Source organism: Bacillus altaicus (genome assembly GCF_042136375.2).
GTDB classification, from domain to species: domain Bacteria; phylum Bacillota; class Bacilli; order Bacillales; family Bacillaceae_G; genus Bacillus_A; species Bacillus_A cereus_U.
Genome location: NZ_CM143394.1, coordinates 4,144,309 through 4,259,651, shown reverse-complemented (window position 1 = coordinate 4,259,651; position 115,343 = coordinate 4,144,309). Strand labels below are relative to the sequence as shown.

Here is a 115,343-nt window from a genome sequence, read left to right as displayed (position 1 = left end):
ATGATAATCGGGATAGAAATGAATAAACCGATAATTACGAGTGAAAGTCTTCCGTGAGCTGCTCCTGCAATGGCAATAACATTGTCAAACCCCATAACGAGATCCGCGAATACAATTGTACGCACAGCTTGGAATAAAGTTGTTTTTCCTTTGATAGAAGAAAGATCGTTGTTATTATCAGTGAGTAAATTGACCGCAATTAATGTGAGTAAAATTCCGCCGGTGAGTTGTAAAAATGGGATATCAAGTAAATAGACAGCTAGTATTGTGAGGAGAATTCGTAGCACAATTGCTAACATAGTACCAATCAAAATGGCTTTATTTCGTTTTGCTTCAGGTAAATTTCGGCTAGCTAGTGCGATGACAATTGCGTTATCGCCACCTAGTACAACATCGATACCGACAATCATTAGTACAGATGTTAAAAACTCTAAGTCCATTCGTCTGCCTCCATTTATGATGTTTTAATAAGCGAAATATATGTATGTGGTGAAGAAAGTTTGTCTAGTTTTGATCCCGCGCCCCCGGGGACAAAATAATCACCTCTAATAGAAGTTTCACTTTATTACAGTGTACGGGGGAATACGGGAATGTATGTCCGAATTTTTTGTGAACAGTGAATTGGTATAATGGTATATTTATCCCGATTGGTGCGAGCTAATCATCAGTGGAGGATGAAAAAAATACTGATTAACGTTTCACTTTATGTAAACGGTCGAATACAGATAGGTATATAACTATTTTTGTAAAATAAATCGATTTTATTTCCATTCTGGAGAATCTTATCATAAAATGAGAGTACAAGAATCTATTGTTTTGTCATATGAGTGGGGAATCCCTTCATAACAATTCCAAGCAGGAAGGGAGAGTTGTATTTTGGATATTGAAAGAATTAATGACCATACGATGAAATTTTTTATTACGTACATTGATATAGAGGACAGAGGGTTTAACCGTGAAGAAATTTGGTATGATCGCGAACGAAGTGAAGAGCTCTTTTGGGAGATGATGGACGAAGCTCGTGATCATGATGATTTCTTTGTCGATGGACCGTTATGGATTCAAGTGCAAGCAGTCGATAAGGGGATTGAAGTACTTGTAACGAAAGCGGAGCTTTCAAAGGATGGACAAAAGCTGGAACTACCAATAGGTGTGGATAAAATTATAGACATTCCTCTAGATGAAGGCATCGAATCATTATTCCAGCAAGAATTAGTGGAAGAGGTAGAAGAACAAGTAGGAACAAGCTTTAATGAAGATGGTACGTTTGGCTTTTTAATTAAGTTTAATGATTTTGAAGATGTCATTTCATTAAGTCATCGTCTTATCTTTGAAGATATAAAAGATGAATTGCATTCATTTGAGGACCGCTATTATGTATATGTGGAATTTGATGAAGTGCTACATGATGAAGAAGAGATTGATCGTATTTTAAGTATTGTTTTAGAATATGGAGAAGAATCTACTTTAACGATTCACCGTGTAAGTGAGTATGGGAAACAGGTTGTGAAAGAGCGTGCGCTTGAGACAATTCGCAACAATTTCCCTCCTAAAATGTAGGCCGATTTCTATAGTATGAAATCGGCTTTTTTTATGAAGAATAGGAAGGCTTTCTTATTTAGGGGGTAAGAGATGAAAAATACACTAAAACTACTTTTCTTTTTTCTACTACTGTTCGCATTATTTGTTTCATTACGCATGTTTATTGATGTAGCATTTTATTCGGATGTCATGGGGATAAAGGATTTTTCTATTTTAGGTATTATTAGTATTTTATTTACGGTTTCCGCATTTTTAATTGGATGTGTTATTTTCTTAGAAAACCGCCATCCGTCAAAAACACTTACGTGGTTAATCGTACTAGGTATTTTTCCAGTGTTCGGTTTCTTTGCTTATCTTTTATTTGGACAAAACTTTCGCAGAAAAAGAATGTTCCAAAAGAAGGCATTACTCGATGAACAGGCGTTTTTACAATATAAGGGACACGAAGATTACGAAGAACGGATTTTACGAAATCATAAGCATCAAGAATTGTTATTTCGTTTAGCCGATCGATTGGGTGCTTTAAATATTTCATTTCAAACTGAAACGAGGACATTAACAAATGGAGACGAAACGTTTCAGGCAATTTTAGATGGGTTAAATCGGGCGAAACACCACATTCATATGGAGTATTACATTGTGCGTGATGACAAGCTCGGTACAGAAATTAAAGATATTTTAATAAAAAAATCAAAAGAAGGCGTTGTCGTTCGTTTTTTATACGACGCGGTTGGAAGCTTTAAATTATCAAATTCGTATATTGAAGAATTGAATGATGCAGGAGTAGAAATGATTCCATTTTTCCCTGTGCGTTTTCCGATTTTAAACGATAAAATTAATTATCGAAACCACCGGAAAATCGTTATTATAGATGGAAATGAAGGGTTTGTAGGTGGATTAAATATTGGTGATGAGTATTTAGGGAAGGATAAATATTTCGGTTTTTGGCGAGACACGCATTTATATTTACGCGGTGAAGCAGTTCAAAGTTTACAGCTGATTTTCCTTCAAGACTGGTTTTATATGACTGGTGAGGCGGTATTAGCACCTGAATATTTACAAGTGGAAGCAGTTGAGGGTGATCATTGGGGCGGAGTCCAACTTGTTGGAGGTGGACCAGATAATAAATGGGAAACAATTAAACATTTATATTTTGCAATGATTGCTTCAGCTAGGAAATCGATTTGGATCGCAACACCATACTTTATTCCAGATGATGATATTTTATCTGCATTAAAAGTAGCTGCACTTGCTGGTATTGATGTTCGTTTGTTAATGCCAAGTAAGCCAGATAAGCGGACTGTCTTTTATGCATCAAGATCGTACTTTCCGGAGTTATTAGATGCAGGAGTAAAAATATATGAATATGAAAAAGGTTTTCTTCATAGTAAAGTCGTTATCGTGGATTCTGATCTCGCATCAATTGGGACAGCTAATATGGATATGAGAAGTTTTCATTTAAACTTTGAAGTAAATGCCTTTTTGTATGATACAGATAGCATTCGAAAGCTCGTTCAAGATTTTAAAGACGATTTAGAAGAATCAAGTGAAATTCATGTTGACCGATTTCATAAGAGACGTCTTCATAGGCGGATTGTTGAATCGACGTATCGGTTATTATCACCTTTATTATAGAAAGAGATGTCCTAATTTAGGACATCTCTTTTTTTGAGAGGAATTTGTAGTAAATTGTAGAATACAAGGAGTTGAAAGGGTGTGATTGTGATGTTTATTGCAAGGAGAGAAAACGGAGAAAAGATTCATCTATTATATAACCGGGATGAAGAGCGTTTACGCGAAATGCGTAAACGAGAAAAATTCTTTTGTACAGCTTGCGGAAAAGAAGTGCAAATGAAATTAGGAAAACAGAAGAGCTGGCATTTTGCTCATAAGAAAGTGGATTCATGTCTTACCTTTTATGAAGCAGAATCTATGTATCATATGCACGGTAAAGAATTGTTATATAGATGGTTAAAACGTCAAGATTTTCATGTAGATATAGAGCATTATCTGCCGGTAATCCAGCAACGGCCAGATGTTTACGTAGAGAGAGCGGATAGAAAAATTGCGATTGAATATCAATGTGCAAATCTCTCCGTAGAGCAGCTTTATAAGCGAACATATTCGTATTGGCAAGCTAGTATACAAATCATCTGGATAATCGGTGGAAATCAGTTGAAAAAGCAATCCGCCTATTGGATGACATTCTCCGCCCTTATGGCGTTCTCCTTACAACCTTATCCTCAGCCATTTCTTATTTTCTTTTGTCCGAAACAAAAATCGTTTATGAAATGCGCATTTATCACTCCGTTTTCTACAAATGTTTCTTTCTCACATACTATTTGTTTACCAACCGATACGACTACCGTTGACATGCTCTTTTCTCCCGTTCCTTTCCGGAAAGAGGTATTAGGACAAGAATGGAAGAAAAAAAAGAACCATTTTCGGCAAAACGCTCTATCTATCTGGAATTATAATCATAAGTCACTACTCCGCCTCTTATATCAATATAAGTGTACCCCAGCGAGTTTTCCTTCTGAAATTGGTGTTCCGCTCCCATCCGCGTTTGCTTTTCAAACAAATCCATTTATATGGCAAGCTTCTCTTTATATGAAGTGTATAGGTATGCTTAAGGTAGGGGAGTATATTTCTCTGCAATACGTATGTAACTATGTAGCAAAGTATACGAAGAGGCGTCTACTTCCGTATTTTGCACAACATATATGGAAGGTAGCAGTTGCGGAGTATATGACATTTTTATGTTATGTAGGTGTATTAATAAAAATAGGTATTAATAAGTATCGGAAAATAAGAGATATTGTATTGGTAAAAACAGAGGAAGAAATTATGAAATATGATGCAATTTGCTTAGCGCATGCACTATCTCTATTTGAGACAAAGTACAACATGAGAGAGGGAAAAGGGGATATAATAAAGACTGATCGTGAAGGAATTACATAAGAAAAATCGAATTGTACTTAAGTAGAGATATTATAAGGAGGGCTTAAAGAATGGCTGAACAAAATACAGTAAAATCATTACCAAATCGCAATGAGATTGAAGAAGCAAACACATGGCGATTAGAAGATATTTTCCAAACAGATGCAGAATGGGACAAAGAATTCCAAGCTATTAAAGAGCTATTGCCAAAGTTAACTGAATTTAAAGGGAAGCTTGGCGACTCTGCAGACAATTTGCTTGAGGCATTGCAATATGAAGATGAAATTTCAATGCGATTAGGTAAGCTATATACATATGCACATATGCGTTACGATCAAGATACAACAAACTCTGTGTATCAAGCATTAAATGATCGCGCAACAAATTTATACTCACAAGTATCTAGTAGCACAGCTTATATCGTACCTGAAATTTTATCTATTTCAGAAGATACATTGCAAACTTTCTTACAAGAAAATCGAGAACTAAGTGTATATGAGCATGCATTAGAAGAAATTACACGTCAACGCCCGCACGTATTATCTGAGGCAGAAGAAGCGTTATTAGCAGAAGCATCTGAAGTGATGAGTGCATCAAGTAATACATTCGGTATGTTGAATAATGCGGATTTGAAATTCCCATCTATTAAAGGTGAGGATGGAGAAGAGGTAGAAATAACACATGGTCGTTACATTCAATTTTTAGAAAGTGATGATCGTCGTGTACGCGAAGATGCATTCAAAGCTGTACATGAAACATACGGGAAATATAAGAACACATTTGCAAGTACGCTAAGCGGGGCTGTGAAACGTAATAATTTCAATGCGCGCGTTCGTAAATACGATTCTGCACGTCAAGCTGCATTAAGTAATAATAATATTCCTGAGGCGGTGTATGATCAACTTATTGAATCGGTAAATGATAATTTACACTTACTACATCGATACATTGATATTCGTAAGCGTGCTCTAGGTCTTGATGAGCTTCATATGTACGATTTATATACACCACTTGTACCAGAAGTGAAAATGAATGTGAAGTATGAAGAAGCGCAAGAAATGTTATTGAAATCTTTAAATGTACTTGGTGATGAATATGTTGAAATTTTAAAAGAAGCATATGAAAATCGCTGGGTAGATGTATATGAGAATAAAGGAAAACGAAGCGGAGCATATTCATCTGGTGCATACGGAACAAATCCGTATATTTTAATGAATTGGCATGATAATGTAAATAATTTATTTACACTTGCTCATGAGTTTGGTCATTCAGTGCATAGTTACTATACAAGGAAGACACAACCGCACGTATATGGTGATTATTCAATCTTCGTTGCAGAAGTAGCATCAACTTGTAATGAAGCGCTTCTAAATGATTACTTATTGAAGAAGACAGAAGATAAGAAAGAGCGTCTATATTTATTAAATCACTATTTAGAAGGATTCCGTGGTACTGTATTCCGTCAAACAATGTTTGCAGAGTTCGAGCATATCATTCATAAAAAAGTACAAGAAGGACATGCGGCTACGCCAGATATGTTAACGGAGATTTACTACGATTTAAATAAGAAATATTTTGGGGACGCTTTAGTAATCGATAAAGAAATCGGTTTAGAGTGGTCTCGTATTCCGCACTTCTATTACAACTATTATGTATATCAATACGCAACAGGATTTAGTGCGGCGACAGCTTTATCAAAACAAATTTTAGAAGAGGGACAACCAGCAGTAGAACGTTACATTAACGAATTCTTAAAAGCTGGAAGCTCTGATTATCCAATTGAAGTGTTGAAAAAAGCAGGAGTAGATATGGCATCGCCAGAACCTGTAAAAGAAGCATTACAAGTATTTGAAGAGAAGTTAAATGAATTAGAAGCGCTATTGTTTGAAGAGAAATAATGAGAAAAGACGAGGGATTTTATCCTCGTCTTTTTTGTTTGAAACATTTTCTCAAAAGTACATCTTGTCGATATTTGTCGAATGATTAAGGTGATTTTTTTACTTTTTCTATATTGGAAGGGATTTTCACGACTTATTTTTGTAGTTAAAATCCTTTAAATCGTTTTCTATAGTTGAAATAAGAGACAGCGATGACGATAACTCCGAATAAAAGAGGGAAGGCAATAATTTTAGGAAAAGCTTGTAATAGAGAGAGGATATACAAGAAAAAAGAAACAATAACACATAGAAAGATAAGAAATATATGAGACTTTTTCATAAGGAAACCTCCTAAATTGCTTTTTTTATAGCTTATTCAAGAATGAAAACGTTTAGAATGTGACAAAAATGTGAAATTCGACAAAAGGGGTTGTCATTTGGCGTCGAATCTTGTAATATAATAAGCGTGAACGAATTCACATACAAACATATACCCCTTTGTTTGAACGTGAAAATTTCTCCCATCCCCTTTAATATTTTTATAAGCCGTAAAGAAAAAGACCTGGTGTTTACACCAGGTCTTTTTCTTTTGCTATCCATTTCCAATAACGCTCGCACTTCACTTCAATCATTTGTACTTTTCGTTTTAGTTGTAATTTCTTTAGTTCACGCTCTATTTCTTGTTGAGGGCAGTCATATATAAATGAGATTTCCTTTGAAGAAATAAATTGTGTTGCTTCTAGTAATACTTCTAAAGGAGGTAATGGCTCTGGCTCAATCTCGCATTTTATAAGTTCTTTTAATAGCTGTACGTATACATCATAGGAATAAATTCCCGCGATTTTAATACCTTCCTCATCTGAATTTGCATGAAAAAATAGGAGGGAAGGTATTTCTGTAATATGCATCTCATTTGTGAATTTTAGGTCGCATTGGAAAGCTTTTTTTGCGCTAACTGAGTGTAGGTCTTTTTTAAATTCCTCTACATCAATGCCACTATCTTTAGCGCATGTAAGCAATAATTCACAGTCAGGGTTTGATACATTTTCAAGAAGAATGTATTCTTGGAGTTTTCGCAAAAATTTCGAACCTGCTTTTCGGCCTTGCAATTCCGCCGCCTTAATTGCCATCGAAACTAAATATGGTGTTGACGATGCCTCTTGCATATGTACTTTTCCATCACATGAAAAACCTTGTAAACTTGTTGTTTTTTCCCACACAAATCGAATATTAGCAGGTTTATTCCATTTGTGTGAGGAAGCGTTTGCTCCGTCCACTTTTCCTGTTACGATATGACGAATAGAGAAGTATTTCCCATACTCAAGCCATAGTTTAATAATAAATGGCTCGATATCCCAGCAATCTTTACAAAGTGGATCAATAAATAAATATGCTTCTACAGATTTATGCTCGCATGTGGAAGGAGAAGGCATATTTATATGCTTTGCTTCCTGCTTATCCATTACACTTCACCTGTTTCATTTGGAGTATTGACCATATGTTGAGCAGTTAATGCTAAACGTTCAAAAACAAACTCTCTTATATGACCGTGCACTCCTGTATCATCCATTGCTTGCTCCATACATGATAGCCAAGCTTCTGCGCGTTTTGGAGTAATCTCAAACGGAAGATGGCGTGCTCTTAGCATAGGATGCCCATGTTCTTCAGTGTATAAATTAGGACCACCTAAATATTGTGTTAAAAATTGTTTCTGCTTCCTAGCAGTTTCTGTTAAATCATCCGGGAAGATCGGAGATAAGTCAGGGTGTTCACTGACATAGGAATAAAATGTATCCACTAATGTTGCAATGCATTGTTCACCGCCAATTGCTTCAAATGGTGTCATCGGTTGCTTGCTCATCCTTTATAAACTCCTTTTTCCATGAAATGTATATCTATTGTAGCAATGGAATGTTATGAAGGGCAACTAAACAGCCTTCATAACATTCTTTGCTTATTCTATATGTTGCTAATAAATCTTCACTTTCTAAAAAAGGTGAAACATAGCCACCAGTAAATCACTTCTGCACTGATGGAAATTTTACTTTAGCGCTCTTCGTTTTGTTTGGCAAGGAAAAAGCGTTTTACTTTGTTGTTTGTATGACGAACTGGTACGTTATGTTGCTTTAATAATCTTATAAATGCTGCTTTACCGGTCTTTTCATCTTGCACTTCGTATTCAATTTCATAATCATCGTGATTGTAATAGAAACTATGATCAAAGACAAGCGTTCCGCCTTCAAATAATGTTTCAGCTCTTTCTGTTGTTAAACTACCCATATAAGTTAAAGAGGAAACGGGAATTTGTAATTTGTGTAACTGATCCATTACAGTTCCTTGAATGAGTGTGTTTGTTTCCATCATAAGTTTTGCTTCTTTTTCTGTTACAGACTGATGAGTTTCTAATAAACCAATTTCAGCAGGTTGTTTTAATGTTAATGTATAAGTTCCATCTTTATGACGAATACGAAGTGCAGAGCCTGCATCTTTTAAAGAAAATTGAGGTGTTTCAAAGTAATGATTTACTTGTTTTGTAAATGCTTCAATAGAAAAAGATTTGCATAATGTTTGGAATTCTTCCTCTGTAACCATATTTTTAAATTCAATTTCAATTTCTTGTGTCATTATATACGCTCCTTTTGAAAAAATAATTCTTTCCACATTATCGCTTTTTCACAAATTTGGTTCAATGTTTTATTTGTTTGCGTCCATGTTATGATACAATAATACTGTTAAGTAAGACAGGAAGTTGAGATGGAGGAGTTCGAGCATGCAAAATAAAATTCAAGTTAAGAGCGTAGAAATGAGAGAGAATGCGCTTATTTTTTGTGCGGAAAATACTGAAATAGAGGTAAAGGAGTTAAGTGCGCGTAATCACGTACTTGTAGACTCAGACAATTTATCATTTTTATATATCTTAGAAAACGAATCATCTTTCATTTATGTAAGTATTCCGCATACATGCTGGGAAGCAATACATGAAGCGATGAATAAAGATACAGCGATGTTTATTCACGTGAATGATGTTGAAATAGAATTAGAAGGATTAAAAGAAGAAGTAGAATATTTAGTTGAAAATATTGAAGGTAATGCAAATTACGGAGAAGAACTAGTAACTGCTGTAGAAAAAGTGTTTCTATAAGCAAATGGATTGATTTTGGTGGTGGTTGAAATGAATCGTAATTGGGAAGAATTTTTAGCGCCGTATCACCAAGCGGTGGCGGAGCTGAAAGTGAAACTAAAAGGAATGCGTACTCAATTTGCAATGTTAACGGAGCATTCTCCAATTGAGTTTGTAACAGGAAGGGTAAAGTCGGTTGCAAGTATTATTGATAAAGCGGAGAAGAGAAGTGTACCGCTAGACCGAATTAGAGAAGATATGCAGGACGTCGCGGGCCTTCGAATGATGTGTCAATTCGTAGATGAGATTAAGCCTGTTGTAGAGTATCTTCGAAAACGAAATGATTTTGAAATTGTGGAAGAACGTGATTATGTAACGCAAAAGAAAGATAGCGGCTACCGCTCTTACCACGTTGTCATTAGTTATCCTGTTCAAACGATACAGGGGGAGAAAAAAGTGTTAGTTGAAATTCAAATTCGCACGTTAGCAATGAATTTTTGGGCAACGATTGAGCATTCTTTAAATTACAAATATAGTGGACGTTTTCCTGAAGATATTAAAATACGCTTACAACGTGCAGCGGAAGCGGCGTTTTTATTAGATGAAGAAATGTCTTCCATTCGTCTTGAAATTCAAGAAGCGCAAAAGGTCTTTTCACGAAAGCAGGAAACGAAAGATTCTGAATCATAAACTAAAGGGTGTTGGGCGATGAAATTTACAATTATGTCAAAGGGAGATCAATCATCAGATACACTAGCAAGTACGATGAAAGAATACTTGCTAGATTTTGGGTTTACAATGGATGAAAAGGAACCTGATATTGTAATTTCTGTTGGGGGAGATGGAACACTTTTATATGCATTCCATCGTTACTATAATCGATTAGATGAAACCGCATTTGTTGGTGTACATACAGGACATTTAGGTTTCTATGCAGATTGGTTACCGACGGAAGTAGAGAAGTTGGTGATTGCAATCGCTAAAACACCGTTCCAAGTGGTTGAATATCCACTTTTAGAAGTGATTATTCGCTATGTGAATGGTAGTAAAGAGTCGCAGTATTTGGCGATGAATGAAGCGACTGTAAAAAGTGCAGAAGGTACATTAGTAACAGAAGTGGAAATACGCGGAGAGTATTTCGAAACGTTTCGCGGAGATGGTCTTTGTATTTCTACTCCTTCAGGAAGTACCGCGTATAATAAGGCGCTTGGCGGAGCAATTATTCACCCTTCTATTGAAGCGATTCAAATTGCAGAAATGGCATCTATCAACAATCGTGTATTTCGTACGGTAGGTTCACCGCTCGTGCTACCGAAGCATCATACATGCGTTTTAAAGCCGGCTGCAGGAATGAACTTGCAAATTACGGTGGATCATTTGACGATGGTTCATCAAGATGTGAAATCAATTCAGTATCGCGTTGCAAACGAGAAAGTACGATTTGTTCGTTTCCGTCCGTTCCCATTCTGGAAACGTGTTCGTGACTCGTTTGTTGCAGATAAATAGAGAGGGTTTATATATTTGAACAGATTTACATTGAAATGGGATATAGGGCTGGCTGAAGAGGGAACTTTAGTTAGAGAATTTTTGAAAACAAAAGGGATTTCGAAAGCTGCTTTAACGGATATAAAGTTCCGCGGGGGAGCAATTGAAGTAAACGGTCAACACACGAGTGTTCGTCACAAGTTACAAGCTGGTGAAGAGTTACAAGTCTTTTTTCCAGTGGAGGAAAGAAGTGAAGGGATGGAAGTGGAAGAAATCCCTTTATGTATCGTATATGAAGATGATGCGGTTCTTGTTATAAATAAAGAAGCAAATATGTCGACAATTCCGTCTAGGGAGCACCCGTCAGGAAGTGTTGCAAACGCTATTTTATATCATTATGATAAACAAAATCTTGCAAGTACGGTGCACATTGTGACGAGGTTAGACCGTGATACTTCAGGGCTTATGTTAATTGCGAAAAATAGATTCGTTCACCACCTTTTATCGAAGCAGCATCAACAAAAAGGGGTGAAACGAACATATGAGGCAATCGTTCATGGGACTATTTTAGAAGAAGTAGGAACGATTGACGCGCCAATCGGACGAAAAGCAGATAGTATTATCGAGCGAACTGTCTGTGAAGATGGTCAAAGAGCTGTTACTCATTTTAGAGTGATGGAGAGTTCTCCCGATAAGACGCATGTAGCACTTGAGCTCGAGACGGGAAGAACACATCAAATTCGTGTACATATGGCATATATAGGACATCCGCTACTTGGGGATGATCTATACGGCGGCCGAAGAGATGTGATAAAACGTCAAGCGCTGCATAGTACATCTTTGACGTTTTATCATCCTATTTTAGAAAAGAGAATGACTTTTACCGTCAGTATCCCAGAGGATATGCAATACGCTTTACATAACAATTAAAAGGGAACAAAATTCTTATCATAAAAAGAATTTTGTTCCCTTTTTTTAGCGGAATAATATTAAAATTTGATGTTCACCAGTACGCTTTATAACGAAAAAGCCACTTTCAGCTTTTGTAGCAATGCCGTCATCATTTGGACGACAATATCCGTGTGTTTCGCAAGTACCGTCATCACGAACTAACATTTGTCCAATTAATCCGACAGGAAGCCACTCAGTACGGTCTCTTCTTGATAGATACTTACAAGCTGGATTCCATTCTGTATTTAAAAGAGGTTGTATTTCTTGCGTATCCGTACGCGTATATTGACGTTTTCCGAAGCGGTCTGTTTTATAGCGTTTTTGCCAACTTAAAGCACCGCTATTTCCTATGAGAGCAGGAGTAGCGCTGGATATGCCTAATATGAATGTATCAATTGAAGTGGCTTTTCGAATTTTTTCTTCGCTACTAAATGTAATGAAATAACCGATATCAATAGGGCTATGATCTGCTGCCTCAAACATTTGTGCAAAATCAGTACCACCTGCATTGTAAGAAGCACCATCGATATACATTTCTCCGTTATGGGCAAGCCATTTGGCACCTATATTATAATCAGTGTCATTTGTCCCATTTGCAATAAACCAGGAATAAGCTTCTTCTGCTGTACCAAATTTCCCCATAATGTGGCTGCCTGCAAAATTAGCTGTTGATGTATGATTTCCTTCCGCATGAGATGAGAATCCGTTAGCGATAGTTGCGGTTCCTTCTGCATGTGCTGCTTCGCCGAAAGTAATTGTATGCTTTCCTTCCGCATGAGAATAAGAACCGCCTGCTGTCGTTTCACTTCCTTCACTATGCGAACTATGTCCAGTTGCCTTTGTTTTTGAACCTTCTGCATGAGAAAAGGGACCCGTTGCATGTGTAAGAAGCCCTTCTGCATGTGAAGCGATTCCATCAGCTTTAGAGTGAAGTCCTTCTTTATATGCGTGACGAGATCCTTTGTTATTTTCTTTTTTTATAGGTGTAGGTACAGGAGCCTGAGTAGGGGCGGATCCTTCTATTTGTACATCGTTGCCCGAGATTAATGCTTCTTTTATTTTTTTTACTTGATTTATAATAGTAGCTGGAATTTCTGGTTGTATTTTTTCCTTTATTGCTACAGGAATGCTTTCTTCTATATTTTCTTGTATCTTTTCCGAATTAAGCACAGGTTCATCATTATTAGAAGTGAGCTTCTTTTTTTGTTTTGCTTTTATTTTCCTGCTATCTATAATTCGCCTCATAACAGCATTTTCTAAAGAGACATATTTTTCTCTCGGTTTTCTTTTTTTTGATGACTCTTGTTCTTCTATTTCTTCTATAGCTGCAGCTCGAATACTGCACCAGTTGTTAATTCCATACATGGGATGGTATAAAGGGTGGAATTTTCTTTTTTGTTTAGAAGATTTTTTCTTCATTCCGTCACCTCCTGCGACAGTATATGCCGTGCAATTAAAAAAAGATGCACTTTATTGCATCTTTTTTTAATTGTTTTATCTAGTTTTAGTGTGGAATATGTCTAGAAAACACCATGATCCTTTGCAAATCGTGAATTGTATTAAGTAGAGGGATGGTGCGGGCTAATAATCAGTGGGGATGAACAAAACCCCCACTGATTAAAGTTTCACTTTATGAAATTGGGCGGAACTTTTCAGGGACAAAAGGTAGGGAAGAAGGAACAGAAACGGTCTCCAACTCAGGGTAACGTAGTCCAGTTAGTTCACCACCAAATACAGCACCAGTATCAATATTGACTGTATGATTCACAAAGCGAGGTTCATTGACAGGTGTATGTCCATAAACAATCCATGTTTCACCCTTATACTCTTTCGCCCAATCTCGGCGGACAGGTGAGCCGTCATGGTGTTTTTCGCCTGTAATATCACCATATAATACAAAGGTTTGTACTTTTTTATCTTGTCTTCCTATGTAATCTTGCCGAATACCAGCGTGACAGACGATTAATTTTTTTTCATCCAGTATGTGATATATCGGTGATTGTTCGTAAAGAGTAATGAATTTTTCTTTTATTATTTGTTGCTTATTAGAAGGCAATGCTTCATATTCTGCAACAGTTGTTTCGAGCCCATGAGCGATTGTAACATTACGTCCAAGGAAGAAACGATACAGTTTATTACAGTGATTCCCTGGAGCATAATAAGCATCTTTTCTATTTATTACGAGCTCCCATACAATTTCAATCATCCGTAATGAATGAGGACCTCGGTCTGTAATATCACCAACGAATGCAAGCCTTCGTTTTGCGTTATGAATTGGGATACCACTATCCCAGCTATACCCTAGTTTCGTTGTTAAATCTTGAAACTCTTGGAAGCATCCGTGAATATCACCTATAATGTCATATTTCATATTTAAACCTCCAGCTCATTTTTTCATTAGTATATCTAAAATGGACATAGAAAAAAACCATACCGTTTTTCGATATGGTTCATTTAAACATAAAGATTTTAGTTCTTGAGCGTACGTTTAAAATAAATCCAATAGCAACCATATATGTGAGCAGTGAACTCCCGCCGTAGCTCATAAGCGGTAACGTTATTCCTGTAATAGGGAGTAAACCAATTGTCATCCCAATATTTTGGAATACTTGGAACGTAAACATTCCAATTGTACCAGCGCAAATATAACTACCGAAAGGTTCATTGCTTTCTAAAGCGATATGGATCATTCGGTAAATGAGTAAGAAAAAAAATGAAATAATAACACTTGCTCCTAAAAAACCGAATTGTTCAGCGATATTTGTAAAAATAAAATCTGTATGTGGCTCTGGAAAATATACTTGTCTATTTTCCCATCCTTTTCCTTGCATCTCTCCTGATCCAGTAGCTAAAAATGCTTGTCTTAATTGGTATCCTTGTGCGTCATATTTATAAGGTGCAAGCCAACCATAGAAGCGATTTAATTGATATTCTTTTAGAATGTGCTCTTTAAAGAACTCTGTATGCGTGAAATAAATATATGTTAAGGTAGAGCCTATGGCGAAAATACCGGAGGTTAATCCGAGGATAAAGCGCCAACGTATACCAGAAACTAAAACCATTGTTGCAAGCATCGCTGAAATGACCATTGTGTTTCCTAAATCAGGTTCTTTTGCGATTAGAAGTAGTGGAGGTAAACTAGCTGCAAATATTTTTAAAAGTAAAATGAAATCTTCACGAGTTGTCCGAAAAAGGTATTTTTCATTATGATTCGCTATAATTCGTCCAACGACGATAATCAAAAATAATTTCATAATTTCAGAAGGCTGAAAGTTTCCGATGCCTGGAAGTCTGTACCACGCGGTAGCCCCTTTAATTGTAACGGCGCCAGGAACTTGAAGTTCTAGGCCAATTAGAAGTATGAGTGCAAAGCTATATAAATACCAAGCAATTTGTTTATAGCGATCGAAATCAATAACCATAATAACACCAATGGCGATAAATCCAATGGCATACCATTGGATTTGTTTTAATACAAAATTTACGTTTTGTAAAAATGGTGGTAAAGAAGCTTGTGCACTTGCGATAGCAAAGCAGCTAACAATCCCAATGGCAAATAAAATGAATATTAATATGTAGTCTATTTGATATTGAGTGTTCGGATCTTTCACTGTATGAATTCCTTTCTACTGCTCTCTATATTAGTGGATTTTAGTTGGTGCATCACATAGTTTAAAAAGAATGTATGAATTATACGCATTATTCACGTACAGCTCACACATTTTATTTTCGCAGAATAGACTAATGATGTAGCTCTTTTATAATTATGTCCAAACAATGGGAAAGACGTACATGTGCATCTGGAATGAGGTTTGGTAGCTGGCTATAATATTCTAAGGAACTTTTACACCATTTATAAGCGCTAATTAGACCTAGTCTATAATCTGTATTATCTTGTAAAAATCCGTATTCTTTTGAAGTTATAACGAGGTGCGTAAAATCCTCAGATCCTTCAAGGAGCTTGCTGTGTATTTGTTGCCCAGCATGGTAGCGAAATTGGCTTAAAGGTTCGGATATGTATACTGCGTCTCCTTTAGAAAGTAAGGAAATCCATGATGCCATATCGACACTACAAGAATAGTGCCTCCCTTTTAGCGTGCCGAAAGGTTCAGTGAGTAACTGTTTTCTAAACAGAATAGTTGTAGGCTCACCGATAATGTTATGCCCACCTTTTAACATCCAGTCGCCTAAAAATATTCCGTTTAATTGAATGTCTTCGCCATATAATCTTTGTGTTGGATGAGCATCTCCAATTAAATTTCCGTGATCATCAATACGTACTCGATAAGAAGTTATAAGAGCGAGATTTTTATTTGTGTCTTGCTCAAAATAAGCCATCATTTTTTGTATTTTATGATTATAAAACACATCATCGTCCATTAAAAAATTTATATACTCCCCATTAGATTTCTCTAAGAGCATAAGATCGTTATGAAATTGTCCTAAAGTAGTGGCATTTCGAATGTATGTTATGTTTTTATAATTAGGTAAATACTGTTCATTTATTAAGATTTCTGTTTCATCATTTGTACTATCGTCTCCTATAATAATTTCAATGTTTGGATAAGTTTGTGCTAATGCACTTTCTAGAGCAATTTTGAAATAATGTGGTCGATTATAAGTGGGAATAAGGATGGAAACGAGAGGTGATTTTTTTTTATTATTCATACGAAACTACCTTTCAGAAGCTTTTTTTGTAAGAACGATATCTTGATAACTTGTATACTCATTTCTGCCGCACCATAAACCATAATGCGGTTTATTGATTACCTCTAAGCCATGTTTATTTAATAAGATGCGGATATCTTCTTCAGGATAGGCAACTGCGAAATTAGGAATATCTTTATTCACAACATAACAATTTTCAATTTGATGATAAAAACCTAATGTACTTAGCCCTGAATTTAAGTAATAGGATGATTCAGGGTTAATGAGAAAGAAGGTAATAAAACATCTCCCATCTTTTTTTAGAACACGTACAATCTCAGATACGTAATGTTCTAATTCTTTCGGAAGGAGGTGGGTAAATACAGAAGTTAAAAAAATAAAATCGAATGAATCGTCTTCATATGGAAATTTGTATTGAGAAGCATCTTCTTTTCCTTCTGGGTTGTAGAATTGATTATATATATCAACGTGTTCAAAATGGAAATTGCTACGGGCAGCTGAAATATTATTTTTGCACCATGTAATGCCATCTTTAAATAAATCAAATCCATAATAAGCTCCATCATCACTTAAGTAATTCATTAATGGAACCGCCATTCGACCGACACCACAACCTACATCTAACACTGTTTCATTGGATTTTAAACTACCAATTTGAATAAAATGCTTTATGAATTCTTTTCCAACCTTTTGAAAATCGCCACCTACATATTGGACGAGTTCGGGAGGTGGGATTAATGCGATTTTTTTTTCAAGCTCGCTCATAATTTCACTCCTTCCTTGTAGTAAATAGGGAACCAACATTTTTAATATGCAGCTAACATTTTATAGTGGGAGGAGAAACGATATTAGAACTGTTGCGATATGTAAAAAGCTCCCTAGAACAACTGGAAATAGTAATGGGAGCTTTTGTTTTTATTTATCATGCTATTGGCGAAGGCTAATAATTAGTGTGAGGTGGAGAAACCCTAACTGAATAAAGTTTCGCCCTATTCTTTTCGCCAATAAACCCCGAATACATCAATTTTAGTAATAGGAGCTTTTAAGTTTCTTTGATTTCTAAAGTCTGTCACGGCCTCTGCACAAGCTGGTAGTCCATAGTCATCAATAATAATATAGCCGCCCTTAGAAACTTTATCGTATAAGTTCACGAGACCATCCATTGTGGATTCGTACATATCACCGTCAAGGCGTGCAATTGCAATTTTTTCTATTGGTGCTGTTGGTAAAGTATCTTTAAACCAGCCTTTTAAAAATTTTACTTGATCATTTAATAAATCATATTTTCTAAAATTCTCTTGTACTTGTTCTAAAGAAACGCGTAAGTAATCGAAAGAGTGTAAATAATCTCCGTAATCTTTCGGATAGTGTTCTAAATTCGGTGTTGGCAAACCTTCAAATGAATCTGCAACCCACACATTACGATTAGTAATGTTATTTGCCTGTAAAAAACCATTCATAAAAATGCACGATCCCCCGCGCCACACACCTGTTTCAATAAAATCACCTTCTATATTTTCACGGACAACTGTTTCTAGTGCTTCATGTAATTGATTCATTCGTTCCCGGCCGATCATACTGTGTGCTGCTCTTGGCCAATCCATCCCATCTTGACGTTCACTTTTTAAAACATCTGGTTTCACAATTTTCAAGTTATGGTTTTCAGCATATTGCTTAATGAATAAAGGAAGTGGTACGGTAACTGGTTCATATGGAAGTTCCTTAGATATATGTAACGAAGCAGGTAAATATGGCTCATACTCTAGCCATACTTCAAACAAAATTGTTTTCTTTAATAACTCGAGATAAAGCTGGACAGCAGATTTATTTTCCATTTAGGTGCCTCCTGCGAAATGTCATACAACAATATGATTATGTAGATAGTGAAAGTTTCATGCTTGAATTCATAATTGAAAAAGCAGTAAAACTTATATAAGTTTTACTGCTAAGTAAAAAATTAAGCGATTTTTTCAATGATAATGGATGCACTCGTACCAAGAGCTAGAGATAATCCAAGTCCTGTAACAACAGCTTCAACCATTGATGGCGTTATTGTAATTTGTGTAATTGCCTGGATAACGAGAGGCGCTCCAAGTGAGATTAAACTTGTTCCAGCGCCAGGTATATTAACGGCGTTCACTTGAATTGCAAGGCTACCTAATATACTTACTGCTGCAGTATATGCGATAACAGTAATTTTATAGAATCCAGTTTCACTTATGATGAAAGTATCAGCGTCTAATTGAGAAATTGCTGTACCAAACTGAGATCCAACCGTGTTAAACGGTACAGGATCATTAATTCCAAGAGCTAAAGAAATTGTAGCAGAGTTAAATGCATACAATCCTGCTGGAAGTCCTAATCCAGATGGTCCAGTCGGCCCAGTAGGCCCAGTCGGCCCAGTAGGCCCAGTCGGTCCAGTCGCACCAGTGGATCCAGTTGCACCAGTGTCTCCAGTAGGCCCAGTCGGTCCAGTTGCGCCAGTGTCTCCAGTAGGCCCAGTCGGTCCAGTTGCGCCAGTGTCTCCAGTAGGCCCAGTCGGTCCAGTTGCGCCAGTGTCTCCAGTAGGCCCAGTAGGCCCAGTTGGCCCAGTCAGTCCAGTCGGCCCGGTCGGTCCAGTCGGCCCGGTCGGCCCAGTCGGTCCAGTCGGCCCGGTCGGCCCAGTCGGTCCAGTCGGCCCGGTCGGTCCAGTAGGCCCAGTAGGCCCAGTAGGCCCAGTAGGAAGTGTAAACGGTGGTATTGGTGGTAAAGTTGGACCTACAAGATTAGGATCAAATGCACTAGCTGATAAGAATTCATCAGGATTTAAGCCATCTGAATAATTATTATTTGACATAAATTCACCTCCATAAAGCTTTCATTATATAGTAGATGCAAAATCGCAAGAAAATGACACGGACATTTGAATTATTAAAAAGAAATCTTAAATAGCTTGAACAAGTTAAAAAAATGGAAAGTTTATTGTATGTATAACATATGATTGAGTTGGAAGAGGGTGATTATGTTGAACAAGCAAGGAATTACAATTAGTCTATGTATGATTGTTCGCGATGAGGAAAATACAATAGATCGATGTTTGGACGCGGTAGAAAAAATTGTTGATGAAATTATTGTAGTTGATACAGGATCCATTGATCGAACGAAGGAAATTTTAGCAAAATACACTTCTAACATACACGATTTTCCGTGGATTGATGATTTTGCGGCAGCTAGAAATTTTGCGTTTTCAAAAGCAACGCAAGAATATATATTATGGTTAGATGCTGATGATGTGTTATTAGAGGAAGCTCAAGAATCACTGAAAACATTAAAACGAGAGTTAGATGGTAAAGTTGACGCTGTTTCTATGCCTTATTATCTTGTAATGGATTCTAATGGGAAACCTTTATATTGCACAAGAAGATATCGACTTGTAAAGCGTGAAAAACAATTTCAATGGTTTGGAAAGGTGCATGAGTATTTAGCTGTTTCTGGTGAGATTTACAATAGTAATGTCGCCATTACACATAAGAAAGAAAAAGAAATAACGAATCGTAATTTGAAAATTTTTCAAAATGCTGTAGCAGCTGGAGAAGAATTAAGCCCGAGAGATTTATTTTATTACGGTAATGAATCTATGGATAATCAAAAATACGACGATGCGGTTCTTCTGTATGAAACATTTCTTAATCAAGAGGAAGGATGGCATGAAGAGAAAATTTATGCATGTGGTAAGTTAGGAGATTGTTATGCGAAGTTAGGAGACTGGGAGAAGGCAGTTGAAACTTGTACGAAGTCGTTTCGTTATGGTATTCCTAGAGGAGAGAATTGTACAAGAATAGGATATATATATATGGAACAACAAAAGTATAATGAAGCGATATTTTGGTTTAAGCTAGCAACTGAAGTGCCGCTAGCAGAGGATAGTCCTTTTCACAGTCCGGCTAGTTATACGTGGATTCCATATTTACAAATGTGTATTTGTTATAGCAGATTAGGAGATCAAGATAAAGCTTATTATTATAATGAATTGGCAGCTTCTTATGTTCCGAATAATGCTGCGATTGAATATAACCGTAAATATTTTAGAGGCGTCTATGATAAACAATATAAAATGTAATTTGTTCTATTTTTAGGAAATGACTTGTCGCTATTCTAATGATAGTAGAATGGCTATATATTAGAGTATCGGTAATGCAACCAATAGAGATGGCATCCTTTGTAGAATATCTTTTGTTTATATTTCAAATTCAATTTGCATAAGGAGTGTGTGAAATGAATCGGGAGAAAAGTTCTTTATACGAAGAAAAATCTGAACATTATTATAATGCGATAAATCCTAATTTATTCAAGCATATAAAAAAGGAATGGCAAGAAGTTCTTGATATTGGTTGCTCGAGCGGTGCATTAGGAGCGGCTATAAAAGAAAATGGAGCACGTGTATCAGGAATTGAGGCGTTCCCAGAGGCTGCCGAAAAAGCGAAAGAAAAACTAGATCATGTTATTTTAGGTGATATAGAAACAATGGATCCTCCTTATGAGAAGGAACAATTTGATTGTGTCATATTCGGGGATGTATTAGAGCATTTATTTGATCCGTGGGCTGTCATAAAGAAAGTAAAGCCATATATAAAAGAAAATGGTGTGATTTTAGCTAGCATACCAAACGTTGCGCACATTTCAGTATTAGCTCCCTTACTCGCTGGAAATTGGACGTATACAGAATATGGCTTATTAGATAAAACGCATATTCGTTTCTTTACTTTTAATGAAATGCTAAGAATGTTTTTAAAAGCAGGATATTCTATTAGTAAAGTAGATCGTGTATATGTTGATCATAAAATATATGAGCCACTTATTGAAGAGTTATATGGAATTTGTAAAAAGTATCGTCTTGGAAGTGGCTTCATGGCTGAGACAGTTGTATTTCAATATATTATTGAAGCAGAAAAATCACAATTATGAGTGCTGCAGAAAAAACAATACTATTTGTTACATGTATAAATGATCGGAAATTGTATGCACAATGTGCGCGACATATATTGAAATTGGCAGTACCTCCTGGGTATACTATACAATTTATGCCGATTCGAAATGCAAAAAGTATGACGAGCGGATACAATCAAGCCATTTCACATCCAGCGAAGTATAAAGTGTATTTACACCAAGATGTCTTTATTATAAATGGAGCCTTTCTATACGGATTAATTCAATTATTTGAGGAGCATGAACATCTTGGGATGATTGGGATGGTTGGATCCCAATATGTTCCTCCAAATGGTGTATGGAACGAAGGGCGTGGGATTGTCGGGAAAGTCATTGGTTATATGAACGATTTGTTTTATATGGCAAGTTTAGAGCAACCATTTCATGAATCGAAAACATTTATTCCTGTGGAATGTATTGACGGTTTATTGATGGCGACACAATATGATATTCCGTGGCGAGAGGACTTATTTGATGGGTTTGATTTTTATGATGTATCCCAATCTTTTGAATTTAAAAAAGCTGGGTATACAGTCGGTGTCCCTGTGCAGCGTGATGCTTGGTGTATTCATTATCATTTCGATGTAAATATGACGAACTATGAAAAGTATAGAAAAGTATTTGTAGAGAACTATATGTCAGATGTGAATAAGGAAGAATAGAGGGCTACAAAATGAAAGATCATACAATATTAGTCGTTGTTTGTGTAAATAATGAAGAGCTTTTCGAGCAATGCGAAAGGCAAATAAGAAACATTGTTGTTCCCCCTGGCTATGTAGTGCAAATTTTTCCGATACGAGATGCGAAAAGTATGGCAAGTGCGTACAATCGAGCACTTTCATATCCGGCGAAATATAAAGTATATATACATCAAGATACTTACCTTATTAATCGTGATATGTTTTGTACCCTCATTTCTCTTTTTAAAGAAAATGAAAAGCTTGGTTTAATTGGAGTAGCTGGTGCTCAGTTTTTACCGAGTAACGGGATATGGTGGGAAGGGAAAAATTTAGTAGGGAAAGTGATTGAGTACAGAAGACAGAATTATCAATTATTAAATTTGGATCAGGGGTTTTATGGAAATCAATCTTTTATGTCAGTGCAAGCAATCGATGGTTTACTCATGGCAACGCAGTATGATATTCCGTGGCGAGAGGATTTGTTTCAAGGATTCCATTTCTATGATGTGTCACAGTCTTTAGAATTTCAAAAGGCTGGATATTTAATTGGTATCCCTAATCAAGCAAATCTATGGTGTATTCATTACAACGGAGATGAGTTTGATGCGGATACATATGAGAAATACCGGGAAATTTTTGTGGAACATTATAAAGAGGTGCTATCTCCATCATAAGGGAGAGATGAAGGATGAAAGGGATTATTTTAGCAGGCGGGACAGGATCGAGATTATATCCAATAACGAAAGTAACGAATAAACATTTACTTCCCGTTGGGCGGTATCCGATGATTTATCATGCGGTATATAAGCTGAAGCGATGTGAAATTACAGATATTATGATTATTACAGGTAAAGAGCATATGGGAGATGTTGTGAGCTTTCTAGGAAGTGGTCAAGAGTTTGGTGTATCCTTTACGTATCGTGTGCAAGATAAGGCGGGCGGGATTGCGCAGGCGCTAGGACTTTGTGAAGATTTCGTAGGAAATGATCGGATGGTAGTTATATTAGGAGATAATATCTTTTCAGATGATATTCGCCCGTATGTTAAAGAGTTTGCAAGTCAAAAAGAAGGGGCTAAAGTGCTGCTTCAATCTGTAGAAGATCCCGAGCGATTTGGTGTAGCGCATATTCAAGGCCGAAAAATAATTGAAATTGAGGAAAAGCCGAATGAGCCGAAAAGTTCTTATGCTGTTACGGGAATTTATTTGTATGATTCGAAAGTCTTTTCTTATATAAAAGAATTAAAACCTTCCGCAAGAGGGGAACTTGAAATTACAGATATAAATAATTGGTATTTAAAACGAGGAGTACTTACTTATAATGAAATGAGCGGCTGGTGGACTGATGCGGGAACGCATGCTTCTCTTCAAAGAGCGAATACGTTAGCGCGGGATATAAACTTTGGGAAACAGTTTAATGGAGAATAGGTGAAAATATGAAAGTTGTAGAAACAAATTTTACCGATGCGAAATTGTTAGAACCGAGATTGTTTGAAGACGAGCGAGGTTTTTTTACTGAAAGTTATAATAAGAAGATGCTAGAAACGTTAGGGATTACGCATTCATTTGTGCAAGATAACGTATCTTATTCAGCGCATTCGGGGACGATTCGAGGGCTACACTTTCAAAAAAATCCGAAAGCACAAACGAAACTCATTCAAGTTATGCAAGGTGCAATATATGATGTTATCGTTGATTTGCGAAAAGATTCACCTACATTTAAAAAGTGGAGAGGTTATATTTTAAGCGCAGATAATCATAGGCAATTATTAGTGCCGAAAGGATTTGCTCATGGTTTTTGTACAATTGTACCTCATACAATTGTTATGTATAAAGTAGATGAGTATTATAGTGCTGATCACGATTCCGGTTTGCTTTGGGAAGATAAAGAATTATCAATTCCATGGCCGGTAACAAATCCTATCTTGTCCGATAAGGATCGAATATTACCATTACTTCAGGAATATGAAGATAGTTTTTAAGTAGGAGAGTTGTTTATGAATATATTAGTTACAGGTGGAGCTGGATTTATTGGAAGTAATTTCATTCACTATATGTTAAAAAACTATGAAACATATAAAATCATTAATTACGATGCATTAACATATAGCGGGAATTTAAATAATGTAAAGTCTATTCAAGAAAATCCTAACTACTCATTTGTAAAAGGGAAAATCCAAAATGGAGAGCTGCTGGAACATGTTGTTAAGGAGCGTGACGTGCAAGTAATTGTAAATTTCGCAGCTGAATCACATGTGGATCGTAGTATTGAAAACCCAATTCCTTTTTATGATACGAATGTAATAGGTACAGTCACGCTGTTGGAGTTAGTGAAAAAATATTCACATATTAAACTCGTGCAAGTATCAACAGATGAAGTATACGGTTCTTTAGGGAAAACAGGAAAGTTTACCGAGGAAACCCCGCTAGCTCCTAATAGTCCATATTCTTCAAGTAAAGCGAGTAGCGACATGATAGCCTTATCTTATTATGAAACGTATCAATTACCAGTTGTTGTAACACGTTGTTCTAATAACTATGGACCGTACCAATATCCTGAGAAATTAATTCCGTTAATGGTTACGAATGCGCTTGAAGGAAAGAAACTACCATTATATGGTGATGGATTGAATGTAAGGGATTGGCTGCATGTAACGGATCATTGTAGTGCAATTGACACCGTTTTGCATAAGGGATGTGTAGGAGAGGTGTATAATATCGGCGGAAATAACGAAAAAACAAATGTAGATGTTGTGGAACAAATTATAAAACTTTTAGAAAAAACGAAAAAAGATATTGAATTTGTAACAGACCGTTTAGGTCACGACCGTCGTTATGCGATTGATGCACAAAAAATGAAGAATGAGTTTGAATGGGAACCGAAGTATACGTTCGAACAAGGATTAAAAGAAACGGTGGAATGGTATAAAAACAATGTGGACTGGTGGAAACCACTAAAAGAAAAGTAAGGGGCATGTAGATGAAAGAACGGATTATCATAACGGGAGCGAACGGTCAGCTAGGGAAGCAACTACAAGAAGAGTTGAATTCTGAGGAATATGACATATATCCATTTGATAAAAAGTTATTAGATGTAACAAATATATCCCGAATTAAGCAAGTGGTACAAGAAATAAAGCCACATACAATTGTTCATTGTGCAGCGTATACGAAGGTAGATGGTGCTGAGAAAGAACAGGATCTTGCTTACTTAATAAATGCGATTGGAGCTCGAAATGTAGCGGTTGCTTCACAATTAGTAGGGGCTAAGTTAGTGTATGTCAGTACCGATTATGTATTTCCAGGTGACAAACCGGATGGCTATCATGAATTTCATAATCCAGCACCGATAAATATATATGGAGCTTCTAAATTTGCAGGAGAGCAGTTCGTAAAAGAGTTACATAATAAATATTTTATAGTTCGTACATCGTGGTTGTATGGTAAGTATGGAAATAATTTTGTGAAAACGATGCTACGATTAGGAAAAGAGAGAGAAAACATATCTGTTGTAGCGGATCAAATTGGCTCTCCTACGTACGTGGCAGATTTAAATATGATGATTAATAAGCTCATTCACACTTCTTTATACGGTACGTATCACGTATCCAATAGAGGAGCATGTTCTTGGTTTGAATTTGCCCAAAAAATATTTTCGTATGCAAATATGAAAGTGAATGTATTACCTGTTTCAACTGAAGAATTCGGATCGGCGGCTGCGAGACCAAAATATTCTATCTTTCAACATAACATGCTACGATTAAATGGTTTTTTACAAATGCCTACTTGGGAAGAAGGATTAGAAAGGTTTTTTATAGAAACAAAAAGTCATTAACAAATTTATGTTAGTGACTTTTTTGTTTGCCTTTAAGAGGTTTTATGGTACTATAATTATAGTATCAGGTACTAATAACAAGTATAGGTATTTCTGGGAGGATATATCATGGAACTATTACAAGGGAAAACATTTGTTGTTATGGGCGTTGCGAACCAAAGAAGTATTGCATGGGGAATTGCTCGCTCTTTGCATAATGCAGGTGCAAAATTAATATTCACATATGCAGGAGAGCGTTTAGAAAGAAACGTTCGTGAACTAGCGGAAACATTAGAAGGACAAGAATCACTTGTATTACCTTGTGATGTAACGAATGATGAGGAACTTACAGCTTGCTTTGAAACTATTAAGCAAGAAGTTGGTACAATTCACGGTGTTGCACACTGTATTGCTTTTGCAAATCGTGATGATTTAAAAGGCGAATTTGTAGATACTTCTCGCGATGGATTTTTACTTGCACAAAATATTAGTGCATTCTCTTTAACAGCTGTAGCAAGAGAAGCGAAGAAAGTGATGACAGAAGGCGGAAATATTTTAACTTTAACATACCTTGGCGGCGAGCGCGTTGTGAAAAACTATAACGTTATGGGTGTTGCGAAAGCTTCATTAGAAGCTAGCGTGAAATATTTAGCGAACGATTTAGGACAACATGGCATTCGCGTTAACGCTATTTCTGCAGGACCAATTCGTACGTTATCTGCGAAAGGTGTAGGCGACTTTAACTCAATCTTAAAAGAAATTGAGGAGCGCGCACCACTTCGTCGTGCGACGACTCCAGAAGAAGTTGGAGATACAGCAGTATTCTTATTCAGTGATTTAGCACGCGGAGTAACAGGTGAAAACATTCATGTTGATTCAGGATATCATATCCTAGGGTAAATATAATAGTAATTATAATTTTTAAAGGACAGTCTCTAAATGTTGAGACTGTCCTTTTTATTTGTTCTTGGAAAGAACGATTTTTAACGAAAGTTCTTGCCACGTTATGAATATAACTATAATAGTACACGATTTATTCAGCTACGTATGGAAGTGGGAGGGACGAGTGTGAAGAATAAAAATAAAAGTTCAACAGTTGGAAAACCGTTGTTATATATTGCGCAAGTAAATTTGGAACTTGCTGCACCGAAAATAAAAAGAATTATTTTAACGAATTTTGAAGATGAGGACCGAAAAGAGAAAAGTAATGGAAACGAAAATGTTGTAAGTAGTGCTGTGGAAGAGGTGCTAGAACAAGAGGAGCAGCAAATAGAAGAAGGAAAAATAGAAGAAGAGGAACAAGAGAAACAACAAGAGCAAGAAGAACAAGAGCAAGTGAGAACGGTCCCTTACAATAAATCCTTTAAGGATATGAATAATGAAGAAAAAATTCATTTTTTATTAAATCGTCCTCATTACATTCCAAAAGTAAGATGTAGAATAAGAACGACGACCGTCTCATATATAGGATCGATTATATCTTACCGTAATGGCATTGTATCCATTATGCCACCAAATAGTATGAGAGATATTCGATTATCTATAGAAGACATCAAATCGATTGATATGGCCGGCTTTTAAATATGTAAAGGTGGTAGAAAGCTTCTACCACCCCAATAGTTTTTTAGTTTACTTAACTATAGAAACGTCGCGTAAGCACTGAATAGCACAGAAGCAGCTTAAATCAACAGTAATGCAAGTAGATGTCGAGATTAATCTTGCATTTGGTACAGCTAAAAACGTACAAATTGGATCGTCGCCAGGTGGTACAGGAGACCCATCACCTAATACTACAGTTAACACACGTAGGACAGCACAGCTATCGTCATCTACGCTTTCTACACGGAAAATTGGAGATTGGCAGCTAGTAAGGCTTGAAGATGGTGCAAATGCTTCAAATGGCGTTCCAGCTTTTGTGTATAAAATAAAAGGGCGTGTATTTGCTACTGCTGCAGTATTGTGTGCTCCTAAAAATGGAATTTCACAACCAGAACCACATGTTGAACTAGAGCAATCTTGTAGTTCATTGATGAATTTTACGACGTCAACTACGCAGTGAGAAGAGCTATGGTGTTTATTTTCGTTACAACTCATTAATGTCACTCCTTATCTTCTTGTTTGTATTTACATTAATAAGATATTGGAGTGGGGGAGATTTGGTCACAATCTTAAGACCTTTTTTTTTAAATAGGCTAAAGAGGATAGGGAAGGTGGAATTATGTTATTTACAAGCTGGCTTTTATTTTTTATTTTTGCGCTAGCTGCATTTAGGTTAACTCGTCTTATTGTTTATGATAAAATTACAGCTTTTTTGCGAAGACCGTTTATTGATGAGTTAGAGATTACAGAGCCTGATGGAAGTGTATCGACTTTTACAAAGGTGAAAGGGAAAGGATTAAGAAAGTGGATTGGAGAATTATTAAGCTGCTATTGGTGTACAGGTGTGTGGGTTAGTGCTTTTTTATTAGTTTTATATAAATGGATTCCTATTGTTGCAGAGCCTGTACTAGCATTATTAGCCATTGCAGGTGCAGCAGCGATCATTGAAACAATTACAGGATATTTTATGGGAGAATAATAAAGTGAAACTCTAATCAGTGGGGGCATTGCCCGCTTGTTATTAGCCCGCACCAATCGTGATAAATCTTCATGATGTTAGAAAAAGCGGAGTTTAAGAGGATGCGGGAACGGAAATAAAGAGTTGTTCATATAGTAAATAGACAGAATTGACAGTAGAGGAGATGTTTGCTGTGAGCAATAATCCAAGGCGAAATTCATATGATCTACAGCAGTGGTATAACATACAGCAACAGCAACAAGCACACCAACAGGCATATCAAGAACAGTTACAGCAACAAGGGTTTGTGAAAAAAAAGGGATGCAACTGTGGGAAAAAGAAGAATACAATAAAACAATATGAAGAATGAAACACTCATGTTACGGTGAGTGTTTTTTATTGTAAAAATAAAAAGCGGTATTTCAATTAAGAAATACCGCTTTTTACTAGCTAATTTGTGCAACTGTTAATGCTGCAGCACGGATGTCTACAGTTCCAAGCAGTTCAACTGGTACAATTTGAATTAAGTCACCAGGGTTTAAGTTAATAAGAATAACACCACTGGATACGTCTACTTCACCAGTACCAATAACGTTAGAGCGAACCGCTGTACCTGATCCAGGAATAATGTTAGCTGGTGTACCTAATGATAAGAAGAAACGACCAGCTTCTGGTGCAGTAGGAACGTTATCAAGACTGATCGTTAATGTATAACTGATTTGATAAATACCAGCTACTTGAATTCGAATACCGTCTCCGACACTTACTGTATTATTTATTACAGGAACAGTAATATTTGGGTTTGGACTTACGCTAGGTAATAGTAGTGGTGTGAATAGTGAAGCGAACTGAGGTGCAGAAGCGTTGAAAGCAAAACCGAAGGCAGGTAGTGTACTAGCTGGTTTCGCCTCACAATCAATGTTATTAAATTCGCAATCAGAAGAGAACATGTTTTTCACTCCTTTATCTGTTTCTACTTTTAGTTAATGAAAAGGACAGGTTCTATGTTCTAGACAAGTTCCCAATTTTATAAAAAATACATAATAATACCTTTTAAGCATGGATTGGGTGGCAGAATCATCTGCCACCCAATCCATGCTTAAATTAGTATTCAGTTTTATATAGAAACATCGCGTAAGCATTGAATAGCGCAGAAGCAACTTAAATCAACAGTAATACAAGAGGAGGTTGATACTAATCTTGCATTTGGTACAGCTAAAAATGTACAGATTGGATCGTCACCAGGTGGTACAGAGGTACCATCACCTAAAACTACAGTTAATACACGCAATACAGCACAGTCATCATCATCTATACTCTCTACACGGAAAATTGGAGATTGGCAGCTAGTAAGGCTTGCAGATGGTGCAAATGCTTCAAAAGGTGTTCCAGCTTTTGTGTATAAAATAAAAGGACGTGTATTCGCTACTGATGCAGTGTTATGTGCTCCTAAAAATGGAACTTCGCAACCAGATCCGCATGTTGTAGTTGCGCATTCTTGTAGTTCATGTATAAAACGAACGACATTTGATACACAGTTAAAATCACAATCATGGTGATGATGATCTTCATTACAATTGCAGCTCATTATGTTCACTCCTTATCGTGAGTTCTGACATACACTATTACAATATGAACGGGATATGATTGATATTACGTTAATTCTCAGGATAGAAACAGGGAATTTATATAGAGGGGATGTACATATCGTGATATGGAAAAAGACACCCATTATTTAATGGATGTCTTTTCAGGTAAATCTTTTTGCGTAGTATATAGAAAACGAGATATATCTAGTTTCTTTCCTCTGAAAAATTGCGGGGAGGAAATGTAAAGTTCTTCTTTTGCGCGTGTAATGGCGACATAGAGTAATCGTCGTTCTTCTTCTAATGCTTCAGAAGTCTCCGTCACACGGTCATTTGCATCTTTTAAAGAAGAAGTATGCGGCAATATACCATCGCTTGCTCCGAGTAAAAAGACGCATGGAAACTCAAGGCCTTTCGCGTTATGAATCGACATAAGCGATACGGTATCTTTTTGCGGCATTGTTTTTAATGCTTCCATTTCTTTTTGACCTTGAATGGCTTCATTAATAAATTGTAAGTAAGCTGGAATATCCGTAAAGCGAGTTGCTGATTCCATTAATTCTTCTAACATTTCTTCTTGTATGTCCTTATGCATCGTAAAGGAAGAACGATCATTACTTTGTAAGTACTCTAAATACTTTCCTTTACCATGAATAATTTCTTTCAATGCTTTTTTCGGTTCAAGTTCTTTTATAAACTTAATAAAATCGATTCGCTCATTTACTTTTTTAACTTGAAAAGGTTTCAAGCTTGGGTTTAGTAATAGAAAATGAAGAAGAGAAGGAAAACGGCCCTCACCATATTTCCATTGTTCACGTTCAATAAATGAAATGCACTCATCACGGCCAATATACATTGTTGGTAATATATTTGAAAGTGATTCGAGGCGGAACGGTTCAAGCACGAGTCGTAAGTGATCTAAAACGGGCCTAATTAAAGAATGTTCGTAGAACGATTGGCTCGCTCCATGTTTAATAAATGGAATCTTGTGAATTGTAAGCTGATCAAGTAAAGAACGGCTTACAGAATGTGTACGATATAATAAACAAAAATCTTTATAATTTCGTTCACCACTATCTACTTTTTCCTGAATGAGTTGCAAAATTTGATTTGCTTCATCAAGAGTTGTCGCAGGTCGTGCATAAAACGGCTGCATGCCATCGTTACGAACAGAATATAGCTCTTTATCAAAACGTTCTTGATTGAGCTTAATAACTTCATTTCCAAGTCCGACGATAAATGGATTAGATCGATAATTCGTATTAAGTGCGATAATCGTTGTATTTTCAAATTCCTTTGGAAAAGATAAAATAATTTGGTGACTTGCCCCTCGCCAGCCGTAAATCGCTTGATCGTCATCACCTGCGATAAATAAATTATTTCTCGGCGTGGCTAACAATTTTACAATTTCATATTGTGCATACGACGTATCTTGAAACTCATCTACTTCAATGTAATGAAAACGCTCTTGTAATTGAGTAAGCAGGGGAGCGTTATTTTCTAACATATAATACATTTCTAATAAGATGTCGTCAAAATCGATATAATTGTGTCGTTGTTTTACCTCTTCGAAACGTTCGTATACTTCTTTGAACTCTTGTTCAACTGGTGTTTTCGCTTTTACATCTTTCGGACGATTCAATTTGTTTTTCTCAAGTGAAATCATAGCGAGTATCGTTTCGGCATCATAATCGTCTTTTAAGCGCAATTCTTTCAAAATTTTCTTTATCATAATTTGTTTATGTTTTTCATTTGCTAAAATTTGCTGATTATATCCTTGACTACGAAGCAATTTTAAAAAGACAGAGTGGAATGTACCAGCAACGACATAGTTACTTGCGGCATGATTCATACCGGGTAAATTCGCTACACGGCTTCGAATTTCTTCAGCTGCTTTTTGTGTAAATGTCAGTAGCAAAATATTTCGCGGATGGACATGTTTTACATTAACTAAATAACCAACGCGAGTTGTTAAAACAGATGTTTTACCACTTCCAGCACCAGCTAGTGTAAGGACAGGTCCTTCTGTCGTTTGCACTGCTTCTAACTGTTTTTCATTTAAATAAACACCTTGCTGTTCTAAAGCGCGGAAATACGCCGCATCTGCATCTTCTTCCCTAATTAAATGGGTAGATGTTTTCGGAATATGATACGTCGCTTGCGGAATGCCAGCGTGTGTTAACGATTTTTGTGAAAATTTTTCTTGTGTCATATATTCACCTTCAAAACTATAGCATCAACATTTAACTTTAGCGGAAGAAAAAGAAAATAGCAATGTAAAAAACAGGAGGGGCTACCTCCTGCTACAAAATTATAATTCTTTTATCATTACGACGTGCGGGATATTTGCTTCCATAAACACATCAGAAGCCGTCACGTATCCTAGCTTTTTATAGAAAAATTCAGCATGTGTTTGAGCATGGAGTTTCAATTTCGGTAGAGACTCTTCTTTTGCATGCGCTTCAAGTGCATCCATAATGATTTTGCCAATGCCTTTTTTGCGATGGGAGGCTAGTACGCAAATGCGTTCCATTTTCCCAACTCCATCAACAATGCGAAAGCGGCCCGCACCGACTGGAATGTCATTATCATATACAACAACGTGCGCCGAAGTATCTTCAAATTCATCATACTCTTCTTCAGAAGAAACACGTTGTTCTTCTACAAAAACCTGTTTACGTACAGAGAATGCATCACTTAGCTGCTCGTCTGTTTGTACGATTTGTGCGTGCAAATTAGTTGTTCCCCTTTCCAAGATGGAATGTTTCATGTACAGTCCATGTTCCGTTTTCTAATTGATATAGAAGGTGGAAACGATCGATTGGTTGCTCATAATAGAAATCTTTCATACGTAATCGACCTAATACATCAGCGTGCTCTGCATCTGATAGGCTTTGACCGATTGTTAAATGGGGTACGAAAGAGTACTCGCGCTCTTGTGTAAAGAAACCATTATGCATTTCTTCATTTAAGAAAGTAAGTTCAGGTGTTTTTTCTACTTTAAAATAAAGAACATTATTAACAGGTGCGAATGAACCAACTTTTCCAACATGAAGGGTGAAAGGGTTCGTTTTGTTTGCGATTGTATGTAACTCATTCACAATCGATTCTAATTGTTCATCATCTTGCGTCTCAAAGGGTGTTTTCAATGTAATATGTGGCGGAACTAATGAGTAATGTGGATCATAACGTTTACGCAATCCGTTCGCTTTATCTTGAATCATTTTTGATGGGAAAATTACAATTCCTAATTTCATGTTCCAATTCCTCCCTTTGCAAGTCTAGTTAGATTTTGAGAATAAATCTCTTTATCTATTATATCAAATTATTCTGAATACCGCTCTCTATTATTTCATTGATAGAATATGAGAAAATGCTTTCGGTAAATCTGCTTGCCAATATTTCCATGTGTGATTCCCTTCAAACTCTTCATAATGCGTGATGAAATTTCTATCTGTAAGTAGTTTATTTAACTCGCGATTTGGTTCTACGAAATCAGATACTTGTCCGTCTGTACGCTTGACAGCTGTTTCTTCGGTCCCAATTACGTGATAAAGATCTAGCGCCCCCGGATTTTTGAAATCTTTTGCTAAGTTCATGACTGTTTCATCAACAAATGGTGATTGCATAACGATCTTACCAAATGTATGCGGATACATAAGTGCGGTCATGAAGGAAACTGTACCGCCGAGAGAATCTCCAATTAAAACGCGCCCTTTACCCATTTGATACGTTGGATAATTTTCATCAATATATGGAGCAAGCTCATGAGCAAGGAAACGAATGTAAGCAGCATTCTTTACATCGCTCGGGAAATATTTTTCCTTACGATCGTGTACATTTTTATATGGAATACCGACAATAATTGTGCGGTCGATTTCTTCAGTTTCACGAAGACGCTCAATTACACGGTGCGCTTTACCGAGCTGAAAATAATCTCTACCATCTTGTGCAATAACAACCGTATGCTTATGGAGAGGTGTGTAATTTACTGGTAAATAAACAAGAAGTGTAAGCTCCTCTTGAAGTGATGTACTAAAAAATGAAATTTCTTCAATTCTCCCTATTGTTTGATTCATGTATATCCCCCTAAATAAAAATTTACTGTAATGATTGTAAGAGCGACGCTTGTAGTGAAAAGGAAAGAAATAATCACTAATAGGTGCCTTGATTTCTATTTTACCATAATGGTACGAAGAATCTAAAAAATTAGTATTTAAGTTATGAAAGAAAACGGATATAATGAAGTGGGATTTTTTACAGGTGAGAGGGGAGACAGGATTTGAAACAAGAAAAATCAATCGCACTACCATTAGCAATTTCCATTATAGCAATTTCATTCGCAGCTGTTTTTGCAAAGATGTCCTCAGCACCATCTTCAATTTTAAGTATGTATCGATTATGGATTATCGTACTTATTATGCTGCCTATCGTTTGGAAAAAACGGGAAGAGTTTAGTAGGATTCAAATGAAAGATTGGGGATTTTTAATTGGATCTGGTTTCTTTTTAGCTCTTCATTTTCTTTTATGGTTTGAATCCTTAAAGCATACGACAGTTGCTAGTTCGACGATTATTTTAGCACTTCAACCAATCGTATCTTTAGTGGGAGGTTTTTTCTTATTTAAAGAAAGAACAACCTATTCAGCAATTGCGACGATGGGAATTGCGATACTAGGCGTAATGTGTATTGGCTGGGGAGATTTAGGGCTAAGTGAGCAAGCAATTTATGGGGATATATTATCCTTTTTAAGTGTAATAGCAGTTGTTGGTTATTTATTTATCGGACAAACGACAGTAAAGAAAGTATCTCATTGGATTTATAGTTTCACTGTATTTGCCTTCGCTGGTATATTTATAGCGATTTATAACGTTATACTTCAAGTGCCATTTACAGGCTATACGAAGTGGGATTGGAGTATTTTTCTTTTACTTGCGATTGTACCGACAGTGTCACACGTCATTAATAATTGGTTATTAAATTACGTAAATGCAACAACAATTTCAATGAGTATTCTAGGGGAACCAGTGGGGGCATCTATACTAGCGTTCTTCTTACTTGGAGAGAAATTAAACGCAATGCAAATTATCGGTAGCATGCTCGTATTGTTTGGTGTATCTGTTTTCTTACTACAGCAACAAAAGCGAACAGCAAAAAATGTGGTGAACAAACCGGTGTATACACAGGAATTATAATGTTAGGGGAGAAAAGAGAAGTTGTGATACTTCTCTTTTTGTTTTATAGAAATTTAAGTGAAGAAGGGGGAGAGAAATGGAAGAGATATTAAAGAAGTATATGAAGAGTTTTACAACATTAAGTGAAGAAGAGCAGCAACTGATCCTCAGTGAATTACAAATTGAAGAATATAAAAAAGGAACAGTGCTCCTAAGACAAGGAGATGTTCCGTCTAAATGTTATTTTGTATTAAAAGGATGCGTGAGGCAGCACTGTATAGATGAAGCAGGGAGAGAGGTTACATCAAATTTTTATACAGAAGAACAAGCAATCGTAAATTTTAATCATCATAAACAAGATAAATCATCCCCGCATACGTTAACGTGCCTAGAAGATTGTATAGTTGTAGTTGGCGATCTGTATAGTGAAAAGGACATGTATAAGAAATATTCACAGTTAGAAGAAATGACGCGCCAAATGATTGAATACAATTTTGGTGAAGTACAAGAAGAACTTACATTATTTATTGCATCGACACCAGAAGAGCGCTACAAATCATTATTACAAAAACGACCTCATTTAATTCATCGTGTTCCTCAATATCAATTGGCAAGTTATCTAGGTATTACGCCAGAATCATTAAGCAGAATTAAGAAACGACTCAAACAGTAGAGTTTTTTCCACCTCTAAGCAATAGCCATATACTAAATCCTAGTTCACCTGCGATCATCGGTAGTTGAAAGACAACGTTAAGAATGGAAATAATCGCATCATATTGTGAAAATATCGTATTCATTACGTTAATGATGACATAGCCGATTGCAGCAACGAGCAGTAATATACTAATAGTTTTCGGTATGTTTTTAGATTGAAAGGTTACGTATCCTAAGGTGAGAAGATGTAAACCGAAAATGATTAATCCTACAGACCAAATGTATTCAAAAGCTTCTAGAAATAACATTGTATATGCTTCTGAATGAGCAACTGTGCTTTTTGAAAGAAGTAATACAAATATTAAATTGAATATAGCAATCCCAAGTATAGCTGTATACATAAGACGAAGACAGGTAGCTAGTAATGAGAGGCTAGCATGGATAGGTTTTAGAAAGAAATAAAGAGCCCACGAGGCGATAATATCCGTAATGAAAATGATAATCCATCCAAAAATTTCTGCTTTGAAAAGTGAACTGGAAGTTTGAATATTATGGAGTGTCGTGCTCGAATCTCCTTGTACAATGAGATTTTCGTGAACAAAACCGTAAGAAAAAAATGCAGCGAATGCCATAATAAGAAGAGAAGCACCAGCAAATAAGGCAAACTTTCGTTCATTCATATGTCGTCCTCCTATTTCAATATTACTTTTATTTTAATAAGAGAAGGAGGGGAATTCATTGACTTAAATCAAGAGAGGAGAGAGCGTAATGGAATTTCCATCAAAAAAAGATGCATGGTTATATCCAATCTTTTTCATTGTTTTAGGCGCCTGTTTCGCTCCAATATTTGCAGGGCGGGAATATTTCCTCCTGTTTTTCACAATTCCGTTAGCAATACTATTTTCTTGGAGTTGGTTTTCAACAAAATATATTGTAGGGGAAGAAGAGATTACTATTAGATCTGGTTTCGTTAAAAAACGTATTCTTATAAGGGATATAAAGCGGATTTCAGATACGAAAAATCCAATAGCAGCTCATGCACTATCATTCGATCGATTAGAAATTCTATACGGATCATATGAAACAGAACTTATTTCTCCAAGAAATAAAGAAGAATTTATTTTGTTGTTAAAAAGAAAAAATTCTGGGATTGAGATAAAGTGAAACTTTAATCAGTGGGGGTTTTGTTCATCCCCCACTGATTATTAGCCCGATTCCCACCTAACTTCTTTGCTCCAGCCGAATTTTGAGGTGGGAGTCTTACTGCCCGCAAATAGCGGGATAAAGTAAGAGAGTGGATTCATATCCACTCTCTTTATGTCACTTTGGATTTGTCATATAAGGTTGTACGTGAACGACACATAAGTCGCGGAATTTTCCTTCAGCAGTTGTGACAATAACAACTGCTCTTCCCGCACTTTTTCCTGTAATCGTTACTGTCTCGCCTTTCGGATAGATGGTGATGACTTCGGAATTCATATTTGTCCGGTTTTTATTTTAAGCTTATTTTTCTGTATATGAATACCAATTACAGATATAACAGAAGGAGCAATTGAAATTTTGGGCGGATTAGGTTGTATGTTTAAACGAGAAGTAGAAGTGTTTGTGATAGGTGAAAATTTTCTTGTATTTTGTTGCTGTAAAGGTGCTAACATTGTGGAGTCCCCTTTCTGTATAGGTGTCGATACTAATAATATAAAGGAAGAATGTTATAGTAAATTTAACGGAACATAAAGAAATTGTTAAATTCGAGAAGAATATTGTCGAACTGCGGTTAAAAGAAAGCTCTGCTGTTATCGTAACAGCAGAGCTTTCTTTTTATAGATTATGAATATGTTGTTTTTCAAAATTCTCAAATTGCTCTTCAACTTCTTTTGAAGGTTTAGTTAGTAAACTAACAATTATGATCACTATTAAACTAATAGCGAAACCAGGAATCATTTCATATAAGAAATCTTTTAGGAATTTAAACTGTGTCCAAATAATTACTGTGGCTGCACCTGAAATCATACCAGCAAGCGTGCCCCATTTCGTCATACGTTTCCAATATAAGCTTAATAAAATAGCAGGTCCAAATGAAGAACCAAATCCAGCCCAAGCATATCCAACAAGGGCTAAAATCGTATCATTTTGTTTAAGCGCTAATGCACATCCAATTAAAGCAACGCCAAGAACAGCCATACGACCGACAAATACAAGTTCTTTATCAGAAGCATCACGCTTAAAGAATGTTCTATATAAGTCTTCTGTTACTGCACTTGAAGTAACGAGAAGCTGAGAAGAGATTGTGCTCATAATAGCTGCTAAAATAGCCGCTAATAAAAATCCAGTAATAAGTGGATGGAATAAAATTTTTCCAAGTTCAAGGAAAATTGTCTCTGGGTTAGATAATGTCAAACCTTGTTGTGAATAGTAAGCAATACCGATAAGACCAGTAAACATAGCTCCGACAACAGAGAAAATCATCCAGCTCATACCAATTCTTCGTGCGCTTTTAATTTCTTTTACAGACGAAATTGCCATAAAGCGTACGATAATATGAGGTTGTCCAACATAACCAAGGCCCCATGCGAATAAAGAAATCATTCCTAAAGTAGAGGCACCTTTAAAAATATCTAAACGTGTTGGATCTACAGATCGAATTGTATCAAATGCAGGTCCAAGTCCGTTTGAATTCATAATTGTTACAATAGGAACAAGAATAAGAGCAATTACCATAATGATTCCTTGCACGAAGTCTGTCCAACTTACTGCTAAGAAACCACCAAATAGTGTGTAAGCTACAACAACGCCTGCTACAATGAGTAATCCAATATGATAGTTCATACCAAATGAATTTTCAAATAATACAGCGCCTGAAACTAGTCCTGAAGCTACATAGAAAGTAAAGAAAATCATAATAACAAGTCCGGATACTAAGCGTAGCATGTGAGATTTGTCGTGGAAGCGGTGTTCCAAAAATTCTGGGATAGTAATAGAGTTGTTTGCAATTTCAGAGTAGGTACGTAAGCGAGGAGCGACATAAAGCCAGTTTGCGTATGCGCCTAGTGTTAGGCCGATCGCAATCCAACTACTACTTAATCCAACGCTAAACATTGCACCGGGTAATCCCATTAAAAGCCAACCACTCATATCGGATGCTCCAGCACTTAATGCTGTTACTGCGGGGCCTAGTGTACGCCCGCCAAGCATATAATCTGTTAAGTTGGACGTTCGTTTGTAGGCGAAATAGCCGATTACTAACATCCCGAGCATGTAAATAGAGATAGAAGTTAAAGTTAACATCTGCGTACTCATGTAGTTCCCCTTCCTTTTGTCATGTCTTTTGATGCATTTTGCATATTTATCAAGCTATTCGCCGGGCAGTAAAACTCCCACCTCAAAATTCGACTTGGGCAAAGAAGTTAGGTGGGAGATCAACTGCCCGTAAATGCCCGATTGGTGAAGGCTAATAATCAGTGGGGGATGAATAAAACCCCCACTGATTAAAGTTTCACTTTATAATCTATCATGATTATTCAGAAAAATCCATGCGCAAATAAGAATTTTCTGAAATTTAAGCGTTTTTTGACATCTCTTTACTTTTGGGATATATAACTTTCTGGCAAAAAACCTTAATCTTAATAGAGTATTTATTATTTTTACATAAAAACAGGTTGTTTTGTCAATATAATATTGAACGAAGAAATAATATTTTTTTTTGGAAAAAGTATTGACTTATTAGAAATTTGAGGAATATAATGAGTGCAACTTAAAAAAATGCAAGCGTTGATGAAGAAGAGTACACATGATGAACATGTCAGAGAGCTGATGGTTGGTGCGAATCAGTATGGGATTGATGTGGAATGGGCTTCGGAGCTTCCAAACCGAAACGAAAGAAGTAGGCTTTGGCGACATGATCTCATCGATACAAGAGACACGTATTATTTTTTGATACGGCAAAGTGCGTTACATTCGTAACGAATTAAGGTGGCACCACGGGAGTACCCGTCCTTTCTATAGGATGAGTACTCCCTTTTTGTGTACAAAAAATTAAATATGTTAAATCGTTTAAGTAAGAAGAGTACGTATAATGGAGACGTTTCAGAGAGCCGGGGGCAGGTGGGAGCCCGGTGCGGTGCCATATACGGAATGGGCTTACGAGAGGTATGCTGAACAATTTCTATTCAGTAGGCAACCCGGGTTCCGCCGTTACAAGGATAAGGTATATATTTTGTACCTGAATAAAGCGGGATGCTTTTGCGTCCAACATGAGGTGGTACCACGGTAAATTTATCGTCCTCTACATATTTCGATATGTAGGGGACTTTTTTATTTTTCAGAGTGAGGTGAAAGGCATGATGACGAAAGAAGAATTTATGAAGCAAAAAGAACAAAGAAAAACATTTTTAGTAATCGCTGAAGAAGAAGGAGATAGCATTACGCCAATTTCTTTATATAGACGTATGAAAGGGAAGAAAAAGTTTTTATTAGAAAGTTCACAGCTTCATCAAGATAAAGGACGCTATTCATACTTAGGGTGTAATCCTTATGGAGAAGTGAAAAGTGTTGGCGTAGAAGTAGAACGAACGATGTATGGGCAAAAAGAAAAGCTGCGAGGTAACGTACTGCAAATATTAGAAGAGGTAATCGTACCAGCGCAAGTAGACAGTCCATTCCCGTTTTGCGGGGGAGCAGTTGGATATATCGGCTACGACGTAATTAGGCAGTATGAAAATATAGGAGTAGACTTACATGATCCATTAAATATTCCAGAAGTACACCTTTTACTGTATCGCGAGTTTATCGTTTACGATCATTTACGCCAAAAACTATCGTTTGTATATGTATGCAAGGGAGATGAATCAGCTTCTTATGAAGAAGTATACGAGAGATTGCAACGATACAAAGAGGAAGTGCTAAACGGAGAAGAAGAGAAGGTGAGTGAAGTAATATCATCTTTATCATTCACTTCTTCAGTAACGGAAAAAGAATTTTGTGAAATGGTAGAAACAGCGAAAGAATACATTCGGGCCGGAGATATTTTTCAAGTGGTATTATCCCAGCGATTAAAAAGTGAGTGTAAAGGAGATCCGTTCGCATTATACAGGAAACTTCGAATTGCGAATCCATCACCATATATGTTCTATATCGATTTTCAAGATTATGTTGTACTGGGCTCTTCGCCAGAAAGTTTACTATCAGTAAGAGATGATAAGGTAATGACAAATCCAATTGCCGGCACGAGGCCGAGAGGGAAAACGAAGCAGGAAGATGAGGAAATCGAAAAAGAACTGTTAGGAAATGAGAAAGAGCGGGCGGAGCATATGATGCTTGTGGATCTAGGCCGAAATGATATTGGCAGAGTAAGTGAAATTGGCTCTGTGAAGATAGATAAATATATGAAAGTAGAGAAATACTCTCACGTTATGCACATTGTATCTGAAGTTTACGGAACATTGCGAAAACAAATGAGTGGATTTGATGCATTAGCGTATTGTTTACCAGCTGGTACAGTATCAGGCGCTCCGAAAATAAGTGCGATGGAAATTATTAATACGTTAGAGCATGAAAAAAGAAATGTATACGCCGGAGCAGTTGGATATATTTCATTCTCAGGAAACCTTGATATGGCGCTAGCGATTCGAACGATGGTTGTAAAAGATGAGAAAGCGTACGTTCAGGCAGGAGCGGGTATCGTCTACGATTCAGACCCTGTAGCTGAATATGAAGAAACATTAAATAAAGCGAGAGCGCTTTTGGAGGTTATGAAATGATTGTACTGATCGATAATTATGATTCATTCACATATAACTTGTATCAACTATTAGGCGAGTACGAGGAAGAAATTGTTGTCGTAAGAAATGATCAAATAACAATTGAACAATTAGAGGAGATGAGGCCGAAAGGAATTGTGCTATCACCAGGACCTGGAAAACCAGAAGATGCTGGGGTTTGTATCGATGTTATTCGTCACTTTTATAAGAACGTTCCCATCTTAGGAATTTGCCTTGGCCATCAAGCAATTATATCCGCATTTGGAGGAGAAATTGTTAGAGCAGAGCGCATTAAACACGGAAAAACATCGCGTGTGAAACATAACGGAACGTCAATCTTTTCTTACGTTACGCAGCCGCTAACAGCGATGCGTTACCATTCACTCGTCGCAGCGCAAAATAGTTTGCCGCAGTGTTTTGACATACTCGCGACAGCGATGGATGACGGAGAAATCATGGCAGTTCGTCACAACTATTATCCGCTCTTCGGATTACAGTTTCACCCAGAATCAATTGCAACAGAAGAAGGCGGGAAGTTAATACGTGCCTTTTTAGCAGAAGTGAAAGAGGAGGAGAGAGTATGAACAGTTATCTTCGAAAGTTAGTAGAGGGACAACATTTAACAGAAGAGGAAATGTATGAAGCGGGACTTCTTTTATTAAGTGACAACATATTGGAAAGTGAAGTTGCAGCTTTCTTAGTATTGCTGAAAGCGAAAGGCGAAACAGCAGAAGAAATATACGGTCTCGTTCGTGCTCTTCGCGAAAAGGCATTACCGTTTTCAAATCATATAAAAGGCGCGATGGACAATTGCGGAACGGGTGGTGACGGTGCGCAAACATTCAATATTAGTACAACATCGGCATTTGTACTTGCCGGAGCTGGTGTAAAGGTTGCGAAACATGGAAACCGCGCTGTTTCTAGTAAAACAGGAAGTGCTGATTTATTAGAAGAACTCGGTGTAAACATTAGTTGTACGCCAGGTGAGATTGACTCCTTATTAGAAAATGTAGGGATTGCCTTCTTATTCGCACCAGCGATGCATCCAGCATTAAGACGCATTATGAAAATAAGAAAAGAATTAAACGTTCCGACGATCTTTAACTTAATTGGACCGCTGACGAATCCGGTTAATTTAGAAACACAATTTGTCGGTATTTATAAACGAGATATGTTATTGCCGGTAGCGGAAGTATTGCAGAAACTAGGCAGAAAACAAGCGCTCGTCGTAAACGGAAGTGGATTTTTAGATGAAGCATCCTTACAAGGAGAAAACTGCGTCGCTATTTTAAAAGACAATGAAATAATTGAAATGAGTATTGCACCAGAAAACTACGGTTTTTCAAGAGTGAAAAATGAGGAAATTAGAGGCGGAAATTCAAAAGAAAACGCAAAAATTACGCTCGGAGTATTGAGCGGAGAAAAAAGTGTATACCGCGATACCGTTTTACTAAATGCAGGGCTTGCTCTTTTCGCAAACGGAAAAGCGGAAACGATTGAAGAAGGAATTAAACTAGCAACGCATAGCATTGACTCCGGAAAAGCATTAGAAAAATTAAACTTATTAATTACAGCAAGTCATGAAAAATTAGAAAGGGTGAATTAAAGTGGGGACGATTTTAGACAAAATTGTAGAGCAAAAGAAAGTAGAAGTTGCGGAGTTATATGAAACATATTCACCAGTGAAAGAAAAAAGGAAAACACACTCACTTGTAAAAGCTTTAGAGCAGTTTACTGTAATCGCCGAGGTGAAGCGAGCGTCTCCATCAAAAGGCGATATAAACTTACACGTTGATGTACCAAAACAAGTGAAAACATATGAAGAATGCGGCGCTGGAGCAGTTTCGGTTTTAACAGACAGTCAATTTTTTAAAGGATCGTTTTACGACTTACAAACTGCAAGAGCAGAAAGTAACATTCCTCTTTTATGTAAAGATTTTATAATTGATAAGATTCAAATTGATAGAGCTTATGAAGCTGGTGCAGATCTTATTTTATTAATCGTTGCAGCATTGTCAAAAGAGAAATTAAAAGAGCTTTATAACTACGTACTAGAAATGGGATTAGAAGCGATTGTTGAAGTTCATGATGAACAGGAATTAGAAATTGCAACCCGATTAAATCCGCACGTTATCGGAATTAATAACCGTAATTTAAAAACGTTTGAAGTAGATTTAAGCCAAACTGAAAAACTCGGAAAACGACTGAATGAGGAAAATCTGCTTTGGATTAGTGAAAGTGGTATTCATTCAAAAGAAGATATCATCAGAGTCAAACGAGCTGGTGCCAAAGGTGTATTAGTCGGAGAAGCGCTTATGACATCATCTTCTATCAGTACCTTTTTTGAAGACTGTAAGGTGAGCATATGAAAGTGAAGATTTGCGGCATCACTGATATGGAAACAGCGAAAAGTGCGTGTGAATATGGCGCAGATGCAATCGGATTCGTTTTTGCAGAAAGTAAACGCCAAATCACTCCAGGGCAAGCGAAAGAAATTATTGGGGAAATTCCAGCCCGCGTTTTCAAGGTAGGTGTTTTCGTAAATGAATCAGTCGAAGTGATCCAGAAAATTGCAGAGGAGTGCGGGTTAACGCATGTGCAACTACATGGGGATGAAGACAACCATCAAATTAGAAGATTGAACATTCCGTCTATAAAAGCGTTAGGAGTAGCTTTAGAGAAAGATATTGAACATGCGAAAAAATACGAAACAGATTATCTGTTATTTGATAGCCCGAAAGAAAAGTTTCATGGAGGAAACGGTAAGACATTTTCATGGGAGTTACTCGCACATATGCCAAACGAGTTGCGAGAGAAAATGATATTAGCTGGCGGATTAAACGTCATTAATATAGAAGAAGCCATTCAAACCGTTCAGCCATATATGGTCGATGTGAGTAGCGGGGTAGAGACAGAAGGAAAGAAAGATTTGGAGAAAATAAAACAATTTATTAAAAAAGCGAAGGAGTGTTCCAAATGAACTATGCATATCCAGATGAAAAAGGTCATTACGGTATATACGGAGGACGATACGTTCCAGAAACGTTAATGCAATCTGTACTAGAGCTAGAAGAAGCATATAAAGAAGCGATGCAAGATGAAGCATTTCAAAAGGAATTAAATCATTATTTACAAACGTACGTTGGAAGAGAAACACCGCTTTATTTTGCGGAAAATATGACGAAGTATTGCGGCGGAGCAAAGATTTATTTAAAGCGTGAAGATTTGAACCATACGGGAGCTCATAAAATTAACAATACAATTGGTCAGGCGCTTCTTGCAGTAAGAATGGGTAAGAAGAAAGTTGTCGCTGAAACAGGAGCAGGACAACACGGAGTTGCAACAGCTACTGTATGTGCCCTTTTCGGTTTAGAATGCGTCATCTTCATGGGAGAAGAAGATGTGAGACGACAAAAATTAAACGTGTTCCGAATGGAATTACTCGGAGCAAAAGTAGAAAGCGTAGCGGCAGGTAGCGGCACGTTAAAAGATGCGGTAAACGAGGCGCTCCGTTACTGGGTTTCACATGTACACGATACGCACTACATTATGGGATCAGTTCTCGGGCCACATCCATTCCCGCAAATTGTCCGTGATTTTCAAAGTGTAATTGGAAAAGAAACGAAAAAACAATACGAGGAGTTAGAGGGGAAATTACCAGAAGCAGTCGTTGCTTGTATTGGTGGTGGTAGTAACGCAATGGGAATGTTTTATCCGTTCGTACACGATGAAGAAGTTGCTCTTTACGGCGTAGAAGCAGCTGGAAAAGGCGTTCATACAGAAAAGCACGCAGCGACTTTAACGAAAGGCAGCGTCGGTGTTTTACATGGATCGATGATGTATCTTCTGCAAAATGAAGAAGGACAAATTCAAGAAGCGCACTCTATTTCAGCTGGATTAGATTATCCAGGTGTTGGACCAGAACATAGTTTGCTAAAAGATATTGGACGCGTTTCTTATCATTCAATCACAGATGACGAAGCGTTAGATGCGTTTCAATTATTAACGAAAAAAGAAGGGATTATCCCGGCGTTAGAAAGCTCACATGCTGTTGCATATGCTTTAAAACTAGCGCCGAAAATGAAGAAAGACGAAGGACTTGTTATTTGTTTATCTGGCCGCGGCGATAAAGATGTAGAGAGTATAAAACGTTATATGGAAGAGGTGTAAAAAATGGGAGTAGAAAAAATTACAGCAGCGTTTGAAAATGGCAAGAAAGCATTTATTCCGTACGTAATGGGCGGAGATGGTGGACTTGAAAAGTTAAAAGAAAGAATCCGCTTTTTAGATGAAGCGGGAGCAAGCATCGCTGAAATCGGTATTCCGTTTTCAGATCCAGTCGCAGACGGTCCAACTATTCAAAGGGCAGGAAAACGAGCATTAGATAGCGGTGTAACATTAAAAGGGATTTTTCATGCATTAGTAGAAGTGAGGCAGGAAGTTCAAATTCCATTTGTACTCATGACATATTTAAATCCAGTACTCGCATTCGGAAAAGAACGTTTCATCGAGAGCTGTCTTGAAGCAGGTGTGGATGGCATTATCGTTCCAGACTTACCGTATGAAGAACAAGACATTATTGCACCGTTACTTCGCGATGCAAACATTGCATTAATTCCACTCGTAACTGTAACGAGCTCAATTGAGCGAATCGAAAAAATCACAAGGGAATCACAAGGATTCGTCTATGCCGTTACGGTAGCGGGCGTAACAGGAGTACGTCAAAACTTTAAAAACGAAATTCATAGTTACTTAGAAAAAGTAAAATCACATGTCCACTTACCAGTAGTCGCAGGATTCGGTATTTCCACACGAGAGCAAATAGAAGAAATGATTACAATATGCGACGGTGTTGTCGTTGGAAGTAAAGTCATTGAGCTGTTAGAAAATGAAAAGCAAGAGGAAATATGTGAGTTAATAAGGGCAGTCAAACAAACAGAAGAGGCGTAAGTCTCTTCTGTTTGTTTCATATAAAAAATGTTAAAATATACAAAAGATTACTTCTAACTTAGAGGGGGAGAAGGCATGCTAAGACGTAAACTATTATATCTTCTTTTAACCGTGCCACTATACGCTTGGCTAATTAGCATGACAAAAATAGAATTACTGGCTCTATTTCTAGGATATTTATTCATCTTTTCCAGTTTAAATCGAATACAAGAGCAATCTATTTTAGAAGTATGTATATTTTCAGCCATTATAGGAGTATTTACTATCGTTTCAGTTGTAATGCTAAATGAATTATTTCAGTGGATACATTCATTTTCTTTAATGAAATTTTGGAATGTTGCATTGCAAGTAGTATGTGTTTATATTGTGTTTGCTGTTTTAGAAAAGATGCTGGGGCAGCAGACGGTTTTTCAGGATAAAAGATAAAATAGTTATTCAAAAAAAGGAGCCGCTTGGCTCCTTTTTTAAATCTGTTATAAAGTGAAACTATAATCAGTGGGGGGTGTTCATCCCCCACTGATTATTAGCCTTCACCAATCGGGCGTTTACGGGCAGCCCGACTCCCACCTAACTTCTTTGCTCCAGCCGAATTTTGAGGTGAGAGTTTTACTGCCCGTTACTGCGGGATAAAAATAATTGAAAATCACAACATCTGTTATATAATAGTAAAAAAATTGCACTTTTTACGAAAAGAGATGATAGCATGGCCATATTGTTGGCACTTATCCCGATTATGATGATTTTTATTTGTTTATTTTTATTTAAACAAACGTCATTAAGAGCATCATTAATCTCTTATGCCGTTTCTGTCGGAATTGTTTTACTCTCGCCAACGTTTCAATTAGGGATAAGTGAAACTGTACACGCAACGATTAAAGGTTGGTTAATTTGTTTTATTGTTGGATACGTTTTGTTTTTCGGTATTTTTTTATTTCACCTCATGAACAAAATGGGGTACATCGATCAAGTAGCACGATTTCTAGAACAAGTCACGCGCGATCGATTATTACAAATGCTTCTTATGTGTTTTGGTATTTGTCCACTTATTGAGTCAGTGAGTGGGTTCGGAATTGGTTTTATGGTCGCAGCACCTATTTTTCTTTCTCTCGGTTATAAACCGTTTCAAGCTGTGCTACTTTCGTTTATCGGTTTACTTGCAAGTTCATGGGGCGCGATGGCAACGGGTACGATTATCGGTTCTCAGCTTATTAACATGCCACTCACAACTCTTGGTACAAACACAGCATTATTAAGCATCCCGATTTTCGCATACTTTATCATCCTTTCTTTATACGTTGTCGGTGGCTTTCAGGCAGTTATAGAAAAGTGGAAGGAAGGGATAGGGTTCTTTCTATTATTTTCTCTCGGAATCTATCTTTCTAACGCATACGTAAGTGTTGAACTAGCAGGAATATTAAGTTCTATCGTTACCATTATATTTGGCTTTCTAATCATTAAATTAAAAGGGGAAAATGAGCAAAAACTTCTAACAGAGCATGCGGCAGCTACGGAGAGGGAAATATCGATTATAAAAATTATTAGCCCTTATATCTTTTTAACAGTTTGTATTTTACTTTCCCGCCTCGTTCCAGCATTACACGATCTGCTCAGGTCATATGCAGTTCTCGATTTAAAATCATATTCTTACAAACTAGAGCTACTATATTCGCCAGGATTTTGGCTCGCCATGACTTGTTTATTTACAATTATTTTCTTCCGCATTCCATCTAATATTATTAAACAATCAATCTCGCAAACGATAAAACAATGGATTCCATTCGCAATTACAACGACAATGTTCATTGCGATTTCAGAGCTAATGGGGGCATCTGGTATGCATTCATTACTCGCAAAGACAGCTGGTGAAACATTTGGTACCTTTTTCGTTTTCGTTGCTCCGTTCATTGGAGGAATCGGGGGCTTTTTAACAGGTAGTAACGCAGGATCAAATGCGATGTTTATTAAACTCCAAATGCAAACAGCGCAAAACGTAGCACTTCCGTGGCAATACGTCACAACACTTCAAAACACCGCATCATCAGTAGCGACAATCGCTTGCCCATCACGGATTACACTTGGTGCTTATTTATGTAATATCCCTTATCGTGAAAATGAACTATTAAAGAAAACGACGTTAATGATTTCTGGTGCAGTGTTGCTTGTAGTGGTAGAGGTGATTTTTTGGTATATGTTGATAAAGTGAAACTTTAATTAGTGGGGAGTGTTTTTCATCCCCACTAATTATTAGCTTCACCAATCGGGCTTTTACGGGCAGTTAGGCTCCAGTTAGATTTTTTGGTGGGAGTCTTACTGCCCGTTAATGCGGGAGAAAAATAAAAAATCCTCCTGGCAAAGGAGGGTTTTCTTTTTATATGGATAATGCCTTAAGTATGAAAAGCTTCTACTAAATGAATAGGAGATGAAAGGTATGCCCTTAAAAAACTATGGTGTGTTAAAAGGTACAGTTATACAATCAAAGATTGGAAAAGGTAAAACACCTCATTATCAAGTTCATTTACAAGGCGAAGCAGGAGTTAATTATCGCATTGCAATTAACGTGAAATCGCAAAGCTATCCGTCGGAAGTTTTATATTTTGCGAGTAACAATATTCGATCAGAGGCGATTCATATTTTACCGACATTACCGTTCGGTTTTACGGAAGTGAAAAACAATGAGCCGAAAGTGGCTTTAGATTATGTAAGAGGTAATTTATTTGATTCGAAGCAAATGATTCCTTTGCCAGCTGAAAAAACGGGATCTGATAATGATTTAAATGAAAAGATAGAACGTTATATAAAACGAGCAATAGATGAGAAAGCGATTATTTATGCGTTTGGTGAAAGGTGGGGACCAGAAGAAAAGGTTCCGGATTCGTATTTTCATTTTACACCTGGAAACGGTATACACGATATTCATATGAATCAAGGGAATGTAGAGAAATGGCAAGGTGATGATGGCAAATGGCAAGACGGTGGGATATTGATTCACTTTGAGAAGAAGGAAGAGTGGATTGGTATTTTTCTTGCCTTTCAGTCACAGTCATGGTGTACGGATGAAGAAGGGCATGCTCGTGTTCCGGTTGAGCATTGTGATTATAAGAGGGAGAAGTGATTAGGAGAGCTAGTTCTAAATGGACTAGCTCTTCTTATCGTGAACAAGGATTGTCAAGATTGTGAGGGAGTAGTACTTATGATGAGATTATGTTCGCAATATTTCAAAACAGTGATAGGGTTATTGTTTTTCATTCGTATTAGAAAGTAGATACCAATTAGCAGTGCGAGGAGGTCTATTTTTGAAGATAACAGAAGAAAATGTTGTGCAACAAATTAAACAACGTAATGAAAAGAGCATTACATTCATTATCCAAACATATGGAGGTTTACTCAGCGCTATTATTAAACGATATGTACATAGTAATCAGCAGGATTATGAAGAATGTTTAGATGATGTATTATTAGCCATTTGGTTTCATATCGATTCATTCGATCCAAGTAAAAATACGTTTAAACAATGGATAGCAGCCATTGCTAAATATCGAGCAATTGATTATCAGCGGAAAAATGCGAGAAATCAGCAACAAACTGTCTGTACGGAGATTAATGACCATCTGTATCAAGAACAAAGAAAATCAAATGATTTCTTAGACGTACAGGAATTGCTCAATGAGCTGTCAGCAACGGAGCGAAACATTTTTGAAAAGTATTATTTAGAAGGTGTACCGTCTCGTGAAATTGCTTCCCATCTTAACGTGAAAGAATCATGGATTCATAACAAACTGTCACGCGGACGAAAAAAGCTCAAACAGATTTTTATTTTTAAAAATGGGGTGTGAGGACATGTCTATTTATAAAGAGCTAAATGACATTCAGTTGGATATTACAGAATTTGAGGAGGTTTCCTTAACCAAAATAGAGGAAAAGCAGTGGGAAAAGCGTGTGAAAAAAAAGCTCCGTAAAAACAAACAATCAAAAAAATTGTTCGGAGTCGCTGCAGTTTGCATGCTAATTGTCAGTATTATAGTGCCACTTGGACAATCTTCTTTAGCAAATACACCATTTTTTGCGGGATTGATTGAAAAATATATTGATGAAGAGCAACCACTAGACTATTCATCGTATAAGACTGCTATTGGGAAAACAGCTGAAAATAAATACGGTAAACTGACTTTAAATGAGGTATTAGTGGATGAGAATAAACTGCTCATTAGTTCAACATTTGAGCCAGCAAAGGGTGTGAATTTTGATTATCAAACATTTTTAATTCCACAGGTGCGAATAAATGGCCGTGACTTTTCTAATACAAAGGATGCACAGTCAATTGAAGTAAATGATTCTATGTTTACAATCTACGGTGCCGTCGATTTTAGCGAAATGCCACAAACTGATGCACTTCAAATCGAAATTACTTATAATACATTCAACAGGGATACTGTAATTAAGCAACCATGGATATTTGATATTGAAGTATCGCAAGCTAAGTTGATGAAAGAGAAGCAGACGTTTGAATTAAATGAAACAATTGCTTTATACGATGGCAATAAAGTAACTGTTAAAAAAGTAGTTTCTACGCCGATTTCCACAACGATTTATTATGATGTGACACAAAGTGCAAATGAAGGTATTTATTTTAAAATCGAATCAGAATCTGGAGAAGCACATACATTTAAAGAGGTAGTTATATCGAATAAAGATGGCGGCATTTCTTTTAGTAGATTTGATGGAATTGATCTAGCGGTGGGTAAATATTCACTTGTACCGTATTCGGGTGAAGAAAGCAAAGTAATTGGACCATCTATTCAGATTCAATAGCTTATTAAATCTGATAAATAATTTTCTAAAGATAGAAGAGGGCGTTCACAACGAACGCCCTCTTCTTATTTTATAAAACCCAAAACTCACAAGTGTAGAAATACAAGAGAAAAGCAGTGCCACACTAGAAAATGCGATGAGATACATATTATACTTCATCATTTTTCCGATGAGTTGGTTACTATCGTACTGAAACAGTCCCGCTATTATATTGAATAAAAATAATAAGATAAACATGACGATGACGCCGTCTATTGATCCTTTAATGTCTGGTTTACTTAAAGCGATATGTGCGGAAATACAAATAGCGATAAATAAAAATAACCAAAAAGAAGGGGTCAATAAATTGCTCATTGTAAACAAGCTTTTTAATAAAAAGAATGTTGATAAAAACATGTTTTGGATCATGTCTAAGTTAATAGAAGTCGATGTAACAGTTTTTTCCAGATTCGTATTAAATAAATAATATGACTCTGGTACGAAATAGCGCATTAAAAGTATTAAGGCAGTAATACCAGAAATAATAGGACCGATGCCGATAAAGAAATTACCGATTCGTTGGTATATACTTTTTTGATTGTATTGATGTTGTACGTAACCTAAAGCTCCCTGACTTGTATCTGTTGGGAAAAACTGCGTTGCTACAATTTTATGACGAAATAATAGACACATAATTGCATGCCCAAGTTCATGAACGGGAACACCAATCCACGCGGTTAAAAGAAAACCTTTCCTACCAAAAGCTCTCGACCAATACGTTTGTGTGAGAGATTCTAAATAACCTAATATAAATCCAATTACAATGATGACACCAATTAAAGAAAATAATTGGATCACACTTGTAAGGAGTGTTTGAAAAATCGAGTTTACAAATTCCACTGTCTTCATCCAATCTGTTTAAAATGTTATTTGCTCTGTTTCATAATAACATTATTTTTCTATATTACTAGCACACATAGTTTCGTTTAAAAGAAGGATTTCATATTCTTTTTCTTGTAGTCATGTTTTATGTACAAAGTCATATATTGAATTTGTAACACCCTATAAGGTATATGCTTAAGGAGGGATGAGAGAATGAAATGTCCGGCATGTAATACTGAAAATGCAGCGGAAGCAAGATTTTGCGGAAATTGTGGATATTCGTTAACGGAAGAAGTGGTAGCGAGTGGTGGGCAGGAAGAAGGGCAGCTATCGCGCCCGGCACGAGTAAAGGAAACTCGTCCGAATGAAACGGTAGAGCAAGTGAAACAATTTGCAAGTGGCTATTTTCAGTTCTTTAAAAATGCTTTTAAATCACCATCGGCCATTATGGAAAGTGGAAATATTGAAGTGCGAAATGGAATTGTAAGTCTTGTGCTTATTTGCTTTTTAGGAGCGTGTATTTTTTATAGAATGATGAGCGCAGCGGCGACTGTTACGAGGACATTAGTGCCAGATATAGCTACTCCTACTTTCTTTGGAGAATCTGTAATGGTCTTTTTCTTTTTATTAATTTTAACTTTATTTGTCGCATTTATTATTTTTGTAAGTGGTAAGATGATGAAATCATCTTTTTCTTTTCTTGAAGCATTCGGTATATGGGGGACGATAGCGACGCCAGCTATTGCTATACTAGTTCTTTCTTTTCTATTTAGTTTCCTATTGATCTTTTTTTTACCAATCTTATTAGGGCTGGCTACAACGTATATGGGAATTAGTATAATTGTAGCTATATTAAAACTAGACAACGGCGGAGTAGATCCTGTTTACACACTTATTATCGCAAATGTTTTAATCGGAATTGCAACGTTTATCGTGTTTTGGTCTTACATTAAAACGATAATCCAAACCTTTATCGGGGGATTAACAGGCTTCTAACGAAAAGGTGGTTGAATGGATGAATGTATGTACAAAATGCGGAGCTCATTTTGAAGACAGTGTGCAATTTTGTCAAAACTGCGGGACGAAGAGGGGGAATCCTGTAGTAAAGAAGCAGAAAATGAGCAAAGGGACAATAATTGGGATTACACTTTTAACATTTTTTATTGTAGTATTGGGCGGATTATATGCGTATGGATCTTCATATTACTCACAATCATCGCAAGTAGAGAGAATTATTACTGTTTTACAAGAGAGGGACGGGGAGAAATTAGCTGAGATCATCACGGCAGATGATCCAGCCGTTATTGTCACGAGAGAGTTTAACGCCTCTATTTTCATATATAAAAGAAAATCCATCTTACAGCCCTTTCCGAACGAGAAAGCCCATTGCCTTTAGGCATGGGATGAAAGTGAGGTTGGATACGGAGTACCACTAAAAATCGCAAGGTTCGTGGTACTTTAAGTATCCAAAGTATAGGTAGTTTCTTTAAGTCTTTTTGTTGTAATTTTCTGAGAATAAATGATATATTGTAACGAGAATAAATGATTATAGAAGAACGGTTCAAAGTGTTTGAAAGAAAAATCTTCTCGTCTCATGCAGTTGCAAAGTTTATGGACACGTTCTCATTTTGTTTCTATTGCTAGAAATGTATTAAATGAATGATGCTGAAAATCAAAAAACAAGGGGATGAAACGTATGTCACAGACCCTAACAGTGAAAGTGAAATTGATTCCAACAAAAGAACAAATCCGTTTATTAGAACAAAGTAGCCAAGAATATATCAAAGTCATAAATACACTTGTATCAGAAATGGTTGAAGCAAAGAAAAGTACGAAAAAAAGCACAAAAGATATCGAAGCAAATATCCCAAGTGCGGTGAAGAATCAAGCAATCAAAGAAGCGAAAAGTTTGTTTGCTACAAAAGTAAAGAAAAGCAATTATAAAATCATTCCGATTTTAAAGAGGCCTGTTTGTATATGGAACAATCAAAATTATTCGTTTGACGCCACTCATATTTCAATCCCGTTTAAGGTAAATGGAAAGTCCACTCGTTTAAAGGTCCGAGCTTTATTAATCGATAAAAACAATCGCAATTTGGATTTGCTAAAACATAAGTTAGGTACACTTCGCATCACAAAGAAATCGAATAAGTGGATTGCCCAAATATCTGTCATGGTTCCTACAAATGAAAGAGCAGGGACGAAAATTTTAGGAGTAGACCTAGGTCTCAAAGTCCCTGCGGTAGCGATCACAGATGATGACAAGGTTCGTTTCTTTGGGAATGGTAGGCAAAACAAATATAGGAAGCGTAAGTTTCGTAGTGTTCGTAAGAAGTTAGGAAAAGACAAAAAAGTGAATGCAATTCGGCGATTTGATGATAAAGAACAAAGATGGATGCAAGAAAAAGATCACAAAATAAGTCGTGAAATCATTGATTTTGCGATCGCTAATCATATTTCTGTCATTCGATTAGAACAACTAACGAATATAAGACAGACGGCAAGAACAAGCCGTAAAAACGAAAAAAACCTACACACTTGGTCATTCTATCGTTTATCACGATTTATTGCATACAAAGCAGCATTAGTTGGTATTCAGGTTGAATATGTGAATCCGGCTTATACAAGTCAAAGCTGTCCGAAATGTGCTGAAAAGAATAAGGCACAAGACAGAAAATACAAGTGTCCATGTGGGTTTGAGACACATCGTGATATCGTTGGGGCGATGAATATTCGCTACGCAACTGTGATTGATGGTAACAGTCAATCAGCCTAAGCACCTATATGGTCTGGTTTAGGAGGGGCAATGAGATGCCCTCATCTTGAAGATTGTTCAAAACAGAAATGGACTGCGAACGTTTAGTCATTCAAGAATCCCACCCGTAACTCCGTAAGGATTCGGGCTTGCGACTTTAGTCGTGGGAGTCTCAAGTGGGGACCGGTAGCGACTGATGGAAGTGCGGCGATTTATTTAGAACGAAATGGAGAAACCGGAAGGGAAACGACAAAGGTAGAAACGGTAACGGCACTTTCGGCTTATAATCTTCCATTTCAAAAGAAAAGTGTAGAAAAAACAGTTGTTTACAATGTCACTCCGCCAACTACGACTCATTATGTATATAATGGCTTCATCTTTCCGGATAGTGATATTCGAAAATTAACGAGTGCGGACTTAACATATTTAACGATAGAACAGTTGAAAATTGCTAGAAATGAAATATACGCAAGACATGGACATATGTTTCAAACGAAAGATATGCAAGCGTATTTTTCAAAACAGTCTTGGTACAGAGAAAATCCGTATTTTACAGGAACGTTAACGAGTGTGGAATCTTATAATGTTGAACTGATTAAATCAAGAGAATAGAGTGCATGAAAAAGGTACAGTGTATATTACTGTACCTTTTCTATGGTTGTTTAGCTGGACCAGGATCCCTTGAGAAAAAGATGTGAAAGAGGAATGTGACTTTACTTGCTCCTCCTGATGTACTTGCTTGCACATCAGATAATGCACTAGATGTTAAAACACCTTCAGAATGAGGTGGTACGACTATTTTGAGGGCATCATCTGATTCTGATGATGCAGTAACTGTTATTGTATCATCAGATAAGTTCAAAATTTTAACAGTACCGATTGGTAAGATGGACTTGCCAGCATGTGATGCTGAAGCGAAGCGAGAGCCTTTCCAAATAGTTTGTGCGAAAGTCTCATCACTAGATAACCAAGCGCGAGCACTATAAAGTGTTGCGTTAATGGAAAATTCTTGGTCAAGTGGCGAGGCGGCTTTCGGTTCTTGCGGTTCCTCTGGAAGCTGGGCGAGAAGGCCTGCGCACATGTATATTTCACCTACTTTCAATAGTAACTGTTATAGCATATTAAACATCTTGTTTATAAGACACGACGGATACCTATTCATGCATAGGTTTGTGCATCAAATTTGTAGATGGAATTCTCTTTCTTTACAATGGAAGTAGGTGTTATTTTTATAAAATATGGAAATCGTAAAGAGTATGTCAAAAGAAGGAGTGGTAAAGTGAACTATGTCATTATTGGCGGAGATGCAGCGGGTATGAGTGCAGCAATGCAAATTGTTAGAAACGATGAAACTGCAAATGTTGTAACGTTAGAAAAAGGTGAAATCTATTCATACGCTCAGTGCGGATTACCGTATGTGATTAGTGGTGTTATCGCCTCTACTGAAAAGTTAATTGCACGCGATGTAAAGACGTTTCGTGATAAATATGGGATTGATGCGAAAGTGCGTCATGAAGTAACGAAAGTAGATACGGAAAAGAAAATCGTGTATGCAGTACATACGAAGACGAACGATGTATTTGAATTTTCATATGACCGTTTATTAATTGCGACTGGTGTGCACCCTGTTATGCCGGATTGGGAAGGTAAAGATTTACAAGGTGTTCATCTTTTAAAAACAATTCCGGATGCTGAGCGTATAGTAGGCGCGCTACAAACAAATAGCGTTGAGCACGTAACGATTATTGGCGGCGGTGCAATTGGTCTAGAGATGGCAGAAACATTTGTAGAACTAGGAAAGAAAGTAAGAATGATTGAGCGAAACGATCATATTGGCACAATTTATGATGCCGATATGGCGGAATACATACATAAAGAAGCAGATAAACATAGTATTGAAATTTTAACAAATGAAAATGTAAAGGCGTTTAAAGGAAAAGAAAGAGTAGAACAAATTGAAACAGATAAAGGTACGTATAAAACAGATCTCGTTTTAGTATCTGTCGGTGTACAGTCAAATACTGATTTTCTTGAAGGGACAAATATACGTAAAAATCCTAAAGGTGCAATTGAAGTAAATGCTTATATGCAAACAAATGTGAAAGACGTATATGCGGCTGGCGATTGTGCAACACATTACCATGTTATAAAGGAAACTCATGATCACATCCCGCTTGGAACGACTGCGAATAAACAAGGGCGACTTGCCGGACTCAATATGGTTGATAAACGAAGAGCATTTAAAGGTACGTTAGGTACAGGCATTATTAAATTTATGAATCTGACGCTCGCAAGAACAGGCTTAAATGAAAAAGAAGCGAAAGGGTTAAACATCCCGTATAAGACAGTCAAAGTAGATTCAACAAATATGGCGGGCTATTACCCAGGTGCTTCGCCACTTCACTTGAAATTACTATATCATGCCGATACGAAACAATTGTTAGGCGGTCAAGTAATTGGAGAAGAGGGCGTAGATAAACGTATTGATGTTATCGCAATGGCGCTTTTCAATAAAATGAGTATTCACGATTTAGAAGATGTCGACTTAAGTTACGCACCACCATATAACAGCGTTTGGGATCCAATTCAACAAGCAGCAAGGCGAGCGGAATAGCACTTTTTTAAGTGCTATTTTTTTTGTAAAAGGGAAATAAATAAAGTTTCACTTTATTTTGAATATACCGTTCGCCCTTGAAAACATAGTGCGTATCGCTTATATTGTCATATAGTATTTATTTTTTAATAAAGCAATGAACGAACTAGGGGGCACAGTATGGCAATTAACATGAATACAATCGAAGAATGGATTGCTGAATCAAATGCAAGAAACGAAGAAAACTTAGGAAACGTTGTTGAAGAGATGAAAGAAGTATGTGTCGGACTTGATAATGCGACATTAATTTATACGAAAAACGTATTTTGTTTCGGTAAGAAAGTAGAAGTATTGTTCTTCTTCCAAGATCACGTCGTTATCGGAGAAGAGAAGGAAGAGTATATTGAGATTGAAAAATTAAAGTATGATGATATTACAAATAGTAACTTAAAAACAAATGATCAAAATACAACGTTAGAATTAAAGTTTGCTAACGGGAAATCTATCAATTTAGATAGTCTAAATGATAACTACGGTACGAAAAACTGGTTATTTGCAAGACAAATTAAGAGTATTTTTAAATTAATTTAGTAAAAAAAGCACGCCATTAATCGGCGTGCTTCTAATTATGCAAGGACCCTTTTAGCCAATTCCGCGCTCGATACGCCCCAACCGGAATTTGAATGAGGGACGTTTCATTTCCGGCATCTATCCCGTACAATTGATCACATGAATTTGTATCAAAACTTAGTAACGGATGCCCGCCCATCCCCATAGCGTTCGCAGCTAAAACGAGTTTATGAACGAGCATGCCAGCTTCCATTTGATGAATTCGATATCCTCTATAACCTAATTTATTTTTATAGTAATCTTTATTTCCGATTACATGTAGACAAAGTGGTACTTGAAAAAGATTTACGTTATCCATCGTCATACTAGATTGCAGAGAATAACGAAGGTCTCCGTACCGAATTGGCTGTATGGAATGTGTCCTACTGTTATAAGCGTAAGCACCGTTTTCTATGTCTTTTACGTTATAAAAACATCCATATAGTGAGACGCGTGCGTTTTCATTTACATACTTGCCATCAAGGTCGTTGTAATAAGGGAAGGAGAGGCTCGCTGCTTGTAGTAGAGTAGCGAGCTCGGCTGCATCCCATTTCGTTAAAATGAAGTCAGAATCAGGTGAATATCGTTTTTTACAAAGTTGTAAAAAATCATATGATAAACGTTCCACTTTAGGTAGCTGTACAGCGTGTGCACTATATTGTTGTCGTTCTTCACAGGTAAATGTTTGGAAGTGTTCTGTCGATTCAATCATAGATGCCGCGTTTATTTTTTTTATCATCGGATAGTCATCTACATGTTTTGAGCGAATGAAATGCTCATGTGTTAACGGCGGGATTTGCTGCAACAAGTCATGAGAAGTAATAGTTTTATTTTCGTGATGATTATCGTGAAACCAATCTGTATTCGGTTCTGTACTTAAAGGAATAACTGCGTATACACTTTCTTCACCTTCTGACAGTCCAAGTAAATGATTCATTGCCCGGTCTAGAAACTGAAAATATACACCATTTGTATAACCGAATTGTTTTGCGCATTCAAGTAATTGCCCGATTAGAACACCACTATCTAACCCTTGCAGACGATACGAAAAGTTATTGTATTTAAAGAAGTTTTTCCAAAATATAGTGGATACGAATGCAGCACCAAAACAAGAATGTATGTTGCAACGATTGCCGAGTGCTTCTGTAAGATAAGAATCGAAATTTCCTTCGCGAAGTAAGATAAGACGGTGATGTGCGGCGTCGTAATGGTAAATGCCGTCTGGATAATGATCAATTTTTAAATACATATATAATTCATTTGGATATAAAGCACCCCCAGAAGGGATGAATCTTCGAAATAGAGTCGTTGTTTTATTATTTTCTAGGTTAGTAGTAGGCTGACATAATTGTGTTAAACCAAATGAGTACCAAAGATAATGACCGATTTCCTCTAAGTTAGGTTTAGTAGAAGAGTTCCGCAAAGTTAATGGGATTTCTAAAGAGAGAGGGATGACTGGTAAATTTCGATATAATTTATAAGGAAGTGGTGCGTCTTCCCAATCAATCTCTTTATCGGACGACATAATTTCATTAATAGAAAAATGGAGATGATGTAAAAAAGTATCCAGTTGCATCAAATTTCCCCCTCGCTATGAATTATGGAAACGGATGCGGATGTGGGTTTAAACTTTCATTCGTTAAAGGCTCAGCCCTATATCCAAGTGTCATCGGTACGGTATACACTCTATCCAGTCCTGTAACCCGAGTGAGATGGTGACCGAACGTCATCGGTAACATGCCTGGAATAATTACTTTTACACAATGTAAGCCGTTCTTTTCTATAAGGGGGACTGTTTGATCTACAACGATTACTTCAAGTCTAGATTGATGTAGCCGGTTTAAAAGTTGATGAAGATCAGATGTTAAATCCATATCAAATGATTGTAATGCATTCATTTCTTGGAACGTTTGCACCGGAGCATCTTCACGTAAAAGGAAGTGAAGACGTTCTTCCGCTTCTTTCAATCCGTACAGCATACTATGATCTTCCATTTGCGAAACAAGATATGGATCTTGTAAACAGTTTTCATAGTTCTCTCTTTTTTGTTCAAGCTCTTCATCTGCTATAAGTAACATGCCCGCTATTTCGTGAATTGCACTCTTTAGAGCTCGGATTGGATCTAAATGAGAGCCTCCTGCACAAACAACGTTCATTCCATTTTCACGCGTATTTTTTGCGATGACCCATAGGCTAGGGATACCATGTTCCATCGTCGCGTTAAAAGCATGTAATTCATACCCGGTAATCGTGTGTAACCGCTGGATCATTAATTGTAATTCCGTATCATTTGCTGAACTAAGATCAAGGCGGGGAAGAGGTAATTCGGCATACCAAGTGAGTAAGAAGGCATCACGTTCTACAATTTCCAAAATGCCATGAAAAATTGCCTCTTCTAAACTACCGCCAATGGCACATCCATTTGATGTTTCATATACGAAAGCATCTCTATGACCAAGGCTATAATAAGCGATTGATTCTGGAACTAGAAGTGGTCGGTTTTGTAATAAAGAATATCCCCATACCCAGTTTTGTTCATAATCAGGATCAAATGGCTTAAATGGAAAGCTATCACGATTGTAATGTTCATTTGTATGTACGCCGAGTGTGTGGGGGTTCAGTGCAATATCTTCTAGCTCACGAAAACTGCCATGTACATTTGTTTTTTTTCCACGAGGCGACATACCGCAATAGCGTTCTAATCCTTCTAAAATAGCAGTTGCTTCACTAAGTGCAAATGAATGAGTCCGGCCCGCGACACCTTCATTTCCAAACAGTAACGGCATGTTTATAATGACATCAGCAAACGGTAATAGAGAATGTTGCATTTTTCCGTTCAAAATACCGGTCCGATAATCTAAATAGTCTCTCGTTAAAAATGTGTTTAGCTCATGAATCGAACGACAGCGATACGCTTCGTTGCTCGTTTTTAAACTCGGTTGTAAAGAAAGTTCTGCTGCATCCGCTGTATCATCAGACAAATTGCTACATACCGGACAGAGAGGATCTGGAAGAAAGGAATGCCGATTACATTGTAACGTTTGTAGGTCTAATAAAATGAGTTCGTTTTCTAAAGAAGAATATCCATGAGCTAATATTTTCTCTGTTTCAGCATGAATGAGCTGGCACATTTGTAACATTCCATTTTGGGTGGCGCGTACATCACGCCTCGTCACGTTATCTGCTTTTAATGCATATTTCCGTTGTAGTTCCCACATTTCTTTTTGATCAAAGCCAGCTATAAATCGGCGGCCATCAGCGCAGTGGGAACATCCAGTTGTAAAAGGCTTCACGTAAGGACCGATAATACCTTCACCAAACGAAGTAAATGCGCGAAGCCACGGAATATGATTTGAGCGAAAGATAAGCTCAGCATCATGATGTACGGAAGAAGGAGACCCGTCATGTAAGACAAGAGCAAGATGAATGTTTTCAGGAAGAGCTTCTGTAATTGTATGCTGGCGGATGAGTGAATATTGCTTACACAATTGCTCATGTACATAGTCTGTGAGTAGGCCATCTCCTATAAGTAATATGTTTTGAGTCATTGGTCATCCTCCTTTGCAATTAATACCCCATATACACCGTCTAAGTTGTCTCTTAAAAATGACTCAATAGCTAAATCAAAAACGAATGGATAAAAGTTGTTTTTCGTTAAATTTTGCAAGGCAACTTGTAAAGACTGTACGCCTGGAATTTCTTCCTCTTCTTGTATTGCTACTCTAACAGAATCCGTACTATATAAAACGATGGATGATTCCGGTAACATATTAGCTTTATAAGGAATCTCTTCATTTTGAATATGAAGGAGTGCTTGTTGCAGAGCATTTCTTAACGCGAGTGTTATATTAATATTTGCCGCACCATACCATCTATCATTTATACCGATCCAAACGACAGGAAAACCAAGTAACTCCTCACTCATTCCTACTTTAGGTATTTCATGAATTGTAGAGAGAGCATCGTAGTAAAACCTACAATGTTTATCATGAATTTCGGTTAAATCAAGCTCTGTAATCTCTTCTAGCATATGTGATTGGCGTTCATATAACTTATTATTTAAATGTTTTTGTAGTGCTCGGTATACACCTTCTGCCATCGTTTCCCCAGCACCAATACCGATATCAGTATGTTCGGGGATAAGACGATGAATCATTTCAGCTACATATGTTTCAACTCCTGTTAAACCAGCTTCGCGGCGTGCTTCATTATGAGTTAATCCACCGCAAGCTATAGTAGGAAGGGGAGAGGTAGGTCCGTCTGATAATGGATTTGCAACTTGAATATAGCACTGTGATAAAGGCAATTGGTGTGAATCTTGTTCATCCCACATGTGGAATATGCCAGCTTCTTTAGAAGTTAACGTATCAAAAAAACGAAAAAGTTCAGTTGAAGTATATTGTCCGGAACGATGGGCAAGGTTTTCTTGAAGATTTTGCACCGTATCAATTGTAAAGATTTCATCGGTTGCGAGAAGATGTTTTATGAAAGGGTGCCACTTTCCTTCAAGTGTTTCCAAGTTTAATAAAAAGAATTGAGGATTATGCTGCCTGTGTGAATCTTCAGCGACATGTTTAAATAACTCAAAAACGATAATATTTGCTAACATTGCAGATGCAATTGGTGAGAAAGGTTCAGGTGGATTTTCACTTTGTAAAGTAGTTTCGTGTAGACGATGCCAAGCTGATTCCCAGCATTCTTCACGGTCTGCGGTTACGACAGGTCCAGCTAAACCAATTCTTGATAAGCAAATAGCTGGTATGAAATTTTTTCCAACATCTCTACAAATAGTATGGATGGCTCTTAAACTCTCAATATCTCCATTTTGGGAAACGTATAAAATCCAGTCGAAAGGCTCGAATACTTCATGTAAAGGACGATCAATTGCAATATCTATTTCTTGAATGAGTACATTGTCATCATTTGCATATGCACGTTCGCTTAGTTCATGAATTCGATTGTAGTTTGTTTCAGCACGATCTGTAACAAGGTAATGAAATGTAGGTAAACCAGATTCTAATAAAGAAGAGACTAGGGAAGTAAGCATATCGCCAGAACCAATTATAAGCACATTTGCTGCGCGGTACCTTTCGAATTTTAAAGCGCCTGAATGGGAATCAGCTTCTAAAAACTCAATTTGCGAAGCGTATCTGTCGAGTAATGCATTGTTTAATTCGTGGGGAGCATCTTGGCTTACATCACGAATGAAACCATTTTCATATAAAATCTCTCCAATTTCAAATACACGATTTTGATAGGGGAGAGGGAGACCATCGGTTATTTCTGTCAAAGAATGATTACCGTTAAACATAGGCATTAATTTCTCAATCCAGTCATAAATTCCATCACCATCCATACGGAATGAACTGGAGTTATTTCGAAAGTAAACACCCCCGTTTGAATCGGGGAGGAAGAAAGTATCCTTATTTGCTTTAAGTTTTGCATGAACTGGAAGGTTATTCATGTTTATCCCCCTTACGTTTTAGGCATACATTATTAGTCTATGTAGTGTGATTTGTCCCGTATGAACACAATGAAAAAGGGCTGTAGAATGATTCATTCTACAGCCTTTAATAGATTAATAATCTATCAACCTTCTAATAATAATGATTTTGGATCTTCAAGCATATCTTTAACAGCAACAAGGAAGCTAACTGCTTCTTTACCATCAACAATACGGTGATCATAAGATAGTGCAAGGTACATCATTGGACGGTTTTCCATACGCTCTGCATCAATTGCAACTGGACGTACTTGGATTTTATGCATCCCTAGAATACCTACTTGTGGGCTATTTAGGATTGGTGTCGACATTAGAGAACCGAACACGCCACCGTTTGTAATCGTAAATGTACCACCTTGTAGCTCTTTTAATGAAAGTTTATTATCGCGTGCTTTCAGACCTAAATTACGAATCTCGCTTTCAATTTCAGCGAAGTTCAATTGGTTAGCATCGCGTACAACTGGAACAACTAATCCATCTGGAGCTGCTACTGCAATACCGATATCATAGAATTTTTTAATGATAAGCTCGTCGCCTTGAATTTCAGCATTTAATAATGGGAATTGTTTTAATGCTGCAACAACTGCTTTTGTGAAGAATGACATAAAGCCAAGACGTACATCATGTTTTTTCTCGAAAGCATCTTTGCGTTCTTTACGTAATTCCATGATTGCACTCATATCAACTTCGTTAAATGTAGTTAACATTGCAGATGTTTGTTGAACTTCTACAAGACGTTTTGCAATTGTTTGACGGCGGCGGGACATTTTCACACGCTCAACTGGTTTTTCGAATTCAGTTTTTGCAACTGGAGCCGGACTTTGTTTTGGAGCAGCTGGAGCTTCTTTTGGAGCTGCAGCGTGAGCTTGTACATCATGTGGTCTCACACGTCCAAGTAGATCTGTACTACGTACGTCGTTTAAGTCGATTCCTAATTCACGAGCCATTTTGCGAGCAGCTGGTGATGCGATAGGACGATTTGTATTTGGTAAACCTTGCAACGCTTTATTTTGTTCAGCACTTGGAGCTGCTGCTTTCGGTGCTTCAGTAGTTTCTTGTTTTGGTTGCTCATTAGCCGGAGCAGGTGTGCTTACTGCAACTGCTGCGCCGTTTGCATCTAAAATTGCGATAGTAGCGCCAACTTCAACTATATCTCCAGGTTCACCTAGTAACTTCGATACAATACCTGAATCCTCTGCAATGATTTCTACATTGACTTTGTCAGTCTCAAGCTCAACAACGCTGCCACCTTTCTCAACTTTGTCGCCTACGTTGATAAGCCATTGTGAAATAGTTCCTTCTGAAATAGATTCTGCAAGCTCAGGTACTTTAATTTCGATCATTTTAAATGTCCTCCCCTTATTTGCCTAACGGTGTGTTTTGTCTTCTTTAATCTTCGGTAATCTCCATTTGTTAGCCCGGCTGTGGCAGACTATCTGCCACAGCTGGGCCTGAAAAACTCATTGTTACTTTCAGTTACTGAAAACTTCAATTTCTTGTTTATCTTGACGGAAGTTGTACTTCACATCTAAAGCGTGTGCAACGATTAATTCTTGCTCAGCTTTGTGAGCGAATGGATCGCCACCAGATGGGCTAGAACGATCCGGGCGTCCAATGTAACCTGTTTTCACTTTATCCCCAGCTAGTTCGAACAGAATTGGAGCCATGTAATGCCATGCGCCCATATTACGAGGTTCTTCTTGAACCCAAATGATTTCTTCTAAGTTTTTAAAGCGTTTAATAATAGATTGAACTTTTTCAGCAGGGAATGGGTACAACTGCTCGATACGAACCATATGAACCTCATCCAGGCTGTACTCATGCTTACCACTTTCGATTTCTGCTGCTAAGTCAATTGCCATTTTACCTGTACTTAAAACAAGACGTTTTACTTTGCTTGGTTTCGCACCAAGGTTTCCTTGTTCTAAAGCAGGTTGGAAACGTCCTTCACTTAACTCACTACCTGTAGAAAGTGTAAGTGGGTGACGTAATAAGCTTTTCGGCGTCATAATTATTAACGGTCGAACAGCTTCTGTTCCTAAGATAGATGCTTGACGACGCAAGATATGGAAGTATTGTGCCGCGCTTGTTAAGTTTGCAACTGTCCAGTTGTTCTCAGCAGCTAATTGTAAGAAACGCTCTGGACGTGCACTAGAATGCTCCGGTCCTTGACCTTCATAACCGTGTGGTAATAGAAGAACTAGACCTGATTTTTGACCCCATTTCGCTCTTCCTGCTGAAACATATTGATCAAATAATGCTTGCGCAGTATTTGAGAAGTCACCGTATTGAGCTTCCCACATCACAAGAGTTTCTGGAGCAAATACGTTATAACCATATTCGTAACCGACAACAGCAGCTTCTGATAACGGACTGTTATGAACAGAGAATGATGCGTTAATGTTCGGTAAACGATGTAATGGTGAATATGTTTCGTTTGTATCAGTATCGTGTAATACGATATGACGATGCGCGAATGTACCACGCTGTGAATCTTGACCAGTTAAACGAATTGGCGTACCTTCTTGTAAAATAGAAGCGAATGCTAACGATTCAGCAAGTGCCCATTCAATTTTACCGTTCTCTTCCAGAGCATCTTTACGGCGCTCAAGAATTTTCTTCACTTTTGGATATACGTTAAAGCCTTCAGGCCAAGATAATAGTCCTTCATTAATTGCACGAAGTGAGTCAATTGAAACACCAGTGTCAATCGGCTGGATTCCTTTTGCAACAACTTCTGGAACTTTAACGTGAATTGTTGCAGCACTCGTATCAGCTGGTGGCACTTGTGCGTATTCAGCCTTTAATTCCTCTTGTATAAACTGAGTAATTGTTTCAACCTCATCTGCATTCAGAACGCCAGCAGATTGTAATTGATCTGCATAAATTGCTCTTACAGTTGGGTGGTTTTTAATTTTTTTGTACACTTGTGGTTGCGTAACTGCTGGATCATCCATTTCGTTATGACCATATCGGCGGTAACCGATTAAATCGATTAAGAAGTCCTTTTTGAACAGCGTACGATATTGGATCGCAAGGTTTGCAGCAGCAAGACAAGCTTCCGGATCATCAGCATTCACGTGAACAATCGGAATATCGAAACCTTTTGCAAGGTCGCTTGAATATTTAGTAGAACGAGAATCATAGCTATCAGTCGTAAAGCCGACTGCATTATTTGCGATAACATGAATAGTTCCGCCAGTTTGGTATGCATTCAATCTACTTAAGTTCAATGTTTCAGACACAACACCTTGACCAGGGAATGCAGCATCACCATGAACTAAAATTACGAATGATTTTGTAGTATCTTGTTCTGGAAGACCAGATTTTTTACGATTCTCTTGAGCTGCACGTGCGAAACCTTCAACAACAGGGTTAACGAACTCAAGATGACTCGGATTATTTGCTAATGTAACACGAGTGCTAACTTCTTCATTACCAACGACTTGTTCTCTACCTAAATGGTATTTCACGTCGCCAGTCCAGCCAGCATTTGTCTTTACACCTTCTATTTTTGCATGTTTGAACTCAGCAAACATGTGACCATATGGCTTTTCTAGTACGTGAGCGAGTACGCTTAGACGACCACGGTGAGCCATACCAATCATGACATCTTCAACGCCGCCTTTAGCACCTTCCGAAACAATTTCATCTAGTACAGGTACAAGCATATCAACGCCCTCGATAGAGAAACGTTTTTGACCAACGAATGTTTTATGCAAGAATTGCTCGAAACCTTCAACAGCAGTTAAACGTTTTAAAAGAGCAGTTCGTTTTTTATTTGATAATGGTTGACGCAATGAATTTGATTCCACCATTTGATGCAACCACGCGCGTTCTTCACTATCTTGTATATGTGAAAATTCATAAGCTAAAGATTTTGTATAAACGTCTTTTAATCTATGAATTACATCAAGTGCAGTGTGAATACCCTCTGGTGCATCTTGCCATACTGTTTTCGCTGGAATCGCTTTCAAATCCGCATCGCTAAGTTCGTTCATTGTTTTCTCGATAAGAGATTGTCCATTTGCAACATCTTCCATCGGATTAATGTGAGCCAACGTATGCCCGAAAGAACGAATCTGTTCAACAAGTTGAACGACTTTAAGAATCTTTTCAATGTTCCCTGTGTTTTGAGGAGAAAAATGTGTTGCTGTGTTGTCCCCTGTTACGACATCATCTTGAAACGAAGGAGCTCCAAAAATTTCAAAAAGCTCTTGTAATTCCGGATCAACAGAACCTGCTCCAGTTACGTAAAGATCATACTGTTCAATAACATAACCAAGGTTCGGACCATGGAACTTGGCCCAAGGGTTTGTCGTTGTATTCTTCCTCGTCATTTGTTTAAACCTCCCAATGCATATAATCCTTTTTCCATACAAAAAGGTGCATTTTGCTCTTTTCAATAATTGATGAACCAATAATCAATGTAAATGTTTTTCTTTACTCTTATGTTATTACAATAATTTACATAATACCAAACACTATTACTTATCTGTTTTGTAAAAAAACATTCACAATAACTTATCACCCAAGTTAATCTTTCATGTTATAAAGTAATTTTACAGAAAAATGGGGTGGATATATTTGGTATACCTACATTAATACCTATAATTGTTGAATTCAAATATAAGTATAACTGTCGGAATATTTAGATAAAGTTCAGTTCGAATTATGTATATTGAAATAATAAGCGTTTTCATTGATATTATACAACAATATAACGGAATATAGTATAAAAAATAAAAAATTATGAATTTACCATAAACTTTATATCGATAGTGTTAAATATTGAAAGGAAAATGAAGGATTTCTACAAAAAAAGTGGCTATACATAAAAAATGCTTCATAAACCGTTAGTTTCTATAAATATGGCGAAAAACAACGTAAAAACAATAGCGCATTTTACCCAATAAGGAGAAGAATGAAATATTTTAAAAGGATAAAACAAATATGGAGATATTAAATTTTCATAAAAGCGGGGAGGAGATATAGTAACGGCTATATACATTGTTCCATATTTCATTTCAAAATAGACATGCTGAAATTGAAAAAGTTTCTTCTATATAAATAGAATGCAAAATAATCTAAATGAATGTAAAGGAACCTTGACGTAAAGTTTCCTTTACATATATACTCGGTATAAGGAAGGAGGGAGAAATTTCCTTGGAAAATAAAATGGTCGAATACCGAAAAAAATTTGGACTATCTCAAGAAAAATTGGCTGAGAAACTTGGGGTTTCCAGACAAACCATCATTTCAATTGAAAAAGGGAAATATGATCCATCACTTCCATTAGCATTTGAAATTGCAAAAGCATTTCAGACAACGATAGAACATGTATTCATTTATGAAGGAAAAGAAGAGGGGGAGAAAGGATGAATTATTCACAAAAGTACTTTGTAATTATGGGGATTATCTTTTTAATTATGAGTGGAACTATGATATTAGCAGGTATAATGACGCATTCTGCACCGCCAAGTCCAACCTATACAGTACTTGCAATGATGATCATGTGTTTTTGCCTAAGCTACTTGCACCCGCAATTTAAAGAAAAAGATGAGCGAATGAAACTCATTCGTTATAAAGGAATGTTCTTCAGCTTTTTTGCGCTAACGGCATATTATCTTCTTTTCTCTATTGGCTTAAACTTAAAAGTAATTACACTATCTGCGGTTGAACTATTGAACATATTAATGGCATTAACGATGAGTACAGTCTTTATCTCGTTTGTTGTTTTGTCGAAAAGATATTAAGATGTAAGAGAGAAAGGAAGATTAACATATGCAAATGATGTACGCTTTTGGCATGGGGATCGTTTTATTTTTAGCAGTGTTCCTATTCATTCGTAAAGACGTTCAAGGCGGGACGTTAACGAAACGAGGATTTTATAAAATGATTGGCTGTTTAGTTGTTATGTTTATAGCGATTATCGTAATGATCGTTTTAATAAATCAGTCACTATAGAACTTAAAAATGGAACCTTACTTTTGTAAGGTTTTTCTTTTAGAAATAAAACTAAAAATAACCATGAAATCCATTTGCTATCTATACCTTACATTATATAATCCAATGAAATGATAGATAAGGAGAATAGTAAATGAATAAAAAAGCTATCCTCTTTGTAGCGATATGTCTACTACCTATAGCTAGTATTACTTATATAATATGTAACAAATGAGAACAAGTTCCACCTATATTAGTATAGGAGGGGCATGAATACTACGTTACGAATGAACCTGCCAAAGCAGAAGAAGCCGGGCAAAAACTTGGAGAAGTGACGAAGAAAATTGAAACAAGCAAAAAACCTACTAAAAATAGCGAATCTAATATATTACAAGAAAAAACAGAAATATTTTCAATGATTGAAGAAGAAAAAGATGATCACTCGCCATTAATCATAAAGGAGCCTTTTGGTGACGAATATAGAATCGTAAGACCGATGTTAAAACAAGTATTATAATATAAATGAAGAAACAAATTTTTAATAGAGAGTAGTGAGCGGTATGAGATGGAAAGCAGGAACTTTTGAAAAAATAGAAACGAATGATTTATCTATTGAGCAGCTTAAATGTGCCTATAAGTTGTTTTAAAGTACATAACGAAAATTTTTTTCGAAGAAATACTTTATGAAAATATTCAAATATGCAAAATTACATATTGGTTATTCTAAATCTTATGCTAACCTTATAATGATAAATATAACATTTGTTGGTAATGAATGATTTTTGAAGGAAATAAGTTATTGAAAAAGATACCATATAGGGAAATTGTTAGAATTTCAGATGTTACAAATGTCATCTTATTTTTAATGTCTGATAAAAGCGATGCCATTAGAGGTCAAAATATTGTTGTTGACTATGGATATACAATTGTATAAATAAATCATCTTGGGAATTAAGGGCGTGGATAATGAGTTTACTAATTAAAGATTTAACAAAGAAATTTGACGAGTATGTTGCAGTGAATAATTTGAATATCGAGATACCAAAAGGTGAAATATTTGGATTCTTGGGCGGGAATGGAGCAGGTAAAACGACTACATTTCGAATGATACTTGGACTTTTATCGAAATCAAGCGGGACCATTTCATGGAATGGTAAACCTATAAATTATGGTGTTACGGATAAGATTGGGTATTTACCAGAAGAACGTGGTCTTTATGCGAAAATGACTGTCAAAGAACAAGTTAACTTTTTTGCAAAACTAAAGAACATGAAAAGTAAAGATGCAGAAAAAGAACTTCACTATTGGCTGGAGCGTTTTAATATAACTGAGAATCTGAACAAAAAAGTAGGAGAACTTTCAAAAGGGAATCAGCAAAAAATTCAGCTGATAACAGCGATTATACATAAGCCTGAACTCTTAATTTTAGATGAACCATTTAGTGGTTTAGACCCAGTAAATGTTGAAATGTTAAAAGAAGCCGTTCTTGATATGCAAAAACAAGGGTCGTCGATTCTTTTTAGTTCACATCGTATGGAACATGTGGAAGAGTTATGTCAACACATTTGTATCATGCACAAAGGAGTACCTGTTGTTCAGGGAGACATTGCAAAAATTAAAAGTGATTTTGGTAAAAAGAATGTTGTAATCGTTGGCGATCATGACTTTGACCATTTGAAAGAAATAAAAGGTGTAGAAAGTATGAAGAAACGTAAGAATGCAGTTACTCTTAAAATTTCATATGAAGAAGTTTCGCATGTTTTATTTAAAGAAATAACGAAGTTAGGGTATGTTAAAAAGTTTGCAGTAGAAGAGCCTACATTAAATGATATCTTTATTGCGAAAGTAGGTGCGCAACATGAGTAGTTTCTGGACAATTTTTTTACAAAACTATAAATCTAAGGTGAAATCAAAATCATATTTTGCTATTACAATAATAATTTCTATGTTAATTATAGGATTGATGAATTTTGACAAGATTTATAACTATTTTGCAGGTAACGAGGACGATCAAATTGTTGTTGTTACAGAAAAAGAAGAATTATATACAACTATTAATCAAGTGTTTAAAAATGTCGATAGTAAGATACATGTTAAGCATAGTACGGATAAACCAAAAGCAGAATCAGGTGTTAAAAATGGTGATTATACATATGCAATCGTTGTAGAGGAATTGGATAATAAACAACTAAAGGCTACGTATATAACTGAGACAGATGTAAATCAGCAAGATGTTAGCAAGGTTCAAACTATTTTATCTCAAATACAATCTTCTAATTTCGCTCAGCAATTGAATCTATCGCAAGATGAATTAAAGGTGTTAACAACGCCAGTAGAAATACAAACCAAAACTGTTTCAGATAAGGTTAAAGATGGAGAACATACAGAGGGTGTAGGAATTTTAATTAATACCTTTATCATGCTAAATTATGTAATGATATTAATGTATGCTGCACAATTAGCTACAGATGTTGCAACAGAAAAATCTTCTCGTGTAATGGAGTTAGTTGTTTCAAGTATTTCGCCTACAAAACATTTATATGCGAAGCTCTTCTCAACATTATTGGCAGGTATTACACAAATAATAATTTGGGGCTTGGTCGCAACTGTAGGGTATAAAACAGCAATTAATGATTCGAAAAATGATATTTTAAATAGTATTGATTTAAATTCTGTTGCTCCTACTCTAGTGTTTTATGGGATTCTATTCTTCACATTAGGATTCTTATTATATGGCTCATTATCTTGTCTACTCGGCTCTGTTATTAGTCGTATAGAGGAATCTTCTCAAGCTGTTATGCCGTTAACATTTATGTTAATTGCTGCTTTGTATATCGCACTTTATGGAATGTCAAATCCAAGCAGCACGGTTGTTACCATTACTAGCTATATACCTTTCTTTACTCCTATTGTTATGCTCGTTCGAATTGGATTCCTCAATATCCCAGTATGGGAGATTGCGCTTGCATTAGCGATTCTAATCGCAACAATATGTATGATGATTGGTTTAACGAGTCGTGTTTACCGTGGTGGCGTATTATTATATGGTAAAGGCGCATTTAGTAATATCAAAAGGGCAATCAAGTTAGGGGAAAAATAAGATTGGCTTATTCATATTTAAAAAGACTACATAGTTAATCTATGTAGTTCTTTGTTGTTACAATAATTTTTATATATAAATTATTGTATTAGGCTATTTTTTAAAGAAAACTTTAAAAAGCTCCCAAGAAAAGAGTGAAGAATTGAGTTCTGGCGAACAACGCAGAGCTATGATTGATATAATTTATGTCTTTCTCAAAAATTGAGGAAAAGAAGTAGGGGAAATGGTATAAATATAATATTAGCGATTGATGAACTGGAAGTTTCACAGAATCTTACGCAATGTTTCAATCGAAATGAATATAAGTTGAAAGAAAAGGATATATTTACTGGTTTTTGAAGACATGTTGAATATTACAAGTTTAGAATCGCACTTTGCTATATCACGGTGAACGATATTATAAATAGCAGTAAATCAAATAAAATAAAGCTAGCTAAGATTGAACTTTTTTGTCTAAAATATTGAATCAAATCTAATAAGAGATTTAAAATCATAAGTTTATTTTCATATGAAAAATTAATCGTTGACCAAAAGAGAGCTATTGATCAAATCTTGAACAGTATATAAAAAATTTATTATAAAAATAATATATTGATTTGCTACATAAAGAAAGCCCCTTGACTTATCAAAGGGTTTCTCATATGATCCCGACTGGGTTCGAACCAGCGACCTCCACCCTGTCAAAGTTAATAATCTTTCAGGATTATAACAGATGATAGATGATAAACATTGTTGTATCAGTGTTTTATCAAATCTATGCAGGATTTAAAATGTTTGAGTTTGATACAAAATTACGGCGTTCTGCCCCATTTCTGCCCCATAATAAAAATCAGACGAGATTAGTTGTATCAATGCTTCAAGGCGCGTACTTAACCTTAAAATGTACTAAGAATCCTCTCTGTTAAACGGATCTATAATTATTGTGTTTTCTGTAACAATCTTATTTACGGAAGAAAGTGTAGAAGTTATATTATTAGTTTTGTCTTTTAATACAGGAATATCATCATCATTCTTTTCAAAAACAAATTGTTTGCGTATTGTATTGTCTTTTTCAAATTTTGTTTCGGAATAAGAGCACATTTCGAAATAACTTTTCTCTAAATAACCAAATCCAAAAATATTAGAAATCCCTTGTCTTTCATATATTAAAGGATCATTCAAATTTGTAATATAATTTGATATGGATTCTGCGAAAAGATTTGCAACTAAGTAGGGTTCTTTCTGGTGTGAGGGTCTTTTGGAATCTGAAGTATAGTTTAATAAAACATTATCTACATGTTCTTTAAGTCCTTCAATGTCAGCGCCGCTCCCAATTAAATATACCGTATGTTTTTCTAATTCATTTATAATAGCTCCGTCACCCTGAATGTAATCGATATGAAAAGCTTTATTTGAATTACTGGCCTCGTCAATCATAAAACCTAAAGCACTAAGTTGTTTTTTGTTATCAAGAATGGGTGTGGAAGATAGGGCATAGTCACGCAAAATACTAAGGAATTCTTCAATGAAATTTTCACGTTCTATTTCTTTTAAACGTGCTTCTTCTTTTTCGAAAAAATGATTCCATCCATTAACATTGCCAGCTAAATATAATCCTACGGAACTGCCTAAATGCTTAAATTTAAAGGCATTATCTGCTCGTAGAGATTTTGAGCGGATAGTTGTACGAAAATCGTTAACAAATACTGTTCTGTCAGGCTCGTATGAATATGCTGCAATTAAAGTCATGCGCTTTCTTCCTTTCGTAAATTATACTTTGTAATTTAATAATAACAGTTACAATTAAAGTTGTCCCTGTAGTCTACTTTGGGAATTAAAAGATTACAGGGACATTTTTTATAGTAGAGTATTTTTGAAATGATTTTAACAAATAGGTAGCAATAATTTATTTGTTTAATTTATTTTCTCTATAGAGTTAATTAATAGTTCTAGCTTATTTGAAGCCCCCTTGTCTGCTGATTGCAGCGAGTGGGTGTAAATATCAATTGTTGTATTAATTCTGGAATGCCCTAAACGACTGGAGATGACCTTTAAGTTTTCTCCTGCTTCTAATAGAAGAGTAGCAGAGGTATGGCGTAGACCATGAAAGTTAACATGTCTTAGTTCGTGCTTTTTCGTAAACTTGTGCCACTTCTTTGTAATATGACTTGGATATAAAGGTTTGCCATGCCAAGAAGAAAATACAAAGAAATATTCTCCAGCTTCCCATAAATTACCGCAAGATAATCGTTTTTCGTTACAATCATTTTTATATCTTTTCAGCTTTTCAATGAGAGAAATAGGGATAGAGATTGTGCGTTTTGATGCTCTTGTTTTTGGCTCTTTTATATAGTATTGACTATTTGCATATGATACAGCTTGTCGTACTGTTACAGTGCCATCTTCAAGGTTAATATCTTTCCATTCTAACCCTAATAATTCGCCACGTCTAAATCCTGTCATAATGGCTAATTGGAATAGAATTTGATACATGGTTTCTTCTTGTTCTAAAAGGCTCATAATTTGTCTTGTTTCCTCTAAGTCATAAGGCTCTTTTATTTGGTATTCATCTTTTAGTTTTGTAAGTTTTTCAGCAGGGTTTTTTCTTATCAATTGCCACTCATGAGCACGTTTGAAAATGTTTTTAATGACACGTATTACATAATTAATTGTAGCAGGTGATAAAGTACCTTCTTTACCATCTTTACGAGTATCGCCTTTAAGTTGATCTGCAAGAGTGATTAAGTGCATAGGCTTTACGTCTTCTAATTTCATATTTCCAAGAGTAGGTAGGATGCGTAATTTTAAATGACTGCAATACGTTTCATATGTTTGAGGAGATAGGTTATTGATAGCATATTTCTTCTTCCATTCCTCAACAAAGTCTTTAAATAACATCTTTTGCGGCTTGATATATTCACCTGCTTCTATTTCAGCAATAAACAAAGCAAGTTCTTTTTCTGCTTCGCGCTTATTCTTTGCAGCAGCCATTCTTGAACGTCTAATAGGATTACCTTTTTCGTTATAGCCAACTGTTACACGCATACGCCAGTTAGTACCATGTTTTTCGAGTGTACCTTTCATTTTTTACAGCACCACCTTAGAATGGTAATTTATCAGGAATGCTTGTTGTATGCACAGGCTTAGCAAATGGATTATTATGGTTGTCAAGATTTTTTATTTCAATATTGTGTTTACTTTCCTCCCATGGAAGTAATAAGTTTTGTCTATAATAAGTGGATTCATTTCCACATTTCACACAAAATCTTGCATCGCTATCTAATAGCGTATTACAGGCATTGTCGTATCGGAAAATGACGTTTTCGTGTTTATAATAGTCATGATCATTAATGTGTAGGTGAGAACATTTATTTACTAAGTATGTTGCACATATTTTGCAATAATCTCCTTCGTAATTTAAAGAAGTATTCTCACATTTAGGACATTTAATAGCTCTACTATATTCATCTAATTCATAGCCATCGTTATAGTTCATTTTCAGTCTCCTTTAAATTAAGCTTTATCAATAATGGTAGATCTATTTATTAATAAATAACCAAAATAATATTAGCTTTTATCGGGATATTCTTTAATTAAGATACTAAAAAGGTGGATCGTCATTTGATACACTAACAGTAAAAAAGGGTTGTATTTGTTTGGTTGCAAGGTGTTCTTTGTTCCAAATAAGTAAAAAGCCTTGTTGGAAAAAAGTAGATTCGTTACCGCACTTATGGCAGTGCCTTGCGTTTGAAGCTAATTTTGTATCACACGAATCTTGAATATAGTGGAAATTTGAAGGGCTTATTCTATCGGTATTAGAACATTTATTTACTAAATAGGAACCACATATTTTACAATAATCTCCCTCATAATCTAACTCTTCATTATCACAACAAGGACATTTTAGTGCGCGACTATTTTTATCTAATCTCAAGGTACTTTTGTATTTCATAGTTCCTTTTCCTTTCTTCATTGATTCTGCACTACAAATCGGACAGAAAGTCGAGCCGTATAATGGGTAGCATCCGCACACTAAGCAATACTTAGAGGCTATATATTGAATAAACCGTTTTTCTATTTCTGGATAGTAAGAAAAAGAATAAGTCTTGTGTAAATAACGAATGGTATTTTGAGATACCTCCATAGAGACATTACATATATCCATGATGTCTCTATAGTTAATTCCTCCCCACTCCATAGATAACTTTTTAAGAACAGGAGGTGGAGTAAGTAAATAACGTGCAAACATATTTGCTTCTTTTTCAAATTCTTCATATTGATTATTTGAGAGGCTATATCTACTAAGTGTAGTTTTTTGTGTAATTTCGTTATGCTTTAAAAAAAAATGTCCTAATTCATGGGCAATTGTAAAACGTTTTCGTTCAAATGTTTGTGTAGGAGCATTGTTATATAAAATAATATATTGCCCTTTTTTACCTGTAGGTTTATAAATCAGACAGCCTTCCTCACTAAGAGAAATTTCTTTTACTTCTGTGACTGTTAAGTTTGTTTTTATAGCAAATTCTTCATATGAGAATATTTCTAAATTCTCGTAGTTTTGAATGATATCCATTAAATTAATAGGTAGGGAATGAATATTATTATGTTTTATTACATGCAATACTTCCTGTCTTACAAGGTTAAAATCAGCTTTAATGTTCATCTTTTTTAAAAATGCCATCGAAAGCTAAGTCTAATATTTTTAATGCTTTTTCTCTATCATTTTTTGAAAGTGATTGCATTCCCCTTTGAATAGCTCGTACTTCTTGAGGACTGTTCTTAGACTCATCAATGTCATTAATAAATATATAGTCAATCGAGCAATCGAAAAGTCTACTCATATTGATTAAGGTTTGTCTATCTGGTTCATTTTTACCAAGTTCCCACATTCGAACAGTACTAACTCCTTTTCCTAATTTTTCTGCAAGCTGAGCTTGAGTCCAACCTTTTTGTTGCCTTAATTCTCTAATTCGTTCACCATAATGTTTTGTCATTTTGTAATCCTCCTTAAATAAAATATAAGCACATTATGTGCTGTTTTTCAATGATTAATGCGCTAAATGTCATTTTTTATGCTTAGCATTTTTTATGATTGACAGCATTTAAAATGACTGTTATTATAAATTCCAGAAGGAGGGTTATTATGGATAAATTAAAAATTTTCAGGCAGAATAAGGGTCTTTCCCAAGTGAAATTTGCACAAAAAATAGGTGTATCTCAATCAATGTATGAAAAGGTGGAACGAGGATACATGAAACCTTCACGTAACTTCATGGGTAAATTAAAAAAAACTTATCCAGAGGCAAACATTGATAGTATTTTTTTTGGTTTTTGAGTCATAAAAAATGCTGTTAATCACTTTAAATGCTCATAGGAGGCTATACTGATGGAAACGGTAACTTTAACTGCTAAAGAAGCAGCTAAATATTTAGGAGTATCTTTGGATTTAGTTTATAAGGAAAGTATTTATGGATCATTGCCATGTGTTCGTATTGGCAGGAGGAAGTTATTTAGGAAAGAAACACTCGATCGTTGGATGACAAAGAAGGAGTTGCAGTGCTTAGTAGGTGGACAAACTATAAACCTATGAAAGGGAGAATGAAAAATGACAGATCAATTAATAGTAGCAAATGAACAGCCGACTCTATCGAGTTTGGAAGTTGCAGAAATGATAGGTAAACGGCATGATAATTTAATGGCAGATATTAAAACATACATTGGCTATCTAAGTGAAGATAACCCCCTGAAAATTCAGGTGGTTGAATATTTTAGCAAAAGTACCTATTTAGACAAGAAGAAAGAAGAACGTCCATGTTATCGAATCACTAAAAAAGGCTGTGAACTAATTGCTCACAAACTGACAGGGAAGAAAGGGGTATTGTTCTCAGCGTCTTATATAGATAGATTTCATATTATGGAAGAGAAACTAACGAATAACGGATTTAAAGTACCTGGCACATTTGCAGAAGCTCTACGATTAGCTGCAGACTTGTCAGAGAAAAATGAGAAGTTAGCAATTGAAAATCGAGTGTTAAAGCCTAAAGGTGAATACTTTGATGAACTCGTAGAACGAAATTTATTAACAAATTTTCGAGATACAGCTAAGGAATTTAAGATGGGACAGAATGGATTTATTAATTGGCTCTTGGAGCATGGATATGTATATCGAGATACAAAAGGAAAGTTAAAGCCTTATGCGCAATATGTGCCAGGGTTATTTGAAATTAAAGAGTGGAAAAAAGGTAAGCAATCTGGAACACAAACTCTTATTTCTCCAAGAGGAAGAGAGACGTTCCGATTAATGCTACAACAACGAAAGGCGGTTTAAATATGGAGAAAAAAAGTATGTTAACAGAACGGGAACATAAAGTCTTATCACTTATTGGTTATGGAAAGGAAAATGCTCGAACCGTTAAGGATATTATTGCAGTGATTGGAGGGACTGATGAGGAAATCAGGGCCAGTGTAAGAAGGCTAATAGAAAAACATGGCTATCTAATAGGTTCAAGTAATCATATTGGAAGAAGTGGATATTATCATCCAGCGACAAATGAAGAGAAAGAGGAGGCTGTAAGTAAGTTAGAAAAAAGGGCAGCTGAAATATTAAAGCGTGCTAATACTATGCGTAAATTACCTTTAGTTAATAAAGATACAACGTTTTAAGAAGTTAGGAAATGGTAGGGATAAAAAATCCATATGAAAGGGCCAACTTTCATACGGAACATAAAAAATATATAAACTAACCTAATTTTATCATAAGAAAGTACGAGAAGAAAATAGAAAATGCGAATTGAAAATACGGAATATTACATCAATTAAAGTGGTTAACTTAATAATGGAGTTTAACCACTCTTTTTTTGAAGATATTAGCATAGGTGTTCCTTACGGGGAATTAAATTTAGCTGTAATAAGTTAAAAAAAGAGGGATTCTTAATGATAAGTATCGAGCAACTCAAAGAAAATATCTCGATTGTTGAAGCTTTAGAGCAATACACTCATGTAAAAGTAACCAATCCTAATCGTAGAAGTATCAGTGTAAGGTGTCCGTTTCATTCTGATGGCAGCCCATCAATGGCAATCTATCCAAATACAAATACATTTAAATGCTTTACGGGATGTAATGAGGGACGTGTAGGTGATGTGATAGACGTTGTTCGTTTAGCACATAGTGTTGATGTCAAAGAAGCGATTATTACTCTTGCAAAAGATTTTGGGTTACAGAATCCAACGGCAGAAGAGAATCAGAAGTTGTACCAAAAAAGAAAGTGGAAGAAGGAAAATACATTAGCTGCTGCAGCATTGAATATTAAGGTGATTGAACAAATCAATAATTTAAATGATCTTGCTAAGGCTATTCGGACACAAATGAAGGCTATAAAAACGATGGAAGAGTTAGAACAATTAGGGGAAATGTATCACCTTTTACCGCAAATAGAGTATTGGTTAGATTGTTTAGTAGATGAAAGCGAGTATGTGAGAATAACAACTTTGGAAGAAGTAAACCGCTTATTTAAGGGATTAGAGGGAAGTGAATCATAAATGAATTTAAAAGCAATTGAAGTAGTGAGAAAGAGCCTTGGTGCTGAAAAGATAAATAGTATTTTAGGAACCAATCTTGCAGAGATAACATCGGATGAGATTACGTCAGCAAACTCACAACAAAATAATGACCCAACAAGAGTGTGGGGAGAGATTATTCCCTTTGATGAATATGAAGTACCTCTATTTCCAATTGAAGTGTTTCCAACATGGCTAAGGGACTATATAGAAGATGTGGCAGAGCAGACACAAACACCTATTGATATGGCTTGTATGATGGTGCTATCCGTTTTATCAGTTGCTTTGGCTACAAAGTTTAGTATCGAACCAAGTAAAGGTTGGTATGAATCGTTAAATACATATTTGATTACATTCATGCCACCAAGTAATCGAAAGTCGAGTGTGTTTAAGGCATTCACGTTTCCGATGCTGGAACATGAAAATGAAGAGAATACCAAAAGACGAATTGCAATAGAACAAAGTAGACATGAAAAGGATGTATTAGAGCGGCTTATAGAGGATTTAAAGAAAGACTTGGTTAAAGCTAAACAAAAACAATCGGAAGAAGATGCAGCTGCCATACAGGGTGAATTAAATGCCAAGATTGAAGAAATGGAAAAGGCAGAGTTTGTTCATCCTATACGTTACTTTACGGACGATGTTACACCAGAACAGCTTATAACACTTATGCTAAATAACGCTGGTCGTATGGCAGTGTTATCAGCAGAAGGCGGATTCTTTGATTTAATCAAGGGCAGATATTCAAATAATACCAACATAGATGTATATCTGAAAGGATTTAGTCAAGATCAGATAACGGTAGATCGCAGGGGAAGAACGGAAAAGGTAGACGATCCACATTTAACAGTGGGATTATTTGCACAGTTAGATGTTATTAAGCGTTTACCGGAGTATTTCTATAATCGTGGTTTAATGGCCCGCTTTTTATATGCAGTCCCTAAAAGTTTTATAGGGTATCGAAAAATAGAAACAGCAGAGATAAGAGAAGAGGTACAACTACTCTATAGCAAGCAGATTAAGAGGTTATTAAATTTACAGCATGAAAATGTTGTTTTGGTATTAAGTGATGAGGCGCAAACGCTTTTTAATAAGTATCGCATTCATATGGAAACTCTCATGAGAGAGGGGAATGAGTTGTCTTATGGCCACTTTCAATCCTGGGCAGGTAAGTTAGTTGGACAAGTAGCGAGAATCATTGCACTTATTCATATAGCACATCATGCACAGTGCGGAAGTATTCCTACTGAAATTAGTAAAGAGACTGTCCATAGTACATTACATGTTTCTAAATATTTTATAGATCATATGATGGCTACATTTGGTTTATTAAGTGAAGGGAATACAGATGATGATGCTAAGTTTGTGCTCAAACATATTTTAAAGAATGATTGTCAGCAAATCCCTTATAGAGATATTCAACAAGCCACAAAGAAGAGAGTTAAATCAGATAAGTTGAAAGTTATTTTAAATGAGTTAGAAGAACGAAACTACATTCAAAAAAATAAAGAGGGTAAAAAAGAAACGATAGTTGTTAGCCCTTATTTACGAAGAGAAAAAAATATACTTTCTTAGAAATATTCCCCCAGTTTCCCCGAAAGGTCATGAACTGTAGAGCCGCAAGGGATTACGGTGGGGAATAGTAAAATCCCGCTTTTCCCCAGTTCCCCACTTAGCAAGAAAAGGAGGATTAAACTGGGGAAACGGGAACAAGTGGGATTTAGGATGGGAACACTTCTATCCTTACAGCCACAAGGGATACAGCTTATTGGGGTAATTGGGGGAACTTTTTGTGTAAATAGAAATAAAGGAGACGATAAACATGCCAACTGCTCCTGCATCGAATCAAGATGAAACAAAGAAAAGAGATGAAAAAGCAAAGGCAGCAGGTTACATGGTAGCACTGAGCGGAACACTCTACACATTAACTCTAAGTAAGACAAGCTGCGTGTATATCGATTATATAAACGGTTTCTGGACAGCTTGGAGGGAATCACACTGGAATACTGATAAACAACCTTCCAGTGTAAAGATAATCGCTAAGGCAGCTACATTTGACTATGTATTAATGAAAACAAAAGGCTACTTAGATTTTATAAAAAGGAAGAAATAAAACGTTAAAAGTTTTTTTATATTAAAGGAGGGAATTCGATGATTATTGATACAAAAATAAAAATGTTGAAATCATTAGCTACTGATTTAACTGACAAGGGGATAGACAATCCTTATAATTTATTAATTAAGTTAGGTCGTATATTAGATGGATTTCCTACAGAATTTGCAAAAACCAATCCAGATTTGGTGTTAATGGTCATAAACAAAGTTGACGAGTTAATGTTGTTTAAACGTATAGAGGAGTTTTTTACGTTATTTCCACCTATAAAGAACTATGTGGAGGAAGGGACTTGGACATATAAAAATACCTTAGAGCATGTTGCAAATAATCATGGAGAGTACTTTGGAAAAGATGTATTTAAAGAATTTCTAATGAATAGATGCTATGAGAATAAATTTGTTTTCAATGTAGGATTAGCTTTTATGATAGCTATTTCTACGATTAGAAGAAGAGAAACAGGAATAGATATGTTCACAGAGTTTTTTACTTATCACTCTAATAATTAGGCACGCAGCTATTTCTAAAACATTATTTGATAATTAATTAAATCAGTATACAGCTTGGAGCAGGAACATAATCTTTTACAGCTGTAGAATAACGGAGGGAATAGGAATGACAAACGTAGTATCTTTAAGTAAAGTGGTTGATGTAATTAATAAGAAAGAACTATGTATGAAAGATGAACTTACATATGCTACAACAATGTATGAAGCAGGTATGCAGGATATATTAACTCAGGTTGCAGAGCAGATTTTTGATAGAGAAAAATTCGACGAGTCTCAGCCTACATTAGAATATGAATGTACATTAAAAGAAATCATGAACAGTACTAAATTAAATGTTAATGAACTTGATGATGCGATAAATTATTATTGTGCTGTATCTTCAAGGGATTATTTTATTCATGGGTTTATACAAGGATATTTTTATTTAAAGAGATATATTGAACATAATAATTAACAGTAATAAAAAAGACGTGGATAGTTCACGTCTTTTTATTGTATTTAAAATTTATGGAAAAGGATTAATTAGTATCTAAACTAATTCTAACATCACATACTGTAATGAAAACGAACAAATGATTGTTTGATGGTAAAATATGCACATGATTCTAGCGATATATATTGTTTTTAAAACGACTATCGTAAATCTTACTTTTGGGTATATTCGGCTATTCTAACAATACAGATTGTATCCAAAACGATTCCTTTTCCCCAGCATTTATAGATAGGGATAATATTCTAACAATACAGATTGTATCCAAAACCCCCATCTCTTTTGCCTGAAGAACTATTGACATATCAGCATTTTTATAGCACTAATTTTTAACAAGTTGCAGTAAATATCTAATCATAAAAAATTATTAAACTGTTAGTGTATCTATTTTTACAACATGTATTGCAAATTTTAGGTTTGATGCAATTTGGGTTTTAAAACAATATGTATCGCTCTTGTGCAGTAACATAACACACAAGCTTAACCTTTGGTGAGTGATTTTATGTCTCCTCACCCCCAGGACGGAGAATCGCCCCAGCGTTATTATTGACTCCATGTCACGCTATTTCATTATTATTTTGCTGGTAATATTCGCTTTCTTCTTTATTTGTGATATATTTTGTACTCGCTGCAATATTACGGGCGGCATTATAATCTGCATTAGCCTTAAATCCGCAAGATTTACAACAAAAAGTATCTTGTTTTTCTCTTTGTCCGTCCTCATAGTGACCACATTTACTACAGGTTTGTGAAGTTTGAAATGGATCAACGTATTTAATTAAAATTCCTTCTCTGTTAGCCTTATACTCAATGAATTGTTGTAGTTGATAATACGACCAGTTACGTAAAAGTGATTTCTTTTGTGTTTCTTTTAAAGTTAACAACTCTAAGTTAATCTGCTCAACGCCGTATTGGACAGCTAAACTAATGATTTTTTTACTAATAAAGTGATTATAGGTTGTGATATAGTTTTTTTCTTTTTCTTTAAATTGATCTAATGCTTTTAGTTTCTTTTTTCTTCCCTTTCCCCCTGTAGAGGATTGGAGGGCACGTTCTAAACTCCGCTTTTGAGATTGTATGCTGGTACGGACTTTTAGAAAGTCTTCAATTTTACCGATGGCTTTTCGGATATAAGGAGCATCATTTACTGAAAAATAAGCAGGTATTTTAAGTCCTAAATCAATTCCTGCAATACGTCCTGGAACTTTCCTATTTTCGCTTTTTTCTGGCATGTTTAATGCTAAATTCAGAATCAGTTTATTTTGTTGATTAAAATTCATTGAACTATCACATATTTTATAATCACCAGTAAGTATGCATTCTAATGTTTTGTAAAGCTCAGTTTTATTTTGATTTTTAACTCCCAGAATACATTTAAAGACAGTTCCTTTTATCCACTTTATAAAGAACTCATTACCTTCTTTATATAAGACGATGTTTCTACCTCTTATATAGAGAGGATTATTTTTTTTATATGTTCTTAATGAGCGATCACCAGATAAAACCTCACCTATATCGTTTTTGAAATCTTGATTCGCAATCATTGTGAGTCGGTCTTTTGTATCTGAATGTAAGTTAAATTGAGAGGAAATGATATCCCGTAGATGTGTTTGTTCAACCTGTCCAATTATATTCTTATACTCTTGAAATGAATCTTTACTTCTATTTTTACGTAAATGACTTACCTTTTCTTTTACTTTCTCGTAAGCATTTTTTGCTTTGATTAAACGTTCTTTTAAAGTTTGTTTCTTTTCAAAATCTTCTTCTATGCACTGTTTTCGCTCAAGTTCTTTTAGTGTATTAAATGATTTTTCTTGTGAATTTATAGCGTCTTTTAATTTTTGTTGATACGCTTCATCAGCTAATAAAATCTTTTGTCTGGCAATAGAATTAAAGTACAAATGATTCAGAGCAACGTTTAGGGCTTTATTTTGCTCTCTCATTTCTTTACGAATAAAGTTATAGGCTTCTGTTGCATTATCCGAAACTATAGAAAGCCTAATTTTACGAGATGTAATCAAGTTTTATCCTCCTTTCTTGATAAAGTCTTTTCCAATAGGGAGGTTTGGTAAACGTTATATCTTTAAAAATTTATAGATCAATCGGAATTATAATTTTTTTTTGTTTTTTCTTATTTAAAGAAAAGAAGCAGTTAAGTGAAAAAAGAACATATATTTATTACTCTTGAAGTCTAAATGTATTTTTAACTAAAAAATACTATATAAAAAAGCTGCACATTAGTACAATAATATATATAAAGGTTTAGCTGAAATGATGATTCACATTGTTAGGAGGAAAAAAATGAAACTTAATAATTTATATAATTTTAAAAATGCAGTTAAGCATTTTCTTGATATTGATATACTTAAATTACCGACAGATATATCCTCATTTGATATTAGTAAACTGATCTGGGTGGAACCTTTTAATTTTAGAGTTAAAAAACAAGAAGATACGTATCGCACCCTTAAAATGCCGAATATTTTAAACTTTGTAGTTGCTTATGAACATTTTAAGGATTTATCAAATTTTGATACCATTCAAAATTTAGATCCTTTACATAAACGCTTATCTGCAAATATTGATACTGGAGATTTTGTATCAGGAGAGTACGATAGACAATTAGAAGATGATTTTAACAGATTATGCGTATATGACCAGCTGCTTAAAATGGATATAAAGGAATACTACGGAAGGATATATACCCATTTAATAGACTTTGAGGAACATGAAGAACGATTCCTATCCAATATGAATCAAGGAAAAACAAATGGATTAATAATGGGGAATTACTTGTCATTATATTTCGCAGAAAGTAACTTGAAGAATATCAGTAATGACATTGAAGAAGAAATTAGAAATTCGAGGATTGACTGCGAGTTCTCCTATTTCTCTGATGATTTTTACTTTTTCTGTAATAAGAATGATACTGATGAAGTAATAAAGATTTTTGATAAAGTGTTGGAAAAATATGAATTAGAAAGAAATGATAACAAAAAAGAAGTTTGGACATATGAATCTTTCAATAATTACAACTTAGTTGCAAGGTACTGGAAAAAATTAATTGCCCATTGTAATGTAAGATTCGACAAAGAAAGAGAGGATAACAAGCTATATTTTATTAACCAACTTGTTTTTAGAGTGTCAAAATTGGAGGATGATAAACTTAAGAAAGTCTTTATAAATAATTTTTTTAAGACGAAATATTTTAGAGAGCTAGACCTTGAGCAATATCAAGTTAAGGATTATGATTACCACCAACTATGTTTTCTTCTTAATTTATCTCCCGAGACTATGTTGTATACGGTGGATAAATTTAATGCTATGAGCAATTTTGATAAGAATAAATTTCTTAAATTTTTCCAAGTTAGATATAGAGAAGCACTTAAAACATCATTTAATGAAGAGCAATTATATTTTTATTACGCAATAAAAATATTCGGTTTTACAGATGTATTGATAGAAAATAGAAGTAGAGTAATCGAAACAAACAATCAAATATTAATTTCATATTACCTAAAAGATGGGTACTTCGAAAAAGAGGAAATTGATAAGTTAAAAGAAAAGGTTGATGAACAATACTGGTTTCAAAATTATCATCTAATATTGTATTCTGATGATTTACAAGTTGATTTAGAAAGCAGTATTGTTAAATATTTAATTCCTAAAAGGGCAAAAAAGGAGAAACAAAAAAATTCTTATATGAATTTTTACAAGGAAAATATATTATCAGAGCTTCCTATAATCAGAGACATTCCTGATGTTCTTGATGAAATTGAAGATTACTTAGCATTGAGAATAGAGGAAAGTGAGGAGAACTTTGAAGATTAATATACGGATATGCAAAATTAATTTGTTGGTTGTGAAATATGATTATTGAAATAATTAAACTTTTTTATAAAACAGAAAGTTCATTCAGAAATAGAAAAGAATCCATTTTGATCAATCTGTATTTCAAACAAATATTTACTATACTTTTCACTTGTATTTTCACTCAATGGACCTGTTGTTTATTGGACAAATTGGACACCTAAGAAGAAATTGTTCAAATTTAATACAACTCATAGATTAGAAAAAGGTACCACAAGAAAATACACCTTCACGAGTGTCTAAGTTTAATACACTCTATTATGCAAAATATAGCTAAGGAAGGAATAAAACAATATGTGTGAACGTAATGAACCATGTCCTTGTGGAAGTGGACGGAAATATAAGAAATGCTGTATCGATAAAATTCAAAAGCCTGTAGATATTTGGAAACAAAGAGCACTTCAATTATCATCAGAAATTCCTAATAACGAGAGATTGGTGGAAACATATTTCGCTGTTTTTAATCATGCTATGAGAAAGCAATGGATTGGAGCTTGTCATGCACTTTCAAGTATTTTATATATTTTACTTAAAGAGCAAGGATTTAAGCCGAATTTAGAAATTGGATTTACTAAGTCTTCAAAAATACCTTTTCCATTTTGTCATTCGTGGATTACTTTAGATGGATTTCCTTATGATGTAGGACTATATCGTTCTCATTCGCCATTTCAACATGATGTTAATCCGTATATTGAAATATCGACTCCTATTTTTAAAGGAATTGACTTAGAAGATGGAGCGGTAACTAATATTTCTTTTGGGGTTCCATCCAATGGAGAATCTATTGATAATAATTTCAAACAATTAACAAAAATGAATTTAGGGGAATACATGAAGAATTGGCCTAATCACAAAAATGGGCTTTGGGGAGAAACGATAGAAATTGCAGAAAGAATTGGGCTTACTTTAAAGATCGATGAACTAAAAGCTAAGTATTATGAAGATAGATTCCAAAGATGTGTTATGTCTTCGTGAAATTTCCAGTGCAAAATAATGAATTAAGGATGGTGCGTTATGATTACTGAAAAAGAACAAGAATTTTGTAATTGTGAAAAAAATAGTAGTATTTTCTCTGAACCAGGGGAATGGGGTTATTGGGATTATTGTAGCGACTGTAATAAGAGAATTGAAGATTCTTATCGTAGTTACGATGAGCCAGCAGCAGAAGATCTTTACTAAAGGTGAAAATAAATTATAATAGTCATCTTATAGAGGGGTAGTGTAAAGTTACTCTTTTTCTCTTTAAAATCTGTGACAAATCTTATGTATGGATAGCTGTTTACTTTGTATTGACATTATCACTTGTAATGGTTGCTTTTCTATAAAAGAAAATTAGAGGTGATTGATATATGTTAAATAAAAAGACAAAGACTCGTTGCAAAGAATGTGGACATGTAGCCGAAGTTAAAAAATTATCAGCTGCTAAATTGGGGGTTTATTGTAAAAATATTCAGTGTGCAAAAAAATACATCAAGGAAGAGCAGTGGTGGCAGAATATTAATAATCAGATTCAATTACCATTGTAAGATAAAAGATTAATGGAGTACTTTTATAGAGTACTCCTGCGTTACTCCATTAGAATAAGCTTGTTTTATGGAACGTATTAAAAGTAACGTTACCATTACTAAAAGGAGCGTTCTCTTCGCAAAACAAATTCGAATGCCTAAAATGTTACTTTAACCTATATAATGCACCTTTTTATATGTAGTACTCATTGTAGTGCTGCACCCTTTTTGCGTAGTATTACATAGAATTTTACAAAACAAACGAACTCAATATATGTATGTTGACTGTTACTATTGATAAGAAATGATAAGGGTTTTATGAGGAGTTCCCCAAAAAAATGGAGAAAACATAGAATACGTGAGGAAAACGTGGTTATTGGAGTACTTCAACTCTTTTTACAAAACAAACTAACACAAAGATTTCTCTTTTCCCCTCTATAAAGCATTTAATTATAATTGATATTCCAATTTATCTATGCACACATTTTTACATTATATTGCACACGTTGTGCTCTCGTACCGCATAATTTTTAGGTTTTGTTATAAAACAAGCACAACTTAATTTAATACTTTTAATCCTTTGATACTATAAGACTTAAATGGAGTGCTATTGGAACGTTTTATGAAAGTACTCCATTAGAATACGGAACATTTTAAAAATCATGTTACTTTTAAAGAATAAACTCAAACGTGAATGAGGTGTTTTTAAGCTATATAGGATAGAAAGGGTGTATGTAATATTTCATTGTAGTACTGAATTTTTTCACATAGTATTACATGGGTTTTTACAAAATAAATGAACTTAATTGTTGAGAGGTTCATAGTTATACTTTTTCTTGTTTAGCTGAAAAGAGTGATGTTAACCAGAACATTTAGTAAATGCTCGGTTTACTTACATATTATCTCTTTAGATATCAGATAGTATTGTCGACAATTTTCGATAACAATCGACAAGTGATTTAATGTATAATGTGCGAATGTTAACTAAAAGGAGGAGGGTTTAATGGGTTTATTTAAAAATAGAATTAAAGATGGGAATTTCAGTAAAGCACAGAAAGTTACTAATCCCACCGAGATATTTAAGACATTAATCCATCAAGAAGGATATGATTATCTACGTGATATTCAGAAGGAATTTTTGCAACAGTGGCATAACAATAGCTCCCAAAGGGATGTTGTAGGTATTCTAAATACAGGGGCTGGAAAAACATTAATTGGACAGTTGATGCTATTATCAAAACTTAATGAGGGGATTGGACCTGCTGTATACTTATGCCCTGATAAACAGCTGCTTAATCAAGCTATTGAACAGGCAAAGATTCATAATATCCCAGTTGTGACAATTCCTCAATCTATCAATCAGCCAGCAGAGTTTCCTTTAGAGTTTGTTAATGGGAAAGCCATACTTATTACTACTTTCGAAAGGTTGTTTAATGGAAGGTCAATATTTGGTATTGAAGGATATGGATATAGACCTATACAAGAAATAGGTGCATTAGTGATAGATGATGCTCATAGTTGTATCAAAAAGGCCCGACAACAAAGTACAATAGAGATTGAGAGGGAGCATCCTGCATATAGTAGATTATTTCAGCTTTTTGAATCATCTCTCCGTGAACAAGGTGAAGGAGCGTATATAGCTATTAACAAAGGTGAACAATCTGTCGCTCGTTTGGTACCATATTGGGCTTGGAGACAACAAAAAGATAGTGTAATGACAATTCTTCAAGATTTGTATGAAAAGGACGATTCAGTAATACGATATACATGGGGACTTATTGGGGATGATATTTCTAGCTGTCAATGTTTTATTAGTGGAAGTAAGATTGAGATAACGCCGTTACAAATTCCTGTTCAGAAAATCGCTTCGTTTTTTAATGCAAAACATCGTTATGTACTTTCAGCAACATTTAATAATAGTACGGACTTAATTACGGAACTTGGTATTGATAAAAAATCAGTAGAAGAACCTATTCAAGTAGACAATCAAGGTGATGCAGGCGAGCGGCTTGTAATTGCCCCGAAAAGATATTATGCTGATTTGGATGATGAAGCGATGCGATCTATAATTGCGACATACGCAATTGAACATAATGTTGTTGTTATCGTACCTAACAAACAAAAGGCTAAAAGTTGGAAAGGGCTTAATGCAACATTAGTAGATAAAGAAAATATTGAATGGGCAACAAAAACTTTAAAGGAATCTAAAGGAAACCTTATGGTGTTTATAAACCGTTATGATGGAGTGGATTTAGCTGGTGATGCATGCAGAATATTAGTACTTGATGGGTTACCTAAAGTTCAAACAGCAAGAGAACGATATATTTCTGTAGTACGTGAAGGATCACCTTTTATAGATGCTCAAATTGCTCAAACTATTGAACAAGGTTTAGGACGAGCGGTACGATCAGGGAGTGACTATTGTAGTGTATTTATTCTTGACAATGCTTTATTAAACTTTATTGGAATTGACAGAAATAGGGCCTTTTTTGGTTCGGCTACAAGAAAGCAACTTGATTTCGGTTTAGAATTATTCGGTGATTACAAACCGACTTCAAGTGAGGAGGCACTAAAAGAAATACATGAGGCAGTAAAAGCTTGTTTATCGAGAGATAGTGATTGGCGAACGTATCATAAGGATATGATACTAAATGCACAATCGGAATATGAAGAGAGTGAGGTCTCTTCTCAGTTACTACATATTGCAGATGCTGAGCGTATAGCCTTATTAAAGCACAGAGATGAGTACCACAAAGACGCTTCTGAAATGATACGTGATATAATTAATACCAATAAAGAGAATTTGAATAAAGTAGATGAAGCGTGGTATTTTCAGATTGGTGCAAGTATATTATATACAGTAAATCCAGTTAGTGCGATAGATATGCAAGTTAAAGCAAGAAATTTATCTTCTAAGGTTCTTAAACCACAAAATCATACCTATTCTAAGTTAACTAAAACGAGAGGAAGACAAGCTGAGTTAATTGTTCAATGGCTAAAGCAGTTTACCAATGCAACAGATGTTGTTATAGGCATTGAAAGTCTTTATTCTGATTTAGTTTATTCTCCAGATGTAGATTCTTTTTCCTTTGAGAAGAGTGTTTTTCGTATAGGAGAATTTTTAGGGTTTTCTTCACAAATGCCAGACGAAGATGAGGGAGATGGACCAGATAATCTTTGGAGGATGGAGAATGGCATTAATTTAGTAATCGAGGCGAAAAATAACAGTATAAATAGTAAAATATCCAGATCGGAAATCGAACAACTGCTCCATTCTATTCAATGGCATGACGATAAATATGGTGTTGATCAGAAATATATCCCAATAATAATGCATAAAGGAAATAAGTGTTTTGATAATGTCCATCCACCTACTAATGGTAGAGTGATGGATATAAATTTACTTAATCAATTTAAAAGTGCCTTACACAAATTAGGGAAATCCTTGGCAACAAAGACACCACAATTGTGGACACCCTCTGAGGTCTATGGTTTATTAGTAAATTATCATCTGACTTGTGATCGTATTGTTGAAAAATATACGACTACATTGCGTTAATTAATATTAAGGGGAAAATAAACAATTGATTTAGCATTACTGAAAAGAACTTTAGAAATAATGAAATGAAAAATCCGCACAAAACGTTATTTTAAGTGAAGAGACAAGCAAAAATATAATAGAATACCTCTTAAGTAAAAAGTGTGCACTAAAATTGCTTAAGAGGTATTTTTTGTATCTATAGTTTGTAAATAAGATGCTTGATTATTTTATTGGAGTATGAAAACAAGTAAGGTTATTGCAAAGTGAACTCCTAAATAATAGGACATTAAGTAGAATATATTTTTCTTTATCATTAAATTAAAATTCTCTGTGTGAATTTTTCTGCCCCATTTCTGCCCCGAAAGTATTGTTACATCCTTTTTGATAAACTGTTATATATAAGAAAACCCCTTGAATATCAAGGGGTTTCAGTATGATCCCGGAGAGGCTCGAACTCACGACCTCCACCCTGTCAAGGTGGCGCTCTCCCTGCTGAGCTACGGGATCTTCAAAAATGCTATATATAATAGCATCTTTAATCATTATGCTAAAGTAATTATATATAATTAACTGAAATTTTACAATATTTTTATAATAAGTTTTTAAAGAGGGAGCATGTGCAAGTATACTAGTAGTGAATAAAGGGAGAATTAATAAGGAGAGAACTGAATAGAAAATAGGTTTTGAATGTAGCGGTTATATTATTTTCGATATTTATCTAAAGGATTTTCGTCACTTAGATCAACAAGTAAAGGACATAAGAATAGCAAAGGTAAAGCGGCGTTAGCATGATGAAAGGTATCATTAGACATATATTGTCTTCCGAAACAATACGGACAATCTTTTTCGAATGTTATGAGAAGCGACCATACATCTTTTATTTTCCACTTCGTTTTACAATATGTACAACGCGCCATGGAGTTCCTCCGCATTTTAAGGTATTTTTCTAATATATTCCATTTAATTGTACTAAAGTCAAGTGTATTTGGTGTGATATAATGTAAGTTGGTTTGTTTTTTTATATGGATGTATTCCGTAATTTATGACGAAATGAATGTAATGTGAGGATTATATAGTAAGAGATTTTCATTTTTAATATGCAAATTGGCCAATATATCCTTTTTACAATTTTTAAGAAATCATGTATAAAAGAAGTACAAGATATTTATAAATATTCAGGAGTAGAGGGAGAATAATTGTAATGGTAAGAAAAATGTTCAAGATGCGTGTGTCTAGAAATAGAACGATTTCGATTGATGGTTCGATTCTTGATGTGGATGTGACGCATGATGAGTTTTTGCAAGAGTTCGTTGAGTGGGTCGATTCTAAGGGTTGGTCGTTTATGGGTATGACGGATGAGATTACAGCTGAGGAAGCTGGGCAAAAGTTAATAGATTCGTTGATTGATGAGAAGGATAAGAAAGAGTAATTCCTTCTTATTTTTTATTGTATATTTATGTTCTTCATCGCAAAAGTGTGATATAGTAAAAAATAGTGAATATTCTTCCAAATTAATACAAATTACATATAGATTGGTAGAGTTATTTTATAGGATGTGAAAGTAAAGGGAAAAGGGAGAGTCATATGGTTAATTTTAAGAAAATTTCGGTTTTTATTATGGTTATTTGTTTATTTTTTTTGACACCTATGACGTTATATGCTGAGACGAATATTGGAGTAAATCCGGAGCAAGTGGCACCGCCACCTGCGGAAGGGCCGAATGTTTTTAGTCAGTTTGCGACTACGATTGATGCGAAAACAGGAGATGTGTTGTACGACAAAAATGCACATCATCGTGCGTTCCCTGCTAGTATGACGAAAGTGTTAACGGCGATTTTACTAATGGAGCATACGAAGCCAGAGGATCAATTTACGTTTTCACAATTAGCATTAGATCAAGAGAAGAGTAATTATCAAATTGAGTTTCAACCTGGTGAGACTATTAATAGAAATACTGCACTTATGATTTTAATGGTGCTGAGTGCGAATGATGTGTCGTATGCGATTGCGGAGCGTATTGGGGGAAGTGTTGAAAATTTCGCTAATATGATGAATGAAAGGGCGAAGCAATTAGGGGCTAAAGATAGCCATTTTGTAACGCCAAATGGATTGCATGATCCAAATCATTATACGACGCCATATGATATGGCGATGATTACGAGAGGTGTGCAAAAGTATCCTGAAATTTTACAAGCGATGAATACGAAAAGAACGACGGTTACGACATCTACGCAAATAGTTTCTATTTTTAATAAGTCTACTTATTTTGAAAATCCATATAGCATTGGTGGTAAGACAGGATTTACGAATGAAGCGCGCAATACGCTCGTTTTATTAAATGAGAAGGATGGGAATCGCATTATAAATGTAGTAATGGCTTCTCAAAGACCTGAAATTTATGAAGATTTGAAGCAGATGGCGGAATATTCTTTTGGGCAATTTACGAAGCAAACGGTACTAGATAAACATAGTTGGCATCAAAAGACAACGTATTTAAATAAAGATGTTGATTCTGAATTGGAAAAAAGTGCTGAGCTTATGCTAAAGAAGGATGAAGGGAAAAATGTGAAAACTACTTTCCGAGCGGCTCCATTAGATAAAGAATCTTTGTATCATAAAGGAATCCATCGTGGTGAGATAGTTGGTGCAGTTGATATTACGAAAAACAATCAAACAATTGCAACTATTAATGTTCTTTCAAAAGAAGATGTTACGTTTGCGATGCCTAAAAAAGATACAGTTGCACCTGAAGTAAAGGAATCCAATGTGAAAGTGATAAGTGTTGGGATAGGTGCGATTGTATTATTTGGAGCCATTTTATATGTAGTGCTGCGTCGAAATAAACAAGGAATGAAATCAGAAGAAAAATAAATTGCTAGTATGGAGACTGTGATGAGGTTTTGTCACGGTCTTTTTGTATGCATTTTAAAAGTTATTTAACTAATAATTGTAAATTTTCTTATTGCATTTCTGTATTGTTCGTTATATTATTTACTTGTGTTCTTGTTAAAGAACTAAAGTGGATATTACATATTTCAAATAATATAAAACAACAGAGAGGGAGAGAGACGATGAAATTAGTTTGGAAGATTATTAGCAACGTTATCTCATTTGTTTTATTTGCATTGATGGTTTTTTTAGCTTTTGTAGTTGTTTCGTCAAAAGCGAGTGGCGGGGATCCAACTGTGATGGGATATCAATTTAAATCAGTGTTATCAGGATCGATGGAACCGACATTTTTAACAGGATCAATCATTGCAATAGAGCCAACTAAAGATGGCTCTAAATATAAAAAAGGCGATGTTATTACGTTTAAAGAGAAAAATGACAAAATTATCACTCACCGTATTATCGGTGTGAAAGATACAAATGGAAAAGTAATGTATGAAACAAAAGGGGATAACAACAACGGACCAGATTTAGCACCAGTACTTGCAGAGAATGTAATCGGAAAGTATGCAGATATTACAGTTCCATACGTTGGTTATGGACTGAATTATGCGAGTTCAAAAGCGGGAGCAGCATTACTTCTTATTATTCCAGGAGTCTTTTTACTTGGTTATTCCGCGATTTCTATTTTTGGCGCTATTCGTAGCATCGACGGAGAAAAGAAAGATAAAAAAGTAGAACAATCCGTATAGTTAGTTTGGTTATATCTTCCTATTAGGAAGTTAACAAATATATATTATGGGGGATTTGGACATGACTTTAAAGAAAAAATTAGGAATGGGTATCGCATCAGCAGTACTAGGAGCAGCATTAGTTGGTGGAGGAACATTTGCATTCTTTAGCGACAAAGAAGTGTCAAACAATACATTTGCGGCTGGTACACTTGATTTAGCGGCAAACCCATCGACAGTTGTTGATGTATCGAATTTAAAGCCTGGCGATACAATTAAAAGAGATTTTAAACTAGAAAATAAAGGCTCTTTAGACATTAAAAAAGTTTTACTAAAAACAGATTACAAAGTAATCGATGCGAAGGGCGACAATAAAGATGATTTTGGTAAACATATTAAAGTAACATTCTTAAAGAATGTAGATAAGCATGAAACAATTGTAAAAGAAACAACGCTAGATAAATTGAAGGGTGACACACTTACAGCGGTAGACAATGATTTATCTGCTTGGTTCTGGGATGAAAAAGGTATTTCTGCAGGTAAGTCAGATAAATTTACAGTGAAATTCGAGTTTGTTGATAATAAAAAAGACCAAAATGAATTCCAAGGCGATAAACTAAATTTAACTTGGACGTTTGATGCACAACAAACAGAAGGTGAAGCAAGATAATAATAAAAAAGGGCTATCACATGGATAGCCCTTTTTCTATTTTTCTAGCATATGGCTATCATTTTGTATAGTTCTTTATTATAATAAAGATAATGTTCTGTATAAAGAACACATTGTTCGATGGGAGAGATTAAGATGCTGAAAAGACCGCGTAATTTAAAAAAGATGCTTATATTGCCGTGTGTGTGCTCTATTACGTTTTATTTAGGATCTCAAGTCATGACGCATACAGAAGCGGCATTTATTCATGAAACGAAAGTAGAAGCGACGCTTTCTACAGCAATTATATTTCCGAAAACAGTTAATACGTTAAAAGAGCAAGCTGAGCAACATAAACAGTTTATTGAGCATGAGTATGGAACAATGAAGGGGAAATTGAAAGCAACTTCTATTGAAGAAATAGAACAGGCAATTGTAGTATGGCAGCAAGGACGTGAGAAAATTACTTCTGAGAAGGAAGCTTTACAAAATGTATATACTGCAATAGAAACTCCTTATAATCAAATACAAGAAGAATTAAAGGGAAATAAAGATGAGTCGATTCAGCAAGTAGCTTTATATGTGAATGAAGGCTTTCGCAGTATAAAAGAGAAGCGCGATTATATTGAGAAAGAAGTTAGCTTGCAAGCTATTGATGAACAGATCCAGGCTCTCCAGCAACAATTAAATGTTGCAATTGAAGCGGAAGGGCAAAAGAAAGTAGAAGAACAGAAGAAAGTAGAAGAACAGAAGAAAGCAGAAGAACAAAAGAAAGCAGAAGAACAGAAGAAAGCAGAAGAACAAAAGAAAGTAGAAGAACAGAAGAAAGCAGAAGAACAGAAGAAAGCAGAAGAACAGAAGAAAGCAGAAGAACAAAAGAAAGTAGAAGAACAGAAGAAGATAGAAGAACAGAAGAAGATAGAAGAACAGAAGAAAGTAGAAGAACAGAAGAAGATAGAAGAACAAAAGAAAGTAGAAGAACAGAAGAAGATAGAAGAACAAAAGAAAGCAGAAGAGAAAAAGAAGGTAGAAGAACAGAAACAAACAGAAACAGCTAAGTAGCCTGAGCAAGTGATTTAATGAGAATGCTACTTCAACTAACCAATAATATTGTGGCTAGCACAACTTAGAGATTGTCATGAAAGAGAATAATGTATATAAGTGTGGGGGAGTATTTATCCTCGCACTTATTGTCTTGCTCTCGTGTGCTTCTAATAGAAAATGTGTTGGAATGAGATAAAAAATCTGAAAAATCAAAACAATATTGAGAAATAAAAATAATTGAAAATACTAAAAAAATATTGTTGTATTTATATAGGTTTGTTCGTTATAATGAACTTAAGGTTTTTAAAAAAGAACAAATATTAGCTAAGCTAATATAGTTTTAGTTACACCTCTTATTTTGAAATAAGAGATAAAAATACAAAAAACGGCTAGGGGGAATTGATTGTGAGTCTGAAAAAGAAATTAGGTATGGGAGTTGCATCAGCAGCATTGGGGTTATCTTTAATTGGTGGAGGAACATTCGCTTACTTTAGCGATAAAGAAGTATCAAACAATACATTTGCAGCTGGGACGTTAGATCTTACACTAAACCCTAAAACGCTTGTAGATATTAAAGATTTAAAACCAGGGGATTCTGTTAAGAAAGAGTTCTTATTAAAGAACGACGGTACTTTAGCGATTAAAGACGTTAAATTAGCGACAAAGTATACTGTGAAAGATGCAAAAGGTGATAATGCTGGTGAAGACTTTGGTAAGCATATTAAAGTGAAATTCCTTTGGAACTGGGATAAACAAAGTGAGCCTGTATATGAAACAACTTTAGCAGATTTACAAAATGTGGATCCAGATGTTTTAGCTAAAGACATCTTTGCTCCAGAGTGGGCAGAGAATGGTGGTCTAGCACCAAATTCAGAAGACTATCTATGGGTACAATTTGTATTCGAAGATGATGGTAAAGATCAAAATAAATTCCAAGGCGATTCATTGAACTTAGAATGGACATTCAATGCTAACCAAACAGATGGCGAAGAAAAATAATAAATAAAAAAAGCGGGGGATTCCCCGCTTTTTTTTATAAAGAAAAAAAGAAGTGCCCGTTTTAAGCACTCTTTCATATGTATTATTGTTGATTTTTCTTCCATTGTGTAAATTCGAGAAATTCACGAAACTGTTCTTTTGAGACACCAGAGCTCATCGCATCTTTAACGAGCTGTGTCCATTCGGAGTCTAGATGACTTTCCGTTGTTGTTTCATCGTGAAGTAAAGTATCAACTGGAATTTGTAGAACAGCTGCAATTTTTTCAAGAAACTGAATAGAAGGGTTTTTTTGTAAATTCCGTTCTATAGAACTAATGTAAGATTTAGCGACACCAGCTTTTTCGGCGAGTTCTGTTAATGAAATGCCTTTTTGTAAACGAAGGCGTTTTATACGTTCTCCTATCATATTTGCGCACCTTTCTATCAATATGTAGTCGTCTTATGATGTGATTATTATAACATAAACTTCGTTAAAAAGAACGAGGCTATTGAGCCTGGCTCGTATGCTTCATACGTTGAAAAAAGTGTTCAATATCTTGCAGGGCAATGCCAGCATCTAGAGCTTCAAGTATTAAATCAATCCATTCTTGATCTAGTGAGTCAGCCTTATCTTTGTACAAATGTAATTCCTCCCTAATTAGTGGTCATAATTGCTGCTACAGAATATATGATAATGCAATAGGATTTTGTATTTTATATAGTGAATTATCAAATATTTTGTAGATGAAACAAAGATAAAATCCCCATTAAATTCCCTCTATGGCGATTATAAAGTTTCTGGCAAATATTTTCAATATTTTCTGAAAACATTGTTGAATTGTGATATATTCGTATACTAACTATGAAATTTTTACAAATATATTAAAAAAATTACATAATATAACTAAATATTGAAAATATATTGAATTTTTAATAATATAGAGTATGTAATACATATTTTATATTAGGGGAGGCAATAAGGGATGAAAAAGAAACCATTTAAAGTGTTATCATCAATTGCTTTGACAGCTGTTCTAGGCTTGTCGTTTGGTGCTGGAAGCCAGTCTGTATATGCTGAAACGCCGGAGAACAAGACAGCTACAAGCCCAGTTGATGATCACTTAATCCCAGAAGAGAGATTAGCAAATGCGCTAAAAAAACGTGGGGTAATTGATTCATCTGCTTCAGGGACAGAAACAAAGAAAGCTGTCGAAAAGTATGTAGAGAAAAAGAAGGGTGAAAATCCTGGGAAAGAAGCGGCAAGTGGGGACCAACTTACGAAAGATGCATCTGACTTTTTAAAGAAAGTGAAAGATGCAAAGGCAGATACGAAAGAAAAATCAGAGCAGCCAGCAAACGGGACTACAGCAGGAACAGGTCCAGTTAGAGGAGGCTTAAATGGGAAAGTACCAACTTCACCTGCTAAGCAAAAAGAGTATAACGGTGAAGTTCGTAAAGATAAAGTACTTGTTTTACTTGTAGAGTACGCTGATTTCAAGCATAACAATATTGATAAAGAGCCTGGCTACATGTATTCTAACGATTTTAACAAAGAACATTATGAAAAAATGTTATTCGGTAATGAGCCATTCGCGTTAGAGGATGGAAGCAAAATCGAAACGTTTAAACAATATTACGAAGAGCAATCAGGTGGTAGTTACACAGTGGACGGAACAGTCACAAAATGGTTAACAGTTCCAGGTAAAGCTGCTGATTACGGTGCAGATGCTGGTACAGGTCATGATAATAAAGGACCAAAAGGACCACGTGATCTAGTAAAAGATGCATTAAAAGCGGCTGTAGATAGCGGACTTGATTTATCACAGTTTGATCAGTTCGATCAATATGATGTAAATGGTGATGGGAATCAAAATCAACCGGACGGTTTAATCGATCACTTAATGATTATTCATGCGGGTGTTGGACAAGAAGCTGGCGGTGGTAAATTAGGTGATGATGCAATTTGGTCACATCGCTGGACAGTTGGACCAAAACCATTCGCAATTGAAGGTACACAAGCGAAAGTTCCATATTGGGGCGGAAATATGGCAGCATTCGACTACACAATTGAACCAGAAGATGGCGCGGTTGGTGTATTCGCACATGAATATGGCCATGATTTAGGTCTTCCAGATGAGTATGATACACAGTATAGCGGTGATGGTGAACCGGTTGAAGCTTGGTCTATTATGAGTGGCGGAAGCTGGGCTGGTAAAATCGCAGGAACAACGCCAACGAGTTTATCACCACAAAATAAAGAGTTTTTCCAAAAAACAATCGGTGGTAACTGGGCGAATATCGTAGAAGTAGATTACGAGAAATTAAATAAAGGTATCGGTCTTGCAACATACTTAGACCAAAGTGTTACGAAGTCAGATCGTCCAGGTCTGATTCGTGTTAACTTACCAGATAAAGATGTAAAAGGAATTCAGCCTGCATTTGGTAAACAGTATTACTACAGCACAAAAGGTGATGACCTTCATACAACGATGGAAACGCCACTATTCGATTTAACGAAAGCAACGACTGCAAAATTCGATTATAAGTCATTGTATGAAATCGAAGCAGAGTACGATTTCCTTGAAGTACACGCTGTAACAGAAGATGGACAAAAAACGTTGATTGAAAGAATTGGTGAGAAAGCAAATAGTGGAAATGCAGCTACGACAAATGGAAAATGGGTTGATAAATCATATGATTTAAGTCAATTCAAAGGTAAGAAAGTGAAACTAGTATTTGAATATATTACAGACGGTGGATTGGCGTTAAATGGATTTACACTTGATAATGCGTCACTAACTGTAGATGGAAATGTTGCATTCTCTGATGATGCAGAAGGTACACCACAATTCAAATTGGACGGTTTCGTTGCATCTAACGGAATGGATAAGAAAAAGCATAACTACTATGTAGAGTGGAGAAACTATGCGGGTTCAGATAACGCATTGAAATTTGCTCGCGGTCCAGTATATAACACTGGTATGGTTGTATGGTATGCGGATTCAGCTTACACAGATAACTGGGTTGGCATACATCCAGGACATGGTTTCCTTGGTGTAGTTGACTCTCATCCAGAAGCAATTGCAGGAACTTTAAATGGCAAACCAACATTTACAAGCAGTACGCGATTCCAAATTGCTGATGCGGCGTTCTCATTCGACAAAACGCCAGCTTGGAAAGTTGTATCTCCAACGCGTGGAACATTCGTATACGATGGATTACCAGGGGTACCGAAGTTCGATGACTCTAAAAAGTATATTAATGAGCAGATTCCAGATGCAGGACGTATTTTACCGAAGCTTGGTCTGAAGTTTGAAGTAGTAGGACAAGCTGACGATAATTCTGCAGGTGCTGTTCGTTTATACCGTTAATACAGTAAAACTACCGGGAGATTTTCTTTCGGTAGTTTTTTTGTGAGCAATGAATTTTATATAAAGGGAAAAGTTATATATAATGTAACTTTAAGAATAGAAATTTGTTACATATGAAGTCTATATAAATAATGAAAGAATTGGATAAAAATAGTGGGAGAAGGTGAGTGCATGAGTATTTCCTCTATTGTAAATAAACAAAAGGAATATTTTTACAAAGGACATACGAGAAGTCTAGAGACGAGAAAGAATAATTTGAAGAAGCTTTATGAAGGAATTCAGCGTTTTGAGGATGAGATTTTTCAAGCGTTGAAATTAGATTTGAATAAATCAGTTCACGAATCATTTACAACAGAAATTGGATATGTACTAAAAGAGATTTCTTTTCAAATGAAGCATATTTCATCTTGGAGTAAACCAAAGCGTGTTCGCACAGCTCTTACTCATTTTGGATCGAAGGGGAAAGTGGTGCCAGAACCGTATGGTGTGACGCTTATTATCGCACCGTGGAACTATCCGTTTCAATTAGCAATTGCACCACTCGTAGGAGCATTGGCAGCTGGCAATACAGTCGTTTTAAAGCCGTCAGAGTTAACGCCAAACGTTTCAAAAGTGCTTACGAGAATGTTAGGTGAATTATTCCCAGAAGAGCTTGTATCGGTAGTAGAAGGCGGTGTTGAGGAAAGCACTGCACTTTTAAAGGAACCGTTTGACTATATTTTCTTTACAGGTAGTGTTGGTGTTGGAAAAGTTGTGATGGAAGCAGCGGCAAAAAAATTAACGCCTCTTACGTTAGAGCTTGGCGGGAAAAGCCCATGTATTGTACATAAAGATGCAAAGCTAGATGTAACCGCAAGACGTATCGTTTGGGGCAAGTTTTTGAATGCTGGGCAGACGTGTGTAGCACCTGATTATATGTACGTTCATTCTTCAGTGAAAGAGCAGTTAATCGAGGCATTACGACATGAAATCGCAGAGCAATATGGAAAAGATGCTTTACAAAATGACAATTATGTACGAATTGTGAGTGAGCGTCATTTTGAACGTTTATGTACATTTTTACAAGACGGTAAACCTGTGATTGGCGGGAATTATACGAAAGAAACATTACACATCGAGCCTACAGTGTTAACGAATGTTACATGGCAAAGTGCTGTTATGGAAGATGAAATTTTTGGGCCGATTTTACCAATTATAGAATATGACAAAATAGAAGAAGTAATTGAAACGATTCAGCACCATCCAAAGCCGTTAGCGCTATATGTATTTTCTGAAGATAGAAAAGTGCAAAAGAAAGTGACGAGTAATATTTCATATGGCGGAGGATGTATAAATGATGTCGTATATCATCTTGCAACGCCATATTTACCTTTTGGGGGTGTTGGGAGCAGTGGATTAGGCAGCTATCATGGTGAACAAAGTTTTCGGACTTTTTCCCATTATAAAAGCATTTTGTCCCAATCTACAGCATTCGACATGAAAATTCGTTACTCTTCTACAAAAAGTGCTTTAAAATTCATACGAAAGTTGTTAAAATGATGATGGTGTTTATCAGTAGGCGTAGCCGTATGATAAAAACCCCTTCGCAACTGAAGGGGTTTTTCTGTTCGACATATGTATCATGCAAAAATGAATCAAACATACTACATAAAGAATAGAAGAGAACGCTGCTAAACAACCATTTTTGTTTGGATCGAAACAAAAAATAGTCTATAGAAAATAAATATTTATTCATGAATATAAAAATTAAAATTTAAGGTAGATAGGACGGGAAAATGAAAAAGATTATTAAAGTTGAAGCAGTAGAAAAACATTTTGGAAATCAAGTGATTATCCCCCCTCTTTCTTTAGATATTAAAGAAGGAGAATTTTTAACAATTTTAGGACCGAGTGGTTGCGGGAAAACGACTTTACTTCGTATGATCGCAGGATTTGAAACGCCAACTAAAGGGAATCTTTTATTAGATGATGAAAAGATTAACGATTTGCCGCCATACAAGCGTCATATGAATTTAGTGTTCCAACATTACGCACTATTCCCACATATGAATGTTGAAAAAAATATTTGTTTCGGTATGAAAATGCAAAAAGTATCAGCAGCAGAACAGAAAGAACGTGCGGAAGAGGCAATGCGTTTAACGCAGTTACTTGAGTTCCGTAATCGTAAACCTACGAAGCTTTCTGGTGGACAGCAGCAGCGTGTAGCAATTGCAAGAGCAATTGTAAACAACCCACGTGTATTACTATTAGATGAGCCACTTGGAGCGCTTGACTTTAAGTTAAGAAAAGATTTGCAACGTGAATTGAAAAACTTACAACGTAATTTAGGAATTACGTTCATATATGTAACGCACGATCAAGAAGAAGCGATGAGTATGAGTGATCGTATTGTCGTTATGAATAAAGGGCATATCGAACAAGTCGGCACGCCTAAAGAAATTTACAATCAACCGAAAACATTGTTCGTTGCGACGTTCATCGGTGAAAATAATATCGTGAAAAATGGGGGAAACTACGTAGCAGTTCGCCCTGAAAATGTAAAAGTTCGCTCGGTTGAAGAGCCAATTTTAAAAGAATACCACCTTGGGCATATTGAAGATATTGAATTTGTTGGAAATATGGAAAAGCTATATGTACGTGAGGAGAAAACATCGGAATTACTAATGGCATACCAAACTGCTGAAGAAGCAACACAGTGGAGCATTGGAGATAATGTATATGTAGGCTGGGGGCAAGAGGACGAGGTGACCTTAAATTGAAGAAAGGGAAATTACTCGCATTACCTACAGTCGTATGGCTGTTACTCTTCTTCCTAATTCCACTTCTGTTCGTATTAGCATTTGCCTTCATGCAGCGCGGAGCATACGGGACAGTGGAAATGAAATTTACATTAGATAACATAGCGCGTGTGTTTGATCCATTATATATGGGGACGTTATGGGAAACAGTGAAAATTGCGGTTATTACGACAGTACTATGTTTATTAATCGGTTATCCATTTGCCTATACAATTACAATTGTTGATCGTAAATATCGTTCTATCCTTCTATTATTGGCAACGATTCCGTTCTGGATTAACTTTCTTGTTCGTTCATACGCATGGATTGTTATTTTACGTTCACAAGGACTTGTAAACACATTGCTATTGAAACTAGGTATTATTAGTGAACCTTTAAATCTGTTATACAATACACCTTCTGTAATACTCGGAATGGTATATTCTTTATTACCATTTATGATTTTACCAGTGTATGCAGCAATTGAGCAGCTTGATAAGCGTAAGCTAGAGGCAGCTTATGATCTAGGAGCAACACCAGTAAAGGCATTTTGGAATGTAACAGTACCGATGACGATGTCAGGGATTACTACTGGTTCTATTTTAGTATTCGTTTCCTCTATCGGAATGTTTGTTGTATCAGACGTTATGGGTGGATCGAAAGTAGCATTAATCGGAAACGTAATTCAAAACCAATTCTTAGGTTCACGTGACTGGCCGTTTGGTTCTGCGTTATCTATGATTGTTGTTCTATTCTCTGTTCTGTTAATTTACTTATATTATCGTGCAACGAAAGTATATAAATATGATGGAAACGGAGGGGAATAGGCAAAAATGAAGAAGTTTTTAGTTTCTTATTCTTGGTTAATCTTATTGTTTTTGTATTTTCCAATGATGGTTTTAATGGTATATTCCTTCAACGATTCTCGCATTAATGCGGAATGGGAGGGCTTTACACTCCATTGGTATACAGATTTATTTCAAAAACAAGATGTTATTGATGCGTTTGTAAATAGTATTACGATTGCTCTGATAACGACAATTGTGACGACAGTTCTTGGTGTAATTTTTGCTATTGCATTACACCGTTACAAATATCGTTTTGAAGGGGCCATTAACGGTCTTGTATATTTACCAATTTTAATTCCTGATATTTTAATGGGATTATCTTTACTTATCCTATTTAGTCAATTAGGTATGGAACTTGGAAAAACAACAATTATTATTGCACACATTACATTCAGTATTTCATTTGTTGTTGTTATTTTAGCGGCACGTCTTTCTGGTATGGGACGTGATTTAGAAGAGGCTGCAAACGATTTAGGAGCAACGCCGTGGCAAACGTTTCGTTATGTAACGTTACCAGCAATTGCACCAGGAGTTATTTCAGCCGCATTATTAACATTCACATTATCGATTGATGATTTTGTAATTAGTTTCTTCGTATCAGGACCAGGATCAACAACATTGCCATTATACATTTATAGTATGGTTAAGCGCGGAGTATCACCTGAAATTAATGCTCTTTCTACAATATTAATTGTTGTAATTGTAGGATTAATGGTGCTATCGGAAATCTTCCGTAATAAAGGTGCAGACGGTGAAGAAAACTCTGGAGGACACCTTCCTTTATAATACGAATGATATAGAAAGAACGAGGAGGCAATAAACCGATGAAATTAGTGAAGAGATTAGCTGGTATAGCAATTAGCTTCAGTCTTGCTGCAGGTGTACTTGCTGGTTGCGGTGAGAAAAAAGAAGAATTAAACATTTATAGCTGGGCTGACAATTTTGATGAGCAAGTTTTAAGAGATTTTGAAAAGAAATATAACGTGAAAATTAACTATGATAAATATGCAAGTAATGAAGAAATGCTTGCGAAATTACAAGCTGGTGGCGCAACATATGATTTGATTCAGCCGTCTGATTACATGGTGAAAACGATGGCGAAGATGGACTTATTGGCACCTTTAGATAAGAAGAACATCCCGAACATCGAGAATCTTGTTTCTAACTTTAAAACACCTGCGTTTGATCCAGAGAATAAGTATTCTTTAGTATATACTTGGGGTGTAACAGGAATTGCATACAATAAAAAGTATGTGAAAGAAGCACCTACAAGCTGGAATGATTTATGGAACGAGAAATATAAAGGACATGTTACTTTATTAAACGATTCTCGTGAAGTATTAGGAATGGGACTTAAGAAAAATGGTTTCTCTAATAGTACGAAAGAGGATGCACAGTTAAAGACAGCGTCAAATGATTTACAGAAGCTACTTCCAAACTTATTAGCATTCGATACAGATAACATTAAACAAAAATTCATTACAGAAGATGCTTGGATCGGGACAGTTTGGTCTGGAGACGCAGCATTCATCGCGAAAGACAATAAAGATGTAGGATACGTTGTACCAAAAGAAGGCGGCACAATTTGGGCTGATACGTTAGCAATTCCAAAAGGTGCGAAAAATAAAGAACTTGCAGAGAAGTTTATGAACTACTTATTAGATGAAAAAGTAAGTGTGAAAAACTACGAGTCAATTGGTTACAGTAATCCAAATGAAAAAGCTCATCCTCTTCATAGTAAAGAATATCGTGATAATCACATGATCTTCTTAACAAAAGAAGAATTAGATCGTACAGAATGGCTTGTTGATGTAGACGATAAGTTAAAAGACTACGATCGCTACTGGACAGAGCTGAAAACAAAAGGTAAATAAGTAAGGAAATGCGGTTTCTAAAGTAGAAATCGCATTTTTTCATAGTAGGAGGAAATCGATTGAAGAAAAAGTTACATCAGTATGAGTTAATGTGTATCGTTTTATTGTTTGTTCTATTTAGCATCATCGCTTGGAGGGTACATGTAGGTGGTGTTACAATGATGGATACATACGTACGTGATATGGTAAAAGGATTACAAACGGAAAGCTCACTTACATTCTTCTCCCACTTGACAAAGCTAGGATCTGCAGTTGGAGTTATAACGACACTAATTATAAGCTTGTTCGTTTTTTGGAAAAAGCGTTATTATGCTGCTATGATTGTGTATCCAATGGCTATATTAACGACACACCTTGTTAATAAGGGGATAAAAGAAATTGCAAAAAGAGACCGCCCATCATTAAATGAGGCACTTGACGCACTTGGGTATAGCTTCCCAAGTGGACATGCAATGCTATCTATCATAACATTCGGTTTTCTTGCCTATATCATTGCTGCGAATTTGAAAAGTACAGCTGGAAAATGTGGTATTACGATTTCGATGGGCATATTAATTATATTGATTGGATTAAGTAGAGTTATTTTAAATGTTCATTACCCAACTGATATTTTAGCTGGTTATTGCGCAGGGGGCATTTTGTTAATCATCGCAATTTATTGTCATCGTTTACTCACCGAGAGATTGGGACTTAATAACGAGAGATAGAAAAACTAGTATTATAGTTTTTCTAGACGTTTTTTGTTTATGGGGGGATGTGATACAGTATAAATGATAAGTAAATTATATAAAGTAGGTGAAAATGTGTGAAGACAAATGTACATAAAATTGATAAGTGGGGGAAGTTAGGAACTTTTTTGTATCAATTTCGTTATACAGTAATTGTAGCATTACTACTACTTGCGATAGTGCTCGGTATTTTTGCTCCAAAACTTCCAGGAGTATTGGGCGGTGATGGTTTCCAAACAGAAGGGGATTATCAAAAGACGAAAGAAATTTTAGATAAAGATTTTAAGCAATCTCAAGATACACTTTTACTCGTTTTTGAGAAGGAAAAGAATACTTCGCATGAGGATTTCCAAAAGCGTATAGAGGGGATAATAAATCAAATTCAAGAGACGGAAACATACGAATCTTTCCATCATCCAATGCAAAATAAAGAGATGTTACAAGATGATATCGGTTATGCGACGATTTTATTTTCCGGGAAAACAAATAAAGAACGAATGGAAAAGACATTACAATTCGCCGAAAAAATCGAGAAGGAAAGTAATAGCGTATTAAAATTAACACCGACAGGATATCCGAAAATTAATCAAGAGATTAATGAAAGAACGCAAAATGATTTAAAAGTAGCAGAGATGATTGGATTACCTATTGCATTTCTCGTACTATTATTCTCATTTGGTAGTCTGCTTGCGTCTATTTTACCGATTATAAATGGCGCGCTAAGTGTAATTAGTACGATGGGGATTTTATATTTTATAGGTAGTGAAAAAGAGCTATCTATTTTCGTGTTAAATGTTGCGCCGATGATTGGGCTCGCATTATCAATTGATTTCGCACTGTTATTTGTAAATCGCTTTCGAGAGGAAGTTGCGAAGAGAACTGTGAAAGAAGCGATAGCAATTACGTATCAAACGGCAGGGCGTGCTATCGTATTTTCAGGGTTATGTGTATTCGTCGGTTTATCAGGCTTATTTTTCTTTAAGATAGATTATATTCAGTCTGTGGCTATTAGCGGGATGATTGTCGTTATTATGAGTATTTTGTTTTCGCTCACACTTCTTCCGGCACTATTATCTTTAATTGGTAAAAGGATATTGAAAAAGAATCAGGCGGCGCCTACGCCATCAAAGGTATGGCGTAAATTTGCACAGTTTGTAATGAAACATCCAATTGTCATGATTATTGTTGTTATAATATTTATTGTTATTTGTTTATTACCGCTACGTACAGCTAACTTGCAGTTTCCTGGTGTTGAAGCTTTACCTGAAAAGAGTGATACGAGAGTTGCATTTGAGAAGTATGAAGAAGCCTTTAATAAAACTGTCCAAACACACGCTGATGTTACATTAGTAGTAGAGACGAAGAAAGATATAACAGAAAAAGAAAGTTTACAAAAGATAGAAGCTGTTGTTCAAAAGTTAAAAGATGATAAGCAAGTATATAAGGTGAAAAGTGTATATGACGGGCTAAATGGAATGAAAGCAGATCAAGTTGCTGGAATATTGCAGTCGCCAGAAGCGGCGAAAATAGCTCCTGTATTTGAAGCGTATACGAAAGGAAATAAAACAACAATGGAAGTCTTTTTGGATACGAAGCCAAGTACAGAAACTGCAAAACAATGGGTTCGTGATTTTAAAAAGAATTATAAAGAAAATGATGTTACTTATTATATGGGCGGTATGACAACGTTCCAGCAAGAGTTAGAAGATGAAATTAAAGATAAAGTTGCAATTGGTATGTCTGTTATATTTGGATCAACCTTTGTTATTTTATTATTCGCATTCCGCTCTATACTCATTCCAATTAAAGCTATTATTATGAACGTACTTAGTTTAAGTGCAACAATAGGAATTGTTATTTGGTTATTTGAAGGTGGTCATTTCGGATTAGAAGAGAGTTCCGTTTTATTTGTATTACCAATCTTTATTTTCGGCCTCGTATTTGGGCTTAGCATGGATTATGAAGTATTTCTTATTTCACGTATTCATGAGCTATACGAGGAAACAGGAGATAACAATCAAGCAACGCTAGAAGGACTTGTATCGACAAGTAGAATCATTACGTCAGCTGCTTTAATTATGATTGTTGTTACCGGTGCGTTCGCCTTTACTGATATTTTACCAGTAAAGCAGATGGGGATTGGGGTTGCATTAGCAATATTTCTTGATGCAACAATTATCCGTCTTATGCTCGTACCAAGTTTAATGAAATTGTTTGGGGATTGGAACTGGTGGCTACCATTTCGAAAGAAAAGAGAAAAATCATCATAAAAAATACTCATCTATAAGGTGAGTATTTTTTATGAATAGCAGGGCCCATATTTTGCGCATAGTATGTGATAAGAACATTACATACAAGTAGGTGAAGGCAATGTTTCGTTATTTTAAGTTTAAGCTAAATGATACAGTACAGTTTGCTGAAAACGATGGGCATTTGTATCGCATTGTCGGTTATCGGTTGGAAAAAGGGTTTTACCCAAAAGATGAATGGACTCATATTATTTATGAACTGCTTAGAGAATTTGACGGGTATACGATGGATGCGGAAGAAGAGGAAATTGTAAAAGTTATTCAAGTAGAGGATGAGTATTACAAAATACAAGAAGTATCGGGGTATCGCTATCCAGTAAAAATGAAGCAAAAGCAGCAAGTTATGAAAGGAGAGAAAATAGACGACTTATTAGATACATACAACGACTATAAACGATTGGCGGATTTCTTTAAAGATTTATTGTATGAACAAAAAGCTGAAGAAGTGTTGCAGGAAATGAAAAAGCTTAGAGCGTGAGGGGGGCAGTCGATTATAAGACTGTCCTCTATTTTTGACGGTGCATCAAATTATGTTTTCCGTTACAATGAGAGAATCAATAGAAATAAGGTGATTATAGTATGGAAACAAAGAAAAAGGGCGAATGGTGTGAAATCACGGTTCCAGCGACGTGGAATGGTATAAGTATTGATTCGTTGTTAAAAGTAGAATGGGAAGTACCAAAAAAGTTATTACATCAGCTTCGTATGGAAAAGGGTGTTACGGTTAACGGAGAACAGAGGAGATGGAATGAACTTTTAAAAGAAGGAGATAAGTTACAAGTTCATATGTTTATGGAGGAGGAGTACGGCGTAGAGCCGGAATACGGTGAATTAAATGTAGTGTTTGAAGATGATCACGTACTCATTGTAAATAAGCAGGGGCAAATGGATACACATCCTTCTGAAAAAAATGGGACGGGAACACTTGCCAATCTTGTTGCTTTTCATTTTCAAATGCAAGGTTTAGAGACGAAGGTTCGTCATATCCATAGGTTAGATAAAGATACGACAGGTGGTGTTGTATTCGCAAAACATAGAATTGCGGGTGCAATTATGGATCGTTTATTAATGGAACGGAAAATTAAAAGAACGTATACGGCACTTGTTGAAGGAAAAGTAAAAAAGAAGCAGGGGACAATTGACGCGGCCATCGGAAGAGATCGACATCATGCTACAAGGCGCCGTGTTTCTCCAAAGGGAGACCAAGCTATAACGTATTATAAAGTAGAGAAATATTTTAAAAAACAAGATGCGACGCTCGTAACGTTACAGTTAGAAACCGGTAGGACGCATCAAATTCGCGTTCATATGAGCTATAATGGAAATCCATTAGTTGGGGATGTATTATATGGTGGGCAAACAACATATATGTCCGGGCAAGCGTTACATGCGATGAAGATTAATTTTTTGCATCCGATTACGAAAGAAGAGATCACGGTTGACGTACCTTTCCCTACAAATTTAAACGATATAATGAAAAAATTTGAAAGAGAAAATGGGTAAAGTGTAAGTTTAAAGTTGAAAAAGGTAGATTTTTGCAGGGATTTCTCTAAAAGAGGCGAAGCCGTTAAGAGAAAAGAGGGGTGAGAATTACTTGATCAAATATAAATATATGCTAGGGATATTTTTCGCTTGTCTTTTACTTACTCTATGTATTTATCCATATTTACCAACTCGTATGGCTGTGCATTGGAACGAGAATGGTGGAGCGAACGAGTTTATGAGTAAACAAGGCGTCGTATTATTTATTCCTGCCCTTATTATTATTGTACATGGATTAATATATGTTATTTCGCATAATATATATAAGTTTAACGAAGGAGAGCATTTCATTATAAGTGGATTTATAAAGAGTATTACTTTATTTATGATGTTTGTCCATATACTAATTCTCTTTATTAATATTGGAAGTATTATATCCTTTCAGACAGGACTAACGATTGGAATTAGTATGTTTCTTTTTATGTTTAGTAAAGTGTTTAAAAAGGTGAAGGATAGAGAGAAAGAACCGATCAAATTACAAAAAATCCGTTTAGTCAGTGGGCGAATCTTTCAAGTGATGGCATGTAGCATATTATTTTCATTGCTTTTGAGCCTGAAGTGGGGATTTTATTTGTTAATTAGTGTAATAAGCTGCGGATCTATTTTGTTTATGTTCTACATTTTATACGCATACATATTAGAAAGCTATGAAACATAAAAAAGAGTCTTCTAGGAGAAGACTCTTTTTTTCTATTTACTTCGTAATAAATTGTTGTGTCCAGTAGTTGCCGCTTTCTACATAGCCAACACCGATATGAGTGAAGCCACTATTTAAGATGTTTGCACGGTGTCCAGCACTGTTCATCCAAGCTTGTACAACTTCTTCTGGAGTACGTTGACCTTGGGCGATGTTTTCACCTGCAGATTTATAAGAAATACCAAACTTCTTCATCATGTCAAACGGAGACCCGTATGTAGGGCTGTTATGATCAAAGTAGTTGTTTTTCTGCATATCTTCAGACTTAATGCGTGCTACTTTGCTTAATTCAGTATCGATTTGTAATGCTGGTAAGCCTTGTTTTGTACGCTCTGCGTTTGTTAATTCAACAACACGTTGTTCGAATTCGCTTAAAGATTTTACTTCTTCAGCAGGCTTTTGCTCAGCAGGTTTTTGTGTTTCGTTTTGAGTATTATTGTTTTCAGCTGGTTTTTGAGCTTCTGGTTTAGCAACTTCTTCAGCAGGCTTTTGTTCAGCAGGTTTTTGTGTTTCCTCAGCAGGCTTTTGAGCTTCTGGCTTAGCTGTTGGTTGTTCAGTAACAACATTTTCAGTAGGCTGTTGACCAGGAATGAAGCAATCTTGTTGGAATTGCCCTTGATTCCATTGTGCTAAAGATTCGATTCCCATAGATTGTAAGAATGCTTGTAATTCTTGTTGGCTCATTTGTTTCATCATTACTTTTGAATGCTGAATATTTTGAACTTTTATATTAGATGGTTGCACTGTTGCAGCTTGTGCATCCAAAGAAGATACTCCTAAAGTAAGTGCTGTTGCAGCGGCTACAGATAATAAAATACGTTTTTTCATGATGTATGTCCCCCATATTGTTTATTTATTTTTTTGACAGCCTGTCTGACTGACAAATTCATCGTAGCATACAATTTACAAGAAAAAAGATGGAAAAAAATTCATAGACTTCGAAATTACCTAATTTATCCTAGGAGAAGAAAGGGGCAGAAATAAGAGAAACATAGAGTATAAAAGGAATTTTCAGCATTTTTATACTTGGTTTTAAGAGGGTGTTTTTGGATAAATCTACCTAAAGCAAAAATGAAGAATCCTATTGTATCAATGGTTTGAGCAATTTTTCGAGGGATATAATGGATGGATTTTTACAAAACTGTAATGTTTCTGTTGTTCTTTTTTATAATAAAGTAACATATTTTTAATGTTGTAGCAGACAAAAAAGCGGCTATCTCTTTACATAGACGAAGGAGATAGCCGTTTTCCTATTATTACGTATGTTACGAGTTATTACGAGTTGGTTTCAATTGCTTCTAATAATAGATCTACAATGTGAATTCCTCTCATTTTATGAGAAAGATCTTCTCGTTCAATACCTAATTTCATTTGTAATAGACAACCTGGATTTGCAGTAACAATTGTCGCCGCGTCTGTTTCATGCACACGGTCCATTTTGTAATCTAGAAATTCCATTGATAACTCTGAATGAACAATATTGTAAATACCAGCAGAACCACAGCAACGGTCCGCATCTTTCATTTCGCGGTATGTTGCGCCTTGAATGGCTTCTAATAACATACGAGGCTCAGAAGATGTTCGCATAACATTGCGTAAATGACAAGAGTCTTGATACGTAATGATTTGCGGCGTGAGTCGTAAGTCATTACGTTTATGGAAATCTAGTTCTACTAGTATGGCAGTAATATCTTTAATTTTAGAAACAAATTGCTTTGCACGTTCAGCCCATTTGGGATCATCTTTTAACAGATAATCATAGTCTACGAGGTAAGCTCCGCAACCACCTGCATTCGTAATAATATAGTCGATGTTTAAATCTTCGAATGCTTCTATATTTCGCTTCGCTAATTCTTTTGCTCCACTCTTTTCGCCGGCATGCCCATGTAATGCCCCGCAGCAACTTTGTGTTTTCGGAATAACGATATCACAACCAGCTAACTGAAGAAGTTTCATCGTTGCGTTATTTGTTTCTAAAAACATCGTATCCATTAAACAACCTGTGAAGAATGCAACTTGTTTCTTCTTTGCCACCTCAGCAGGTAAAAATTCAGGACGATCTTTCATTGCTTTCATTTTAGGGACTTTTGGCAAAACGAGATCCATCGTTGCAAGTGTTTCAGGGAATAACTTCATAATACCAGTTTTATGTGTTAGCGTTTGTAAACCAGAACGCTGGTAAAATCCGATTAGCCCTGTTAATGTTCTCATTCGGTTTTGATGCGGGAATAGTCCTTCAAAAACGACTTTACGAACAGCTCTCACAGGAACTGAGAATTTTTTATTTTGATTAATAATATCACGAGTTTCTTCTAATAAATGTCCATAATTCACACCAGACGGACAAACAGGTTCACAAGCACGGCAGCCTAGGCAAACATTTAATGTGTTTTCAACATCTTCATCTGGCTCAATTAAACCATCAGCGACGGCTTTCATTAAGGCGATA

Annotated in this window: 115 protein-coding genes, 1 tRNA gene, 4 pseudogenes and 2 other annotated features (2 of these 122 only partly in view); of the genes and pseudogenes, 79 read left to right on the top strand and 41 right to left on the bottom strand. The window is 35.7% G+C overall.

What is annotated here, in order from left to right; all coding sequences use genetic code 11:
• A protein-coding gene (locus ACE38F_RS22050; protein WP_215555572.1) for a TerC family protein crosses the window boundary here: on the bottom strand, positions 1-440 show its 5' portion. The gene continues 235 nt to the left of window position 1, outside the view; only the first 440 of its 675 coding nucleotides appear in the window; its start codon is at positions 438-440; its stop codon lies off the left edge, out of view.
• Between the two features lie 436 nt (positions 441-876).
• Here ACE38F_RS22050 and mecA point away from each other — a divergent pair, with 436 nt between their 5' ends.
• The 4 genes from mecA (at position 877) to pepF (ending at position 6,380) form a co-directional block, all read left to right on the top strand.
• The gene (gene mecA / locus ACE38F_RS22045) at positions 877-1,560 is read left to right on the top strand and encodes an adaptor protein MecA (protein WP_002158885.1); all 684 of its coding nucleotides are present in this window, start codon (positions 877-879) and stop codon (positions 1,558-1,560) included.
• Between the two features lie 72 nt (positions 1,561-1,632).
• On the top strand, positions 1,633-3,177 hold the full coding sequence (locus ACE38F_RS22040; protein ID WP_215555574.1) for a cardiolipin synthase: 1,545 nt from the start codon (positions 1,633-1,635) through the stop codon (positions 3,175-3,177).
• Between the two features lie 90 nt (positions 3,178-3,267).
• On the top strand, positions 3,268-4,503 hold the full coding sequence (locus ACE38F_RS22035) for a competence protein CoiA (RefSeq protein WP_375369934.1): 1,236 nt from the start codon (positions 3,268-3,270) through the stop codon (positions 4,501-4,503).
• Between the two features lie 50 nt (positions 4,504-4,553).
• Positions 4,554-6,380 carry an oligoendopeptidase F gene (gene pepF, locus ACE38F_RS22030; protein ID WP_375369915.1) on the top strand — a complete coding sequence of 609 codons (1,827 nt, stop codon included), beginning with the start codon at positions 4,554-4,556 and terminating at the stop codon, positions 6,378-6,380.
• A gap of 145 nt (positions 6,381-6,525) precedes the next feature.
• Here the strand turns inward: pepF and ACE38F_RS22025 are convergent, their stop codons facing one another.
• The 4 genes from ACE38F_RS22025 to ACE38F_RS22010 all read right to left on the bottom strand — a co-directional run bounded on the left by ACE38F_RS22025 (position 6,526) and on the right by ACE38F_RS22010 (position 8,984).
• On the bottom strand, positions 6,526-6,699 hold the full coding sequence (locus ACE38F_RS22025) for a hypothetical protein (RefSeq protein ID WP_000748141.1): 174 nt from the start codon (positions 6,697-6,699) through the stop codon (positions 6,526-6,528).
• A gap of 229 nt (positions 6,700-6,928) precedes the next feature.
• Positions 6,929-7,822, bottom strand: a complete 894-nt coding sequence (locus tag ACE38F_RS22020) for a ClpXP adapter SpxH family protein (RefSeq protein WP_215555576.1) — start codon at positions 7,820-7,822, stop codon at positions 6,929-6,931.
• On the bottom strand, positions 7,822-8,220 hold the full coding sequence (locus ACE38F_RS22015; protein ID WP_000043388.1) for a globin domain-containing protein: 399 nt from the start codon (positions 8,218-8,220) through the stop codon (positions 7,822-7,824). Before ACE38F_RS22015 ends, ACE38F_RS22020 begins: the two co-directional genes overlap by 1 nt.
• A gap of 185 nt (positions 8,221-8,405) precedes the next feature.
• Entirely contained in the window at positions 8,406-8,984 is a 579-nt protein-coding gene (locus ACE38F_RS22010; protein WP_215555577.1) for a CYTH domain-containing protein, read from the bottom strand.
• A gap of 145 nt (positions 8,985-9,129) precedes the next feature.
• On the opposite strand from ACE38F_RS22010, the gene ACE38F_RS22005 reads away from it, so the two are divergent.
• From ACE38F_RS22005 to ACE38F_RS21990, 4 genes are read left to right on the top strand one after another with little or no spacing between them, the layout of a single operon-like run.
• Positions 9,130-9,501 (top strand): UPF0738 family protein, encoded by a 372-nt coding sequence (locus ACE38F_RS22005; RefSeq protein WP_215555578.1) that lies wholly within the window; start codon positions 9,130-9,132, stop codon positions 9,499-9,501.
• A 30-nt stretch (positions 9,502-9,531) separates the two neighbouring features.
• Positions 9,532-10,170, top strand: coding sequence for a GTP pyrophosphokinase (locus ACE38F_RS22000; RefSeq protein ID WP_215555579.1), 639 nt, complete (start codon positions 9,532-9,534; stop codon positions 10,168-10,170).
• Positions 10,171-10,188: 18 nt separating this feature from the next.
• The gene (locus tag ACE38F_RS21995) at positions 10,189-10,986 is read left to right on the top strand and encodes an NAD kinase (protein ID WP_000673196.1); all 798 of its coding nucleotides are present in this window, start codon (positions 10,189-10,191) and stop codon (positions 10,984-10,986) included.
• Positions 10,987-11,001: 15 nt separating this feature from the next.
• A complete protein-coding gene (locus ACE38F_RS21990; RefSeq protein WP_215555580.1) occupies positions 11,002-11,895 on the top strand; it encodes an RluA family pseudouridine synthase in 894 nt (297 codons plus the stop codon).
• 45 nt (positions 11,896-11,940) lie between these two features.
• On the opposite strand, the gene ACE38F_RS21985 is transcribed toward ACE38F_RS21990, so the two are convergent.
• The 7 genes from ACE38F_RS21985 to ACE38F_RS21955 all read right to left on the bottom strand — a co-directional run bounded on the left by ACE38F_RS21985 (position 11,941) and on the right by ACE38F_RS21955 (position 19,420).
• The gene (locus ACE38F_RS21985) at positions 11,941-13,335 is read right to left on the bottom strand and encodes a peptidase G2 autoproteolytic cleavage domain-containing protein (protein WP_375369914.1); all 1,395 of its coding nucleotides are present in this window, start codon (positions 13,333-13,335) and stop codon (positions 11,941-11,943) included.
• A 211-nt stretch (positions 13,336-13,546) separates the two neighbouring features.
• On the bottom strand, positions 13,547-14,287 hold the full coding sequence (gene prpE, locus ACE38F_RS21980) for a bis(5'-nucleosyl)-tetraphosphatase PrpE (protein WP_215555582.1): 741 nt from the start codon (positions 14,285-14,287) through the stop codon (positions 13,547-13,549).
• 79 nt (positions 14,288-14,366) lie between these two features.
• Positions 14,367-15,527: an FtsW/RodA/SpoVE family cell cycle protein gene (locus ACE38F_RS21975; RefSeq protein WP_063217374.1), complete on the bottom strand. Its 1,161-nt coding sequence runs from the start codon at positions 15,525-15,527 to the stop codon at positions 14,367-14,369.
• A 130-nt stretch (positions 15,528-15,657) separates the two neighbouring features.
• Complete coding sequence (locus ACE38F_RS21970) at positions 15,658-16,584, bottom strand: glycosyltransferase family 2 protein (protein ID WP_215555583.1); 927 nt, start codon at positions 16,582-16,584, stop codon at positions 15,658-15,660.
• Positions 16,585-16,590: 6 nt separating this feature from the next.
• Positions 16,591-17,349, bottom strand: a complete 759-nt coding sequence (locus ACE38F_RS21965; RefSeq protein ID WP_215555584.1) for a class I SAM-dependent methyltransferase — start codon at positions 17,347-17,349, stop codon at positions 16,591-16,593.
• Between the two features lie 224 nt (positions 17,350-17,573).
• On the bottom strand, positions 17,574-18,419 hold the full coding sequence (locus ACE38F_RS21960) for a TylF/MycF family methyltransferase (protein WP_375369913.1): 846 nt from the start codon (positions 18,417-18,419) through the stop codon (positions 17,574-17,576).
• Positions 18,420-18,541: 122 nt separating this feature from the next.
• Positions 18,542-19,420 carry a BclA C-terminal domain-containing protein gene (locus tag ACE38F_RS21955; RefSeq protein ID WP_462782390.1) on the bottom strand — a complete coding sequence of 293 codons (879 nt, stop codon included), beginning with the start codon at positions 19,418-19,420 and terminating at the stop codon, positions 18,542-18,544.
• A 165-nt stretch (positions 19,421-19,585) separates the two neighbouring features.
• On the opposite strand from ACE38F_RS21955, the gene ACE38F_RS21950 reads away from it, so the two are divergent.
• From ACE38F_RS21950 to ACE38F_RS21905, 10 genes are all read left to right on the top strand, one after another.
• Positions 19,586-20,683, top strand: a complete 1,098-nt coding sequence (locus ACE38F_RS21950) for a tetratricopeptide repeat-containing glycosyltransferase family 2 protein (protein ID WP_375369910.1) — start codon at positions 19,586-19,588, stop codon at positions 20,681-20,683.
• A 155-nt stretch (positions 20,684-20,838) separates the two neighbouring features.
• Entirely contained in the window at positions 20,839-21,528 is a 690-nt protein-coding gene (locus ACE38F_RS21945; RefSeq protein WP_375369909.1) for a class I SAM-dependent methyltransferase, read from the top strand.
• Complete coding sequence (locus tag ACE38F_RS21940) at positions 21,525-22,211, top strand: glycosyltransferase family protein (protein WP_002140852.1); 687 nt, start codon at positions 21,525-21,527, stop codon at positions 22,209-22,211. The genes ACE38F_RS21945 and ACE38F_RS21940 overlap by 4 nt, the downstream gene beginning before the upstream one ends.
• Positions 22,212-22,222: 11 nt before the next feature.
• Positions 22,223-22,903 (top strand): glycosyltransferase family protein, encoded by a 681-nt coding sequence (locus ACE38F_RS21935; protein ID WP_063217379.1) that lies wholly within the window; start codon positions 22,223-22,225, stop codon positions 22,901-22,903.
• 14 nt (positions 22,904-22,917) lie between these two features.
• Positions 22,918-23,655 (top strand): sugar phosphate nucleotidyltransferase, encoded by a 738-nt coding sequence (locus tag ACE38F_RS21930; protein ID WP_215555590.1) that lies wholly within the window; start codon positions 22,918-22,920, stop codon positions 23,653-23,655.
• 8 nt (positions 23,656-23,663) lie between these two features.
• The gene (rfbC, locus tag ACE38F_RS21925; RefSeq protein WP_199674946.1) at positions 23,664-24,209 is read left to right on the top strand and encodes a dTDP-4-dehydrorhamnose 3,5-epimerase; all 546 of its coding nucleotides are present in this window, start codon (positions 23,664-23,666) and stop codon (positions 24,207-24,209) included.
• 15 nt (positions 24,210-24,224) lie between these two features.
• Positions 24,225-25,196, top strand: coding sequence for a dTDP-glucose 4,6-dehydratase (rfbB, locus tag ACE38F_RS21920; protein ID WP_375369907.1), 972 nt, complete (start codon positions 24,225-24,227; stop codon positions 25,194-25,196).
• Positions 25,197-25,207: 11 nt separating this feature from the next.
• The gene (gene rfbD / locus ACE38F_RS21915; protein WP_375369906.1) at positions 25,208-26,062 is read left to right on the top strand and encodes a dTDP-4-dehydrorhamnose reductase; all 855 of its coding nucleotides are present in this window, start codon (positions 25,208-25,210) and stop codon (positions 26,060-26,062) included.
• 108 nt (positions 26,063-26,170) lie between these two features.
• On the top strand, positions 26,171-26,941 hold the full coding sequence (gene fabI, locus ACE38F_RS21910; RefSeq protein ID WP_002011384.1) for an enoyl-ACP reductase FabI: 771 nt from the start codon (positions 26,171-26,173) through the stop codon (positions 26,939-26,941).
• 147 nt (positions 26,942-27,088) lie between these two features.
• On the top strand, positions 27,089-27,622 hold the full coding sequence (locus ACE38F_RS21905; protein ID WP_375369933.1) for a spore coat CotO family protein: 534 nt from the start codon (positions 27,089-27,091) through the stop codon (positions 27,620-27,622).
• A 48-nt stretch (positions 27,623-27,670) separates the two neighbouring features.
• On the opposite strand, the gene exsY is transcribed toward ACE38F_RS21905, so the two are convergent.
• Positions 27,671-28,135 (bottom strand): exosporium assembly protein ExsY, encoded by a 465-nt coding sequence (gene exsY / locus ACE38F_RS21900; RefSeq protein ID WP_199674944.1) that lies wholly within the window; start codon positions 28,133-28,135, stop codon positions 27,671-27,673.
• 124 nt (positions 28,136-28,259) lie between these two features.
• On the opposite strand from exsY, the gene ACE38F_RS21895 reads away from it, so the two are divergent.
• Together ACE38F_RS21895 and ACE38F_RS21890 are read left to right on the top strand one after the other, a co-directional pair.
• A complete protein-coding gene (locus tag ACE38F_RS21895; protein WP_000899658.1) occupies positions 28,260-28,619 on the top strand; it encodes a DUF1360 domain-containing protein in 360 nt (119 codons plus the stop codon).
• A 163-nt stretch (positions 28,620-28,782) separates the two neighbouring features.
• Complete coding sequence (locus ACE38F_RS21890; protein ID WP_061674949.1) at positions 28,783-28,968, top strand: hypothetical protein; 186 nt, start codon at positions 28,783-28,785, stop codon at positions 28,966-28,968.
• A 76-nt stretch (positions 28,969-29,044) separates the two neighbouring features.
• Here ACE38F_RS21890 and exsF read toward each other — a convergent pair whose 3' ends face one another.
• The 6 genes from exsF to ACE38F_RS21860 form a co-directional block, all read right to left on the bottom strand.
• A complete protein-coding gene (gene exsF / locus ACE38F_RS21885; RefSeq protein ID WP_002011391.1) occupies positions 29,045-29,548 on the bottom strand; it encodes an exosporium protein ExsF in 504 nt (167 codons plus the stop codon).
• Positions 29,549-29,715: 167 nt separating this feature from the next.
• Complete coding sequence (cotY, locus tag ACE38F_RS21880) at positions 29,716-30,186, bottom strand: spore coat protein CotY (protein WP_113769138.1); 471 nt, start codon at positions 30,184-30,186, stop codon at positions 29,716-29,718.
• Between the two features lie 143 nt (positions 30,187-30,329).
• Complete coding sequence (locus ACE38F_RS21875) at positions 30,330-32,396, bottom strand: ATP-dependent helicase (RefSeq protein ID WP_375369905.1); 2,067 nt, start codon at positions 32,394-32,396, stop codon at positions 30,330-30,332.
• A gap of 99 nt (positions 32,397-32,495) precedes the next feature.
• Positions 32,496-32,918: a GNAT family N-acetyltransferase gene (locus tag ACE38F_RS21870; protein WP_215555594.1), complete on the bottom strand. Its 423-nt coding sequence runs from the start codon at positions 32,916-32,918 to the stop codon at positions 32,496-32,498.
• 1 nt (position 32,919) lies between these two features.
• Positions 32,920-33,441, bottom strand: coding sequence for a YjcG family protein (locus tag ACE38F_RS21865; protein WP_215555595.1), 522 nt, complete (start codon positions 33,439-33,441; stop codon positions 32,920-32,922).
• Between the two features lie 90 nt (positions 33,442-33,531).
• Positions 33,532-34,263, bottom strand: coding sequence for an alpha/beta hydrolase (locus tag ACE38F_RS21860; protein ID WP_375369903.1), 732 nt, complete (start codon positions 34,261-34,263; stop codon positions 33,532-33,534).
• Positions 34,264-34,466: 203 nt separating this feature from the next.
• Here ACE38F_RS21860 and ACE38F_RS21855 point away from each other — a divergent pair, with 203 nt between their 5' ends.
• Both ACE38F_RS21855 and ACE38F_RS21850 read left to right on the top strand, forming a co-directional pair.
• Positions 34,467-35,378 carry a DMT family transporter gene (locus tag ACE38F_RS21855; protein WP_215555596.1) on the top strand — a complete coding sequence of 304 codons (912 nt, stop codon included), beginning with the start codon at positions 34,467-34,469 and terminating at the stop codon, positions 35,376-35,378.
• Positions 35,379-35,454: 76 nt separating this feature from the next.
• Positions 35,455-36,030 (top strand): Crp/Fnr family transcriptional regulator, encoded by a 576-nt coding sequence (locus ACE38F_RS21850; RefSeq protein WP_341307402.1) that lies wholly within the window; start codon positions 35,455-35,457, stop codon positions 36,028-36,030.
• Here ACE38F_RS21850 and ACE38F_RS21845 read toward each other — a convergent pair.
• Positions 36,020-36,691, bottom strand: coding sequence for a DUF4386 domain-containing protein (locus ACE38F_RS21845; RefSeq protein WP_375369901.1), 672 nt, complete (start codon positions 36,689-36,691; stop codon positions 36,020-36,022). The two genes, ACE38F_RS21850 and ACE38F_RS21845, sit on opposite strands and share 11 nt — an antisense overlap.
• Positions 36,692-36,779: 88 nt before the next feature.
• On the opposite strand from ACE38F_RS21845, the gene ACE38F_RS21840 reads away from it, so the two are divergent.
• Positions 36,780-37,175 (top strand): PH domain-containing protein, encoded by a 396-nt coding sequence (locus tag ACE38F_RS21840; RefSeq protein ID WP_215555599.1) that lies wholly within the window; start codon positions 36,780-36,782, stop codon positions 37,173-37,175.
• Between the two features lie 156 nt (positions 37,176-37,331).
• On the opposite strand, the pseudogene ACE38F_RS21835 reads toward ACE38F_RS21840, so the two are convergent.
• Both ACE38F_RS21835 and putP read right to left on the bottom strand, forming a co-directional pair.
• Positions 37,332-37,666: pseudogene (locus tag ACE38F_RS21835) on the bottom strand (Ig-like domain-containing protein).
• Between the two features lie 163 nt (positions 37,667-37,829).
• Positions 37,830-39,308: a sodium/proline symporter PutP gene (gene putP / locus ACE38F_RS21830; protein ID WP_375369900.1), complete on the bottom strand. Its 1,479-nt coding sequence runs from the start codon at positions 39,306-39,308 to the stop codon at positions 37,830-37,832.
• Between the two features lie 462 nt (positions 39,309-39,770).
• Positions 39,771-40,009: a binding site (T-box leader), on the top strand.
• A 42-nt stretch (positions 40,010-40,051) separates the two neighbouring features.
• Positions 40,052-40,297 (top strand) — a binding site (T-box leader).
• A 51-nt stretch (positions 40,298-40,348) separates the two neighbouring features.
• Here putP and trpE point away from each other — a divergent pair.
• From trpE to ACE38F_RS21770, 12 genes are all read left to right on the top strand, one after another.
• A complete protein-coding gene (gene trpE / locus ACE38F_RS21825; protein WP_375369899.1) occupies positions 40,349-41,767 on the top strand; it encodes an anthranilate synthase component I in 1,419 nt (472 codons plus the stop codon).
• Entirely contained in the window at positions 41,764-42,351 is a 588-nt protein-coding gene (locus tag ACE38F_RS21820) for an anthranilate synthase component II (protein WP_341307396.1), read from the top strand. The genes trpE and ACE38F_RS21820 overlap by 4 nt, the downstream gene beginning before the upstream one ends.
• Positions 42,348-43,373, top strand: coding sequence for an anthranilate phosphoribosyltransferase (trpD, locus tag ACE38F_RS21815; protein ID WP_341307395.1), 1,026 nt, complete (start codon positions 42,348-42,350; stop codon positions 43,371-43,373). Before ACE38F_RS21820 ends, trpD begins: the two co-directional genes overlap by 4 nt.
• Position 43,374: 1 nt before the next feature.
• Positions 43,375-44,136 (top strand): indole-3-glycerol phosphate synthase TrpC, encoded by a 762-nt coding sequence (gene trpC, locus ACE38F_RS21810; protein WP_375369898.1) that lies wholly within the window; start codon positions 43,375-43,377, stop codon positions 44,134-44,136.
• Entirely contained in the window at positions 44,133-44,747 is a 615-nt protein-coding gene (locus ACE38F_RS21805; RefSeq protein WP_375369897.1) for a phosphoribosylanthranilate isomerase, read from the top strand. Before trpC ends, ACE38F_RS21805 begins: the two co-directional genes overlap by 4 nt.
• On the top strand, positions 44,744-45,937 hold the full coding sequence (trpB, locus tag ACE38F_RS21800) for a tryptophan synthase subunit beta (protein ID WP_375369896.1): 1,194 nt from the start codon (positions 44,744-44,746) through the stop codon (positions 45,935-45,937). The genes ACE38F_RS21805 and trpB overlap by 4 nt, the downstream gene beginning before the upstream one ends.
• A gap of 3 nt (positions 45,938-45,940) precedes the next feature.
• Positions 45,941-46,717 carry a tryptophan synthase subunit alpha gene (gene trpA / locus ACE38F_RS21795; protein WP_375369895.1) on the top strand — a complete coding sequence of 259 codons (777 nt, stop codon included), beginning with the start codon at positions 45,941-45,943 and terminating at the stop codon, positions 46,715-46,717.
• A gap of 75 nt (positions 46,718-46,792) precedes the next feature.
• The gene (locus ACE38F_RS21790) at positions 46,793-47,143 is read left to right on the top strand and encodes a DUF4029 domain-containing protein (RefSeq protein ID WP_215555608.1); all 351 of its coding nucleotides are present in this window, start codon (positions 46,793-46,795) and stop codon (positions 47,141-47,143) included.
• Between the two features lie 277 nt (positions 47,144-47,420).
• Positions 47,421-48,920 carry an L-lactate permease gene (locus ACE38F_RS21785; protein ID WP_341307391.1) on the top strand — a complete coding sequence of 500 codons (1,500 nt, stop codon included), beginning with the start codon at positions 47,421-47,423 and terminating at the stop codon, positions 48,918-48,920.
• A 225-nt stretch (positions 48,921-49,145) separates the two neighbouring features.
• Entirely contained in the window at positions 49,146-49,829 is a 684-nt protein-coding gene (locus ACE38F_RS21780) for a DUF2278 family protein (protein ID WP_375369893.1), read from the top strand.
• Positions 49,830-50,010: 181 nt separating this feature from the next.
• Entirely contained in the window at positions 50,011-50,550 is a 540-nt protein-coding gene (locus ACE38F_RS21775) for a sigma-70 family RNA polymerase sigma factor (protein ID WP_341307389.1), read from the top strand.
• 4 nt (positions 50,551-50,554) lie between these two features.
• On the top strand, positions 50,555-51,526 hold the full coding sequence (locus ACE38F_RS21770; RefSeq protein WP_375369892.1) for a DUF4179 domain-containing protein: 972 nt from the start codon (positions 50,555-50,557) through the stop codon (positions 51,524-51,526).
• A 45-nt stretch (positions 51,527-51,571) separates the two neighbouring features.
• Here ACE38F_RS21770 and ACE38F_RS21765 read toward each other — a convergent pair whose 3' ends face one another.
• Positions 51,572-52,405: a hypothetical protein gene (locus ACE38F_RS21765; RefSeq protein ID WP_375369891.1), complete on the bottom strand. Its 834-nt coding sequence runs from the start codon at positions 52,403-52,405 to the stop codon at positions 51,572-51,574.
• Positions 52,406-52,600: 195 nt separating this feature from the next.
• Between ACE38F_RS21765 and ACE38F_RS21760 the strand changes: the two genes are divergently transcribed.
• From ACE38F_RS21760 to ACE38F_RS21745, 4 genes and pseudogenes are all read left to right on the top strand, one after another.
• Complete coding sequence (locus tag ACE38F_RS21760; RefSeq protein WP_375369890.1) at positions 52,601-53,383, top strand: zinc ribbon domain-containing protein; 783 nt, start codon at positions 52,601-52,603, stop codon at positions 53,381-53,383.
• 19 nt (positions 53,384-53,402) lie between these two features.
• A pseudogene (locus ACE38F_RS21755) lies at positions 53,403-53,748 on the top strand (TcaA second domain-containing protein); the annotation flags it as partial.
• A 335-nt stretch (positions 53,749-54,083) separates the two neighbouring features.
• A complete protein-coding gene (locus tag ACE38F_RS21750; protein ID WP_375369889.1) occupies positions 54,084-55,163 on the top strand; it encodes an RNA-guided endonuclease TnpB family protein in 1,080 nt (359 codons plus the stop codon).
• 150 nt (positions 55,164-55,313) lie between these two features.
• A pseudogene (locus ACE38F_RS21745) lies at positions 55,314-55,754 on the top strand (YARHG domain-containing protein); the annotation flags it as partial.
• Between the two features lie 40 nt (positions 55,755-55,794).
• Here the strand turns inward: ACE38F_RS21745 and ACE38F_RS21740 are convergent.
• Positions 55,795-56,223 (bottom strand): hypothetical protein, encoded by a 429-nt coding sequence (locus ACE38F_RS21740; protein WP_215555614.1) that lies wholly within the window; start codon positions 56,221-56,223, stop codon positions 55,795-55,797.
• Between the two features lie 198 nt (positions 56,224-56,421).
• Between ACE38F_RS21740 and ACE38F_RS21735 the strand changes: the two genes are divergently transcribed.
• Both ACE38F_RS21735 and ACE38F_RS21730 read left to right on the top strand, forming a co-directional pair.
• Positions 56,422-57,756, top strand: coding sequence for an FAD-dependent oxidoreductase (locus tag ACE38F_RS21735; RefSeq protein ID WP_215555615.1), 1,335 nt, complete (start codon positions 56,422-56,424; stop codon positions 57,754-57,756).
• Positions 57,757-57,915: 159 nt separating this feature from the next.
• The gene (locus ACE38F_RS21730; RefSeq protein ID WP_375369888.1) at positions 57,916-58,326 is read left to right on the top strand and encodes a DUF3908 family protein; all 411 of its coding nucleotides are present in this window, start codon (positions 57,916-57,918) and stop codon (positions 58,324-58,326) included.
• 31 nt (positions 58,327-58,357) lie between these two features.
• Here the strand turns inward: ACE38F_RS21730 and ACE38F_RS21725 are convergent, their stop codons facing one another.
• From ACE38F_RS21725 to odhA, 5 genes are all read right to left on the bottom strand, one after another.
• A complete protein-coding gene (locus tag ACE38F_RS21725; protein ID WP_375369886.1) occupies positions 58,358-59,920 on the bottom strand; it encodes a SagB family peptide dehydrogenase in 1,563 nt (520 codons plus the stop codon).
• A 22-nt stretch (positions 59,921-59,942) separates the two neighbouring features.
• Positions 59,943-61,892: a TOMM precursor leader peptide-binding protein gene (locus ACE38F_RS21720; RefSeq protein WP_375369885.1), complete on the bottom strand. Its 1,950-nt coding sequence runs from the start codon at positions 61,890-61,892 to the stop codon at positions 59,943-59,945.
• A complete protein-coding gene (locus ACE38F_RS21715) occupies positions 61,889-63,808 on the bottom strand; it encodes a putative thiazole-containing bacteriocin maturation protein (protein ID WP_375369884.1) in 1,920 nt (639 codons plus the stop codon). The genes ACE38F_RS21720 and ACE38F_RS21715 overlap by 4 nt, the downstream gene beginning before the upstream one ends.
• A gap of 125 nt (positions 63,809-63,933) precedes the next feature.
• On the bottom strand, positions 63,934-65,190 hold the full coding sequence (gene odhB, locus ACE38F_RS21710; RefSeq protein ID WP_215555620.1) for a 2-oxoglutarate dehydrogenase complex dihydrolipoyllysine-residue succinyltransferase: 1,257 nt from the start codon (positions 65,188-65,190) through the stop codon (positions 63,934-63,936).
• A 129-nt stretch (positions 65,191-65,319) separates the two neighbouring features.
• On the bottom strand, positions 65,320-68,187 hold the full coding sequence (gene odhA, locus ACE38F_RS21705) for a 2-oxoglutarate dehydrogenase E1 component (RefSeq protein WP_375369883.1): 2,868 nt from the start codon (positions 68,185-68,187) through the stop codon (positions 65,320-65,322).
• Positions 68,188-69,013: 826 nt separating this feature from the next.
• Here odhA and ACE38F_RS21700 point away from each other — a divergent pair.
• From ACE38F_RS21700 to ACE38F_RS21670, 7 genes and pseudogenes are all read left to right on the top strand, one after another.
• Complete coding sequence (locus ACE38F_RS21700; protein ID WP_002140896.1) at positions 69,014-69,229, top strand: helix-turn-helix transcriptional regulator; 216 nt, start codon at positions 69,014-69,016, stop codon at positions 69,227-69,229.
• Positions 69,226-69,603: a permease gene (locus ACE38F_RS21695; protein WP_341307377.1), complete on the top strand. Its 378-nt coding sequence runs from the start codon at positions 69,226-69,228 to the stop codon at positions 69,601-69,603. The genes ACE38F_RS21700 and ACE38F_RS21695 overlap by 4 nt, the downstream gene beginning before the upstream one ends.
• A gap of 28 nt (positions 69,604-69,631) precedes the next feature.
• Complete coding sequence (locus ACE38F_RS21690; RefSeq protein WP_341307376.1) at positions 69,632-69,814, top strand: DUF3976 domain-containing protein; 183 nt, start codon at positions 69,632-69,634, stop codon at positions 69,812-69,814.
• Between the two features lie 133 nt (positions 69,815-69,947).
• Positions 69,948-70,310: pseudogene (locus tag ACE38F_RS21685) on the top strand (hypothetical protein).
• Between the two features lie 258 nt (positions 70,311-70,568).
• The gene (locus tag ACE38F_RS21680) at positions 70,569-70,727 is read left to right on the top strand and encodes an SDR family oxidoreductase (RefSeq protein ID WP_289403407.1); all 159 of its coding nucleotides are present in this window, start codon (positions 70,569-70,571) and stop codon (positions 70,725-70,727) included.
• A 32-nt stretch (positions 70,728-70,759) separates the two neighbouring features.
• Entirely contained in the window at positions 70,760-71,659 is a 900-nt protein-coding gene (locus ACE38F_RS21675; protein WP_375369882.1) for an ABC transporter ATP-binding protein, read from the top strand.
• Positions 71,652-72,893 carry an ABC transporter permease gene (locus ACE38F_RS21670; RefSeq protein WP_375369881.1) on the top strand — a complete coding sequence of 414 codons (1,242 nt, stop codon included), beginning with the start codon at positions 71,652-71,654 and terminating at the stop codon, positions 72,891-72,893. Before ACE38F_RS21675 ends, ACE38F_RS21670 begins: the two co-directional genes overlap by 8 nt.
• A gap of 885 nt (positions 72,894-73,778) precedes the next feature.
• Here ACE38F_RS21670 and ACE38F_RS21665 read toward each other — a convergent pair.
• The 5 genes from ACE38F_RS21665 to ACE38F_RS21645 all read right to left on the bottom strand — a co-directional run bounded on the left by ACE38F_RS21665 (position 73,779) and on the right by ACE38F_RS21645 (position 77,866).
• Positions 73,779-74,621, bottom strand: coding sequence for a hypothetical protein (locus ACE38F_RS21665; RefSeq protein WP_098876447.1), 843 nt, complete (start codon positions 74,619-74,621; stop codon positions 73,779-73,781).
• Between the two features lie 165 nt (positions 74,622-74,786).
• Positions 74,787-75,956 carry a site-specific integrase gene (locus ACE38F_RS21660; RefSeq protein WP_375369880.1) on the bottom strand — a complete coding sequence of 390 codons (1,170 nt, stop codon included), beginning with the start codon at positions 75,954-75,956 and terminating at the stop codon, positions 74,787-74,789.
• A gap of 16 nt (positions 75,957-75,972) precedes the next feature.
• The gene (locus tag ACE38F_RS21655; protein ID WP_375369879.1) at positions 75,973-76,368 is read right to left on the bottom strand and encodes a hypothetical protein; all 396 of its coding nucleotides are present in this window, start codon (positions 76,366-76,368) and stop codon (positions 75,973-75,975) included.
• A 105-nt stretch (positions 76,369-76,473) separates the two neighbouring features.
• A complete protein-coding gene (locus tag ACE38F_RS21650) occupies positions 76,474-77,553 on the bottom strand; it encodes an ImmA/IrrE family metallo-endopeptidase (RefSeq protein ID WP_098876444.1) in 1,080 nt (359 codons plus the stop codon).
• Complete coding sequence (locus ACE38F_RS21645) at positions 77,525-77,866, bottom strand: helix-turn-helix transcriptional regulator (RefSeq protein WP_098290802.1); 342 nt, start codon at positions 77,864-77,866, stop codon at positions 77,525-77,527. The genes ACE38F_RS21650 and ACE38F_RS21645 overlap by 29 nt, the downstream gene beginning before the upstream one ends.
• A 149-nt stretch (positions 77,867-78,015) precedes the next feature.
• On the opposite strand from ACE38F_RS21645, the gene ACE38F_RS21640 reads away from it, so the two are divergent.
• From ACE38F_RS21640 to ACE38F_RS21600, 9 genes are all read left to right on the top strand, one after another.
• Entirely contained in the window at positions 78,016-78,207 is a 192-nt protein-coding gene (locus ACE38F_RS21640; RefSeq protein WP_255301780.1) for a helix-turn-helix domain-containing protein, read from the top strand.
• Between the two features lie 51 nt (positions 78,208-78,258).
• Complete coding sequence (locus ACE38F_RS21635; RefSeq protein ID WP_098290804.1) at positions 78,259-78,462, top strand: excisionase family DNA-binding protein; 204 nt, start codon at positions 78,259-78,261, stop codon at positions 78,460-78,462.
• Between the two features lie 15 nt (positions 78,463-78,477).
• Positions 78,478-79,200 carry a Rha family transcriptional regulator gene (locus ACE38F_RS21630; protein ID WP_255301779.1) on the top strand — a complete coding sequence of 241 codons (723 nt, stop codon included), beginning with the start codon at positions 78,478-78,480 and terminating at the stop codon, positions 79,198-79,200.
• A 2-nt stretch (positions 79,201-79,202) separates the two neighbouring features.
• Positions 79,203-79,535 (top strand): hypothetical protein, encoded by a 333-nt coding sequence (locus tag ACE38F_RS21625; protein ID WP_375369877.1) that lies wholly within the window; start codon positions 79,203-79,205, stop codon positions 79,533-79,535.
• A gap of 270 nt (positions 79,536-79,805) precedes the next feature.
• The gene (locus ACE38F_RS21620; protein ID WP_098290805.1) at positions 79,806-80,411 is read left to right on the top strand and encodes a CHC2 zinc finger domain-containing protein; all 606 of its coding nucleotides are present in this window, start codon (positions 79,806-79,808) and stop codon (positions 80,409-80,411) included.
• Complete coding sequence (locus ACE38F_RS21615; RefSeq protein WP_375369875.1) at positions 80,412-82,004, top strand: YfjI family protein; 1,593 nt, start codon at positions 80,412-80,414, stop codon at positions 82,002-82,004.
• A 247-nt stretch (positions 82,005-82,251) separates the two neighbouring features.
• Entirely contained in the window at positions 82,252-82,542 is a 291-nt protein-coding gene (locus ACE38F_RS21610; RefSeq protein WP_098290808.1) for a hypothetical protein, read from the top strand.
• A gap of 38 nt (positions 82,543-82,580) precedes the next feature.
• Complete coding sequence (locus tag ACE38F_RS21605) at positions 82,581-83,051, top strand: hypothetical protein (RefSeq protein WP_375369873.1); 471 nt, start codon at positions 82,581-82,583, stop codon at positions 83,049-83,051.
• A gap of 106 nt (positions 83,052-83,157) precedes the next feature.
• Positions 83,158-83,505, top strand: coding sequence for a hypothetical protein (locus ACE38F_RS21600; RefSeq protein ID WP_375369872.1), 348 nt, complete (start codon positions 83,158-83,160; stop codon positions 83,503-83,505).
• A gap of 593 nt (positions 83,506-84,098) precedes the next feature.
• On the opposite strand, the gene ACE38F_RS21595 is transcribed toward ACE38F_RS21600, so the two are convergent.
• Entirely contained in the window at positions 84,099-85,562 is a 1,464-nt protein-coding gene (locus ACE38F_RS21595; protein WP_375369871.1) for an RNA-guided endonuclease TnpB family protein, read from the bottom strand.
• A 280-nt stretch (positions 85,563-85,842) separates the two neighbouring features.
• On the opposite strand from ACE38F_RS21595, the gene ACE38F_RS21590 reads away from it, so the two are divergent.
• The 5 genes from ACE38F_RS21590 to ACE38F_RS21570 all read left to right on the top strand — a co-directional run bounded on the left by ACE38F_RS21590 (position 85,843) and on the right by ACE38F_RS21570 (position 92,475).
• Entirely contained in the window at positions 85,843-87,372 is a 1,530-nt protein-coding gene (locus tag ACE38F_RS21590) for an RNA-dependent RNA polymerase family protein (protein ID WP_098290815.1), read from the top strand.
• 333 nt (positions 87,373-87,705) lie between these two features.
• On the top strand, positions 87,706-88,386 hold the full coding sequence (locus tag ACE38F_RS21585) for a YecA family protein (RefSeq protein WP_375369870.1): 681 nt from the start codon (positions 87,706-87,708) through the stop codon (positions 88,384-88,386).
• A 39-nt stretch (positions 88,387-88,425) separates the two neighbouring features.
• Positions 88,426-88,590, top strand: coding sequence for a hypothetical protein (locus tag ACE38F_RS21580; RefSeq protein ID WP_179879507.1), 165 nt, complete (start codon positions 88,426-88,428; stop codon positions 88,588-88,590).
• A 170-nt stretch (positions 88,591-88,760) separates the two neighbouring features.
• The gene (locus ACE38F_RS21575) at positions 88,761-88,937 is read left to right on the top strand and encodes a hypothetical protein (RefSeq protein ID WP_375369869.1); all 177 of its coding nucleotides are present in this window, start codon (positions 88,761-88,763) and stop codon (positions 88,935-88,937) included.
• A gap of 982 nt (positions 88,938-89,919) precedes the next feature.
• Positions 89,920-92,475 carry a DEAD/DEAH box helicase gene (locus tag ACE38F_RS21570; RefSeq protein ID WP_375369868.1) on the top strand — a complete coding sequence of 852 codons (2,556 nt, stop codon included), beginning with the start codon at positions 89,920-89,922 and terminating at the stop codon, positions 92,473-92,475.
• Positions 92,476-92,891: 416 nt separating this feature from the next.
• Here ACE38F_RS21570 and ACE38F_RS21565 read toward each other — a convergent pair.
• Positions 92,892-92,964: transfer RNA gene (locus ACE38F_RS21565), tRNA-Val, on the bottom strand.
• 194 nt (positions 92,965-93,158) lie between these two features.
• On the bottom strand, positions 93,159-93,374 hold the full coding sequence (locus ACE38F_RS21560) for a hypothetical protein (RefSeq protein WP_375369866.1): 216 nt from the start codon (positions 93,372-93,374) through the stop codon (positions 93,159-93,161).
• Between the two features lie 284 nt (positions 93,375-93,658).
• Between ACE38F_RS21560 and ACE38F_RS21555 the strand changes: the two genes are divergently transcribed.
• The 6 genes from ACE38F_RS21555 (at position 93,659) to calY (ending at position 98,769) form a co-directional block, all read left to right on the top strand.
• Positions 93,659-93,886 (top strand): hypothetical protein, encoded by a 228-nt coding sequence (locus ACE38F_RS21555; protein WP_375369865.1) that lies wholly within the window; start codon positions 93,659-93,661, stop codon positions 93,884-93,886.
• Between the two features lie 155 nt (positions 93,887-94,041).
• Positions 94,042-95,328 (top strand): D-alanyl-D-alanine carboxypeptidase family protein, encoded by a 1,287-nt coding sequence (locus tag ACE38F_RS21550; RefSeq protein ID WP_375369864.1) that lies wholly within the window; start codon positions 94,042-94,044, stop codon positions 95,326-95,328.
• A gap of 200 nt (positions 95,329-95,528) precedes the next feature.
• Positions 95,529-96,098: a signal peptidase I SipW gene (gene sipW, locus ACE38F_RS21545; protein WP_016104223.1), complete on the top strand. Its 570-nt coding sequence runs from the start codon at positions 95,529-95,531 to the stop codon at positions 96,096-96,098.
• A gap of 61 nt (positions 96,099-96,159) precedes the next feature.
• Positions 96,160-96,747: a TasA family protein gene (locus ACE38F_RS21540; protein ID WP_375369862.1), complete on the top strand. Its 588-nt coding sequence runs from the start codon at positions 96,160-96,162 to the stop codon at positions 96,745-96,747.
• Positions 96,748-96,882: 135 nt separating this feature from the next.
• Entirely contained in the window at positions 96,883-97,788 is a 906-nt protein-coding gene (locus ACE38F_RS21535; protein WP_375369861.1) for a DUF4047 domain-containing protein, read from the top strand.
• Between the two features lie 387 nt (positions 97,789-98,175).
• Complete coding sequence (gene calY / locus ACE38F_RS21530) at positions 98,176-98,769, top strand: biofilm matrix protein CalY (protein ID WP_215555630.1); 594 nt, start codon at positions 98,176-98,178, stop codon at positions 98,767-98,769.
• A gap of 82 nt (positions 98,770-98,851) precedes the next feature.
• On the opposite strand, the gene ACE38F_RS21525 is transcribed toward calY, so the two are convergent.
• Together ACE38F_RS21525 and ACE38F_RS21520 are read right to left on the bottom strand one after the other, a co-directional pair.
• Complete coding sequence (locus ACE38F_RS21525) at positions 98,852-99,175, bottom strand: helix-turn-helix domain-containing protein (protein ID WP_002011473.1); 324 nt, start codon at positions 99,173-99,175, stop codon at positions 98,852-98,854.
• Between the two features lie 79 nt (positions 99,176-99,254).
• Complete coding sequence (locus tag ACE38F_RS21520) at positions 99,255-99,389, bottom strand: anti-repressor SinI family protein (RefSeq protein ID WP_002011474.1); 135 nt, start codon at positions 99,387-99,389, stop codon at positions 99,255-99,257.
• A gap of 342 nt (positions 99,390-99,731) precedes the next feature.
• Here ACE38F_RS21520 and inhA1 point away from each other — a divergent pair, with 342 nt between their 5' ends.
• The 11 genes from inhA1 (at position 99,732) to ACE38F_RS21465 (ending at position 112,855) form a co-directional block, all read left to right on the top strand.
• Positions 99,732-102,119 carry a M6 family metalloprotease immune inhibitor InhA1 gene (inhA1, locus tag ACE38F_RS21515; protein ID WP_002188852.1) on the top strand — a complete coding sequence of 796 codons (2,388 nt, stop codon included), beginning with the start codon at positions 99,732-99,734 and terminating at the stop codon, positions 102,117-102,119.
• 171 nt (positions 102,120-102,290) lie between these two features.
• Complete coding sequence (locus ACE38F_RS21510) at positions 102,291-103,658, top strand: aldehyde dehydrogenase (protein WP_375369860.1); 1,368 nt, start codon at positions 102,291-102,293, stop codon at positions 103,656-103,658.
• A gap of 236 nt (positions 103,659-103,894) precedes the next feature.
• Positions 103,895-104,878, top strand: a complete 984-nt coding sequence (gene potA / locus ACE38F_RS21505) for a spermidine/putrescine ABC transporter ATP-binding protein PotA (RefSeq protein ID WP_375369859.1) — start codon at positions 103,895-103,897, stop codon at positions 104,876-104,878.
• Positions 104,875-105,723, top strand: a complete 849-nt coding sequence (potB, locus tag ACE38F_RS21500; RefSeq protein WP_002126118.1) for a spermidine/putrescine ABC transporter permease PotB — start codon at positions 104,875-104,877, stop codon at positions 105,721-105,723. Before potA ends, potB begins: the two co-directional genes overlap by 4 nt.
• A 6-nt stretch (positions 105,724-105,729) precedes the next feature.
• Entirely contained in the window at positions 105,730-106,530 is an 801-nt protein-coding gene (potC, locus tag ACE38F_RS21495) for a spermidine/putrescine ABC transporter permease PotC (protein ID WP_215555633.1), read from the top strand.
• A 38-nt stretch (positions 106,531-106,568) separates the two neighbouring features.
• Complete coding sequence (gene potD / locus ACE38F_RS21490; protein WP_341307354.1) at positions 106,569-107,618, top strand: spermidine/putrescine ABC transporter substrate-binding protein PotD; 1,050 nt, start codon at positions 106,569-106,571, stop codon at positions 107,616-107,618.
• Positions 107,619-107,677: 59 nt separating this feature from the next.
• Positions 107,678-108,325, top strand: coding sequence for a phosphatase PAP2 family protein (locus ACE38F_RS21485; protein ID WP_375369858.1), 648 nt, complete (start codon positions 107,678-107,680; stop codon positions 108,323-108,325).
• A 98-nt stretch (positions 108,326-108,423) separates the two neighbouring features.
• Entirely contained in the window at positions 108,424-110,616 is a 2,193-nt protein-coding gene (locus ACE38F_RS21480; RefSeq protein ID WP_375369857.1) for an MMPL family transporter, read from the top strand.
• A gap of 100 nt (positions 110,617-110,716) precedes the next feature.
• Positions 110,717-111,133, top strand: coding sequence for a histidinol dehydrogenase (locus ACE38F_RS21475; protein WP_375369856.1), 417 nt, complete (start codon positions 110,717-110,719; stop codon positions 111,131-111,133).
• 101 nt (positions 111,134-111,234) lie between these two features.
• Complete coding sequence (locus ACE38F_RS21470) at positions 111,235-112,158, top strand: RluA family pseudouridine synthase (protein WP_375369855.1); 924 nt, start codon at positions 111,235-111,237, stop codon at positions 112,156-112,158.
• 91 nt (positions 112,159-112,249) lie between these two features.
• Positions 112,250-112,855: a DUF1648 domain-containing protein gene (locus ACE38F_RS21465; RefSeq protein WP_375369854.1), complete on the top strand. Its 606-nt coding sequence runs from the start codon at positions 112,250-112,252 to the stop codon at positions 112,853-112,855.
• Positions 112,856-112,891: 36 nt separating this feature from the next.
• Here the strand turns inward: ACE38F_RS21465 and ACE38F_RS21460 are convergent, their stop codons facing one another.
• Positions 112,892-113,722: a CAP domain-containing protein gene (locus tag ACE38F_RS21460; protein WP_375369853.1), complete on the bottom strand. Its 831-nt coding sequence runs from the start codon at positions 113,720-113,722 to the stop codon at positions 112,892-112,894.
• A gap of 447 nt (positions 113,723-114,169) precedes the next feature.
• A protein-coding gene (locus ACE38F_RS21455; RefSeq protein WP_375369852.1) for a (Fe-S)-binding protein crosses the window boundary here: on the bottom strand, positions 114,170-115,343 show its 3' portion. The gene runs 155 nt beyond the window's last position; only the last 1,174 of its 1,329 coding nucleotides appear in the window; its start codon lies beyond the right edge, outside the window; the stop codon is at positions 114,170-114,172.

Coding starts and splice junctions, on each gene's coding strand:
- ACE38F_RS22040 (WP_215555574.1), top strand. CDS start 1,633: ATGAAAAATACACTAAAACTACTTTTCTTTTTTCTACTACTGTTCGCA.
- ACE38F_RS22035 (WP_375369934.1), top strand. CDS start 3,268: ATGTTTATTGCAAGGAGAGAAAACGGAGAAAAGATTCATCTATTATAT.
- pepF (WP_375369915.1), top strand. CDS start 4,554: ATGGCTGAACAAAATACAGTAAAATCATTACCAAATCGCAATGAGATT.
- ACE38F_RS22025 (WP_000748141.1), bottom strand. CDS start 6,699: ATGAAAAAGTCTCATATATTTCTTATCTTTCTATGTGTTATTGTTTCT.
- ACE38F_RS22020 (WP_215555576.1), bottom strand. CDS start 7,822: ATGGATAAGCAGGAAGCAAAGCATATAAATATGCCTTCTCCTTCCACA.
- ACE38F_RS22015 (WP_000043388.1), bottom strand. CDS start 8,220: ATGAGCAAGCAACCGATGACACCATTTGAAGCAATTGGCGGTGAACAA.
- ACE38F_RS22010 (WP_215555577.1), bottom strand. CDS start 8,984: ATGACACAAGAAATTGAAATTGAATTTAAAAATATGGTTACAGAGGAA.
- ACE38F_RS22005 (WP_215555578.1), top strand. CDS start 9,130: ATGCAAAATAAAATTCAAGTTAAGAGCGTAGAAATGAGAGAGAATGCG.
- ACE38F_RS22000 (WP_215555579.1), top strand. CDS start 9,532: ATGAATCGTAATTGGGAAGAATTTTTAGCGCCGTATCACCAAGCGGTG.
- ACE38F_RS21995 (WP_000673196.1), top strand. CDS start 10,189: ATGAAATTTACAATTATGTCAAAGGGAGATCAATCATCAGATACACTA.
- ACE38F_RS21985 (WP_375369914.1), bottom strand. CDS start 13,335: ATGAAGAAAAAATCTTCTAAACAAAAAAGAAAATTCCACCCTTTATAC.
- prpE (WP_215555582.1), bottom strand. CDS start 14,287: ATGAAATATGACATTATAGGTGATATTCACGGATGCTTCCAAGAGTTT.
- ACE38F_RS21970 (WP_215555583.1), bottom strand. CDS start 16,584: ATGAATAATAAAAAAAAATCACCTCTCGTTTCCATCCTTATTCCCACT.
- ACE38F_RS21965 (WP_215555584.1), bottom strand. CDS start 17,349: ATGAGCGAGCTTGAAAAAAAAATCGCATTAATCCCACCTCCCGAACTC.
- ACE38F_RS21960 (WP_375369913.1), bottom strand. CDS start 18,419: ATGGAAAATAAATCTGCTGTCCAGCTTTATCTCGAGTTATTAAAGAAA.
- ACE38F_RS21955 (WP_462782390.1), bottom strand. CDS start 19,420: ATGTCAAATAATAATTATTCAGATGGCTTAAATCCTGATGAATTCTTA.
- ACE38F_RS21950 (WP_375369910.1), top strand. CDS start 19,586: ATGTTGAACAAGCAAGGAATTACAATTAGTCTATGTATGATTGTTCGC.
- ACE38F_RS21945 (WP_375369909.1), top strand. CDS start 20,839: ATGAATCGGGAGAAAAGTTCTTTATACGAAGAAAAATCTGAACATTAT.
- ACE38F_RS21940 (WP_002140852.1), top strand. CDS start 21,525: ATGAGTGCTGCAGAAAAAACAATACTATTTGTTACATGTATAAATGAT.
- ACE38F_RS21935 (WP_063217379.1), top strand. CDS start 22,223: ATGAAAGATCATACAATATTAGTCGTTGTTTGTGTAAATAATGAAGAG.
- ACE38F_RS21930 (WP_215555590.1), top strand. CDS start 22,918: ATGAAAGGGATTATTTTAGCAGGCGGGACAGGATCGAGATTATATCCA.
- rfbC (WP_199674946.1), top strand. CDS start 23,664: ATGAAAGTTGTAGAAACAAATTTTACCGATGCGAAATTGTTAGAACCG.
- rfbB (WP_375369907.1), top strand. CDS start 24,225: ATGAATATATTAGTTACAGGTGGAGCTGGATTTATTGGAAGTAATTTC.
- rfbD (WP_375369906.1), top strand. CDS start 25,208: ATGAAAGAACGGATTATCATAACGGGAGCGAACGGTCAGCTAGGGAAG.
- fabI (WP_002011384.1), top strand. CDS start 26,171: ATGGAACTATTACAAGGGAAAACATTTGTTGTTATGGGCGTTGCGAAC.
- ACE38F_RS21905 (WP_375369933.1), top strand. CDS start 27,089: ATGGAAGTGGGAGGGACGAGTGTGAAGAATAAAAATAAAAGTTCAACA.
- exsY (WP_199674944.1), bottom strand. CDS start 28,135: ATGAGTTGTAACGAAAATAAACACCATAGCTCTTCTCACTGCGTAGTT.
- ACE38F_RS21895 (WP_000899658.1), top strand. CDS start 28,260: ATGTTATTTACAAGCTGGCTTTTATTTTTTATTTTTGCGCTAGCTGCA.
- ACE38F_RS21890 (WP_061674949.1), top strand. CDS start 28,783: ATGTTTGCTGTGAGCAATAATCCAAGGCGAAATTCATATGATCTACAG.
- exsF (WP_002011391.1), bottom strand. CDS start 29,548: ATGTTCTCTTCTGATTGCGAATTTAATAACATTGATTGTGAGGCGAAA.
- cotY (WP_113769138.1), bottom strand. CDS start 30,186: ATGAGCTGCAATTGTAATGAAGATCATCATCACCATGATTGTGATTTT.
- ACE38F_RS21875 (WP_375369905.1), bottom strand. CDS start 32,396: ATGACACAAGAAAAATTTTCACAAAAATCGTTAACACACGCTGGCATT.
- ACE38F_RS21865 (WP_215555595.1), bottom strand. CDS start 33,441: ATGAAATTAGGAATTGTAATTTTCCCATCAAAAATGATTCAAGATAAA.
- ACE38F_RS21860 (WP_375369903.1), bottom strand. CDS start 34,263: ATGAATCAAACAATAGGGAGAATTGAAGAAATTTCATTTTTTAGTACA.
- ACE38F_RS21850 (WP_341307402.1), top strand. CDS start 35,455: ATGGAAGAGATATTAAAGAAGTATATGAAGAGTTTTACAACATTAAGT.
- ACE38F_RS21845 (WP_375369901.1), bottom strand. CDS start 36,691: ATGAATGAACGAAAGTTTGCCTTATTTGCTGGTGCTTCTCTTCTTATT.
- ACE38F_RS21840 (WP_215555599.1), top strand. CDS start 36,780: ATGGAATTTCCATCAAAAAAAGATGCATGGTTATATCCAATCTTTTTC.
- putP (WP_375369900.1), bottom strand. CDS start 39,308: ATGAGTACGCAGATGTTAACTTTAACTTCTATCTCTATTTACATGCTC.
- trpE (WP_375369899.1), top strand. CDS start 40,349: ATGATGACGAAAGAAGAATTTATGAAGCAAAAAGAACAAAGAAAAACA.
- ACE38F_RS21820 (WP_341307396.1), top strand. CDS start 41,764: ATGATTGTACTGATCGATAATTATGATTCATTCACATATAACTTGTAT.
- trpD (WP_341307395.1), top strand. CDS start 42,348: ATGAACAGTTATCTTCGAAAGTTAGTAGAGGGACAACATTTAACAGAA.
- ACE38F_RS21805 (WP_375369897.1), top strand. CDS start 44,133: ATGAAAGTGAAGATTTGCGGCATCACTGATATGGAAACAGCGAAAAGT.
- trpB (WP_375369896.1), top strand. CDS start 44,744: ATGAACTATGCATATCCAGATGAAAAAGGTCATTACGGTATATACGGA.
- trpA (WP_375369895.1), top strand. CDS start 45,941: ATGGGAGTAGAAAAAATTACAGCAGCGTTTGAAAATGGCAAGAAAGCA.
- ACE38F_RS21790 (WP_215555608.1), top strand. CDS start 46,793: ATGCTAAGACGTAAACTATTATATCTTCTTTTAACCGTGCCACTATAC.
- ACE38F_RS21785 (WP_341307391.1), top strand. CDS start 47,421: ATGGCCATATTGTTGGCACTTATCCCGATTATGATGATTTTTATTTGT.
- ACE38F_RS21780 (WP_375369893.1), top strand. CDS start 49,146: ATGCCCTTAAAAAACTATGGTGTGTTAAAAGGTACAGTTATACAATCA.
- ACE38F_RS21770 (WP_375369892.1), top strand. CDS start 50,555: ATGTCTATTTATAAAGAGCTAAATGACATTCAGTTGGATATTACAGAA.
- ACE38F_RS21760 (WP_375369890.1), top strand. CDS start 52,601: ATGAAATGTCCGGCATGTAATACTGAAAATGCAGCGGAAGCAAGATTT.
- ACE38F_RS21750 (WP_375369889.1), top strand. CDS start 54,084: ATGTCACAGACCCTAACAGTGAAAGTGAAATTGATTCCAACAAAAGAA.
- ACE38F_RS21740 (WP_215555614.1), bottom strand. CDS start 56,223: ATGTGCGCAGGCCTTCTCGCCCAGCTTCCAGAGGAACCGCAAGAACCG.
- ACE38F_RS21730 (WP_375369888.1), top strand. CDS start 57,916: ATGGCAATTAACATGAATACAATCGAAGAATGGATTGCTGAATCAAAT.
- ACE38F_RS21725 (WP_375369886.1), bottom strand. CDS start 59,920: ATGCAACTGGATACTTTTTTACATCATCTCCATTTTTCTATTAATGAA.
- ACE38F_RS21720 (WP_375369885.1), bottom strand. CDS start 61,892: ATGACTCAAAACATATTACTTATAGGAGATGGCCTACTCACAGACTAT.
- ACE38F_RS21715 (WP_375369884.1), bottom strand. CDS start 63,808: ATGAATAACCTTCCAGTTCATGCAAAACTTAAAGCAAATAAGGATACT.
- odhB (WP_215555620.1), bottom strand. CDS start 65,190: ATGATCGAAATTAAAGTACCTGAGCTTGCAGAATCTATTTCAGAAGGA.
- odhA (WP_375369883.1), bottom strand. CDS start 68,187: ATGACGAGGAAGAATACAACGACAAACCCTTGGGCCAAGTTCCATGGT.
- ACE38F_RS21695 (WP_341307377.1), top strand. CDS start 69,226: ATGAATTATTCACAAAAGTACTTTGTAATTATGGGGATTATCTTTTTA.
- ACE38F_RS21690 (WP_341307376.1), top strand. CDS start 69,632: ATGCAAATGATGTACGCTTTTGGCATGGGGATCGTTTTATTTTTAGCA.
- ACE38F_RS21680 (WP_289403407.1), top strand. CDS start 70,569: ATGATTTTTGAAGGAAATAAGTTATTGAAAAAGATACCATATAGGGAA.
- ACE38F_RS21675 (WP_375369882.1), top strand. CDS start 70,760: ATGAGTTTACTAATTAAAGATTTAACAAAGAAATTTGACGAGTATGTT.
- ACE38F_RS21670 (WP_375369881.1), top strand. CDS start 71,652: ATGAGTAGTTTCTGGACAATTTTTTTACAAAACTATAAATCTAAGGTG.
- ACE38F_RS21665 (WP_098876447.1), bottom strand. CDS start 74,621: ATGACTTTAATTGCAGCATATTCATACGAGCCTGACAGAACAGTATTT.
- ACE38F_RS21660 (WP_375369880.1), bottom strand. CDS start 75,956: ATGAAAGGTACACTCGAAAAACATGGTACTAACTGGCGTATGCGTGTA.
- ACE38F_RS21655 (WP_375369879.1), bottom strand. CDS start 76,368: ATGAACTATAACGATGGCTATGAATTAGATGAATATAGTAGAGCTATT.
- ACE38F_RS21650 (WP_098876444.1), bottom strand. CDS start 77,553: ATGGCATTTTTAAAAAAGATGAACATTAAAGCTGATTTTAACCTTGTA.
- ACE38F_RS21645 (WP_098290802.1), bottom strand. CDS start 77,866: ATGACAAAACATTATGGTGAACGAATTAGAGAATTAAGGCAACAAAAA.
- ACE38F_RS21640 (WP_255301780.1), top strand. CDS start 78,016: ATGGATAAATTAAAAATTTTCAGGCAGAATAAGGGTCTTTCCCAAGTG.
- ACE38F_RS21635 (WP_098290804.1), top strand. CDS start 78,259: ATGGAAACGGTAACTTTAACTGCTAAAGAAGCAGCTAAATATTTAGGA.
- ACE38F_RS21630 (WP_255301779.1), top strand. CDS start 78,478: ATGACAGATCAATTAATAGTAGCAAATGAACAGCCGACTCTATCGAGT.
- ACE38F_RS21625 (WP_375369877.1), top strand. CDS start 79,203: ATGGAGAAAAAAAGTATGTTAACAGAACGGGAACATAAAGTCTTATCA.
- ACE38F_RS21620 (WP_098290805.1), top strand. CDS start 79,806: ATGATAAGTATCGAGCAACTCAAAGAAAATATCTCGATTGTTGAAGCT.
- ACE38F_RS21615 (WP_375369875.1), top strand. CDS start 80,412: ATGAATTTAAAAGCAATTGAAGTAGTGAGAAAGAGCCTTGGTGCTGAA.
- ACE38F_RS21610 (WP_098290808.1), top strand. CDS start 82,252: ATGCCAACTGCTCCTGCATCGAATCAAGATGAAACAAAGAAAAGAGAT.
- ACE38F_RS21605 (WP_375369873.1), top strand. CDS start 82,581: ATGATTATTGATACAAAAATAAAAATGTTGAAATCATTAGCTACTGAT.
- ACE38F_RS21600 (WP_375369872.1), top strand. CDS start 83,158: ATGACAAACGTAGTATCTTTAAGTAAAGTGGTTGATGTAATTAATAAG.
- ACE38F_RS21590 (WP_098290815.1), top strand. CDS start 85,843: ATGAAACTTAATAATTTATATAATTTTAAAAATGCAGTTAAGCATTTT.
- ACE38F_RS21585 (WP_375369870.1), top strand. CDS start 87,706: ATGTGTGAACGTAATGAACCATGTCCTTGTGGAAGTGGACGGAAATAT.
- ACE38F_RS21580 (WP_179879507.1), top strand. CDS start 88,426: ATGATTACTGAAAAAGAACAAGAATTTTGTAATTGTGAAAAAAATAGT.
- ACE38F_RS21575 (WP_375369869.1), top strand. CDS start 88,761: ATGTTAAATAAAAAGACAAAGACTCGTTGCAAAGAATGTGGACATGTA.
- ACE38F_RS21570 (WP_375369868.1), top strand. CDS start 89,920: ATGGGTTTATTTAAAAATAGAATTAAAGATGGGAATTTCAGTAAAGCA.
- ACE38F_RS21560 (WP_375369866.1), bottom strand. CDS start 93,374: ATGGCGCGTTGTACATATTGTAAAACGAAGTGGAAAATAAAAGATGTA.
- ACE38F_RS21555 (WP_375369865.1), top strand. CDS start 93,659: ATGGTAAGAAAAATGTTCAAGATGCGTGTGTCTAGAAATAGAACGATT.
- ACE38F_RS21550 (WP_375369864.1), top strand. CDS start 94,042: ATGGTTAATTTTAAGAAAATTTCGGTTTTTATTATGGTTATTTGTTTA.
- sipW (WP_016104223.1), top strand. CDS start 95,529: ATGAAATTAGTTTGGAAGATTATTAGCAACGTTATCTCATTTGTTTTA.
- ACE38F_RS21540 (WP_375369862.1), top strand. CDS start 96,160: ATGACTTTAAAGAAAAAATTAGGAATGGGTATCGCATCAGCAGTACTA.
- ACE38F_RS21535 (WP_375369861.1), top strand. CDS start 96,883: ATGCTGAAAAGACCGCGTAATTTAAAAAAGATGCTTATATTGCCGTGT.
- ACE38F_RS21525 (WP_002011473.1), bottom strand. CDS start 99,175: ATGATAGGAGAACGTATAAAACGCCTTCGTTTACAAAAAGGCATTTCA.
- inhA1 (WP_002188852.1), top strand. CDS start 99,732: ATGAAAAAGAAACCATTTAAAGTGTTATCATCAATTGCTTTGACAGCT.
- ACE38F_RS21510 (WP_375369860.1), top strand. CDS start 102,291: ATGAGTATTTCCTCTATTGTAAATAAACAAAAGGAATATTTTTACAAA.
- potA (WP_375369859.1), top strand. CDS start 103,895: ATGAAAAAGATTATTAAAGTTGAAGCAGTAGAAAAACATTTTGGAAAT.
- potC (WP_215555633.1), top strand. CDS start 105,730: ATGAAGAAGTTTTTAGTTTCTTATTCTTGGTTAATCTTATTGTTTTTG.
- potD (WP_341307354.1), top strand. CDS start 106,569: ATGAAATTAGTGAAGAGATTAGCTGGTATAGCAATTAGCTTCAGTCTT.
- ACE38F_RS21475 (WP_375369856.1), top strand. CDS start 110,717: ATGTTTCGTTATTTTAAGTTTAAGCTAAATGATACAGTACAGTTTGCT.
- ACE38F_RS21470 (WP_375369855.1), top strand. CDS start 111,235: ATGGAAACAAAGAAAAAGGGCGAATGGTGTGAAATCACGGTTCCAGCG.
- ACE38F_RS21460 (WP_375369853.1), bottom strand. CDS start 113,722: ATGAAAAAACGTATTTTATTATCTGTAGCCGCTGCAACAGCACTTACT.